Source organism: Paenibacillus sp. 01T442 (genome assembly GCF_056398345.1).
On sequence record NZ_JBFTPF010000004.1, the window covers coordinates 1 to 115,343 of the forward strand.

100 protein-coding genes, 8 tRNA genes, 1 rRNA gene and 2 pseudogenes (1 of these 111 running past the window's edge) are annotated in these 115,343 nt (G+C 46.7%); 73 read left to right on the forward strand and 38 right to left on the reverse strand.

All coding sequences use genetic code 11. The features are described from left to right. Positions 1-28: 28 nt before the first annotated feature. From rrf to AC1DLM_RS05520, 9 genes are all read left to right on the forward strand, one after another. Positions 29-145: ribosomal RNA gene (rrf, locus tag AC1DLM_RS05480) — 5S ribosomal RNA — on the forward strand. A 29-nt stretch (positions 146-174) separates the two neighbouring features. Further along, positions 175-250: transfer RNA gene (locus AC1DLM_RS05485), tRNA-Ala, on the forward strand. Between the two features lie 4 nt (positions 251-254). Beyond that, positions 255-330 (forward strand) — tRNA-Asn (locus AC1DLM_RS05490). A gap of 9 nt (positions 331-339) precedes the next feature. Beyond that, positions 340-414: transfer RNA gene (locus AC1DLM_RS05495), tRNA-Glu, on the forward strand. Between the two features lie 26 nt (positions 415-440). Continuing rightward, a tRNA-Val gene (locus AC1DLM_RS05500) sits at positions 441-516 on the forward strand. A 25-nt stretch (positions 517-541) separates the two neighbouring features. Further along, positions 542-612: transfer RNA gene (locus AC1DLM_RS05505), tRNA-Cys, on the forward strand. A gap of 10 nt (positions 613-622) precedes the next feature. Next, positions 623-708, forward strand: a tRNA-Leu gene (locus tag AC1DLM_RS05510). A 16-nt stretch (positions 709-724) separates the two neighbouring features. Beyond that, positions 725-801, forward strand: a tRNA-Arg gene (locus tag AC1DLM_RS05515). Between the two features lie 20 nt (positions 802-821). Further along, positions 822-892: transfer RNA gene (locus tag AC1DLM_RS05520), tRNA-Gly, on the forward strand. Positions 893-1,137: 245 nt separating this feature from the next. Here the strand turns inward: AC1DLM_RS05520 and AC1DLM_RS05525 are convergent. The 4 genes from AC1DLM_RS05525 to AC1DLM_RS05540 are packed head-to-tail and all read right to left on the reverse strand — an operon-like array spanning position 1,138 to position 6,287. Next, complete coding sequence (locus AC1DLM_RS05525; RefSeq protein WP_477569365.1) at positions 1,138-2,160, reverse strand: ABC transporter substrate-binding protein; 1,023 nt, start codon at positions 2,158-2,160, stop codon at positions 1,138-1,140. A gap of 43 nt (positions 2,161-2,203) precedes the next feature. Continuing rightward, positions 2,204-3,367 carry an amidohydrolase family protein gene (locus AC1DLM_RS05530; protein WP_477569366.1) on the reverse strand — a complete coding sequence of 388 codons (1,164 nt, stop codon included), beginning with the start codon at positions 3,365-3,367 and terminating at the stop codon, positions 2,204-2,206. 59 nt (positions 3,368-3,426) lie between these two features. Further along, complete coding sequence (locus AC1DLM_RS05535; RefSeq protein WP_477569367.1) at positions 3,427-5,007, reverse strand: PucR family transcriptional regulator; 1,581 nt, start codon at positions 5,005-5,007, stop codon at positions 3,427-3,429. Positions 5,008-5,027: 20 nt separating this feature from the next. Continuing rightward, complete coding sequence (locus tag AC1DLM_RS05540) at positions 5,028-6,287, reverse strand: amidohydrolase family protein (protein ID WP_477569368.1); 1,260 nt, start codon at positions 6,285-6,287, stop codon at positions 5,028-5,030. A gap of 331 nt (positions 6,288-6,618) precedes the next feature. Here AC1DLM_RS05540 and AC1DLM_RS05545 point away from each other — a divergent pair, with 331 nt between their 5' ends. The 9 genes from AC1DLM_RS05545 to AC1DLM_RS05585 all read left to right on the forward strand — a co-directional run bounded on the left by AC1DLM_RS05545 (position 6,619) and on the right by AC1DLM_RS05585 (position 14,026). Then, complete coding sequence (locus tag AC1DLM_RS05545) at positions 6,619-7,581, forward strand: MBL fold metallo-hydrolase (protein WP_477569369.1); 963 nt, start codon at positions 6,619-6,621, stop codon at positions 7,579-7,581. A 280-nt stretch (positions 7,582-7,861) separates the two neighbouring features. Then, entirely contained in the window at positions 7,862-8,605 is a 744-nt protein-coding gene (locus AC1DLM_RS05550) for an SDR family oxidoreductase (protein WP_477569370.1), read from the forward strand. 1 nt (position 8,606) lies between these two features. Continuing rightward, complete coding sequence (locus tag AC1DLM_RS05555; protein WP_477569371.1) at positions 8,607-9,197, forward strand: TetR/AcrR family transcriptional regulator; 591 nt, start codon at positions 8,607-8,609, stop codon at positions 9,195-9,197. 58 nt (positions 9,198-9,255) lie between these two features. Further along, entirely contained in the window at positions 9,256-9,618 is a 363-nt protein-coding gene (locus AC1DLM_RS05560) for a hypothetical protein (protein ID WP_477569466.1), read from the forward strand. A gap of 55 nt (positions 9,619-9,673) precedes the next feature. Beyond that, positions 9,674-10,126, forward strand: coding sequence for an NUDIX domain-containing protein (locus AC1DLM_RS05565; RefSeq protein WP_441989474.1), 453 nt, complete (start codon positions 9,674-9,676; stop codon positions 10,124-10,126). Positions 10,127-10,210: 84 nt separating this feature from the next. Then, positions 10,211-10,372 carry a hypothetical protein gene (locus AC1DLM_RS05570; RefSeq protein ID WP_441989304.1) on the forward strand — a complete coding sequence of 54 codons (162 nt, stop codon included), beginning with the start codon at positions 10,211-10,213 and terminating at the stop codon, positions 10,370-10,372. Between the two features lie 155 nt (positions 10,373-10,527). Continuing rightward, positions 10,528-12,324, forward strand: coding sequence for a hypothetical protein (locus tag AC1DLM_RS05575; RefSeq protein ID WP_477569372.1), 1,797 nt, complete (start codon positions 10,528-10,530; stop codon positions 12,322-12,324). Between the two features lie 331 nt (positions 12,325-12,655). Beyond that, positions 12,656-13,477 carry a squalene/phytoene synthase family protein gene (locus AC1DLM_RS05580; protein ID WP_441989306.1) on the forward strand — a complete coding sequence of 274 codons (822 nt, stop codon included), beginning with the start codon at positions 12,656-12,658 and terminating at the stop codon, positions 13,475-13,477. A 198-nt stretch (positions 13,478-13,675) separates the two neighbouring features. Then, positions 13,676-14,026 (forward strand): hypothetical protein, encoded by a 351-nt coding sequence (locus tag AC1DLM_RS05585; protein ID WP_477569373.1) that lies wholly within the window; start codon positions 13,676-13,678, stop codon positions 14,024-14,026. An 87-nt stretch (positions 14,027-14,113) separates the two neighbouring features. Here AC1DLM_RS05585 and AC1DLM_RS05590 read toward each other — a convergent pair whose 3' ends face one another. The 4 genes from AC1DLM_RS05590 to AC1DLM_RS05605 form a co-directional block, all read right to left on the reverse strand. Further along, a complete protein-coding gene (locus AC1DLM_RS05590; RefSeq protein ID WP_477569374.1) occupies positions 14,114-16,057 on the reverse strand; it encodes an FtsX-like permease family protein in 1,944 nt (647 codons plus the stop codon). Next, a complete protein-coding gene (locus tag AC1DLM_RS05595) occupies positions 16,047-16,808 on the reverse strand; it encodes an ABC transporter ATP-binding protein (protein WP_477569375.1) in 762 nt (253 codons plus the stop codon). Before AC1DLM_RS05595 ends, AC1DLM_RS05590 begins: the two co-directional genes overlap by 11 nt. 101 nt (positions 16,809-16,909) lie before the next feature. Further along, positions 16,910-17,920 (reverse strand): ATP-binding protein, encoded by a 1,011-nt coding sequence (locus AC1DLM_RS05600; RefSeq protein ID WP_477569376.1) that lies wholly within the window; start codon positions 17,918-17,920, stop codon positions 16,910-16,912. Continuing rightward, positions 17,913-18,608, reverse strand: a complete 696-nt coding sequence (locus AC1DLM_RS05605; protein ID WP_477569377.1) for a response regulator transcription factor — start codon at positions 18,606-18,608, stop codon at positions 17,913-17,915. The genes AC1DLM_RS05600 and AC1DLM_RS05605 overlap by 8 nt, the downstream gene beginning before the upstream one ends. Positions 18,609-18,735: 127 nt before the next feature. Between AC1DLM_RS05605 and AC1DLM_RS05610 the strand changes: the two genes are divergently transcribed. From AC1DLM_RS05610 to rpmF, 3 genes are all read left to right on the forward strand, one after another. Further along, positions 18,736-19,470, forward strand: a complete 735-nt coding sequence (locus AC1DLM_RS05610) for a class I SAM-dependent methyltransferase (protein ID WP_477569378.1) — start codon at positions 18,736-18,738, stop codon at positions 19,468-19,470. Positions 19,471-19,592: 122 nt separating this feature from the next. Beyond that, a complete protein-coding gene (locus AC1DLM_RS05615) occupies positions 19,593-20,219 on the forward strand; it encodes a hypothetical protein (RefSeq protein ID WP_477569379.1) in 627 nt (208 codons plus the stop codon). A gap of 117 nt (positions 20,220-20,336) precedes the next feature. Beyond that, positions 20,337-20,513, forward strand: coding sequence for a 50S ribosomal protein L32 (rpmF, locus tag AC1DLM_RS05620; protein WP_047680282.1), 177 nt, complete (start codon positions 20,337-20,339; stop codon positions 20,511-20,513). Between the two features lie 391 nt (positions 20,514-20,904). Here the strand turns inward: rpmF and AC1DLM_RS05625 are convergent, their stop codons facing one another. Together AC1DLM_RS05625 and AC1DLM_RS05630 are read right to left on the reverse strand one after the other, a co-directional pair. Next, on the reverse strand, positions 20,905-21,672 hold the full coding sequence (locus AC1DLM_RS05625) for a DODA-type extradiol aromatic ring-opening family dioxygenase (protein ID WP_441989314.1): 768 nt from the start codon (positions 21,670-21,672) through the stop codon (positions 20,905-20,907). Between the two features lie 42 nt (positions 21,673-21,714). Continuing rightward, positions 21,715-22,068 (reverse strand): DoxX family protein, encoded by a 354-nt coding sequence (locus AC1DLM_RS05630; protein WP_441989315.1) that lies wholly within the window; start codon positions 22,066-22,068, stop codon positions 21,715-21,717. A gap of 135 nt (positions 22,069-22,203) precedes the next feature. On the opposite strand from AC1DLM_RS05630, the gene AC1DLM_RS05635 reads away from it, so the two are divergent. Further along, complete coding sequence (locus AC1DLM_RS05635; RefSeq protein ID WP_171628932.1) at positions 22,204-22,587, forward strand: winged helix-turn-helix transcriptional regulator; 384 nt, start codon at positions 22,204-22,206, stop codon at positions 22,585-22,587. Between the two features lie 78 nt (positions 22,588-22,665). Here the strand turns inward: AC1DLM_RS05635 and AC1DLM_RS05640 are convergent, their stop codons facing one another. Continuing rightward, on the reverse strand, positions 22,666-24,651 hold the full coding sequence (locus AC1DLM_RS05640; protein ID WP_477569380.1) for a hypothetical protein: 1,986 nt from the start codon (positions 24,649-24,651) through the stop codon (positions 22,666-22,668). A gap of 141 nt (positions 24,652-24,792) precedes the next feature. On the opposite strand from AC1DLM_RS05640, the gene AC1DLM_RS05645 reads away from it, so the two are divergent. From AC1DLM_RS05645 to AC1DLM_RS05660, 4 genes are all read left to right on the forward strand, one after another. Next, the gene (locus tag AC1DLM_RS05645; protein WP_441989317.1) at positions 24,793-25,647 is read left to right on the forward strand and encodes a hypothetical protein; all 855 of its coding nucleotides are present in this window, start codon (positions 24,793-24,795) and stop codon (positions 25,645-25,647) included. A 42-nt stretch (positions 25,648-25,689) separates the two neighbouring features. Beyond that, a complete protein-coding gene (locus AC1DLM_RS05650) occupies positions 25,690-26,451 on the forward strand; it encodes a hypothetical protein (protein WP_477569381.1) in 762 nt (253 codons plus the stop codon). Between the two features lie 1,087 nt (positions 26,452-27,538). After that, the gene (locus AC1DLM_RS05655; RefSeq protein WP_441989319.1) at positions 27,539-28,213 is read left to right on the forward strand and encodes a phosphatase PAP2 family protein; all 675 of its coding nucleotides are present in this window, start codon (positions 27,539-27,541) and stop codon (positions 28,211-28,213) included. Then, positions 28,210-29,391 (forward strand): MGDG synthase family glycosyltransferase, encoded by a 1,182-nt coding sequence (locus tag AC1DLM_RS05660; protein ID WP_441989320.1) that lies wholly within the window; start codon positions 28,210-28,212, stop codon positions 29,389-29,391. Before AC1DLM_RS05655 ends, AC1DLM_RS05660 begins: the two co-directional genes overlap by 4 nt. Before the next feature lie 66 nt (positions 29,392-29,457). Here the strand turns inward: AC1DLM_RS05660 and AC1DLM_RS05665 are convergent, their stop codons facing one another. Then, entirely contained in the window at positions 29,458-30,366 is a 909-nt protein-coding gene (locus tag AC1DLM_RS05665) for an ArsR/SmtB family transcription factor (RefSeq protein WP_441989321.1), read from the reverse strand. 230 nt (positions 30,367-30,596) lie between these two features. Here AC1DLM_RS05665 and AC1DLM_RS05670 point away from each other — a divergent pair, with 230 nt between their 5' ends. Both AC1DLM_RS05670 and AC1DLM_RS05675 read left to right on the forward strand, forming a co-directional pair. Further along, positions 30,597-31,202, forward strand: coding sequence for a sialate O-acetylesterase (locus AC1DLM_RS05670; RefSeq protein ID WP_477569382.1), 606 nt, complete (start codon positions 30,597-30,599; stop codon positions 31,200-31,202). After that, entirely contained in the window at positions 31,130-32,086 is a 957-nt protein-coding gene (locus tag AC1DLM_RS05675; protein ID WP_477569383.1) for a sialate O-acetylesterase, read from the forward strand. Before AC1DLM_RS05670 ends, AC1DLM_RS05675 begins: the two co-directional genes overlap by 73 nt. Before the next feature lie 314 nt (positions 32,087-32,400). Here AC1DLM_RS05675 and AC1DLM_RS05680 read toward each other — a convergent pair whose 3' ends face one another. Both AC1DLM_RS05680 and AC1DLM_RS05685 read right to left on the reverse strand, forming a co-directional pair. Then, complete coding sequence (locus AC1DLM_RS05680) at positions 32,401-34,065, reverse strand: DUF2339 domain-containing protein (protein ID WP_477569384.1); 1,665 nt, start codon at positions 34,063-34,065, stop codon at positions 32,401-32,403. 190 nt (positions 34,066-34,255) lie between these two features. Then, positions 34,256-34,840, reverse strand: coding sequence for a P-loop nucleotide/nucleoside kinase family protein (locus tag AC1DLM_RS05685; protein ID WP_441989325.1), 585 nt, complete (start codon positions 34,838-34,840; stop codon positions 34,256-34,258). Positions 34,841-35,029: 189 nt separating this feature from the next. Between AC1DLM_RS05685 and AC1DLM_RS05690 the strand changes: the two genes are divergently transcribed. From AC1DLM_RS05690 to AC1DLM_RS05740, 11 genes and pseudogenes are all read left to right on the forward strand, one after another. Beyond that, positions 35,030-36,163, forward strand: a complete 1,134-nt coding sequence (locus AC1DLM_RS05690) for a serine hydrolase domain-containing protein (protein ID WP_441989326.1) — start codon at positions 35,030-35,032, stop codon at positions 36,161-36,163. A 123-nt stretch (positions 36,164-36,286) separates the two neighbouring features. Next, positions 36,287-37,006: a 4'-phosphopantetheinyl transferase family protein gene (locus AC1DLM_RS05695; RefSeq protein WP_477569385.1), complete on the forward strand. Its 720-nt coding sequence runs from the start codon at positions 36,287-36,289 to the stop codon at positions 37,004-37,006. An 85-nt stretch (positions 37,007-37,091) separates the two neighbouring features. Continuing rightward, entirely contained in the window at positions 37,092-38,684 is a 1,593-nt protein-coding gene (locus AC1DLM_RS05700; protein WP_477569467.1) for an AraC family transcriptional regulator, read from the forward strand. Between the two features lie 100 nt (positions 38,685-38,784). Further along, positions 38,785-39,773: pseudogene (locus tag AC1DLM_RS05705) on the forward strand (ABC transporter substrate-binding protein). 10 nt (positions 39,774-39,783) lie between these two features. Next, entirely contained in the window at positions 39,784-40,791 is a 1,008-nt protein-coding gene (locus AC1DLM_RS05710) for a FecCD family ABC transporter permease (protein ID WP_477569386.1), read from the forward strand. Continuing rightward, positions 40,784-41,812: a FecCD family ABC transporter permease gene (locus tag AC1DLM_RS05715; protein ID WP_477569468.1), complete on the forward strand. Its 1,029-nt coding sequence runs from the start codon at positions 40,784-40,786 to the stop codon at positions 41,810-41,812. Before AC1DLM_RS05710 ends, AC1DLM_RS05715 begins: the two co-directional genes overlap by 8 nt. Positions 41,813-42,396: 584 nt before the next feature. Continuing rightward, complete coding sequence (locus AC1DLM_RS05720; RefSeq protein ID WP_057308466.1) at positions 42,397-42,957, forward strand: helix-turn-helix domain-containing protein; 561 nt, start codon at positions 42,397-42,399, stop codon at positions 42,955-42,957. A gap of 216 nt (positions 42,958-43,173) precedes the next feature. Then, entirely contained in the window at positions 43,174-44,406 is a 1,233-nt protein-coding gene (locus AC1DLM_RS05725) for a CynX/NimT family MFS transporter (RefSeq protein ID WP_477569387.1), read from the forward strand. Continuing rightward, entirely contained in the window at positions 44,403-44,558 is a 156-nt protein-coding gene (locus AC1DLM_RS05730; protein ID WP_477569388.1) for a universal stress protein, read from the forward strand. Before AC1DLM_RS05725 ends, AC1DLM_RS05730 begins: the two co-directional genes overlap by 4 nt. Positions 44,559-45,160: 602 nt before the next feature. Beyond that, a complete protein-coding gene (locus AC1DLM_RS05735; protein WP_477569389.1) occupies positions 45,161-46,033 on the forward strand; it encodes an alpha/beta hydrolase in 873 nt (290 codons plus the stop codon). A gap of 91 nt (positions 46,034-46,124) precedes the next feature. Continuing rightward, complete coding sequence (locus AC1DLM_RS05740; RefSeq protein ID WP_477569390.1) at positions 46,125-46,388, forward strand: hypothetical protein; 264 nt, start codon at positions 46,125-46,127, stop codon at positions 46,386-46,388. Positions 46,389-46,688: 300 nt separating this feature from the next. Here AC1DLM_RS05740 and AC1DLM_RS05745 read toward each other — a convergent pair whose 3' ends face one another. Then, positions 46,689-47,561, reverse strand: coding sequence for an AraC family transcriptional regulator (locus tag AC1DLM_RS05745; protein ID WP_477569391.1), 873 nt, complete (start codon positions 47,559-47,561; stop codon positions 46,689-46,691). Positions 47,562-47,732: 171 nt separating this feature from the next. On the opposite strand from AC1DLM_RS05745, the gene AC1DLM_RS05750 reads away from it, so the two are divergent. Continuing rightward, positions 47,733-48,170 (forward strand): GNAT family N-acetyltransferase, encoded by a 438-nt coding sequence (locus tag AC1DLM_RS05750; RefSeq protein ID WP_441989335.1) that lies wholly within the window; start codon positions 47,733-47,735, stop codon positions 48,168-48,170. A 33-nt stretch (positions 48,171-48,203) separates the two neighbouring features. Then, positions 48,204-48,695 carry a GNAT family N-acetyltransferase gene (locus AC1DLM_RS05755; RefSeq protein WP_477569392.1) on the forward strand — a complete coding sequence of 164 codons (492 nt, stop codon included), beginning with the start codon at positions 48,204-48,206 and terminating at the stop codon, positions 48,693-48,695. A 171-nt stretch (positions 48,696-48,866) separates the two neighbouring features. Here AC1DLM_RS05755 and AC1DLM_RS05760 read toward each other — a convergent pair whose 3' ends face one another. The 4 genes from AC1DLM_RS05760 to AC1DLM_RS05775 are packed head-to-tail and all read right to left on the reverse strand — an operon-like array spanning position 48,867 to position 53,041. Then, complete coding sequence (locus AC1DLM_RS05760) at positions 48,867-49,967, reverse strand: GerAB/ArcD/ProY family transporter (protein ID WP_477569393.1); 1,101 nt, start codon at positions 49,965-49,967, stop codon at positions 48,867-48,869. A gap of 22 nt (positions 49,968-49,989) precedes the next feature. Continuing rightward, positions 49,990-50,223 carry a hypothetical protein gene (locus AC1DLM_RS05765; protein WP_477569394.1) on the reverse strand — a complete coding sequence of 78 codons (234 nt, stop codon included), beginning with the start codon at positions 50,221-50,223 and terminating at the stop codon, positions 49,990-49,992. Between the two features lie 5 nt (positions 50,224-50,228). After that, positions 50,229-51,416, reverse strand: a complete 1,188-nt coding sequence (locus tag AC1DLM_RS05770) for a Ger(x)C family spore germination protein (protein ID WP_477569395.1) — start codon at positions 51,414-51,416, stop codon at positions 50,229-50,231. 38 nt (positions 51,417-51,454) lie between these two features. After that, positions 51,455-53,041: a spore germination protein gene (locus AC1DLM_RS05775; protein WP_441989339.1), complete on the reverse strand. Its 1,587-nt coding sequence runs from the start codon at positions 53,039-53,041 to the stop codon at positions 51,455-51,457. A 126-nt stretch (positions 53,042-53,167) separates the two neighbouring features. Here AC1DLM_RS05775 and AC1DLM_RS05780 point away from each other — a divergent pair, with 126 nt between their 5' ends. The 6 genes from AC1DLM_RS05780 (at position 53,168) to AC1DLM_RS05805 (ending at position 61,917) form a co-directional block, all read left to right on the forward strand. Further along, complete coding sequence (locus tag AC1DLM_RS05780) at positions 53,168-54,613, forward strand: DEAD/DEAH box helicase (protein WP_441989340.1); 1,446 nt, start codon at positions 53,168-53,170, stop codon at positions 54,611-54,613. 484 nt (positions 54,614-55,097) lie between these two features. Next, complete coding sequence (locus AC1DLM_RS05785) at positions 55,098-56,042, forward strand: carbohydrate ABC transporter permease (RefSeq protein ID WP_477569396.1); 945 nt, start codon at positions 55,098-55,100, stop codon at positions 56,040-56,042. Positions 56,043-56,062: 20 nt separating this feature from the next. Further along, positions 56,063-56,890: a carbohydrate ABC transporter permease gene (locus AC1DLM_RS05790; protein WP_441989342.1), complete on the forward strand. Its 828-nt coding sequence runs from the start codon at positions 56,063-56,065 to the stop codon at positions 56,888-56,890. A gap of 147 nt (positions 56,891-57,037) precedes the next feature. Then, a complete protein-coding gene (locus tag AC1DLM_RS05795; protein ID WP_477569397.1) occupies positions 57,038-58,393 on the forward strand; it encodes an ABC transporter substrate-binding protein in 1,356 nt (451 codons plus the stop codon). Between the two features lie 108 nt (positions 58,394-58,501). Continuing rightward, the gene (locus AC1DLM_RS05800; RefSeq protein WP_441989344.1) at positions 58,502-60,292 is read left to right on the forward strand and encodes a cache domain-containing sensor histidine kinase; all 1,791 of its coding nucleotides are present in this window, start codon (positions 58,502-58,504) and stop codon (positions 60,290-60,292) included. A gap of 2 nt (positions 60,293-60,294) precedes the next feature. Further along, complete coding sequence (locus AC1DLM_RS05805; protein WP_441989345.1) at positions 60,295-61,917, forward strand: response regulator transcription factor; 1,623 nt, start codon at positions 60,295-60,297, stop codon at positions 61,915-61,917. Positions 61,918-62,450: 533 nt separating this feature from the next. Here AC1DLM_RS05805 and AC1DLM_RS05810 read toward each other — a convergent pair. The 4 genes from AC1DLM_RS05810 to AC1DLM_RS05825 are packed head-to-tail and all read right to left on the reverse strand — an operon-like array spanning position 62,451 to position 65,320. Then, positions 62,451-63,002, reverse strand: coding sequence for a D-glycero-alpha-D-manno-heptose-1,7-bisphosphate 7-phosphatase (locus AC1DLM_RS05810; protein WP_441989346.1), 552 nt, complete (start codon positions 63,000-63,002; stop codon positions 62,451-62,453). Then, positions 62,999-63,703 carry a nucleotidyltransferase family protein gene (locus AC1DLM_RS05815; RefSeq protein ID WP_441989347.1) on the reverse strand — a complete coding sequence of 235 codons (705 nt, stop codon included), beginning with the start codon at positions 63,701-63,703 and terminating at the stop codon, positions 62,999-63,001. Before AC1DLM_RS05815 ends, AC1DLM_RS05810 begins: the two co-directional genes overlap by 4 nt. Positions 63,704-63,707: 4 nt before the next feature. Continuing rightward, on the reverse strand, positions 63,708-64,292 hold the full coding sequence (locus tag AC1DLM_RS05820) for a D-sedoheptulose-7-phosphate isomerase (protein WP_441989348.1): 585 nt from the start codon (positions 64,290-64,292) through the stop codon (positions 63,708-63,710). Between the two features lie 2 nt (positions 64,293-64,294). Then, the gene (locus AC1DLM_RS05825) at positions 64,295-65,320 is read right to left on the reverse strand and encodes a GHMP family kinase ATP-binding protein (protein ID WP_477569398.1); all 1,026 of its coding nucleotides are present in this window, start codon (positions 65,318-65,320) and stop codon (positions 64,295-64,297) included. 425 nt (positions 65,321-65,745) lie between these two features. On the opposite strand from AC1DLM_RS05825, the gene AC1DLM_RS05830 reads away from it, so the two are divergent. Further along, positions 65,746-67,668: a glycosyltransferase gene (locus AC1DLM_RS05830; RefSeq protein WP_441989350.1), complete on the forward strand. Its 1,923-nt coding sequence runs from the start codon at positions 65,746-65,748 to the stop codon at positions 67,666-67,668. A gap of 163 nt (positions 67,669-67,831) precedes the next feature. Here the strand turns inward: AC1DLM_RS05830 and AC1DLM_RS05835 are convergent, their stop codons facing one another. Together AC1DLM_RS05835 and AC1DLM_RS05840 are read right to left on the reverse strand one after the other, a co-directional pair. Further along, on the reverse strand, positions 67,832-68,842 hold the full coding sequence (locus AC1DLM_RS05835; protein WP_441989351.1) for a glycosyltransferase: 1,011 nt from the start codon (positions 68,840-68,842) through the stop codon (positions 67,832-67,834). 231 nt (positions 68,843-69,073) lie between these two features. Further along, complete coding sequence (locus tag AC1DLM_RS05840) at positions 69,074-69,370, reverse strand: ArsR/SmtB family transcription factor (protein ID WP_441989352.1); 297 nt, start codon at positions 69,368-69,370, stop codon at positions 69,074-69,076. Between the two features lie 187 nt (positions 69,371-69,557). On the opposite strand from AC1DLM_RS05840, the gene AC1DLM_RS05845 reads away from it, so the two are divergent. Continuing rightward, positions 69,558-70,691, forward strand: coding sequence for an NADH:flavin oxidoreductase (locus AC1DLM_RS05845; protein ID WP_477569399.1), 1,134 nt, complete (start codon positions 69,558-69,560; stop codon positions 70,689-70,691). Between the two features lie 100 nt (positions 70,692-70,791). On the opposite strand, the pseudogene AC1DLM_RS05850 reads toward AC1DLM_RS05845, so the two are convergent. Next, positions 70,792-71,364 (reverse strand): annotated as a pseudogene (locus AC1DLM_RS05850) (AbfB domain-containing protein); the annotation flags it as partial. A gap of 619 nt (positions 71,365-71,983) precedes the next feature. Here AC1DLM_RS05850 and AC1DLM_RS05855 point away from each other — a divergent pair. After that, entirely contained in the window at positions 71,984-75,274 is a 3,291-nt protein-coding gene (locus AC1DLM_RS05855; protein ID WP_477569400.1) for an OmpL47-type beta-barrel domain-containing protein, read from the forward strand. Here AC1DLM_RS05855 and AC1DLM_RS05860 read toward each other — a convergent pair. Beyond that, on the reverse strand, positions 75,264-75,476 hold the full coding sequence (locus AC1DLM_RS05860; RefSeq protein ID WP_441989355.1) for a hypothetical protein: 213 nt from the start codon (positions 75,474-75,476) through the stop codon (positions 75,264-75,266). The two genes, AC1DLM_RS05855 and AC1DLM_RS05860, sit on opposite strands and share 11 nt — an antisense overlap. 336 nt (positions 75,477-75,812) lie before the next feature. Here AC1DLM_RS05860 and AC1DLM_RS05865 point away from each other — a divergent pair, with 336 nt between their 5' ends. The 3 genes from AC1DLM_RS05865 to AC1DLM_RS05875 all read left to right on the forward strand — a co-directional run bounded on the left by AC1DLM_RS05865 (position 75,813) and on the right by AC1DLM_RS05875 (position 78,315). After that, positions 75,813-77,021: a multidrug effflux MFS transporter gene (locus AC1DLM_RS05865; protein WP_441989356.1), complete on the forward strand. Its 1,209-nt coding sequence runs from the start codon at positions 75,813-75,815 to the stop codon at positions 77,019-77,021. Positions 77,022-77,120: 99 nt separating this feature from the next. After that, the gene (locus AC1DLM_RS05870; RefSeq protein WP_441989357.1) at positions 77,121-77,969 is read left to right on the forward strand and encodes a hypothetical protein; all 849 of its coding nucleotides are present in this window, start codon (positions 77,121-77,123) and stop codon (positions 77,967-77,969) included. 187 nt (positions 77,970-78,156) lie between these two features. Then, positions 78,157-78,315 carry a hypothetical protein gene (locus tag AC1DLM_RS05875; protein WP_441989358.1) on the forward strand — a complete coding sequence of 53 codons (159 nt, stop codon included), beginning with the start codon at positions 78,157-78,159 and terminating at the stop codon, positions 78,313-78,315. Positions 78,316-79,034: 719 nt separating this feature from the next. Here the strand turns inward: AC1DLM_RS05875 and AC1DLM_RS05880 are convergent. After that, the gene (locus tag AC1DLM_RS05880; RefSeq protein ID WP_477569401.1) at positions 79,035-79,979 is read right to left on the reverse strand and encodes a DNA-3-methyladenine glycosylase family protein; all 945 of its coding nucleotides are present in this window, start codon (positions 79,977-79,979) and stop codon (positions 79,035-79,037) included. 153 nt (positions 79,980-80,132) lie between these two features. Between AC1DLM_RS05880 and AC1DLM_RS05885 the strand changes: the two genes are divergently transcribed. The 7 genes from AC1DLM_RS05885 (at position 80,133) to AC1DLM_RS05915 (ending at position 86,535) form a co-directional block, all read left to right on the forward strand. Continuing rightward, positions 80,133-80,675, forward strand: coding sequence for a bifunctional transcriptional activator/DNA repair enzyme AdaA (locus AC1DLM_RS05885; RefSeq protein WP_441989360.1), 543 nt, complete (start codon positions 80,133-80,135; stop codon positions 80,673-80,675). Positions 80,676-80,705: 30 nt separating this feature from the next. After that, positions 80,706-81,269, forward strand: coding sequence for a methylated-DNA--[protein]-cysteine S-methyltransferase (locus AC1DLM_RS05890; protein ID WP_477569402.1), 564 nt, complete (start codon positions 80,706-80,708; stop codon positions 81,267-81,269). A gap of 300 nt (positions 81,270-81,569) precedes the next feature. Further along, positions 81,570-83,225: a spore germination protein gene (locus tag AC1DLM_RS05895; protein WP_477569469.1), complete on the forward strand. Its 1,656-nt coding sequence runs from the start codon at positions 81,570-81,572 to the stop codon at positions 83,223-83,225. Further along, positions 83,173-84,288 carry a GerAB/ArcD/ProY family transporter gene (locus AC1DLM_RS05900; RefSeq protein ID WP_477569403.1) on the forward strand — a complete coding sequence of 372 codons (1,116 nt, stop codon included), beginning with the start codon at positions 83,173-83,175 and terminating at the stop codon, positions 84,286-84,288. Before AC1DLM_RS05895 ends, AC1DLM_RS05900 begins: the two co-directional genes overlap by 53 nt. After that, a complete protein-coding gene (locus tag AC1DLM_RS05905) occupies positions 84,269-85,486 on the forward strand; it encodes a Ger(x)C family spore germination protein (protein ID WP_477569404.1) in 1,218 nt (405 codons plus the stop codon). The genes AC1DLM_RS05900 and AC1DLM_RS05905 overlap by 20 nt, the downstream gene beginning before the upstream one ends. A gap of 15 nt (positions 85,487-85,501) precedes the next feature. Further along, positions 85,502-85,702 carry a CLC_0170 family protein gene (locus AC1DLM_RS05910; RefSeq protein ID WP_441989364.1) on the forward strand — a complete coding sequence of 67 codons (201 nt, stop codon included), beginning with the start codon at positions 85,502-85,504 and terminating at the stop codon, positions 85,700-85,702. A 14-nt stretch (positions 85,703-85,716) separates the two neighbouring features. Then, entirely contained in the window at positions 85,717-86,535 is an 819-nt protein-coding gene (locus AC1DLM_RS05915; protein ID WP_477569405.1) for an SPL family radical SAM protein, read from the forward strand. A 14-nt stretch (positions 86,536-86,549) separates the two neighbouring features. On the opposite strand, the gene AC1DLM_RS05920 is transcribed toward AC1DLM_RS05915, so the two are convergent. Next, the gene (locus tag AC1DLM_RS05920) at positions 86,550-87,506 is read right to left on the reverse strand and encodes a helix-turn-helix domain-containing protein (protein WP_477569406.1); all 957 of its coding nucleotides are present in this window, start codon (positions 87,504-87,506) and stop codon (positions 86,550-86,552) included. A gap of 179 nt (positions 87,507-87,685) precedes the next feature. Between AC1DLM_RS05920 and AC1DLM_RS05925 the strand changes: the two genes are divergently transcribed. The 9 genes from AC1DLM_RS05925 to AC1DLM_RS05965 all read left to right on the forward strand — a co-directional run bounded on the left by AC1DLM_RS05925 (position 87,686) and on the right by AC1DLM_RS05965 (position 98,792). Continuing rightward, the gene (locus AC1DLM_RS05925) at positions 87,686-88,423 is read left to right on the forward strand and encodes a ThuA domain-containing protein (RefSeq protein ID WP_477569470.1); all 738 of its coding nucleotides are present in this window, start codon (positions 87,686-87,688) and stop codon (positions 88,421-88,423) included. Between the two features lie 238 nt (positions 88,424-88,661). After that, complete coding sequence (locus AC1DLM_RS05930) at positions 88,662-89,513, forward strand: helix-turn-helix domain-containing protein (protein WP_477569407.1); 852 nt, start codon at positions 88,662-88,664, stop codon at positions 89,511-89,513. 103 nt (positions 89,514-89,616) lie between these two features. Next, on the forward strand, positions 89,617-91,134 hold the full coding sequence (locus AC1DLM_RS05935) for an ABC transporter substrate-binding protein (protein ID WP_477569408.1): 1,518 nt from the start codon (positions 89,617-89,619) through the stop codon (positions 91,132-91,134). Between the two features lie 17 nt (positions 91,135-91,151). Then, positions 91,152-92,054 (forward strand): carbohydrate ABC transporter permease, encoded by a 903-nt coding sequence (locus AC1DLM_RS05940; RefSeq protein WP_477569409.1) that lies wholly within the window; start codon positions 91,152-91,154, stop codon positions 92,052-92,054. After that, on the forward strand, positions 92,051-92,875 hold the full coding sequence (locus AC1DLM_RS05945; protein ID WP_441989370.1) for a carbohydrate ABC transporter permease: 825 nt from the start codon (positions 92,051-92,053) through the stop codon (positions 92,873-92,875). Before AC1DLM_RS05940 ends, AC1DLM_RS05945 begins: the two co-directional genes overlap by 4 nt. Before the next feature lie 53 nt (positions 92,876-92,928). Then, positions 92,929-94,326, forward strand: coding sequence for a sulfatase family protein (locus tag AC1DLM_RS05950; RefSeq protein WP_477569410.1), 1,398 nt, complete (start codon positions 92,929-92,931; stop codon positions 94,324-94,326). A gap of 958 nt (positions 94,327-95,284) precedes the next feature. Next, the gene (locus AC1DLM_RS05955; protein WP_441989372.1) at positions 95,285-95,743 is read left to right on the forward strand and encodes a hypothetical protein; all 459 of its coding nucleotides are present in this window, start codon (positions 95,285-95,287) and stop codon (positions 95,741-95,743) included. A gap of 1,146 nt (positions 95,744-96,889) precedes the next feature. Continuing rightward, the gene (locus AC1DLM_RS05960; protein ID WP_477569411.1) at positions 96,890-97,513 is read left to right on the forward strand and encodes a TetR/AcrR family transcriptional regulator; all 624 of its coding nucleotides are present in this window, start codon (positions 96,890-96,892) and stop codon (positions 97,511-97,513) included. A gap of 73 nt (positions 97,514-97,586) precedes the next feature. Next, positions 97,587-98,792, forward strand: a complete 1,206-nt coding sequence (locus AC1DLM_RS05965) for a YhgE/Pip domain-containing protein (protein ID WP_477569412.1) — start codon at positions 97,587-97,589, stop codon at positions 98,790-98,792. Between the two features lie 374 nt (positions 98,793-99,166). Here AC1DLM_RS05965 and AC1DLM_RS05970 read toward each other — a convergent pair whose 3' ends face one another. Beyond that, the gene (locus tag AC1DLM_RS05970) at positions 99,167-100,201 is read right to left on the reverse strand and encodes a sensor histidine kinase (RefSeq protein ID WP_477569413.1); all 1,035 of its coding nucleotides are present in this window, start codon (positions 100,199-100,201) and stop codon (positions 99,167-99,169) included. Further along, positions 100,198-100,869 carry a response regulator transcription factor gene (locus tag AC1DLM_RS05975; protein ID WP_441989376.1) on the reverse strand — a complete coding sequence of 224 codons (672 nt, stop codon included), beginning with the start codon at positions 100,867-100,869 and terminating at the stop codon, positions 100,198-100,200. Before AC1DLM_RS05975 ends, AC1DLM_RS05970 begins: the two co-directional genes overlap by 4 nt. Before the next feature lie 190 nt (positions 100,870-101,059). Between AC1DLM_RS05975 and AC1DLM_RS05980 the strand changes: the two genes are divergently transcribed. Together AC1DLM_RS05980 and AC1DLM_RS05985 are read left to right on the forward strand one after the other, a co-directional pair. Next, the gene (locus AC1DLM_RS05980; protein WP_441989377.1) at positions 101,060-101,827 is read left to right on the forward strand and encodes an ABC transporter ATP-binding protein; all 768 of its coding nucleotides are present in this window, start codon (positions 101,060-101,062) and stop codon (positions 101,825-101,827) included. Beyond that, positions 101,814-103,739: an ABC transporter permease gene (locus AC1DLM_RS05985; RefSeq protein ID WP_477569414.1), complete on the forward strand. Its 1,926-nt coding sequence runs from the start codon at positions 101,814-101,816 to the stop codon at positions 103,737-103,739. Before AC1DLM_RS05980 ends, AC1DLM_RS05985 begins: the two co-directional genes overlap by 14 nt. On the opposite strand, the gene AC1DLM_RS05990 is transcribed toward AC1DLM_RS05985, so the two are convergent. The 5 genes from AC1DLM_RS05990 to AC1DLM_RS06010 form a co-directional block, all read right to left on the reverse strand. Beyond that, positions 103,701-105,266: a HAMP domain-containing sensor histidine kinase gene (locus AC1DLM_RS05990; RefSeq protein WP_441989379.1), complete on the reverse strand. Its 1,566-nt coding sequence runs from the start codon at positions 105,264-105,266 to the stop codon at positions 103,701-103,703. The genes AC1DLM_RS05985 and AC1DLM_RS05990 overlap by 39 nt on opposite strands. After that, positions 105,263-105,961, reverse strand: coding sequence for a response regulator transcription factor (locus AC1DLM_RS05995; RefSeq protein WP_477569415.1), 699 nt, complete (start codon positions 105,959-105,961; stop codon positions 105,263-105,265). The genes AC1DLM_RS05990 and AC1DLM_RS05995 overlap by 4 nt, the downstream gene beginning before the upstream one ends. A 92-nt stretch (positions 105,962-106,053) precedes the next feature. Continuing rightward, on the reverse strand, positions 106,054-106,851 hold the full coding sequence (locus tag AC1DLM_RS06000) for a hypothetical protein (protein ID WP_477569416.1): 798 nt from the start codon (positions 106,849-106,851) through the stop codon (positions 106,054-106,056). Between the two features lie 566 nt (positions 106,852-107,417). Further along, positions 107,418-108,260, reverse strand: coding sequence for an SDR family oxidoreductase (locus tag AC1DLM_RS06005; RefSeq protein ID WP_441989382.1), 843 nt, complete (start codon positions 108,258-108,260; stop codon positions 107,418-107,420). A gap of 412 nt (positions 108,261-108,672) precedes the next feature. Next, on the reverse strand, positions 108,673-109,089 hold the full coding sequence (locus AC1DLM_RS06010) for a MarR family winged helix-turn-helix transcriptional regulator (protein ID WP_441989383.1): 417 nt from the start codon (positions 109,087-109,089) through the stop codon (positions 108,673-108,675). Between the two features lie 247 nt (positions 109,090-109,336). Here AC1DLM_RS06010 and AC1DLM_RS06015 point away from each other — a divergent pair, with 247 nt between their 5' ends. Both AC1DLM_RS06015 and AC1DLM_RS06020 read left to right on the forward strand, forming a co-directional pair. Continuing rightward, positions 109,337-111,547 carry a sensor histidine kinase gene (locus tag AC1DLM_RS06015; RefSeq protein ID WP_441989384.1) on the forward strand — a complete coding sequence of 737 codons (2,211 nt, stop codon included), beginning with the start codon at positions 109,337-109,339 and terminating at the stop codon, positions 111,545-111,547. Next, entirely contained in the window at positions 111,544-112,239 is a 696-nt protein-coding gene (locus tag AC1DLM_RS06020; protein ID WP_441989385.1) for a response regulator transcription factor, read from the forward strand. The genes AC1DLM_RS06015 and AC1DLM_RS06020 overlap by 4 nt, the downstream gene beginning before the upstream one ends. A gap of 384 nt (positions 112,240-112,623) precedes the next feature. Here the strand turns inward: AC1DLM_RS06020 and AC1DLM_RS06025 are convergent, their stop codons facing one another. Together AC1DLM_RS06025 and AC1DLM_RS06030 are read right to left on the reverse strand one after the other, a co-directional pair. Continuing rightward, the gene (locus AC1DLM_RS06025) at positions 112,624-113,805 is read right to left on the reverse strand and encodes a YncE family protein (RefSeq protein WP_441989386.1); all 1,182 of its coding nucleotides are present in this window, start codon (positions 113,803-113,805) and stop codon (positions 112,624-112,626) included. Positions 113,806-113,950: 145 nt separating this feature from the next. After that, positions 113,951-115,343 carry the 3' portion of an S-layer homology domain-containing protein gene (locus AC1DLM_RS06030; RefSeq protein WP_441989387.1) on the reverse strand. 89 nt of this gene lie beyond the right edge of the window, so the window shows 1,393 of its 1,482 coding nt (coding positions 90-1,482); its start codon lies off the right edge, out of view; it ends in the stop codon at positions 113,951-113,953.

Here is a 115,343-nt window from a genome sequence, read left to right on the forward strand (position 1 = left end):
TTCAAGGCGCAAACAAACGCTTTGACTGTTTGGTGATGATGGCGGAAGGGATCCACGCGTTCCCATCTCGAACACGACCGTTAAGCCTTCCAGCGTCGATGGTACTTGAACCGCAGGGTTCTGGGAGAGTAGAACGTTGCCAAGCAGTTACCCTAACGGGTATTTTTTTTGTCTGGGGCCATAGCTCAGCTGGGAGAGCGCCTGCCTTGCAAGCAGGAGGTCAGCGGTTCGATCCCGCTTGGCTCCACCATTATTCCCTGATAGCTCAGTTGGTAGAGCACTCGACTGTTAATCGAGTTGTCACAGGTTCGAGTCCTGTTCGGGGAGCCATTTCTTCAAGGCCCGTTGGTCAAGTGGTTAAGACACCTCCCTTTCACGGAGGTAACAGGGGTTCGAGTCCCCTACGGGTCACCATCAATTCTCACAAAGATTTATCCCATGGAGGCTTAGCTCAGCTGGGAGAGCATCTGCCTTACAAGCAGAGGGTCGGCGGTTCGATCCCGTCAGCCTCCACCATATATTTGGTTGATTAAAAGATTTCGGCGCTATAGCCAAGTGGTAAGGCAGAGCTCTGCAAAAGCTTTACCCCCAGTTCGAATCTGGGTAGCGCCTTTATATATAAGCCGGAGTGGCGGAATCGGCAGACGCACAGGACTTAAAATCCTGCGGTAGGTGACTACCGTACCAGTTCAAGTCTGGTCTTCGGCATTATAACAACTTAGATGCGCCCTTAGCTCAGCTGGATAGAGTATTTGACTACGAATCAAAAGGTCGGGAGTTCGAATCTCTCAKGGCGCGCCATCTTTGCTTAAACAAACTACGCGGGCGTAGTTTAATGGTAGAACTTCAGCCTTCCAAGCTGATCGCGCGGGTTCGATTCCCGCCGCCCGCTTACAAGAAAAAGACCACCTTCGGGTGGTCTTTTCTTGTATAGGCAGGGAAGAGAGCCCGCAGAGGGGTTCGACCGTCCGTGAACACTTCATTGAATAGGCTTAGTAGGACGAGCGTCCAAATATACCACTAGTTGCTTCCGCAGGAAGCTTTAAAATCCGAATTTGGAGTATTCCCGCCGCCCGCTTACAATGAAAAGGCCACCTTCGGGTGGTCTTTTTCTTTGTATAGGCAGGCTGTTTGTTATTACTTCACCGGCAAAAACTCATTCGTATATAAATCCTTCACCGGAATATCCTCTTTGATCATGCCGGCTTCTTTCATTTGGCTAACGAGTGTTTTCCAGCGTTCGTCGGACATGTAACCGACGCCGTGGGCTTTGGCATCGCCGCCGAAGATGAAGTCTTTGGCAACGGCTTGCGCATCCTTCAGGTGATCGACGTCATAGTCTTTGTTAACGCCGTTAAGGGCATTGTTGACTTCATCGCCGTGCGCGTAGTAATAGTCCCAGCCTTCGCTAGTGGCTTTGATATAGCGCTTAATCAAGTCGGGATTTTTCTTGATAAAGTCATCTGTGGCAATAACGACGTTGCCGTAAGGGTTGTAGCCAAGGTCTGCGTTCAGGAACCAGTCGACATTGACGCCTTGTTTTTTCAGAACGTAGGGCTCGTTGGTAGCAAAGCCTTGGGTGATGGAATCTTTATCTGCGGAGAAGCCGGCTAAGGAACCTGTATAGTTCTGGATTTGTACTTTGTCGAGCTTGTATTTGTAGCTGATGTACTGCCAGAACGGAAAGCCGACAGCGGTGTACACTTTGCGTCCGTTGAGGTCTTCGATTTTCTTGATACCAGAGTCTTTATGGAAAATCAGGTTTTGAGGATTGGTTTGCAGATTGGCATAGATAACTTTGACGGGAATCCCTTCCTTGCGGGCAAGGACAACTTCATCGGCATTGGCCATCGCGAATTGCACTTTGCCACCAGCAACGAGTTGAACGTTGGAAACTTGAGGTCCGCCCTGTTGAAGCGTAATGTCGATGCCAGCCTTCTCGTAGATCTTCGCCAGCTGCGCAGCGTAGTGTCCACCCATTTCTGGTTGGGCAAACCAGCTCATGGCTTGAGTGATTTTGTCTGGCGCTTTCGAGCTTGACGCGGCCGTTGATGCTGCAGGTGTTCCTGACGTTGTTGATGTACTCGTTCCACAAGCAGAGAGCAGAAGGACTGTTGCAATTGCGGTTGTAGCTACCTTTGTTTTCCCCAGTAATGTCATTCGAAATCTCCCCATTCCCTTTAAATGTGTATGGCCCTGTTATCTATATCTTCCAAGCGTTCTGCAGCTGTCTGCCAGCAACAGGAACGCCACGAACACTAACGATCTCGCGCGGAGGGGCTGTAGCGGCAGCATGCTCGGCATTTACCGCAGCCAGGAGGATGAAGTCGGCAGGGTCGCCGATTTGGAATATCCCTGCGGTAGAGCCAAGGTGCCGATAGACGGAACGTAGACGCTCATCGTCATTCCAACGATACATATCCGCCATTCTTCGGGCACGCATGAGTTGATCGGTGAAACCGAAGGGTGTCCATGCATCCAGCCCGGTATGATCGGAGCCGAGGTATACTCGCACGCCTTCAGCTCTTAATTGCGCGACGCGAGGCATAGCGGAATCGATTGGCACGCTGGTGATGATGGCGATATCTAGGGCGGCTAGCCGATTTACTATCGCAAGGGATTCGCTTTCGGATACCTCGCCTAAGCAGTAGGCGTGGCTGACGGCGACTTTCCCCATTTTACCCGTCTGCTCGGTATAGTCCATGATGCGCTCTAAGGTGAAGAGTCCTAGGTGTCCAGGGTCGTGCAAGTGAATATCAACCTCGGCGTCATGAGCCAGGCTCATTTCGAAGATGGCACGTAAGCAAGCCTCGATATCGCGGTCTACGCCAGCAGGATCCACGCCGCCGACAATTGTTGCGCCCTCCTGAAGGGCTTGATTAATGAGGTTAATGGATTGTGAACGAATCAGTCCTTGCTGCGGGAACGCGACGATCTCGATGGTTAATGCCCCTAAGAATTCCTCCTGAAGCTCCCGCACCATGGCGAGATGGGATAAACCGATCTCCGGGTCAATGTCGACATGAACGCGGAGACGGGTCGTTCCGAAGGCCAGCATCTGCTGCAGAATGCCTCGGGCTCTATCCTTTTGCCCACTTTTGAGAGGAGCCAGAAGGTCTTTCTCCATTTGGAATTGATCGTATAAGGAAGCAACTTTTTTTCGCGGAATCCACTGATCATCAGGAAAAGCTTTATCCAAATGCACGTGATAGTCTTTGAAAGTAGGCACCATGAGCATGCCTTGTGCGTCCCAAGAGGGAGTCTCCTCGCTATTCGCAGCAGGTACGATCTCGGCGAAAACGCCTTGCTTCAATAGCAGGTTATGTAGGGCACCGTTTACAAGAACGTTACGTAGCCATTGTTCCATCGTGATAACTCCTTTCACAGCGGGAAAACGTAGTGTCTATTTGTCTAGTCTGGCTACTTTTACTTCAGATAATTTCGGAAGAGGAAAGCTAGCTTCAAGCGCAGGAGATCACTCATCTTTTTAAAATCCATCTGCAATAAATCTGCGATTTTCTCCAGACGGTACGAAACCGTATTACGATGGACAAAGAGGTAGCGGCTTGTTTCATTAATGGATCCGTCATACTCAAAATAAACTTCCAAGGTTAACGCGAGCTCGGGATCCACCTGCTTGTTCTTACCGTAAATGGGCTCCAATACGTAGTTGTAATAACTTCGCATGGCTTCCTCGGACAGATGCTGGAACAGGGAGAAAAGTTCGATGGAATCGTGATGTAGGACAGTTTGAGTCATGCACAGTCGCTCAGCGGCGTGGTGCGTTTCCAAGCATTCGTTGAATGCGTTGTAGATGAGTTCAGGTTGAGCTTTCACACGACTGACCCAGCAATGCAGACCAGCGGCAGAGGATTTAGAAGTTAGATGCGACAAGCAGGAATTTAGTGTAGATAGGAAATCTTTTTTATGAAAAGTCTGTTCCTCCGGAAGGGCAAAGATCGAGAACAATCCTTCAGCTAAGTAGAAATGTTCCGATTCATAATGCTGCAACTGCGGATGATAGATCAGCAACTGGCGAACCTCATTAAGCAGCCTAGTTGCACCAGGTTGTTCCGACGGGATCGTCGTAAGCACACATTGGTAGGTGGTGGACATGACGGTGAGATGGTAGCTTTTGCAGCTTTTCATGAAATCGTGAAAGGATAGCTCCCGCTGGAAAAAGTCCGTAAACACTTGACTAAGCGCGTGCTGTCGTGAGGGGGCTTTGCCTTTTTGAATATCGAGTCCGAGATAATAGGTTAAGATTTCAGCGGCTTGATGGAACAAAGCTTCCTCTTCTTTCAACATCAACGGAGAATTCACATACACCTTGAAAAAGCCCGTGCAGCCTAGTGAATCCATCAGTGGGATGCGAAAGCATCGGGTGTCTGCGAAGCCTTCCCATTGCGGGGATTTCGTCCATGGCCATTGGTGAAGGATAATATCCTCCGACCAAGAAGTGTTATGAAAAAGCACATTACCACCTTGCCCGAATACGGCGATGGGTTGCCCCAAGATGCCTGAGATCATATGAAAAATATCCGAGGATTCCTTATTGCGCAGTGCGAATTGCATGAGTTGCTTTTGTTTTTCTAAGACAGTCTGCAGTTTCTTGGTTGTCTTTGTGTGCTCTGCATTAAATAAAGCGTCCATCTGATCGGAAAAAGTGAATTCGAATGGCAGCTCAAGGATCGGCATTTCGAGTCGATTGGCTTCGTCGTACAGCTCTTGTGGAATTTGATCCCAGTATCGGCCAACCTTGATGCCTAGTCCTGCTCCGCCTCGCTCATCCAACATCCGTAAGGTGGAAAGGGCCATATCCAGGTGATCTTTCATGACAAAAGCGGTCGTAAACAGCATCTCGCCGGATTTGATCCAATCGCCCGCATCAGGGGCGTCCATGACATTGACGGACCGCAGAATACGTGACAGACCTTTCTCTCCAGCAACCAATTTGGCACGTGACAAAGGGTAAATGGTTAACGCTTCTTCAACGGTCAGGTGCATCTAATCCCCGCCTTTCCTCATCAGGAGCTCACTTGTTCATTGTAAAAGGTCGTCTGCTTTACCGTTGAGGCAACCAGTTGTCCTCGCTTCCAGACATAGCGTCTAGGTACTCTTTCGTAAAAGGCACTGCGCAAATTCGTTGACTCGAATAGCACGAGATCAGCATCCGCTCCGATGTGCAGGCCGTAATTCTCAAGTTCTAATGCTTTCGCCGCACGGGTTGTCGCCATCTCAATAAGTGTGACAACATCCTGCTTAGAGCCCATATATGTGGTATGTGCAAGGAGCATGCCTGTGTCCAGTGGATCTGCTGTGCCGAAAGGTGTAAAAGGATTCTGGATGTTATTGCTTCCGTAGATCACATTGGCTCCTTGCTCCAAAAGGAGGGGCACAGGGGTTAGTCCTCGTCTGTGACGGTGATCGTCTCCGCGTCCGTTCAAATACAGGTCTGTTGCGGGTAATGACATGACATGGATGCCTGCCTCCGCAATAGCTGTACAGATGACTTGGGCCTCTTCATAAGGAAGTGAACCGAGTGAAGTCAGATGCCCCACGCTTACGCGTCCTTGCATCTCATACGCATGGGTCATGCGGATGATGCTGAGAATGGCTAACATGGACGGATCGTCAGAGAAATCTACGTGTAAGTCTATGGATTTGTTGAAAGCTTTGGCTAAGTTAAAAACGGTGCTGAGATGCGCTTGTAAATCTGCATCCTGATACGTGATTCCGCCGACGACATCGGCGCCAAGTTGTAGGGCTTGCGTGAGCAGTTCTTCGGTTCCAGGCTGCTTGGCGATGCCTTCTTGGGGGAAGGCGACGATTTGCAGGGTGATCTGATTGGCGTAGCGTTCCTTCAGCGCTAACATCACTTCGAAACCGATTAGGCCAACGATAGGATCAATCTCAACATGACAACGCATGTGAGTCACACCATTGGCAATGGCTTGTTGGATTACTTGGATCGAACGAGCCTCGATATCTGTTGAGGTGAAGGCGTGTTTAAGCTCCAAGGTAGAGGCGATCGCTTGCTGGATCGAGTTGGCGTCTTTCGTCATGAGATTCAGTAGAAAGGCTTTATCCAGATGAATATGTGGTTCTATTAGACCGGGGAGTAGAACTCGCCCGTTGGCATCAATTAGCTGTCCAGCGCTGAGAGCGTTAGGGTTGCCAGGGAGATGCTCCTGAAGGTAAATAATTTTCCCATCCCGAATGCCGACATCCATCAAGGTGCCGAAGTGGGGGTTAGAGAAGCATCGGATGATCAAATCAGGTTCCATACCTTTGCACCTCTTTGATGTTAGATAATGTGACGCAATTTCGATTAATTAACTGAATTATAGGTCTGTTCGCTCGGTATAGTCAATGATCTGGTAGGCGGATTGTGTTTTTCATTAAAATAGGCAGGTGGATTGTGATTATATAAATTTCGTGTCAATAAATATGACGCGTATGACTTAGTAGGTGGATTTCAATGTCTTGCTCTCTTTACTTAAAGGTAAGATTTTACGCGTGTAACGGAGGGTTCCTAGGGATCTAAAGGGAGTTTGCATCCGCTAGAGCTGGGTTAGAACGGATATAGATTGTAAGAAGATGAATGGGGAGGAACGTATGGCGCGGCAGCGATATAGCAACTTAGATCCAAATGCGAAGACGAAAACATGGAAAGAAGTACGGCGCTGGCAGAAAGAGCGGAAGGGTAAAGTGAAGGATCTGAGCTTCCGGATTGGCCAGTCCGAACATAAGCAGCAGGAGCTGCTGAAAAATAATCAGGGTGAAGTCACGATCACATGGATCGGGCATGCAACCTTTTTGCTGCAAGTGGGTGGGATGACGATTGTAACCGACCCCGTATGGGCCACACGAATGGGTTTTAGTCCAAGGCTTGAGGAGCCAGGTTTATCTATAGAAGAGATCCCGCCTGTTGATGTTATATTGCTGTCTCACGCGCATTACGATCACTTGCATGTGGGTTCGTTGAAAAAGCTGCGAGGCACGCCATATGTGCTTGTGCCCGAAGGGCTTGGCTCTAAGGTGCGGAAGCTGGGGTTCCGCACGGTCTATGAATTGCCATGGTGGGGAAGTCAGACCGTCGGCCAGCTGGAGTTTCATTTCGTTCCTGCGCAGCACTGGACAAGACGTACGTTAACCGATACGAATACCTCGCTATGGGGCGGATGGATCGTGAAGCGGAGTGCGGCGTCGGAAGGAGAGCAGGATGCGCCAGCGATCTACTTCGCTGGCGATAGTGGATACTTCGCAGGATTTCGGGAGATCGGAGCGAGGTTTCCGGGCATTCGCTACGCGCTAATGCCGATCGGCGCTTACGAGCCGGAGTGGTTCATGGGGATGCAGCACGTTTCCCCGGAGGAAGCGGTGCAGGCGTTTCTTGATGTCGGGGCAAAAGAGTTTATCCCGATGCATTATGGGGCATTTCGTCTTGCCGATGATACGCCCAAAGAGGCATTGAATCGATTGCTGGCGGATTGGCAGCGGAGAGGTCTCGACCCGAGCTTGCTGCGCTTGTTGAAGCATGGAGAAACATTGGTCGCTAGCAGAGTTACAGGGGAATAGGATGCAAATAGAGGTGCTTGATGTAGAGGATGAGAGTCCTGGAATCAAGCACCTCTATGCTTTTGTTTCGCAGGTTGAAATTAGCTACGGTTAAATGATGCTGACACCTTTGTTGCTGTTGCTGGGGGAGAGCTCTTATTGTTTCATTAAAATCGAGAATGACAAAAATCAAATGACAATATTTGATTTTTGTCATTCTCGATTTTATAATAAAGTTAATAAGGCTCGGGGAAGGAAGGCGACGCTACCTTCTCATTACATCGAAAAGGCGGGATTGTGTATGGAGCAGAAATTAACGGGTAAAGTAGCTTTGGTTACGGGTGCATCGAGAGGGATCGGTCAGAAGATTGCAGAAGAGCTTGCGCTGCACGGGGCTAAGGTCGTCGTGAATTATGCGAGCAGTCCAGATAAAGCAGAAGAGGTCGTTAACGGCATTAAGCAACAAGGCGGGGAAGCGATCGCGATTGGGGCGGATATTAGCCAAGTGGCGCAAGTGGAGCTTTTGTTCCAGAAGACGTTGGAGGCGTATGGTCAGGTTGATATTTTGGTCAATAATGCGGGGATTATGATTACGAAACCGATTCTCTCCATTACCGAAGAGGATTTCGATAGGCAGTTTAACATTAATGTGAAAGGGACATTCTTTGCGATTCAGCAAGCGGCGCTGCATATGAAGGAGAATGGTCGGATTATCAATTTCTCTACGTCGGTTAATGGGCAAATGTTCCCTGGGTACAGCTCCTATGCAGGCACGAAAGGCGCTGTTGAGCAGTTCACACGTCAGTTAGCCAAAGAATTAGGACCCAAAGGCATTACGATTAATGCCGTTGCACCAGGACCGGTAAATACCGAATTGTTCACAGTGGGGAAATCCGAGGAACAAATCAAAGCCATAGCTAATATGAATTCGTTCGGCCGCTTAGGAGAAGCAGAGGATATTTCGCGAGTCGTACTGTTCCTAGCCGGTGAGGAATCGCAGTGGGTAACGGGACAAACGCTACGTGTGAATGGCGGTTTTGTGTAATATGACGAAGAGTGAGTTGCCATTATCGAAGGATGAGATTTTGGATGCAGCGGAGCAAGTGCTGCGGCGGTACGGACCGGACAAAACGTCCGTTGTAGACATAGCCAAGGTGCTGCAAGTGAGCCATGGGACGTTGTACCGGCATTTTGAAAGCAAAGCTGCGCTAAGGGAAGCGGTGACATCGCGTTGGTTGCATACGAGCATCGCAGTTCCTTTGGAAGCTATTGCGAGTGGGACTGGCGGAAGTGCCATAGAGCGGTTGCGATTGTGGTTAGACACGTTGATTCAAACCAAGCGGAGATTCGCTGCGGAAGATGCGGAAATGTTTGCGATGTATGCCAATGTAACGGTTATTGAAGTTGAAATGATTAGCACCCATATGTATCGCTTAACAAAGCAATTAGAACAGATCATTGAGAAGGGGATGGCGAGTAAAGAGTTGAAGCCAGGTGACTCGGAATCGCTTGCTAGAGCCATTTTCATAGCTACCTCACGTTTCCATCATCCATCGCATGCTGGGGAATGGGGAATGGGGAGCATGGAGGAGGACTTTGAAAGTGTCTGGCAGTTATTACTAGGGGGGTTAACATGATCAAACCCAATCGATTAAAGCCAGGCTCCAAAATAGCTATTATTTCTCCCTCCAATGGATCTATTGGCCGAAGGATGAGTTCTGGCAGGATAAGATCTTATTTTTTGAAACATCGGAAGAGAAGCCATCCCCTATGCAAGTGGGCTATATGCTGCGGAATTATGGTATGCAAGGCATCTTTTCACGTATTAAAGGCGTCATATTTGGGAGAGCAAAGGATTATAGCGCAGCTGAGAATGTAGAACTTAGAGAGATCCTTGTGAATATTATTGCAAAAGAGTTTGGAGCGGAGCGTGTACCGATTGTTGTTGATTTCGACTTTGGGCATACGGATCCGAAATTGATTCTGCCTCTTGGAGGGCGAGTGGAGTTAAACCCGGGGACGAATGAGGTTGTTTTGTTGGAGAGTCCTTTTGAATGATTGAAAAGTAGGAGGATTTGCATAAGTGAGTAAAGTTGAATGTGGCATCTACACAATGTGCCTAGTCCAAGATGGGAATAAGGTGCTTCTGATCAATCGTCCCGCGTCCAAAGGGTTTCCAGGATATCTTGGTCCAGGTGGCAAGGTGGATTTGGCGGAGAGTTTCACGGAAGGGACCGTCCGAGAATTATGGGAAGAAACAGGACTTGTCGTGAAACCGGAAGACCTCATATACAAGGGCGTCGATGAATATTTAGTTCCCGAGAAAAACTATAGATATATGGTGTTTAATTATCTGACTCGGACATTTACCGGGGAGTTGCTAACCGATCCACCTGAAGGCGAGTTAGCTTGGGTAGATATAGACGATGCTTTACAGATGCCGATGCAAGATTGGTTTAAACGGAGGTTTCCTTTATTTTTTGAGTCGGGAACTTTTGAAATTTCGGTTGTATGGGATGAGAGTAATCAATGTATAATTGAGGAAAAAGTAAGAAGATTAGGTTGATAGGATGATCCTAAAAACAACATGAGAGGGTAACAGATTACTATGAGCGAAACCGTAAGTTTGAGCCTTGGAGGCTCCTACGTTGTGGCACCAGATAACCCAAGAAAGACTAAGAATCGTGGTCGGAAATGTATGATTCTTGCCTTTGAGCTTAACGACGAGGAATTAGATATTAGAGTAATCTATCTGGATACGAGTAGGGAAGTATTGCTGAAATTTAGTGATTTGAAGCCGATTACAGAGTGATGGGCTGCATATGAGAAAAACGAGCTACTTAAAAGTAGCTCGTTTTGCATTTTCGTCTCCCATAAGCGGTTCCGATGGCAACTATTCATCAGTGCTGTACGTCTAATTTAATATGGGAAATAAGATGAAATCGAACAAGGATTGGTGTGTGCGTGATGGTGAGATTATGTGGTTTTGGATTTCTAATATCTGTTATGGTGCTGCTGAGCGCGTGTGAAGATGTAACCAAGGGTTCTGCCGTATCCTTATCGCCACAAACAACCTCTCCGGAAGCATCGGCGATCATTTCCACTGCGCCCGTCGAGTCTGTTCAATCCTGGGCTCGGATTAAGCTTCAAAACCTTATTTTCGGTGAACAAAATAGTTCTGAGGGCAGGGTATTCCAAGAATGGAAAGCAGCGGATGTACCTCAGGAACCTTTCCAAGTTGTGTATCAGCTAGAGGACGTTAGTGTGAATGCGACTTTTGCGAACTTGAGCGAAGAGGAACGAAATCAATTAACGGATCATATTCGCGTTGATGGCAACGTGGAATGGAAGGTTGATAAGAGCGGGAATTCCACGAATCAATTAAGCATTCGATTTCATCAGGGAAGTACCCCATTTGTCCTGCGCATAGGCGATCTCCCAGCCATTACATTCGTTCGAAAGGAACCTGTGAGTTATGCATTCAACCCAAGCGCAGGTCGCGATGTCCCGCATTTGATTGTGTGGGCTCAGGAATATGCACCTCGATTGCTGATTCCAGAAGGGGAAAGATCGGTGGAGGTCGTCTTCTCAGAAGAGATGCGCGGGGACTTACCGATGACCATGGAAGGTGTACCTGTAGCAGCCAAATGGGTAGACACTAAACATCTGTTGATCCAACTAGATAATATGAGGGCCGGAGAGAATGGAAAGAGAGAGCTGTTTCTGCGAATGGATAACTTAAGGGACCTAGGCGGCAATCGTTTGGGAGCGGGCCGCGAGAATCTCTTGGTTCAACAAGTGCCGTCAACTACGTGGCGTTACGTCCAGTCAGGCGAGACCGCTGGGGGAGGCCCAAGGGATATATTTTACGATCAATTGATTGTATCTGACGATAGACAAACTTATGTCGGAATTGTTCGCTTAGGCGGCTCCATGGGAGATGGGGACGGAACTAGCTACGCTTTTATTTTGGAGCAAAAAGGGAAGGAACCTGTTGTCATCGAGAATGTGTTCTATTCCACGATAGAGCCAGATAACCAGCCCATCCAATGGATAGATGACAAAACCCTCATGTATGCGTCCTACTTTGGCGTGTATGCCTATGATATTGAGAAACGTGAGAAGCGCATGCTTCATGAGGCTGATCCTGAAGAAGCTCATAATATCAATTACGCTTCGTATGATACGACGAGAGGATTGCTTCACCTTTTAACCTATGAGAACCGACATGAAACGAGTGGATTGGAACGACTCACTTACTCGGCAGGAGATTCCATGCCCCAAAGAACGCAAGATTACACAACAACTGTTGAGGTGGCCAAATACTCCGCATTGGATATGACGATTACCCCAACGGCTGATGGAACTTACTGGACACGTATACAAGATGGTGTTCCCTACACGGATTACGAGCGTAATTCAGGGGGGAAGTTCACCACCAAAGGGATTACTCGGCTCGTCACGAAGCAAGGCGTCTACCTGCAGCAATTTGAAAAAGGGGAATATCAATTGCAAGCCTCAGCGTGGATATTGTGGCAACCAGGCCAAGCCGCCAAGAAGATCGCTCCCTTGCCAGAGGGCAGTATTATCTTTGCTAGCGGGGAGGACTTATTTGCTAGGCAGGATGATACGTATGTTATCTATGATCGTGCACGCAATAAATGGGCATCATGGCAGGCACCCAATGGGGAGAAAACTGCAGAGCCTGTTCGGGGTAAAGATGGCATGTACCGCACCACTGTGGAACGAATCGTGAAACAATGAACGAGGGGGAATCGTTATTGTTTAATCGACTGTATCGTATGCTGTTCGGTAAAAAAAGGCTGCCAATCGGCAGCCTTTTCTCATGCAAGAAAATGATGAATTTTGAGTGAAATTATTTTATTTCTTTTCATTTTGGGCATAATATCCAGAAAAAGGGATAATTGTTTGCTTCGTGGGAAGTGATGGGTACCTAGCAAATCGTCATATTTGACACTTTTGTGTAAGAAAGTGCAGTTTACTCGACTAGTGGCGGATTGATTTGGATTAAATTTATTAAAGTATGTTATCATTAGGTATCATACACAATTGTAAGTTAAAGGCAAGTTTATACTTGGAGGTAATTACCATTAATACCGATACGCTGAATGATGCAATGACGATGTTGAAGCAAACGAGCCGAACTTTTTATATACCGATTAGCAACTTGGATTTCGGAATAAAAGAGGCTGTCACATCTGCCTATTTATGTATGCGGGCCATCGACGAAATCGAGGATCACGAGGAACTCGCTGACCCTTTGAAAATAGAGCTTTTGTCTGGGGTATATGAAGCGTTTCAGTCCTCAGATATTATCGATTCCATACAGAGCTTGCTGGCGCCTCATAAAGAGGCTTTACCGGAAGTTTCGATGCGACTGGATGAATGGCTGATGCTCTGTCCGCCTACGGCAACACCAATCATTAAGCAGTATATTGCTAAAATGTCATTGGAAATGTCCGAATGGGTTCAAAATGGTTGGAACATTCATACGGAAGAAGATTTGGATCGCTATACGTATAGTGTCGCTGGTATGGTTGGCGAGATGCTGTCAGAGCTGTGGCTATGGCACGATGGAACGCAATCTGATCGCGATAAGGCGATTGCCTTTGGAAGAGGGCTGCAGGCGGTTAATATTCTCCGCAATAAATTGGAAGATGCGAATCGCGGCGTGAACTTCTTTCCGGATGGCTGGGGATTCAAGGAGATGCAGCAATACACGCGTCGCAATTTGAAACTGGCAGATAGCTATATTGCCGACCTGAAACAGGGGCCAGCGTTGAAATTTTGCAAAGTCCCATTAGCACTAGCGCATGCTACGGTTAATCTACTAGCTGCTGGCGGCAACAAGTTGACGCGAGATGCGGTTTTGAAAATTGTGAGTAAAGTAACGTAAGAGTGAGATTTACATAGGGAGATTTGAGAGAAGTCTGCAGCGGTTCTGTGGGCTTCTTTTACCACATAAGAATTTATAAGTTTCCGGTACTCGGAAGAACAAATTCTTATTGGCGATAAAAACTACATTTAAAACGCGGTCGCTCATCCTCGAAGGACTTCGATAGAAGTTTTTCTCATAATGGAGGGAGACATATTTGTGGGATACAATTTAAATATTACGAGGGCAAGATCTACATTTGAAGCGAAGGAAAATCCAATAACGCTAGAAGAATGGAAAGCTTATGTTGCATTAGATCCTGAATTAGATCTGCAAGAGGAAATATCACAAACACTCCCTGATGGACAAGTTCTTACTATGAGAAGTATTGGGATGGCGGTTTGGATATATGATGGTCATGATGTGATGTTTCGATACTCAAATGGCTTGATCTCATTGCCTTATCCCCCATACGGTGATGCGGAGGACTCTCCATATCTACCCAAAATAAAATCGATTGCCTCGAAATTAAATGCTAGAGTGCTAGGCGATGAACAGGAAGAATTCTAAAAAGAACGAATAAGGAGGCTGTCCCAAAAGGTCGAATGACCTTTGAGACAGCCTCTTTATCTGTATATCAACGATGCTAAACCTGCCTTACAACGCCCTCTTAATCACCTTCCGATAATGCTGCACAGACAGCACCCCGAACACAGAGTAGAGTGCCGTGTACAGCCCCATCACGATCATCATCGGTGTCCACAGCTCCGTTCCAAATAAGAACCATCCCGATTGGATGGCGAAGTAACTGTGAACCAGCCCAACAACCAAGGGAATGCCAAAATTGAATAGCTGTTTAACCTTAATGCCATTGAGTAGATCGGCTTGTGTAAAACCAAGCTTTCGTAGAATCGTATACGAGGACTTCTCGTCTTCGCTCTCATCCATTTGCTTGAAGTAAAGAATGCAGCCCGACGTGATCAGGAAGGTGAGTCCGAGGAAACCGACGATGAACATGATCAAACCCATTCGGTTTTTCGCTTCGCTAGCCATATCTTGGCGAGATTCACGGGAAGCTTGCTCATCAGATTCGACTTCATGAAAAAGTTGATTAGCTTTCTCGCGTTCCTTCTCATTCACGATATCAATACCGATATATAGCGATGATTTCCCTTGAATTTTAGGGTCGAGATCTTGCTTGAGACGCTGAAAGACGGAATCGTCTACGACGGCAACAGGCAGGTTGCCCATCGAGAAGCGCCTCGAAATGTAGGATTGTTCCTCGATGCCGCTATACGTTAGCGGGATGACGGTGTTCTGGGTGCTTAGTTGGACTAGACCGTTCTGTTTGAATTGAAGAAATTTCTGCATTTCATCGTTAGCGCCTGTAAAAAAGGTTTGGTCCGCAGTCACATCGATTGATTCTGTAGCGGCATCGCTGATAACGGCCATCTGACCGGCATCTAGGCTCATATAAAGTTCATTTTTCATATCCAACACTTGGCTAAGATTAGCTTTAATTTGAATAACCTCAATCGTTCTCTCGCGATGTTTAATACCGCCCGCGTCTAAGGCTTCCGTAAAGCGCTCAGCATGTTGACGTTCTGTCACGGCAAAGTGAGCAGGAAGGTTCCTTTCGGCTGTTTTTTCAACCGAATAGTACGTAATATAGCTCAAGGAGAGCAACCCAATCGCTAAGGCAGATACCGTCGTGATCACCATCAACAATAACGCATTGGATTTCATTCGGTACATGATGGAAGCGAGGGAAAGCACCTCTTGCACGTTCAAGTAGCCATTCTTCCTTTTACGGATCCCATTCAAAATCAAGCGGACAGACCCTTTGTAAAATAGATAAGTACCGATGATCACGGAGGCAAGAATGAAAAGCATGCTGCTCAATAATGCAGGTGCTGTCATAATGCTTCCGGAAAATAGCTTTGAGGATACATAGTAGCCTAACAAAACGAGACATAGCCCAATGAATCCAAGGAATGCTTCCGGTTTCGACATTTGTTTCACTTTGGCTTGGGTCGAGGTAGCGACATGGAACAACGAAAGAATCGTCTGCCTTTGAATGAACAAATAATTGACCAATAGAATTAACAAGTAAACGGCGCTGAAAACAACAATGGTTTGGATAAACGCTTGGACCGAAAAGTGGAGCGTTGCGTTAGCCTTAACCCCTGTGATTTGTAATAGTACCATCAGAATGAGCTTAGACACGGAGAATCCGATAAACGTCCCAACGACAAGCGATCCGAAGTATAGGATGAAATTCTCGGTGCTTAGGATGCGGAAGATTTTCCCCTTCGTCATGCCGATGAGTTGCAGAAGACCGATTTCTTTACTGCGTCTTTTCACAAAAATATTATTCGCATAGAGATTGAAGATAGCAACAATGGCGATAAGCAGGACCGAGGCAGACTTCAGCGCAGCTGCGCCTTTAATGCTCCCCTTGGTCGCATCTAAAGCAGGGTCATACTGCAACGTGACAAAAGCGAAATAGAGCGCAACGCTAAACATGAGGGCCAACACGTACAAGTAGTAATGCTTGATATTAGCCTTCAAATTTTGGAGGATGAGCTGATTAATACTCATTGTGCACACCGCCCAGGACACCTTGGGTCTTCATAATGTCTTGAAAGAAGGCTTGTCTCGTTTCTTGCCCTTTATAAATTTGGGAGTAAATCTGCCCATCTTTAATGAAGATCACTCTGCTGCTGTAGCTGGCGGCGACCGGGTCATGTGTGACCATCACAATGCTCGCTTGGCGACTTACATTCATCTCACTGAGTTTATTCAGCAAATCAGAGGCAGATTTGGAATCGAGTGCACCCGTTGGTTCATCTGCGAAAATAATATCAGGATCATGAATAAACGCTCTAGCAGCGGACGTCCGCTGTTTCTGCCCACCGGATATTTCGTTCGGATACTTATCCTTCAACTCATAAATGCCGAGCTCAGTCGCAAGGTCATGAAACTTGTGATTAGCTTCAACCTTGGACATCTTCGTTATCGATAAGGGAAGCAGGATATTTTCTTTCACAGTCAAGGTATCCAGCAAATTATAATCCTGGAAAATAAAGCCGAGATGATTCTTCCGAAACTCAGCTAATTGCTTTTCCTTCATGGTCGTCGTTTCTGCCTTATTAATCTGAATGGAACCATGACTTACTTTGTCGATGGAGGAAAGCACGTTGAGCAGGGTTGTTTTCCCAGAGCCTGAAGGGCCCATGATGCTGACGAACTCCCCTTTTTCGATCGAGATATCAAGGCCACGAAGTACCTCTTGTTTGTTTTGTTTATTGYCGAAGCTTTTATGAATTTTAACGGCTTGTAAGATAGACATGAATGACACACTCCTTTGTACGATTAGCTTTATTATAAAAAGCTAGGCCGCATTTATCCTTCGATTGGACGAACAAAGTAGAAAAGCATGTGACATTATTGTCACATGCCTGTTATTCGCACGAGTTCGTTGGGCTGTGGGAAAGCGAGCGTGAACGTCGTTCCAACGCCAACCTCGGAATGCACAGTGATCTGGACGTGCAGTTTGTCAGCTGCTTTACGGGCTAGATATAAGCCCATGCCCGTCGCGGCGCTGTCCTGATGCCAAGTCGTGGAGGTAAAGCCCTTATCGAAGATACGGGGAAGATCCTTGGCATCAATGCCGCGTCCAAAGTCCGTTACTTCGAGGACGGTACGCTCCTGTACGATGAAACTCCTCACGATAATATCGGGTGAGAAGCTGTCACTATATTTCACAGCATTCGTCAAGAGCTGACGCAGGATGAAAGCGAGCCATTTGGCATCACTGAGGACTTGAGTGGCGTCCAAAAGAACGTCAAACCCCATGCCTTTTTGAATACACCAAGATTGCAGGGATTTAATCTCCGAATAGAGGAGATCTTCGATCTGTACCTTTTCAATGTAGAGATCATTGTCAATCGAGGGAAGTCGCAGCTGATGAAGCTGCTGGTCCAGAAGATGATGAATACGCAGCCATTCAAAGGTGATGGAGGCCTTCGCCCTATCGTTACCCAAACGTCCAATCATCAAATGCATGGCGGTGAGAGGCGTCTTCACTTCATGGATCCAAGATAGGAGTTCGTCTTTCTCTTGTTCCAGCGCGATTTGCTGCCGCGAGGCAGTCTGATGTAACTGCTCGGTCTGATTGACCAAGGCAGCTTCCATGATCTTCTCAAATGGACTTGCTGCGTCAGCGAACCCGGAAACATCAAGGCTGGTTTCCCAGTCATTTAATCGCTTAATAAAGGCCGTCTCCTTGTGATAGCGAATGATCAAGAAGATGATGAACAGTATTGTGGATAAGAAAACAATATACAGAACGGATCGGAATGGAATCGAGTGGTCGAGATAGGCGATAAGCAGCAGGAGGATTTGACTGGAAAGGAACATCCCAAGCCAACTTATTCGCTCTCTGAGATACGTTTTAATCATAATGGGCTGTCTCTTCCGTCGCGATGTAGCCTTGCCCGACCTTTGTCTCGATAAAACGTCCTAAATCCAGCTCGTCCAGCTTCTTTCTGAGCCGATTCACATTCACCGTCAAGGTATTATCACTTACAAAACGCTGGTCATTCCATAAGCTATTGATGATATCTTCCCGGCTGACAATCGTATTTTTATGCTCGATGAGGAGCTTCAATATGTAGATTTCATTCTTCGTCAGTTCAATGGATCCGGAAGCATGACTAACGATATTTTTCTCAAAATCGATCGTAGCGCCGCACCATGTTTTGAGCTTGATTTGCTCCGTATTGTAGTTGTAGACGCGGCGGAGTATGGCATGGATTTTTGCGATCAGCACGTCAAAATGAAAGGGCTTTTGGATAAAGTCGTCCGCTCCAAGCTGCATGGACATCACCATATCCGTAGGATGGTCGCGTGAAGAGAGGAAGACGATCGGCACATTGGAATGCGTCCGAATCATGCGGCACCAATGAAACCCATCGAATTTCGGCAGTTGAATATCAATGATGACCAAATCCGGTTTCAATGCAATAAAGGTCTCAAGTACTTTATTGAAATCAGCGATGCCATGAACTTCGTAGGACCATTGGGCCAAGCGCTCTTTGATCTCTGCAAACAAGGTGGCATCATCTTCGATAAGTAAGATTTTAAACAACGGAATTCACCCACTTCTGGTCATTCTTTGAGTTTTAAACTTATTGTATTGTAAACTAGTTCATAGAGCTAAATGGATTCTGACCTATAAATCATACCATAAATTCAAATGAGGAGTTCTGGATGCCATGAAACAGAATAAATACGATGAGCTTGGATTTTATGAAAAATATAGCGAGATGCCTCGTTCCATTGGCGGCCTCAACGCAGCTGGGGAATGGCCTGTGCTTCGTACGATGCTGCCCACACTGGAAGGAAAACGTGTTCTTGACCTCGGGTGCGGTTACGGTTGGCATTGCAAGTATGCTCGTGAGCAAGGGGCTGCGTCCGTTGTTGGTGTGGATCTCTCGGAGAAAATGCTGGCATACGCCAGCGCGAATCATAGCGATTCGGGTATCACGTATCAGCGATTGGCGATTGAAGACATCGACTTTGCGGTTGGCGAGTTTGACGTTGTCATCTCCTCATTGGCTCTTCACTATGTTGAGCAATTTGATGCGGTTTGCCGTAAGGTGCAGCACTGTCTGGCCGCTGGAGGCACCTTCGTACTCTCTGTGGAGCATCCGATCTTTACCGCACGTGCTGCGCAAGACTGGCATTACGGTCCCGGAGGCGAGCGTATGCATTGGCCTGTCGACGACTATCAGGAGGAGGGGCAGCGGGTAGCGAGGTTTCTAGATCATGATGTGGTCAAATATCATCGAACGATCGCTTCCTATATGAACGCGTTAATTGAAGCGGGATTCCTTATTACGAAGATCGCTGAGCCGCAACCAACGCTAGAAGCATTGGAGAAGTATCCCGATATGAAAGACGAAACGCGCCGTCCCATCTTCCTATTGATTTCTGCCGTTACAAAGTAACAGTAATCCTGCTGCCCTTCGGGGTAGGAGGATTTTTTGTGTGTCTTCGTCCTACGAGTGAAACATTATTTGGAAATCCACGTCTGTTAGTTTAGGAGATTTCCAATGGAAGGACGACGCTTGTGAATAGATTGGTGATGGCTCTCTCTGTTGTATTCATACTAATTTTTATAAGCTTAGTATTGCCGAGTAAAAGCTATGCTTGTAGCTGCGGGCTGCAACCAGATCTAATAAAGGCTGTGGAACAATCTAAGGCTGTATTTTCAGGCAAAGTACTTGCCATCGAACCAAAGGTACTAGATATTAATGGCATTCTCGATCATAAAATCGCCGTTCATTTCGATGTAGAGAAATCGTGGAAAGGGATGAATCAGACGCAGGCCATTGTCCTTACCAACTTGGGTGAACCTTCGTGTGGCTATACGTTTGGGTTGGGAGAAACCTATCTTGTTTTTGCCTATGACTATGATTATAAGGAGAATATGCTGCAAACAAGTTCTTGTTCCTTAACGAAGAAGCTTACGGATGCTACTTCAGAACTGAGTAAGATGGGGCAAGGCGTGGATCCGATTGAGAATGTTAGTTTAAAAGACAAGATGGATACGATGGCGTATACGAATAAAAGGGCTTTGCTCGAAGCGATTTATCATCGATTGGTTCGGTATCATCTACTAGAATTCGTGCAAGTGGCCGTAATCCTAGTTATTGGGGCAGGTTTGCTGATGATTAGGGCAAGACGCCAATCGTAATTATTCGACAGTAGTCAGCTCAAAGGTGGGTTCTAGCATTGACAAACGGCTTCGAGAAGGCTATGATATCTCTTGTTGTTTAGTTAAAGTAGAAAAGTAACTGGAGGTGTTTTGACTATGGCAGTTCCTCAACGGAGAACGTCCAAAACACGTCGCGATAAGCGCCGTACTCACTTTAAACTGGCTGTGCCAGGAATGGTGAAGTGTGAACAATGTGCTGAACTTAAAAAAGCGCATCATGTTTGCAAAAACTGCGGTTCATATAAGGGTAGAGAGATCGTACAAGCTCAATAATCATATGAATCTTGCAATGAAAAAGACACTTCTAATAGAAGTGTCTTTTTTTTTACAAATAATAGAAAGTATAAAATTCAAAGAGCAGGATTCCCTTCTAAGTGTAGCGATTTTGCAGGTTCTTCGCCCGTCACGCGCTAGCGCACAAATATTGTGCGCAAGGTAAGCAGCCCCGTCGGCCGTCACGCGCTAGCGCACAAATATTGTGCGCAAGGTAAGCAGCCCCGTCTGCCGTCGCGCGCTAGCGCACAAATATTGTGCGCAAGGAAAGCGGCCCCGTCGGCCGTCGCGCGCTAGCGCACAAATATTGTGCGCAAGGTAAGCGGCCCCGTCGGCCGTCGCGCGCTAGCGCACAAATATCAAAATTGGCGGCGAATGCCTCCTTTTTCAATTAAAATTTAAAGGAAAGTGTGCTTAATGAACCATGCTCGATGGTGTCGTGCAGCACACGGATGTCGCGACCCGGGCTTCCGCTGCCAAGTGCAATGAGCAGAGGCACGAAATGCTCAGCACGTGGGACACCTATTGCTGCATGCGGTGCCAACGTTTCGTATTTACTTAAGGACTCGATATCTCTAGCGAGCACCTTTTCCCGAATCCAATCTCTGAATTGCACGGCCCATGAGCGTGGTGGAGCATCCTTGTCACGGTCAATTTCATTAAAGTTATGCGTCAAAAAACCGCTTCCGATGATGAGAATGCCATCTTGCTCAAGTCCTTGCAGTGCTTCACCGATCGCAATCTGCTGTCTCGCAGGCAAGAAGGGGTTGACCGAAACGGGAACGATAGGAATATCGGCTTCCGGATAAGCGTGCATCATTATAGGGAAGACGCCGTGGTCTATGCCGCGATATTTCATTTGAACCGGAATGTTATTTCGGCGCAGACGCGCTTCCACCATGGAAGCAACAATTGTTGAGCCCCTCGCGGGATATTGAACTTGGTAATAAGACGGAGGAAACCCGTAATAATCATATTCCATGTCATGAACATCGTCAGTCGCGGCAATGGTCGTAATTTCACTTTCGAAGTGGGCTGAGAAGATGACGATGGCTTTCGGGCGATTCTCCTGGCCAAAGCGGTTCAGGAACGCCGTGAATTCGGATTTTTCAAAAATGGTATAGGGTGAGCCGTGAGGCAAGAAGACAGGGGAAAGCATAGTTGGACCTCCTACTCGTCATTGTGTTAATCTGTATGCAACTTACCAACGTCCGATTGCTACAAATAGTAATATCGCCAAGAAAATGATGTTCATCCCGATCCCTGAGTTTTCTTTTCTTTTCGCGTGGAATACGGCTGCGAGTACCATGATTAAACATAGTGCAATAGCGGCAATTGGCGTCAAAATAGGTGCGATTCCTGTCGCATAAGGGACAATTAATCCTAATCCTCCAAGTAGTTCGGATACCCCGATGAAAGTTACCAGGCCTTTTGATGACTCTTTGACCCAAGGCATACCGGCTTTGGCTTTCTCATACTGAAAAGATTTCATTGAACCTGCCATAATAAATGCTAATGCTAAAATTCCCTGTGCGATCCACAATGCGATATTCATAAAATAAAATTACCTCCTTGAATTAAGTAAGTGTATAGTCGTATAATAATCCCTAGGAGCGATACTGAGAAGTAGTTACTCAAAATAAACCTAGTATACAAAAAGATACCTAAGTAAATTGAGGAGGAAATCAATATGGAGGAACCCCATTGTAAATTTGAAACTGTCCTAGAGATTCTTGTAGGCAAATGGAAGCCCATCGTTTTGTTTCACCTTTTCTCGAATGGCACGATGAGATTTAGCGAACTTCAAAAAGCGATTCCCGATATAACGAAAAAAATGCTAACCCAACAATTAAGAGAGCTAGAGTATCACGATATTGTTCATCGAAAGATCTATCACCAAATTCCTCCCAAAGTCGAATATTCCATCACCGAACACGGCAAAGGAATGTCTACGGTCCTACAGGCGATGAATGATTGGGGAATGTCGCATCTCACCCATCTGAATGAGTTGTATGGGCAAGAGAGATCTGTGGAATCATTTGAAGGCAGATTGGACGAAGTGACAGGGAATTAGAGGGAGTTAAGCAGATAGGAAGTCAAAAAGAAGAAGCCTCTTCCAAGGCTTCTTTTTTCGTATATTCCTGTCAATCAACTACTCCATTACCACATGCCAAGTCTGCATCCACACGATTCGCTCACCTACTCGAAGAACGATGTTCACGTCGTGAGGGCCAGAAGTCAGGGTTCTTGAAGTATTCAGTTGGAACAATGGCGTGACCGTGTCAGCGGAAACGGCCTTACTGGCGGGTGCAACCGCGATCGATGATAAGGCATCCTTGCCGCCTAGATCATTATTTTCCTCCAAAGATAGCCGTGGCTGGATGGCGTCTTTGAGATTTTTCTGAGTCCATTGTACCTGCGTATCGTAAAGGAAAGCATGCAGTCTAGCGGTTGTTCCTGCTAACTTGTCAGGGAGCTTACCGAGTTCGACTTTGTAGCCTCCTTCATAGTAAGCGTGCCCMTCATACCAAGGAATGGGGGAAAGTCCGAATAATAACTTCACATCCGTCTGTTCCAAGTACCACTCACCTTCTTGTTGCTGGGGGATGCTGCTAAGGGCAACGGATTTGGTTAAACTATTTTTCCAGTAGATATCAGCACGTTGTTCCCCTTTGTGTAGAACGAAGGCATAGTCGCCTTTCGAATAACGAACGGCACCGTTCGGATCTTCCACATCCGCTTGCTGGTATCCCAACTGCTCAGCTAGAACCTTCAGCTTCAGGACATCCACGCCTTTTTTTACATAGCCTGCGTCAACATTCTCGTTCCACTTTAGAACGCCTTGGCTATCAAGCTTAAGAATAACCTGTTGTGGATATTGGGTTTCAATCTGTAGTTCAGTACCCGTATCGAGGTCCCAGAATCTGTCTTGGTTCCAGGGTTGTAAAGGGATCCACCCGGTATGTCCTTCCTTACTGGCCTTGAGCCAGGTGGCGCCGTTTGGCAGACTCCATACCGCGGAAACCTCCACATCCTGATTTCGCAGCAAAAGGACAGAAGATGTATAGTACACATCAGGATAACGCATTAACTCACGGTCACCATGAATGGATACCTTCCAATGAACGTTCACCGCGTCCGCGGGCTCCCCGTATAAGAGATTAATCCATCCTGTTCCTTTGGACGTGTGTACATGGTACCAAGTTGAGAAATGCCAAATCTCATAAGGACCTCTACCAGTCCATAACGGCTGGGTGATTTTCTCGAAGGCAGTAACCTTCTCCCCTGTGACGACGGCAGTTTCTTTGTTTGCTGGGTCAGTGAATAGTGGAATCTCCGTAGTCAGGTTTAATGTTTCATCGGTAGGGACGATGGTCACACCTGCTTGCGAAGTCCACAGAGGACCCACCTCGGTTTCAACCAAGAAGTAACGGTCATAAATCGTTGTATACTCTTKGATGATTCGTGTTTCCCTAGCAGATGCGGTTTCCATCGAAGTCTGCGCTAATTGTAAAAGGGGCAACAGCTCCTTACTGCCGTAGATACCTGGATAATAGACGGGCTTGCTGACGTCTTGAACGGTGCCTATTTGCTTCACGGGGATGTGCGCCCACAAGTCTCCCATCCATGACGTATGAATCTGAATCCAGGCTTTACTGGACGTGTCATTCGTGTAGAACCACTGCTTCTCCGCACTGACGACCTTCACTTCTTGAGGTGCGAGGGCTGCTACCGAACCGCCTCGTTCGCTCATTTTGCTATAAAGAGGTGTGTCCGAGGTTAGCAAAATGTGATCGGGTGGAGCGATATCAATCTCCCATGGATTTGGACGAATCCAACGAGGGCCGAACATTGTCTCAATTTTCCAGTTAGCTGCGCCAATAGACCAAGCGCCATTCGTCTCGATGACATTGACGTTTTGCGGAGAAAACCATCCCTCGGGCTGATCGGCAGGTGTATCTGCTGCAGGATAGTAAGCTGTATCCGACAGTAGCGCTATCGATCCAGGAATACGTAAACCATCTGGGGGATAGGGCCCCTGAGCCATGAATTCCGCCGAGGTTTCTGCAGGTTTACCTAACAGTCCCGTAAGTGTTACCACTAACAAAGTTACCATCCAACTTGCTCGCCAATTCATTTCGCAACCACTTCCCATCACCAATTGTGGTAAATATTTCAAATATTAGACGTAAAGTAGGGGCAAAAAGTTTCTGAAATCGGTGTAACATAGTGGAAAAGGTGTGATGAATAGACTTTCTTGAAGTTGGGAGGCGAACTCATGAAATTTAGAAGGTTAATCCCGTTACTTATTGGTACAATGCTCCTGTTGCTCTCGGCACAGCCATTGCTCTTGATGGGGCAAGAGATGATTATCGGAAGCCGTGTTAACCGTGACTTTACTTTTGATCATATCTATGTGAATTTCATGGAATTAGGTAAAGTGGAGATTCTCGGGAGAGGCGCACCCATTCCAGTAGATCGTATTTCAGTTGAGAATTATATAGCTGTTGGCAACGACAGCAAAGCTATTCATACAATCGCAGCGTATACGGACATGAATCGACGCGACGACGCGACGCGGCTTACCTACACTAGAGTATACAAGTGGGAGGGGCAGACGATTGAAATTGCAGATCAATTCCAATCGGGCGTATTTAATGAATCCAGTCGTGAACAAGCGAATTTAAAAATGACAATCAATCACAAGGATTGGTCTGTAGAGGGGCCTGTCCTGGTGAGGCCGAATTTCTTGGATGATAATCGGTACCATGGATACTTTGGGGTCTTGACCGTCGAGGAGAATGGAATTGAGAAGTTCGTGGTTATTCAACGAATCTCTGGAACAGCGTTTACCCCGGATAAAAACTTGTCATGGCGCATTCTAAGTGTCGATAGTGATGGTCAGGTTGAAGAAGATCGATTCACATTTGATGAGCTGGGTGAGGTTCCACAAAGGGTGAATATGATCAATCTGACGTCAACTTCACCTTCTGCCGTGGGATATCAGAGTGACATTTTGCTCGGCTGGCCATCTCTTATTTTCCCGTTGGCGTACCCGTATGGAACAGCTTTACTAGGACTCCTTTTCGTTGTCGTTGGGTTAGTGATAGGATTTCGCACATTTCGTGAATAATAAGATACGGTTTAAGTGATGAGTCGAAAGGAGGGGGTGCGGTTGAAAATCACGTATTATTTCATGGTATTCGCATTCATGATCGGGTTGTCCGCGTGCCAAGCAGATGAGCTTGCAACGGTTGTTTCGAGCGCTGTGCCAGAAGAGCCGACGGCTTCTATTCCTCTGAAAAAGGGAGAAGTTGCCCCCAAGGTGAGCGAGGCTAAAAATCCGTCAGTCCTTATGCCCAAAGGTTGGCAGCAGCTTGTCCGTCAAAGTGTCCCTGTACGTGTGGAAGGTGACTTGAACAAAGACGGTAACCAAGACGTAGCCATGGTCATAGAAAAGCTGGATAGCGGAGAAGACCAAGCACCTGAAAGGGCGCTTTTGATTGCTTTTGGGAATAAGGAGGGCACCTACACACGATCGATCATGGCGGATAAGGCGATCCTGAAAGCCGATGAAGGCGGAGTATGGGGCGATCCACTAGCGGGCATTTCTATCGATAGAGGCTCCCTTATCGTGAGTTTCTATGGGGGAAGTAACGACAGATGGTACGGGAACTACCGATTCAGATTTCAAGACGAAGACTGGTACCTGATCGGTGCCACGGTGGGATCCTTCTATTCGGGGACGATGACCGAAACGACAGGTGACGAAGAAGAATATAACCTGCTTACAGGTGATTACGTCAAACGAATCGTTGACGATCCGAAGGCTGAGAAGCCCACTTCACACACGATAAAAGGCAACAGGGGGAAGAAGAAACTGCTGAAGCTAAGTGAATTTGTGGCGACGGGATCAACGGATCAGTTTTTAAAATAAGGCTTGTCCGCGGCTGTTGGATGCGTCGGTTGACGCTGATGGTTGCTGCGGAGGGAGGGGGGCAGTGACGGCAGTGCGGCAGTGGCAGCAGTGGCAGATTTAGATGGATTTCCTCCATCTATTTTCGGCGTAAATTGATCGAAACACAATTTAAATGGATTTCCTACAGCTAATTTGACGCAATCTCCCTCTTTTGCCGCGAAAGGTCAGATTTAAATGGAGATTTTCCATCTAATGCTCGATTTTAGTGAAAAACCCTGAAATTAGCTGGAGAAAATCCAGTTAGTTGGCCTGGGGGCGAGTATCTAAACACCACCAACGCTACTCGACCACCTACATGTCAGCATCTACACGCAACAATCTACACTCAGCTATCCACATGCCACGAACCGCATACAACCATGCACAAGTCATCAACCACCAACCACCAACCACCAACGCCACTCGACCAACACATGCCACTATCCTGCAAGTTCTATCTACTCTGCCACCAGCATTTTGTTCTACCCTCAGTCGTCCTTTCCCGCCAGCCTACCTTCTACCGTCACTCTTCTCGCTCCATCCAGCGCCTTCCTCCCTCTTTTTGCCCTCAAATTTGCCATGGAAATCCACCCAATACATACTTATCCCCAAAAATATCCACAATATCAACATGTCCACAAAGCAAGCTGTGCATAATCTTTTCAATATCTTATACACATATCCACAGAAAATGTTATCCACAGGTCGAGAGTGTGATAGCCTTTTGGACGTGAAACCGCTAGTCCTCATTACAAACCATAATGACATGCTTCACACAGAGATGCTAGAAGATGCTTTTCCGCGTATGATTTGGTATGCTGTATTATGTTGTAATATTTCTGTAATCATATTGTAACAGTAACATTTGTGCCGACATCTGCTAAGCAGACAACGCATTGGCGTCATCAACCTTCATCTTATATGCACCAAAGGATGTGGACAACTCCGCCTTTGGTCTAGGTTTTTTCACGACTTTTGGCTAAAGAAAGACAGTACCTTGGTGCGTTTAGCAAATGGCTATACTCCTTTATGATAGAGATAACGTAGAGGAGAGCGAGGATTTGGCATGAGAACAAAAGCTTGGGTGTCCTATTTGCTTGCGTGCAGCGGACTACTTTTGATCCCGTTAGTAGGGCTCATTTATATACATTTAAATCAAGATAACGGTACAGCGTACAGTTTAATGACGGATCTCGATCGACAGATCCCTTTTATCAAAGGCTTCGTCGTTCCTTATTTATCCTGGTATGTCTTTCTTGCCGTAGGATTCCTATATTTAGCGTATCGAGATCGCTCGAATTATATCCAGACACTCGTGGAATTTATCATAGGTTTGCTTTTGTGTTATAGCGTCTATGCTATATATCAGACGACAGTGCCGCGACCGAACATTGAAGGCAGTGATTGGCTGCTGCGGACGGTCCAGTGGGTGTATCGCTCGGATGAACCGTTTAACTGTTTTCCCAGTACACACGTGTTAACAGCATACCTCATGATGAGAGCCTATCTCCGATCCAAACGAATTGCAATGTCGCACACAATCATTGTAACGAGCATGGCGATTCTCATTATCGTTTCAACATTATTCGTTAAGCAGCATGTGTTAATGGATATCGTGGGTGCAGTGCTAGTGGCAGAAGGAGTCGTCTATCTAGTGGAGAGAAGTAGAAGAACGTGGTTAACAGGATCGACCGCTGCTAGTGCGCGGCAGGATAAGCTCGAAAGGGGACTGAAGCAATGAGAAGCAAAGGAAAGCTTTTGATACTGACGGGCAGTCTTGGCGATGGGCACAATAAAGCAGCACAAGCTATTCTTGAAGCGGTACGTATGTACAGACCGGATATGGAAGTGAAGGTCGTCGATTATTTGGCGTGGACGCATCCGTATCTGCATGGGTTCGGTAAATACTGTTATATGCAATGGGTAAAAAGCTTGCCCTCCGTATACGGTTTTCTATATCACAAGACCAGACATGATACCGCGTTATCCCATTTGTTCAAAAGAATGAAGTCATTCAGCACCGAACGGATGCTGGATTTGTTAGAAGAGGAAGCACCCACGGAAGTCGTGTGTACGTTCCCAGGTGCTGCGGCAGCGATGTCTTATCTAAAATGTAACGGCCTTACGATCGTGCCGACCGTGACGGTCATCACCGATTACACCGATCACAGCTACTGGATTCATCCGGGGACGGATAAGTATCTGGTTGGGGCCGAGCATGTGAAACAGGCGCTCCTGCGGTATGCGATTCCTGAACAACGTATCGTTGTGACAGGGATACCGCTTCGCATGCCATTCACACAAACCTACAATCGTGAGGAGCTTCGTGATAAATATGGCTTGCACCGCGACATGCCAACTGTCCTTGTGATGGGCGGGGGCCATGGGCTGATCGGGAAGTCGTTTAAATCGGTGCTGCAGTCGGATGATCTGAAGACTCCCGTGCAGTTTGTGTTCGTCTGTGGTCGCAATGAGAAGCTGAAACAGCATTTGGAAGAAGAGTTGGGCGGCTCGAATACGCACCATCATGTGATGGTGACAGGGTTCGTCGATCATGTGCACGAGCTGATGGCACTATCTGATCTGATCGTGACGAAGCCAGGCGGGCTCACCGTATCCGAAGCGCTTGCGCTGGATTTGCCGATGATGCTGTACAAGCCAATTCCAGGCCAAGAGCAGGCGAATGCTGCCTATCTCGTTGGAATCGGAGCAGCTGTCGAAGTGAAGAACGCAGCCGAGATGAAAAGGCAGTTGTTAGAGGTCATCGCGAATCAATCTGTACTGCTCAAGCTGAAAAAGAATGCACAAATGAGTCATCGTCAACCTGATGTGCTTCGCACGGTAGATGCGATTTTGGAAACGGAGCATCATTATCTTCCGATTCAGGATGACTTACAATTTTCTTATGCCAATGTTTAAAATAGAGCTCAAAATAACCCTATTCCTCCCTCTTTTTGAGGTGGGGGAATAGGGTTATTTAGTTTGCTATTTATCTTCTTGCATCGTCACGATGATGTCTTGAGCATAGTTGCCGAATTGTTTGCCGAATAGCGTAACACCACCACAATTCGTGGACGTTTCTAAGGAGGCAATACGGAAATGAATATCTTGGGAGAATACGATATTCAGGTCGTGTATGGTCGTCGCTGAGATTTGTGTGCCATCTAGAAAGGAACCCTGGGGATTCACGGTAATGATTTTCAGCAGACCATGCTGTGTGTTGCCATTTCCCCACCAGTCGGGGGAGAGTACCCCTCTGTGTTTGCCGAAATCACCAGGGCAGGTCCACTGTCCGAGTGGCTTATCGTTGATCGAAAACGAAATATCCGAAGGCCAATTTTCGTTAAAGCCAGGAGCTTCCGAGCAGATTTCAAATGAAATTTCCAACGAACGAAGCTTCTGGTTGCTGTGGAAAAAATTCGGGATACGGTACTCCACGTAACCGCTGCCGAACCAAAGAATGCCTGCTTGTACATGCTGCGGATCCGCAAAATACCGCGGATCATCGAGCACGCCAATCAGCTGCGTCGGTGACGCCAAGCCACACGTCGGGTTCACGTCGAAGGAGGCGTACTGACCGATGGGAATCGCAACCGTCGTTGTCGGATGCTCATAAGGCTTCTTCGACTTAAACTGAAGTGTGGCTTGTTCAAGCTGCAGGTAGCAAATCTTTTGCGTGCCTCGTACACCGGTCACGTTCTCCGACCGCACAATGCCAGCTTGCTCCAGTTTCTGAATATGCTTCGTCACGATCGCTGACGAAATCTCTAGTCGCTGGGACAGCTGTTTAATATTTAATGGCGCTTCGCCAAGCAGTTCAATCATCTTCACGCGAGTTTCCGATGAGAAGCATTCCAGGAAGGGCATATTTTTGGATGAAACCTCAATTTGCATAGGGGAAACCTCAACTTTGTAGGCATATTTATTTCTATTGTATAACCTGTAGGTTATTTAAACAACTTGATTGTGAGTGTTTGTTGTATGCTGGAGAAATCGTTGTTAGAAAAACAAAAAAACGCCCTCCGCCTACTCGGCAAAAAGGACGTTCTTCGTCAAAGAAATAGTGTATCATGAGATAGAGGATTAATCCATTATATACCAAGTTTAGATAACGAGGTGTGAAAATGAGTAATCGCTTTCAACTGCATGCAATTTTCTCCGAAGGAGTGATTTTGCAGCGAAATCAAGAGAACCCCGTCTGGGGGACAGGCCCGGATGGGATGCAGCTAACCTTGGAGTGCCAAGGACAACAGGTTCAAACCGTCTGCGCAGAGGGCAAGTGGCAGGCGATGCTGCCAGCATCCGAAGCGGGAGGCCCGCATATTTTAACCATCAGCTCCGAGGGACAACAACTGGCAACCGTTCAAGATGTCTACTTTGGCGATGTGTGGCTAGCTGGCGGACAATCCAACATGGAGTGGAAGGTGCGAGATACGAGTCACGCGGAGACGGACATCGCGGAAGCGAATTTCCCTCTGATTCGTCACTTCGAAGTTCCTCGATTAGAGTGGGAGGATTCATCCGAAGCAACGCCCATGAACGCAACGTGGAAAAAGGCTACTTCTGAAAATGTCCCTGATTTTTCAGGGGTTGCTTATCATTTTGCCCAGCATATTCAGGCTTCAGAAGGCGTACCGATTGGCATCATCGGCTGCTATTGGGGAGGCACCTCGGCATCGAGCTGGGTGAGGCCACCATTAACCAGCAACCAGAGCTGCAGGTGTATATAGATTCCTTCCAAGAACAGGTGAAGGATTTCGACTGGGATGCCTTCGCAATAATCCGTCAAGCCTATGATCAATCAACGGCAGACTATGAATTACGTAAAGCTGCTGGTGCAAGTGATGAGGAGCTCGGCGGCTATCCATGGCCGCCTCCAATGAGTCCGCATAGCTTCATGAGACCAAGCGGTCTCTACGAAACGATGCTGCTCAAGGTAGTTCCCTATGGGGTAAAGGGGTTTCTGTTCTATCAAGGAGAAAGCGATGCAGGCCATGCTGAGCTGTACGATAAACTGCTATCAGGTCTTATCCATAATTGGCGTTCACTCTGGCACAATGACAATCTCCCTTTCCACTTCGTCCAATTGACATCCTACTGTGCGGATTGTAAACCAGACGGTGAATCGTGGCCGCTGCTTCGCGAGTCCCAAGCGATCGTGAATGAGCGCGTCCCGCATACGGGCATGGCCGTCACATTAGATTGCGGGGAACGCGATGACATTCATCCGCGAGATAAGCGGACAGTCGGGCAGCGCCTCGCTTTAACAGTGTTAGAGCATGTCTATGGGAGAGAGCTTACGAGCTCAGGCCCCGTGTACCTTGAGCTGCATATTGAAGGTGGGCGAATTGTGCTTCATTTTGATCACACAGATGGGGGACTAGGACTTTCTGGGGGGAACGAGCAACTTATCGGCTTCCAAATTGCTGCGGAGGATGGTTTGTACCTGACCGCTGAAGCGAGTATCGTTGGGAACACCGTCCAAGTGTGGCATCCAGAGATTACGAAGCCAGCTAAGGCGCGTTATGCCTGGGCGAATTACACGGAGGCCAATTTAGTAAATGGACTTGGCTTGCCAGCGGGGACATTCCGCACGGACAGAGCAAGAGAATAGTTCAAGAAATCAGGAGGTTGTCCCCGAAACGCTCGTATGCGGCGGGGAGAACCTCTATTTCCATTTTTTTTGGAACAGGTGCCAGCTGTGAAAGATGCAAAAGGGCATCTTTGCTCATCGAATTAATCGCTCTTTCCGAAATACGTGCAATTAGGCAACAATTTCTGCTGGTACTCATCATTTCGGCACCTTAGCGTCATAAAGGTTGCACTTTTGCATTAATGTAGCTAAGTTTAGCTATTTATCCCGAAAATTAGTGCTCTTTTGCATCTTTGCCCCCGACTTCAATGGCTGACGATGCGTGGCGGGAGTACTCACGTGTTGGATGTCTTCTTGTAGAAGAAGCGAGATAACAAAAGGCCGACAAATCCAAGTCCGATGAACAAAATAGCTTTAATTGTCAGGGAGACATTTGGCAAATCCATCAAGATGACCTTCATTAAAGTTAGAAATAACAAAGCGATACCAGTGAGTCTGATTTGTTTGACTTCTTTTTTCAATCCGTAGGCAATTACACTAATCGCGTAAAGGAGCCACGCCGTCGAAACACATAAGTGTTGGATATTCACACTGAAACCATCTGTCAATGTTCCGGTTACTTCCGTTATGAACCACAAGAATAGGAATCCAAGTCCATACTTAAGCGTAATTAATGTGTTCTTCGTGTTGGTGCCGACCCCGAAATGTGAAACTATTGCAATCATACCTGCCAGGGTTCCTAATAATAGCAGCCATATTAACATGTCGACCGACAGAATACTGCTCATACCCTCGGTGACTGTACCCAATGCAGTTGCAAAAGCGATTACATAGATGATGATTCCATTGATTTTTTGTAATAGCGACTTCACAATGAAACCAAGTAACAACGCAATAATTCCCTCAACTAATAGGAAACCAGGTAATGCATCAGCGCTGAAGTAGTTGGCCGAGTAGAATAGTAAAGCATAGGATGCTACTGTCATCGTATAGGGTAGCTTCTCGTGTGCTTTTCTACTGAACCAGTAGGAAATGAAGGCATAGGCAATACAAGTGGAAATCATCACAACGTTGAATTGCGTATCTGTGTAGGCCACTTTAAACCAAATAGCGGTGAACGCGAAACTTGGAATCAGCAATCGAAGTTGATGATTCATTGTGGGGCTTTTCAAACAGATAGACGCTAGCAAAGCTACTTGTTGTACTAACATCCCAATTGCTGCAACCTTTGTATCCCCATGTACACCAAGGCCAAATAGGAACAAGGCTAAGGGGAGTAGCGCGAACGAAGTATAGAATAAGCCGACAAATGTATGTCGTATGGCATATATCATAAAACTTACAAATAACAGCGTCTCGTAGCTAACGAAAAATACGGAGGAAGGGTTGTTACTATTTAATAAGAAAGGTGTCAGAACACCTGCTGCACTTGCTATGATCGCCAAGGATTGTGATTTTAATTTGTGTGAAAACCATAAGCCCAAGACGACCCATAACACATTCAGTGTGAACGCAATAGGCGCTCCAATGAGTTCATACAATTGATGACAAGCAAAGGTGGTTAGCATTAGTAATCCGATGGAACCGCCTAACAACACTTGTGACAGCAGTGGACGATTAGCCTTGTGTTGTTTAAACCCGAGGATTATGAAGGTTCCCCCGACGACATAGCCAATAGCACAGCGCATCCGCTCAGTGAGGAGTCCGTTGTCAACCGCCGCTTTGAATCCCCATACGATACCGATCAGAAGTACAAACATAAAAATTCTCGGCAGCCATACCCTAGCAATGAGGTGTTCCCAGTCGGTCTCTTCTTTCATAGCTTCTTGTTGGGGTGGTGCAATGGGCTGAACTTGAACGGGAATGCGATTGGGAGTGGGATTAGGATTAGGATGACTTACTCTGTTTTCAGTTGGTTTGCTTTGCTTTAGAAGTGCGAGTTCTTTCTCGAGCTCGACAACTCTCTTTTCTAAGTTCTCAAATCGATTATGAATGTCCAAGAAGTAACCTCCCTTTCGCTCAGTGGTAATTTCGGGCAAATGTTTATACATTTAAGATAACAGTTTATGATGGATGAAATAAGTACTATTCTGCAGTAGTACCTAGATGAAGATAGAAATTATATCAACCAAAGAACCCAGCAAACCATTGCGTTTGCTGGGTTCTTTCATTTGCTCCCATACACCCAATTCAAGCCAGGATAAAGGCAGCTAATTCAGCTTCCCTAGCATCCGATAAAGGCTCCGAATTATCCCAATACAGGAGAGATGACGGTTCCATCCGCCAAGTAACTTCTCTGCGCTGCAGGGATGAACGGAATTGATCCCAATTGTCCAGCTTCCATACATCCAATTCCAAGCCCCTTAAGCGAATACGCTCCTTATAAACATCCTCACTCGGTAAATACGCGTAAATCACCTTAACACGGACATTCTGTATGGAAGCTCCGATACGAGCCAACTCCCCTTCCAGCCACAGCGGGTCTCCCTGTTCCTTCGTAAATGGCCCGATCACGATAGCATCCTGATCAAGCAGGAGCTGTTCAAGCGCCGCATCCATCGTGATGCGATATCCCAAATCGCGGCAGTGTTGCTTATAAAAAGGCGAATCCCGATCGCTGGGATCTTGCCCAGCAAGGGTCATGATCGCTTCTGCCGCGGGGCGCAGCAATGTGTCCATATCTAAGAAAGCTCCGCCATGTCGGCGCACCCAAGCTCTTGCTAGCGTTGTTTTGCCTGCACCTGCAGGACCGATGAAGAAGATTAATTTGCGCATGGTGACCTCCAAAATTTACGGTGTAAATGACTGTTCAACAAATTGTAACATAAGAGCGTTTTCAACACAGATTTTCAGGAAACTTTCAGCTATCTTAAGGTTTCTTTAAGATTCACACCACATTTGCTTCACACTTTTTCTGTATATTACAAGAAAAAAGGGGAAAACCAAACTGGAAGGATCGATCTTGTGGTAACAAATGTGATTAGTCCAACTCGAAGTAGTATGGAAGCAACATCCCGTCCACCGGCTCAATGGCCCACGCATGGCTGGCCAACATCAACGCCTGAGGCACAAGGATTATACTCAGCTACGTTAGCTAAGACTTTTGACGTTTTCCATGATCAAGGCGTGCACAGTATAGCGGTTATCCGGAATGGTGTATGGGTGGCAGATGCTTGTAAAGAAGGGATTCAACCTGGAATTCCGCAAGATATGAAATCAGTTACCAAAAGCGTGACATCAGCATTAATCGGAATTGCTTTAGCAGAGGGAAAACTGAAGACGATTGAACAGCGTCTGGCTACATTTTTTCCAGAGTTAGAAAATGATCCTTTAAAATCAAAGATCCAATTGAAGCATCTGCTCAGCATGACTTCAGGACTTTCATGGGATAATGATCAGGAACAATCATCGACTGAGATGATGCATGCAGCGGATTGGGTAGCGTATATTCTAAATCGCCCAGCCCAACATCAGCCTGGTGCTGTGTTTAACTATTCGAACGGTGATGCGCATTTACTCTCGGCAGTAATAGGGAAAGTAACGGGTATGTCCATGTTTGAATATGCGAAGTCGCGGTTATTCGAACCGCTTGGCATAACGAATGTGAAATGGAATCATGATCATCGAGGCATTACAATTGGCGCGTGGGCATTGGCTTTATCACTGGAGGACATGGCGAAGTTAGGCTTGCTGTATCTGAATGAAGGACAGTGGGAAGGAAAGTCAATTATTCCCCAATCTTGGATTCGCACATCATTCATGAAGCGAGTAACTTTAAATTATAGTAATGGTACGCAAGGCTCTTACGGCTATTATTGGTGGACTAAGTCACTTGCCAAAGGTTTAAATAAGGGAAGTCGCAAGGAAATGGAAATTTTCTATGCTTCGGGTTCAGGCGGTAGACGTATCTTCGGTATTCCGGAATTGAAGATGATTGTTGCATTAACAGCGAATACCGGTGATGTGGATATGCCAGAAAGTCTGCTGCACCACGTGGTGCAGGCTGTAAGGTCGAACAAGCAGCTCTCTGAGAACCCATTGGCCTTCGAACAATTGCAGCAAGCGAAACAACGTTTCGAGGAAACACCCTATATGTAAAAAGGAAAGCTGTGTATCAGAGGATACACAGCTTTTCTACGTGTGCATGTTGCAAAAGGAGGATTCGCAGGTATTGGATCGAAATGAGTGAATGGTTAATGGAATATTTGTGGCATAAATGAGGTGTTCACCATCGCGCGTTTATATGTATTACCAATTACGTCAATAACTCCAGAAGCGGTAACCGAAGGACTCACCTATATATCGGAAGAGAAGCGGGCACGCCTGCATCGCTTTCGTCACCGAGAAGATCTGATCCGAGGATTGATGGCGGATCTGCTGCTTCGTAGTCGAATTATCGAGGACCTTCACATGGACAATGCAAGTATCAGGTTCGAGCTCAATAGCTACGGTAAACCGCGACTCAGCGGGGTGAGTAACTACCATTTCAATGTGTCCCACTCGGGGGATTGGGTGGTCTGTCTGGTGGACAGCGATCCCGTCGGCGTCGATGTGGAACGCGTGCAAGCCTTCGAAGACGGGATTGCTCGATCCTTTTTTGCGGAGGATGAGTATCGCTTCGTGCTGAATGGCGCTCAAGATAAGGATAAGCAGCTGCGTTTTTATCAGATTTGGACGGCCAAGGAAAGTTATATCAAAGCTGTAGGCAAAGGGCTATCGCTGCCGCTTACCGACTTCTCAGTCTTGATCTCGGAAGGTGTGGAGGGGTTGAAACTATTAGGCGGCGAGGCGTGGCAGCTCTCATCCTTTGAACTGCCCCGCGCTCAAGACACGAATACCTACTATTTAACGACATGCTGCAAACCATCGGCACACGTGAAAGGTCCGGAACGAGCAGATGCAAACTATATTTTAAGCACATTTAGGTCTGTCAATCGTTGACAGGCCTTTGCTTTTTGTGCTAAATTTTAAATTGATAATGATTCTCATTTTCATAAATAGAGGGGAGCCTGCTGCCTTGTCTGAAGTGTTGACTAAAGATGAAGACACGTTCCTTTGCCTTGATCATACATGGCTTAAATTTCGTACTGCTCAATTCATTCAAGAGGGAAATTTGGCTCAGCAATTTATTTCTTCTTACTGCATGATCGTTGTTAAGCATGGTGAAGGCCATTTGAGAATAGATCTGGAAACTTTTCGTATGCAACCGGACACTGTACATATTTTAATGCCTGGCGAAACGGTTGGTTTTTGTGATGGACAGAAGTCAGAGTTGTATCTCATTGTTTTTGATATTCAGGGTGATACGTCAGATGATGAGGTGAATTTCCCACTCATGGGCGAGCTGCGTGTCCATATCGAGGGTACACTGACTCAGCTGTGTGATCAGCTATTTGCATGCTGTAGAAGTGAGAGCGCTGTGGAGCGATTTCGAGGACAGTCCCTATTTCTAGAACTGATGCATTGGGTGATGACGCATATTCGTCAGAATCCCAAGTCCGACTCACGGGCCGCTATGGATCGTACGAAGAGCTATATCGAAGCCCATTTTAAGGAAAGTTTGACGATTGAACAGCTCGCACGTATGGCTGAAATTAGTCCGAAATATTACGTGAGTTTATTCAAAAAAACGTGCGGCAAAACCGCCATCGACTATCTTACAGAAGTTAGAGTGAACATGGCGAAGCAGCTGATGCTGCAAACCGATGTACGTTTGAAGGATGTTGCCTACCAAGTGGGTTACAATGATGAGTTTTATTTTAGCCGCATGTTTAAGAAAGAAGTTGGTGTCTCCCCGACCGAGTATTTGAAAAATCGCCGACAACGAATCGTCGCTTATTCTGTGGCGGTGCTCGGACAATTGCTTGCACTCAAGATCATGCCTTACGCTGCCCCCCTACACCCCAAATGGAGTTCCTACTACTATAATAAATATCGCACAGATATCCCTTTGCACTTGAGTGGCTACCGGTTTAATGAGGATTGGGAAACGAACGTGGAAGCACTGGAGCATAGTCAGGTGGATTACATCATTAGCACAGACCAGTTGGCAATGAAGGAGAAGGAGCGATTGTCTCAAATTGCCCTTGTTCATATTGTACCTCTGTATGATAAAAGCTGGCAGGAACAACTGCACGCCACGGCACAAATTGTAGGTGCATTAGATGAAGCAGTTGTTTGGATAGACGGTTACAACCGCGAGATTAAGATCGTACGGGAGCGACTGCAGGAAGAGCTCCAGAATGATAAAGTGTTGATTGCCAGCTTATTAGGCGATAGCTTCTTCCTATTCCCGACACGTGGGATGCGAGATGTCTTTCTAGATCTGGGTTTACAGGCGCCGCTGGGCTCAGAGCAATATGCAGATAACCAAAGTTTGACACTGGAAGAGTTGGCACATCTCGATGCGGATCATTTGCTTCTCAACATACGGCAGGAATCAAAGACATTGCAGCATTGGGAGCGAATCCGAGCGTCTGCCCCATGGCAGGACCTGAAAGTTGTACGCAGAAATCGCCTACATCTCATTTCCTCTGATCCGTGGCGCGAGTACTCTGCTTATGCCATGGAGCGCATGGTTCAAGACATTCATGATCATCTATGTGACAATCGTACATGAGAACTTCCGTATATTGTCCATGTTCGACATGGGCAACTTATTTTATAATTAAATGAGAATGATTATCATTTGTAACGGATAGAGAGGGGATTTAAGAAAAATGAAAAAGTTAGCAACAATCGGTATTACGACATTGGTTCTGTTAGGATTGACGGCATGTGGCGGGGGGAAAACGGAAACGGCTCCTGCAGCAGCAGGTACAATAACTCCAGCTGCTTCGGTGGCACCAACAGCTGCTCCTGCAGCAACACCTTCAGGGCCAAGAGTCATCAAATACGTGGGTAAAGAGTACACGGTCCCTGGAAAAGTGGATAAACTCGTTATTACGGGCGCACTGGAGTCTTTGGAAGATGCTTTGCTTCTAGATGTGAAGCCAGTTGGTGCACTAACGGTCGGTGGGAAATTCCCAGCTGTATTCGCGCCAATTACGGATAAAGCAGAGGGCGTAGGCGAGAAAGCACAGCCGAACCTTGAAACGATTTTGAAGCTGAAGCCGGATGTTATTCTCATGAGCACCAAATTTCCTGCGGAGACGATTGAGAAAATGACCAAAGTGGGACCGACGATTCCGGTATCTCACATTGCAACAGATTGGGAAAATAACTTGAATTTGCTTGGCGAATTGACAGGCAAACAAGATAAAGCGAAGCAAGTGCTTGATAAGTACAAGGCGGATTCAGCAGCTTTGAAAGCGAAGATCGGTCCTATTTTCAAAGATAAGAAGGTATTGGCAATTCGCGTACGTGCAGGCAGCTTATTCATCTTCCCTGAGGATGTATTCTTTAATCCATCTATCTACGCTGAGCTTGGTGCAACAGTACCGGCGGAAGTGAAAGCAGCGAAAGCGCAACAAAACATTTCATTCGAGAAGCTTGCTGAGATGAACCATTCTCTGAGGAAGAGAACAAAGATACACCGAAAGTGTTCGAAGACTTGAAAAACAACCCTATCTTCAAAAACATTAATGCMGTTAAAAATGGCCAATTATATACCAATCTCGTAGATCCATTACTACAAGGCGGTACAGCTTACAGTAAAATTAAATTCTTAGAAGCGATTAATGGCTCTAAATTAGTTCAAGCAAAGTGAGAGTAGAGCTATGAAATGGAGAGTATCCGCACCAACCCTCATCTTATTGGCAGCACCTTTCGCGATATTTTTTACGATCGTGCTGTCCATCTCATATGGGGCCAAAAGCATGGATTTCAGCCGTATTATTGAAGCTTTCGTCCATTTTGATGCGAACGATGTCGATCATCAAATTATTATGCACGCTAGACTGCCAAGAGTAATTGGAGCGCTGCTTGTCGGCGCATTCCTCGCGGTGTCGGGCGCTCTCATGCAGGGGATGACCAGGAATTATCTGGCATCCCCTTCAATCATGGGGATATCCGATGGCTCAGCATTCGCAGTAACCTTGTGTATGGTCATTGCACCCTATTCCTCGATGATGGCTATGATTATGGCGTCTTTTGCTGGCTCGGCGCTAAGCATCGTTATTGTATTTGGGCTAGCTTCGCTATTACCAGGGGGATTGTCACCTGTGCGTTTAGCGATACTAGGGACATTAATTGGGACGTTTCTGAGTAGTGTGTCTGCGGCAATTGCGATGTATTTTCAAGTCTCCCAAAATATTAGCTTCTGGTATAACGCACGCCTGCATCAACTGGATCCACAGTTAATTATGCTGGCGGTTCCTTTTGCCGTTGTAGGTTTGGGGCTTGCCATATGGATGTCCAAGTCGGTGACGATCTTCTCATTAGGGGACGAAATCGCCGTATCGCTTGGGCAGAAGACGATGCAGGTCAGATTGTTAACGACATTAAGCGTCGTATTACTGACGGGTATTTCTGTGGCTATTGCAGGTAAAATTGGATTTGTTGGCCTGCTTGTCCCACATATCACAAGGTTTCTAACGGGAATCGATTACAAATGGATTATTCCATGTTCGGCTGTGATCGGTGCCGTTTTCTTGGGGATGTGTGATGTGTTGAGCCGTTTCCTCAATTATCCATTCGAGATGCCGATTGGCGTCGTTACCGCGATCCTCGGTGTTCCATTCTTCCTCTATCTCATTCGCACGCGAGGAGGGGAGTCTCATCGATAAAAGAAATGATCGGTACTATGCTTGGCAGATTATTATTGGTATTGGACTTCTGTTACTAACGGCGTATATGTCCCTGACTAATGGGGCTTTCGATATTACGTTGAAAGATGTATTTAAAACCCTGCTACGGATTGATGCGCAGCATGATTATGATCTAGTGATATTAGAGTTCCGACTACCTCGTATCGTCATCGCGTTGTTGGTTGGGATGGGGTTAGGGATGGCGGGAACAGTTGTGCAGAGCTTGACTAGGAACAACTTGGCCGATCCGGGCATCCTKGGTATCAATGCGGGAGCGGGGATGGCGATGGTCATCTTCCTGTTTTTCTTTCAAGGGAAGGTGAAAGGAACGGGCTGGGCGGCGATTCTGGCCATGCCTATTGTCGGCTTGGTCGGTGGGCTGGGCGCAGCGCTTCTGATCTATGTCTTCTCCCAAAAGGAGGGGAGGCTAGATTCGCAACGGCTTCTACTTACGGGGATCGCGATTGCATCGGGCTTGTCTGCAGTGACCGTGTTTATTACGCTCAAAATGAATGCCAAAGATTTCGAGATGGCTGCCGTCTGGGTATCCGGCAGCATCTATAATGCGAACTGGAAGTATATTATCTCCATCCTGCCGTGGTTGATCGTATTGACGCCAGTTCTTATCTGGCGATCTCTTGTGCTGGATGTGTTCCAGCTGAGCGAAGAGAGCGTTCGCGGGCTGGGAGCCGCTGTAGACAAAGAGAAGGCGATCCTTCTGCTGAGCAGTATCGGTATTGTAAGTGCCTGCGTATCCGTCTCCGGCGGCATCGGATTTATTGGCCTCATGGCGCCGCATATCGCTCGCCGACTCGTCGGCATAACGCATCGCCGGCTGCTGCCCGTCAGCGCGATTGTCGGCGCGCTCTTGGTGATGATCTCCGATTTCATCGCCAAAATGGCGTTCGCGCCAGTGGAGATGCCCGTCGGCGTCGTCATCGCCATTATTGGCGTGCCGTACTTCGTTTGGCTGCTCTATCGGAATAAGCATCGCCGATAGAGAGTGGTGGAGCCGCCCCTGGGAGGGGGCGGTTTTTGTGTTGTTTGCGGGTGTGCTGGCCGAGCTAGGTAGAGCAGAACGAGGCTAGACGGTGCTGGGCAAACCTATACGCATGCCAATTGCCTCTCGTACCCACATCTGAGCGGATTAGATGGATTTCCTACAGTTAAATTGGCGGAAAATCGCGCTTTCGAGCAATTAGATGGATTTCCTGTAGCTAATTTGGGCCGGAATTGCGGATATCGGTCAGATCAGCGGAAATAGATGTAGGAAATCCAGTTAAACATAAAAATCGAGGGATTTCACAGAATTTAGCTGGAGTTTTTACAGGTAATCCGCCGTAGGGAGGGGGAGTGACGCCAAACAAGCTAGTTGAAGCCTCCCCTCACCCCTACCACCACATCGTTCGACGCACCACATGTGTTAGAAGAAAATAAAGTATTAGACTGAAGAAGTTTCATTAAGCTAAACGGGCAGATTATTTTTTCATAGGAGTGTAGTCCACCATCAAATACTACTCGTATGGAAAAGTATCTAGATAAATAATATACTAGCTATAACTGTTTTTTGTTGAGGTGAATCTAATGGATGAAATCAATGAATCAAAAGAAATTGTATTACAAATCGGTGTTGCCTTGAAAAAGTACAGAAAAGAAAAAAACATGAGCTTAGACGACTTATCGGAACTAACGGGCGTAAGCAAACTTACTCTGGGGAATATCGAACGTGGCGAGACAAATCCAACCTTGGCTATTATATGGAAAATTTCAAAAGGTATATCTTTACCGCTATTGGCTTTATTCAAATCAGAAGACTCTGCTAGTTTGTATCGAGCAGGTGAAGGACTGCGGTTTTCTAATGATCAAAAAAATTGGATCATTGAACCAATTTTTAAAAGTAACGATATTGAAATGTGTCGGGCTTACTTACAACCAAATAGCTCGTATCAGCCTGAAGGTCATCATGTCAATACAACTGAAATTGCGACAGTCATGACTGGTTCCATTGAAATTCAAGTCAATGGAGAGATTTACACATTGAATCAATATGATACTATCAGTTTTCGTGCAGATTGTCCTCATTCTTATACCAATCATACGGATAGCGAAACAGTGCTCCATATATCCTTAAAGTACGATTTCTAAAGTCGAAAATTCCACTTATTAAATACAACTCTGAATTCCATGACGGGAATTTCAGAGTTGTATTTTTGTTTATAGATGAATCAAAGTATATTATAAAGTACTTATTGATAAATAAAGTATATTATAATATACTTTATTTATTCGCGCGGATGTATCGTTTTTTTCAAAAAGCAGGAAGCAAATAATACGTAAGAATTCAGGAAGGAGAAATTAAGAATGCCGAACAAACAAAATAATAAAGCCGTACCATCCTCTATAGGGCTGATCATTCTCGGCATTATTGTTATTGCAGCTAATTTACGTACTCCCTTAACATCAGTCAGTCCTTTAGTGAGTCTGATAAGGGATGACGTTCATATTTCAAATACATTAGCAGGCCTGATCACAACGGTACCCTTGCTTGCATTTGCTTTGTTATCGCCTCTAGTACCAAAATTAGGCCAAAGGTATGGGGTTGAACGTATCATAATGATCGCCTTGCTCTTTCTGACTGTAGGTATTGTAATACGTTCTTTATCTGGCGCAGCTAATCTGTTTATTGGAACAGCAATTCTTGGATTCGCAATTGCCGTATGTAATGTATTATTGCCAAGTATAATCAAGAGGGATTTCCCAAATAAAATTGGCTCCATGACAGGTGTTTACTCCATTTCAATGAGTTTATGTGGAGCAATCGCATCGGGAATCAGTGTGCCTCTAGCCGTAAACGCAGGTCTGAAATGGCAGGGAGCATTGGGAATATGGGGGATTCTAAGCTTTGTATCAATCCTCTGTTGGTTACCCCAATTAAGAAACCAAACGAAGCAAACAACCACGACGAGTCAAAAAATGGCCAGCAACGATGTGAATGTTTGGCAATCCCTCATTGCCTGGGAAGTAACCTTGTTTATGGGTATACAGTCCATGGTTTTCTATGTTTTGATCGCATGGTTGCCTGAAATTTTAAAGCAGCAAGGAATTGATCCAAACCAATCAGGATGGTACCTCTCGATCATGCAGTTAGCTATGCTTCCATTTGCCTTTATTGTCCCCGTTATTGCTGGGCGCATGTCCAGCCAACGGTTGTTAGTGGTCATTACAACCATTTTGCTTTTGACGGGAACGATTGGACTTCTTTACGGAAGCTCCAATATGATTCTGTTGTGGATCATCATGCTCGGAATAGGTGGAGGCTTCGCCTTTAGTTTGTCCATGATGTTTTTCGGGTTACGTACTGAAAATGCGCATCAAGCAGCGAAACTGTCTGGCATGGCGCAATCGATCGGATATCTTTTTGCCGCAGTCGGTCCTGCTCTTATAGGATATCTGCATGATGCGACAAATAGTTGGAACCTGCCACTTTTCATTCTGCTTGGCGCTGCGATCTTGCTCTTTTTAGTCGGTATAGGAGCAGCAAGAAACCGTTTTGTAGGTAGCCGAAATAGTTACGAGCTGCCACGGGAAGGATGATACATGAGATATTAAAATATGCAGGGGATACCGAGCAGCAACTCATTATTATTGGGAGCCGTGGGCTAATTGGCATAATAGAAATGATGCTTGGAAGTGTCAGCCACAAGGTTTCACAGCTATCAAGTTACCCAGTCCTCATTATGCATTAACTCTTTCGGGGATCGCAGAGATGATGCATTGTTATACTAAAGGGTAGGTTATTTGAATGACTACAGCGGCAGTCTAAGACTTTATTTTTCAAGTCTTGGTCCGCCGCTGCTTCTTTTAAGGGATCAATCTACAACTTATTTATCCCACCATCACATCGTTCGATGCACCACATGCACGACCACGCCAAACAAGCTACTTGAAGACCCTCGCACCCATCAGCCAAAGCATTTCCACGCACCACATGCATACCGACACCAAACAAACCACTTGTACACCCTCCCCCTCGTCGCTATTGACTCTGACTGGATTAACTGGATTTCCTACAGGTAATGTGGCGGGAAACCGCACTTTTGAGCAAATAGATGGATTTCCTGTAGATAATTTGGAGCGAAGTTGTAGATTTCACTGCTCCCCGATGATCTGAACATTCTCCATTCCATTATGTGGATATCGTTCATGGTCGATGTGTTTACCTTACCCTATAATCAATAATGAGAATCATTATCAAACGTTATTCCCATAGACAATCCATCGATCCGTAAACACACTAGATCCAGCCTGATCGTTGAACCTGAAACGAGAGGAAAAGAAAGTAAACCCAATGACCCGTTTACCCCATTCATCCATCGAGACCACTACGCCTTCGAGGGAAGTTGTCCGTCAGTCTTTTACATTACCAAACACAGAGCAGTATCTTCTTCACAGCGCAACAAGAGAGCAGCCCTATCAAATTTACGTATTTAAGCCTTCGCAGGAGGCGCCGCCTGAAGGATTCCCAGTCATCTATTTGCTGGATGCCAATGCGCTTTTTGCCACGATGGTTGAAACGATGCGTGTACAATCACGCGTTCCCGAGAAGACGGGTGTCTACCCGGCAGTCGTTGTGGGTATTGGCTATCCGACAGGCGAGCCGTTCGATTCCTCACGGTTTTATGATTTTACGATGCCAACGCCGAAAGAAGTGCTTGATGCTCTACCTGTACGCAACAAAGAAGCTGCAAGACCTCAAGTCGGTGGGGCGGATGCTTTTCGGGCTTTCATCGAGGAGGAGCTTAAGCCACGCATCGAGCGTGATAATTCGATTAATACGAAGCAGCAAGCGGTCTTTGGGCATTCGCTAGGTGGACTTTTCGTGCTGCATACCTTATTCACGCAGCCGCACACGTTTCAAACCTATATTGCAGGCAGTCCATCGGTCCATTGGAACAAAGCGATGCTGCGCGAGCAGGAGGACCAGTATACTTCCGGTCTCCAGCAGAGGCAAATTCAACATAAGCTGCTTATCACCATCGGTGAGCTCGAGAAGAATCACCCGAGCAATATGAGCGAGAATGCCAAAGAGCTGTATGGGCGCTTAGCTCTCTTGCCGAGTGAGAAGTTAGATGCTCATTTCTATGAGTTTGAAGGCGAAGGACATGTTTCGGTGCTTCCGGCACTGGTAAGTCGTGCTGTTCGCTTCCTGCGAAGGGGGTAAGTGAGCCGATGCTCCAACTGCGCTTGTTCGTAGATCGCCTGTATCTACGACAGGCATGATCGCATTGTGTACCGCAGCGGGGCTGCTCGGCATGCTCTATATTTCCCCGCTGATGTATCAGGATGTGTTCAAAGCCCGCGTTGCATACCGGACTGACGACATTTCCCGAGGCGCTTGGCCTCATGGCTGTGTCTCAGCTCATGCCGTGGACGGCGAGGAAGCTCGGACCTCGCCGGATCATTCAAATCGCGCTGCTTGGCGCGGCTGGGTTTCTTGCGGTAGCGTGGGGATTCTCCCTCATGCTACGGGAGCGGGACACCGCGGGCGTGCAGTACAAGAAGCCCGCGGTGCCTAGCGCTCCGAAGGAGAAGGCCACTGTCATCGTCTAGCTGACGGCTTTCTCGATGTCAGCCTCCGGCGGCTGACTCATCAACCTCTGCCAATAGCAATGAAAAACATCACTACAGTAGCAGGATGCACTGAAAAGCTGCTCCCACATGCCAATAGTGATGTAATCTAACCCCAAAAGCTCCTAATTCCTGTAATTATGCAGGAATCCAGGAGCTTTTCTATATGCTACTGCAGAGATCCTCCAAGTCACTTTGGTCGGTAACGGGGGGAGCGGCCCCCCCTCACGATCTAGCAATTGCTTTCACTACTTCCTCTTCACCGGTATCCATATCTCACTTCTAAACGTAGGCGAAGTTGTATCCTTATCTGCGTTCCACAGCATTTCCGGTCCAGCAACTTGTTCATAGCCTGAGGAAGGGAACCATTCGGAGTAGATGCGTCCCCATACATTTTGCAGCGTTTCGGGGAACGGTCCGATGGCTTCGAATACCGCCCACGTCGAGGCAGATACGTCGAGTTGTGTGAAATTATCGGGACACGGATTCGTTGTAGCAACGCCAATATAGTGGTCAAGCTCTCCCTTTTCCTCCATGCGGCCTTCGGAGAAGTTGGTAGAGGCACTTACTAGACCAATGGGCTCGACATTGGAGAGTTGTTTAAGGGTGTTAATTAAGTCCATAGTTAAGCTTTGCCACATCGCGGCAATTTCAGGATTAACGCCGTTAAAGATAATGGGCACTCGTTTGTGAATACCAACAATATGAAACGCTTCTTTTTCCTCAATACGATAATTCATTTCACTTCCCCCTTGAATGGTGATTTGGAAGGTCATAGGCGGATAGGCTTTCAAAGACTGTCCATTATTCCTAGCCTCAGACGGTGTAACACCATGCAAATTCTGAAAAGACCTTGTGAACGAATCAGGCGAGTTATACCCATATTTGATGGCAATATCAATGACTTTGACCTGACTGTCTCTCAGCTCAAAAGCGGCAAGGCTTAGCCGCCTGCGGCGAATGTACTCGGATAACGGGATGCCCGCGAGGAAGGAAAACATACGCTTGAAATGATATTCGGAGCATAAGGCTATCCGAGCTACTTCATTCGTGTCAATCGTGTCCGTCAGGTTGTCTTCGATAAACTTGAGCGCGCTGTTCATGTTTTTAAGCAAATCCATCGTTCTGACCTCCTCTAACCATAGAATAGCAGGAATTGCAGATGGTTATCCGACATTTCGTGCACAAGTTTGTAGGACTTTTCGAAGGGATGAAAAGGGAATTCAGCAATGGCAATGGAATGTAGTATTATAGATGGAAATCAATGAACCGAGTTCAGTAGAGGAGCAGATATGATGGAGATTACGTGGAACCAATTTGTCATCAGCGGTAATAAAGAACGGCTAGATCTAGATGTTATCCAAGGTTTCCTCTCACGAAGCTATTGGGCGAATAAACGACCGGAAGAAAGGACGCTTCGCGCGATCGAGAACTCTGCATGCTATGGCGTATATGAAGGGCGCAAACAAGTTGGCTTCGCGAGAGTCGTAACGGACAATGCGACGATGTTTTATCTATGCGATGTATTTATTGATGAAGACTACAGGGGCATGGGGATCGGTAAGAAACTAGTAGAAAGCTTGATAACCTGTGATGATTATAAAGACCTCGTTGGCTTGCTGGGTACGAAGGATGCGCATGAGCTGTACAAGCAGTATGATTTTGAGCACGATACAGAGCGATATATGCGAAGGATGCCTGATTATGTAAGGAACATGGCTCGTAACTAGGCTTGATAAATCTATATAAGGAGTCGAGGAACGATGACCTTACCCATCAGAGAAGCTACAATCGACGAATCCGAACTCATTTACCAGGTCATGATCGCATCATTCAAAGAATACAACGGTAAGCTCAATCCACCTTCAGGTGCACTTAAGGAAACGGTGGATCACACGATTCATACATTTAACATCGGCGGTGGAGCAGCACTCGCATGCGAAGGAGCTAATGTGGTCGGGTCAGCGAGGTATAAGCCCGTCGACGATTATATGTATATTGGCAGAGTGTCTGTACTTCCTGAATTTCGGGGGAAGGGCATCTGCAAAGCACTGTTAACTTTCGTGGAAAACAAAGCACGAGATCAGGGGATTATGGAAACTCGGGTTGAGGTACGACTATCCATTCCAGACAATATTCGGATGTACGAAAGGTTACATTATGAAGTCATCGAGCATAAATTTTATCCAGAGCGGATAGATAGTTGGTATGTCATGCGCAAAAAGCTCGTGGATCGTATTTTCAGTTCGTCATGATAATACGCTGGCTGTGAACGTAAACCGGTTGCTAAGGAAGGAAGGTAAATCTTTGATGATGAGGATGACCGATCGATTCAATATTTAACGCTTCAATTATTTTGGCTAATCGCTGCTCCATTTCTGCGACAGGTGTTTATGTTGGATGAAGAAGCGATAACGATCCCCCATTCATTTATTCGACCTTCCAACAGGTCTAAAATAAGATACAATCAACAAACCTAAAGGCAGGAACAGCCCGATAGTTAGGGCAAATGGAGGCCAAATATTAGAAGCGAAATCTCGGAAATAGATGATGTTCGGGTAAACAAGGAAGGCGAGTGTAAACAGAATAAGCGCACTTGGCACGACGAACGGGCGATAGGTACGCAAGTTAAAGATTTGCTGCAGTCCAACCAGTGAGCTATAGAAGCAAATAACGAGCTTGAAATAGATGGTGACAAACCAAATGATCGCGACCAATACTTCGATGCGTTGGATGAATCCGCCGAGATGGATCTTTTTAGCTAATGTGTAACTAGGAAACGTATGGCGTGAAGTGAAGTCCCAACCAAGTACGACGATACATAAAATGGTTATGGTAAAAATGACCACACCACCCATAAAGCCTGCTTGAATAAATCCTTTGCCTTTTTTCAAATTGGTGTGAATAGTCGGGTAGACCATCAGAAAAACGACCATTTCCAGATAGGGAATAGAAAGTACCGACAAACTTCCGTGAATAATAGCTTTGGTACTTGCTTCAAATATAGGTGGTAAGCGTTCAATTTTAATCTGTGGAATCAGAAAGCCAATAAGCACACCAATAAACAACAGAACCCAAGGTAGGAAAATCTCCCCAGCACGGGCAATCACTTCTAAGCCCAACACTGCTCCGAGCATAATAATCAGCAGGAATACAAAGTGAATAACTTGAATGGGTGTCTCTGGCATGATAATGGTTGTAATAAAATCACCGACATTACGAAGAACTAATGAGGCTATGATAAGGAAAAATAGATAGAAGAGGATGCTTATGACTTTGCCTAACCATTTTCCTAGGATCAACTCGCTATAGGCCATTAAGGAGTGATTCGGATACCGATTACCCAGCGTTACATAGAGGCCTATCACACCTCCTCCTATAGTGATACCTAAGGCTGCAGACAACCACCCATCTTGACGGGCAAAAGCCGTAAGGACAGAAGGCACGATTAGGATCGTACTGCCCAAGCTGAATAGTAAAACTAATATTTTAAATTGGCGCAGGCTGATTTTCTCTTTTTCGAACATCGCTGACTCCTTTGACTTACAGTTACGTGAGTAAGGTTGTGATCATTTTCCCCATAGGTCCGAATACGTAAGCGATCACATCTAATGGATTGAGCAGGGGGATCTTTAAACTAACAGCTATGCTCAATAGGGCGGAAATGCAGAGAGATAGAATGAAGAACCAGATTTCTCTGTACTGATTCTTTGCTTTTAAAAGAGTGATCTGAACCTTCAGTGTCCAAAGTGAGACAAGAACAATAATAAAACTCCAAATCATACATATCACTCCATTTGATCAAGAAAAGATTCAACAACCGAGCCCGTATGGCGAATTTTGGCATGCACAGTTACTTGAACAGGTAGATCAACAAAAGCTTGATCCCAGTTCTCTTTCATCAGATTCCATTGTTTATAATTCGCACGATGAATAGCGGCTCCGAATCCGAATATATCTGACTTGTAGGACTTCGCTTTCGCCACGGAATCTAGGATCGTCTGCTTAATTTCTTCATTTAACTGTTCTTCGATGGCTTGTATCGTATAGGTGGAATTTAAGTTCAATTTACAGGCTACTTCTCCAATATTCGCTTCAACGCTAACATTGACGAAGCCCTGCGGTTGTTGGTCTACAAATCTTGCTTTGATTTTGGAACTTGTACTTATCAATTCTATGGACATTTTGCCACCATCTTGGCAAGGAAGAGCAACAACCGTACTTTGCAGGTTACTCAAGGCATAATTGTAACCTTTACTTTCTCTGTCCGTTAACCATCCGACAAACTGATCTTTATGGAAAACACCAAGGCTTTTATACTCCAATATTGCAGGAGGGAGAACAGAACTTAAGTTTTCGCGAGACTTTGCTTTTTTCGGGTCTCCTTTAATATGAATACTAGAAAGGACGGGATCTTTACCTGGATCCACTAAATCGTAAATAAGTTGATGCAAGTCAACATCTGCGGTGACTCCCCAATTTTTCTCGGAGGAGACGAGAGAAGAATAGAGCTTGTTGGCCGGAATCTTCTCAAGTGGTGTCAACACTTGTAAGATATCGTTGGCTGTAGCATTTCTAGCTAATAAAATATTGAAGTCCGAGCGCGCCTCTGGATCTCTTGATATGAGATCCAGCACCTTGGAGATTCCATCTTTAGCTAGTTCCTCTCCTAGGACAACTATACGTAAATGGGAAGAAAGGATTTTACGTGGTGAGCTCATTGTCAGCTTACGAAAGGATTCAAAAATCGTACCCCCGCTGCTCATCTGGAGTGTCACAACGGGCTGTCGCTGGCCGACTCCTTTCGTTGACGTGATTTCATCGGAGTTGAGTAATTGGACCGAAACATTATAATGATCCCCATGTTTATCAATGCCAATAGCTGTTGCTATGGAAATCTGATCAAGCTCCTTGCGGTTCCAACAACCCGTTACGATCAACAGCATGAGGATAATAAGCACAGCTCGTTTCAACATTTGTATAGATCACCTTCTCCAGATTTGGCTAATCACGCTTAAGATTCTGGTTTCTGTGGGGGATTATAGGTTTGTTTCTGTCTATTATTTGAACTAATAAAGCTAGGACGCTTCAACAAGGCCCAATGAGGGAGGCGAATGACATTATCCTTCTGATCCTCCACATTATAGGGAGCGAATGGAGCTAGGTAAGGGACGCCAAAAGAACGCAAACTGCATAAATGCAACACCAGAGCAATAATGCCAATGAGTATCCCATATAGACCAAGTGATGCTGCCAAAATCATTAGGATGAAACGGATCATCCGAATGGAAATTCCCATGTTAAAGGAAGGGATAATAAAGGTAGAGATGGCTGTAATCGCGACGATGATGACCATTGCTGGGCCTACTAATCCAGCTTCAACAGCAGCTTGTCCAATGACAAGCGCACCTACAATGGATACCGCTTGGCCGATTGTACGAGGCATTCTGATCCCGGCTTCCCGGAGGATCTCGAACGTAACTTCCATAAGAAGTGCTTCAATAAAAGCAGGGAACGGGATTCCCTCCCGATGTGCAGCAATATTAACGAGCAGTGTTGTCGGTATCATCTCTTGGTGAAAGGTCGTCACCGCAATATAGGCAGCAGGAGCGAGTAAGGCCATCATCAGCGATACATATCGGAGAATACGGATTAATGAGCTGATATCTGCCCTTTGGTAAGAATCTTCCGCTGCTTGCATAAAATGTGTAAATACGGCTGGTACAATGAGAACAAATGGTGTGCCGTCTACTAAGATTGCGATTCGTCCCTCTAGTAGTGCTGCTGCAACAACATCGGGTCGCTCTGTATTAAATATGGTAGGGAATGGCGTATAGGCTTCATCTTGAACGAGCTCTTCGATGTATCCACTCTCGAGAATCCCATCAATATCGATCCTCGCTAATCGGGTACGTACTTCCTCGACAATCGTGTCATCCACCAGTCCTTTGATATACATGGTGGCGACATCGGTCTGGGTGACACGGCCAATCTGCCTAGTTTCCATCCATAGATGAGGATCTTTGATTTTCCTTCGAACTAATGCGGTGTTCGTGCGCAAGGATTCGGAAAAACCTTCGCGAGGCCCTCTTACAACCGTCTGAGACGAGGGTTCGGTGACCCCGCGATCTTTCCAGTCTCGTGAGTTCGCGCAAATTCCTTCGTTATACCCATCCACTAATATGACCGTATCCCCAGATAAAATCATATGATAGAGCGTTTCAAAATCAGAAGTACCTGTGACTTCACCTGATTTCAATAAGTACTCTTTGATGAGAGATAACGGTGCTATGTCATCTAGCAAGGGGAGATGGATATCTCCGGATCGATAATCGATAAGAAGGGAGTCCAGAATTTCTTTGACATTCGCAAGTCCATCCATGTACACAATGGCAGCCTTGCAGGGAGGCACGGATGGTATCATCATTCTTCGAATCACAAGATCTGTGCTATGCCCCAGTCCTTCTCCGATCGTGAGCAGGATTTCTTCCAGGTTATCTGGCATAGTGTGAATTTGATTTGCTTCACGAATACTGGCTATAACCGGTTGGTACTTCTGTTTCAGTAATTTTTGCATGAAGGTAAAGATAGAGTTCTTCATTGAGCGAACCACCTGAGTTTGTTTTTGTTACTATTGCCGAATAATGGGTATTTCACTCATGTTTTTTCTTTTCCACCTCCAGATGTAGTAGAATAGAGCCACAGCAACAAGAAGGGGAGTCAAATCGTGACGACAAGAAGCTTTAACGATTATCAATTAAGTGAGGATATCACGCGTGCGCTAACCACACTCGGTTACACACAGCCGACGGATGTGCAGCATAAGGTGATTCCGATCGCGCTGCAGGAGCGGGACCTGACGGTCAAATCCCGCACGGGGAGCGGGAAAACCGCAGCATTCGGCATACCGATCTGCGAGCTGGTGGAGTGGGAAGAGAACAGGCCGCAGGCACTCATCCTGACGCCAACACGGGAGCTCGCCGATCAAGTGAAGCAAGATATGACGAACATCGGTCGCTTTAAGCGGATTAAGGCTGTGGCCCTGTATGGGAAGCAGCCATTTGCCAAGCAGAAGATCGAACTGCATCAGAAGTGTCACGTGGTCGTTGGTACACCGGGCCGAGTCCTCGATCATATTCAAAAAGGGACGCTGGACGTAGAACGCCTGCAATATCTAGTTATTGATGAGGCAGACGAAATGCTGCGGATGGGCTTCATCGAGCAGGTGGGGGCGATCATAGATGAGCTGCCGAAGGATCGGATGACGATGCTCTTCTCGGCAACCTTGCCGAAGGATGTAGAGCAGCTGTGCCATCAATACTTGCGGAACCCGATCGATATCGAGATTGAAACACCGGAAGCTGCGAAGGTTCAGATTGAACATTCTCTCATCACTGTGCGGGAGAACGAGAAATGGCCATTGCTTCAGAATGTGCTCGTGATAGAGAATCCGGAGAATTGCATTATTTTCTGCCGGACACAAGAGCATGTTGATAAGCTCTACACGCAGCTCGATCAGCTGGATTTCCCGTGCGATAAGATTCACGGTGGCATGGTTCAAGATGATCGTTTTCTTGTCATGAATGCCTTCAAGCGAGGGGAGTTCCGATTCCTCGTGGCCACGGATGTCGCGGCGCGTGGGATCGATGTGGAGGACATCACGCATGTCATCAACTATGATCTTCCGATGGAGAAGGAAAGCTACGTTCATCGGATCGGACGGACTGGACGAGCAGGGAAGACGGGCAAGGCGATTTCGTTCGTAACGCCGCATGAGGACAAGTTCCTTACGGATATCGAGGGCTATCTAGGCTTCGAAATTCCAAGGATGGATGCACCGGATTCCGAAGATGTTGCCGCTAAGCAAGCTGCCTTCGATCAGAAGATGCAGGCAACGCCTGTCATCAAGAGGGATCGCAGTGACCAGTTGAACAAGGGCATCATGAAGCTCTATTTTAACGGGGGCAAAAAGAAAAAGATTCGCGCCGTCGACTTTGTCGGCACCCTCGCCAAGATTGAAGGTGTCACCGCGGAGGATATCGGCATCATTACGATTCAGGATAATGTGTCGTACGTCGACATTTTGAATGGCAAAGGGCCGATGGTGCTCAAGATCATGAAGAATACAACCATCAAGGGGAAACTGCTGAAGGTGCATGAAGCGAATAAGTAAGGATGTAGCAGACCAGAGGGCCAAGTGGCGTTCTGGTTTTTTGTTTATCTAAGCGGTGCGACRGCAAATAACTGGATTTTATGCATCTAATTGGACGGGATTTTGGTGATTAAGACAATTAGATGGATTTTCTGCTGTTAATTTCAGTCATTTGAGCTCGATGAGCTACTTTCCTTGAAAATAGATGTAGAAAATCCATCTAATCGTTGAGAATCGTGGATTTCACCCAAATTAACTGGAGATTTTCCAGTTAGTTTGTTTGGGTTCGTGTCGATGAGTATTACGTCCAGCCGCGCGGGCCCGTCATTACGCTTGAAATAGTTTTATTGCGCGGCTGAGCATCCAAATCGGATGTTTGATTTTTTGTTTCATCATAGTAATCCATGTCTGAGGTTAAAATATTACTCGAAAGGGTCAAATCTGTGACTTATCCATGAATCGCACACAAGGTAGACTATAGAAAACACGACATGGGGTGAATTTCATGGCTAACCATATACAATCGCAAGCAGGCAGTATCCCAAGAACCAAAGTGAAATCTAAACAATCTAAACAGCAAATTCGAGAGAATTTGGCCGGATATCTTTTTGTTAGTCCCATGGTCATCGGCTTATTCGTATTCACGTTATTTCCAATCATTGCTTCCTTCTTATTGAGCTTTACCGATTGGAACTTTGTTGCCGGGTTTTCGAAGGTGAAATTTCTCGGATTGGACAACTTTACAAAGCTGATTCATGATAGTGTCTTTCTACTTTCATTGAAAAATAATATGATTCTGATGGTTGTTGTACCGTTAACCCTCATTGTTTCATTGGTTCTAGCGGTGCTGATTGATAAGCAAGTGTATTTCAAAGGTGTTTTCAAAGTTATCTACTTCATTCCTTATATTTCAAGTGTTGTTGCGGTTGCGATCGTATTCCAAGTTCTCTTTCATCCTACGTACGGACCCATTAATCAGACGTTGATGGACTGGGGCTTTGCGAATCCGCCGAAATGGCTGGCTGATCCTGATTACGCTTTGTACTGTGTGATGGGGCTGATGGTATGGATCAATATTGGGTACAACATGATTATTTTCATGGCGGGACTTCAATCTATTCCGAAGGATTTGTATGAAGCTGCTGATATTGACGGGGCATCGAAATGGAGGCAGTTCTACGGCATTACCGTGCCTTTATTGTCGCCCACTACGTTCTTCTTGCTCGTTTCGGGTATTATCGGTACGTTCAAAGTTTTCGATGTCATTTCCGTACTTACGAATGGCGGTCCTGCAAATTCAACAAGTGTTGTGGTATTTCGTTTATATGAAACAGCCTTCGTTAACCTACAATCTGGTTATGCCTCTGCGATKGCAATTGTGCTTGTGATTCTGGTTCTTTTGATTACGCTAATTCAATGGTTCGGCCAACGTAAATGGGTCAACTACTAAAATAGAATGGAGGTACACACATGGATAACAAAAAAAGTACCAAAAAGATAATTGTAACGATACTGATGGCTCTCTTCGGCATCCTGTTCATGACGCCATTCCTTTGGATGATCTCGGCATCCATGAAGCCAGAAGCCGACGTATTCATCTTCCCAATCCAGTGGATTCCGAAACATTTTAGCCTAATTGAAAATTATAAAACAGTTTGGACGACGAAATTTCCGTTGTACTACTGGAATTCGATTAAGGTTTCAGTCATTACGACAGCATTATCCGTACTATTTTCATCCATGGCAGCTTACGCTTTCTCCAAAATTAAGTTCCGTGGTTCGAATGTTCTCTTTGTTCTCGTTCTTGCTATTTATATGATTCCAAGTCAGGCGATTCTGGTGCCACAATTCCTTCTGCTTCGTTCGATGCACCTGTACGATACGCATCTAGGACTTATTCTTCTAGGGTCTTTCAGCGTACTGGGTACATTCATGCTCCGTCAGTTCTATCTAGGTATTCATGATGAGTACATGGAATCTGCAAGGATTGATGGTGCAGGTCATGCTCGCATTTTCTGGACCATCTGTACACCGCTTGTACGTCCTGCGATTGCAACATATGCCATTCTGCGCTTTATCTGGACGTGGAATGATTACCAGAATCCATTGATTTTCCTAAGAGACAAGTCGTTATTCACGCTTCCACTGGGCATTCATTCCTTTGCCGATTTGAATGGCGAGTTCTACTCCCTCATCATGGCCGCATCTGTTTCAGCGATCGTGCCTTTGTTGATTATTTTCATCATTGGACAGAAGCAAGTTATCGAAGGGATTTCCATGGGTGGGGTAAAAGGTTAAACACTGGTTACAAGCAAGATGTCAAAATAAGAGTGCATGAGGTTAAAATATTGCCTAGTGTGCTCACACCAAGTTTGTTACGATTCGTCATGTAAAGGTTTTCAGTCATTCGCAGCATTATACAAATATCTTCTTGGAGGGGTTTATATGAAAAAGAGTTTACTCGTTTTAAGTGGTGTTCTAGCGATCAGTACTGCACTTGCAGGTTGCGGAAGCAAAAGTGAAGATAACGCAGCATCAACGACAACGCCAGGCGGTACAGCAACATCATCAACGAAAGCGCCTGTAACCATTAAAGTACAAGCATGGTATACAGAAGCTCAAGGTAACTGGAACAAAACAGTTGAAGCCTACAATGCAACGCACCCGAACGTTAAAGTCGTTTATGAGAGTATGTCCGAGAAAGGTGATTCCCAAGAAGGGATGAAAAAACTCGATTTACTAGCAGCTTCCGGCGAACAAATGGACGTTGTGATGTACTCCAGTGCTTCTGATTTCGCACAACGTGTAGGTGCAGGGATTCTTGAACCGCTAGATGAGTATTTGAAAAAAGATAATATCGTTGTGAAAGACGAGTACAAACTTGATCCGGTTGTTAACGGTAAATACTATGCCTTGCCTGGTAAAATGATCGAGTGGTTCGTTCTTTTGAACAAAGATAAATTAGATGCGGMTAAGCTTCCTGTTCCGACTGAATGGACTTGGAATGACTATGCGGACTATGCGAAAAAATTAACATCAGGCGAAGGCGCTGCGAAACAATATGGTTCTTACTTCCATAGCTGGAAAGACTATGCGCTTCTTGGTTTGAACAACAACATGGATAACCCTTACTTGGTAAAATCCGATGGCACAGAAAACATTGATAACCCACAAGTTCGTTTCTCCTTGAACCTGCGTAACCAAATGGAGAACGTGGACAAATCGTCCGTACCTTACTTCGAAGTTGTTTCGCAAAAAATGGCTTACCGTGACGTATTCTACGCAGGTAAAACAGCTATGCTAGCAACAGGTAACTGGATGGTTGGTGAGCTAGCGCAAAACGCGAAGTTCAACACGGTATTCGCTCCGTATCCGAAATATGATGCAAAAGATACAAATGGTTTGACAGAAGTAGGCGCTGACTTCATGGGTGTAGCTGCAAACTCCAAGAACAAACAAGCGGCTTATGACTTCGTGAAATGGTACACAACAGAAGGTATCCAAACACAAGGTCTGTTCTTCTCCGGTTGGAAAAAAGCAGATATTAACAAAAACGTAGACGCGATCCTTGCAAGCGGCAAGCCAGATCAAGTTAAGTTTATTGACAAAACTTCCTTGCTGTCTACTTTAAAAGTGAACAAATCCACAAAATTGGTTGTTCCTCCAACGTATGCCTTGCAACAAGAGAAAGAATACTTAACGCAAGTTGAGTTGTTCTTGACAGGCAAACAAGATTTGGAAAAAACAATTTCTACAGCGAAAGCTAAAATTGAAGATATCAGAAAAAGTAATGCAAAGTAATCGATAACGATTAGGGCTAGCTTTACTGGTATAATGTGTATAGGAAGCAAGAGGAGGCCTTAGGGCCCCTCTTTTTCCCATTTCCAAAGGGAGAGGCAGGAAACGTTAGTGCTGCAATGGTTTCGTACATTATCTCTTCGCAATAAATTAATGCTAACGATCCTAGTTTGTCTAGTATTACCATCGATCGTGTCGATGAATGTTTCTAATTTTTTTACAAGAGATGCTGTGCGCACACAAGTGGCAGACAATTCACGAGAATCGATGCGAATTGTGAGTCAAATTGTTTCATCACAAATGAAGAACATGCTCTATATTATGAACTTCATGCAATTTGATCAAGATCTGCAGGAACCCATTCTGAATTTAAGTCATGTGGATGCCAGCACGTCCATTGGGGACATTTTTGTAAATAAGAATACGATTGATAAAAGGCTCTCAACGGTTATGAGTCCACTTGATAAAATGTATGTCACGTTGCTACTCCCGAATGGGCAGTATGTGGCTTCGTACACGACGATTAATTTCGATCCGAGAACGTTTATGCAGAAAAGTTGGTTTCCAGAAGTCGAACAGATATCTGGTTATAATGTGAAGTGGATTGGGGCAGAGCCAAATTACAGTAATGAGTCAAGCCAGCCCTACGTACTGGCTGCGGCGAAGAAGTTGAAGAAGAATGAATTGACGAAAGGCTATGTCATTGTGGGGCTAGAGATGACTCCGCTACAACAACTGTTCAACCAATATGAGAAAACGGAATCCATGGCGATTATTGACGGTCAGGGACGAATCATTGTAGATCAAGACAACTCGACGATAGGTCAGTCATTTCCCTACTACGACCAATTGCCCGATGAGAATGAGGCGGCTTTTGTGAAGGTGAATGGGGAAGATCACATCTTGCTTAGCAGTCAAATTACACCGGAGTGGAAACTCGTAAATATGACTCCGTATAAGAATGCTGCCCAACAAATCCAGTCATTTCGGAAGACCGATTTTGGTATACAGCTGTTTTTTCTAGTGTTGTTCGCTATGGTTCTGTTATATGTGGTAGGAACCCTTACGAAGCCGATCGCGAAGCTTGTCCAAACGGTAGTGCGAATTGAATCCGGACAGTTGAGTGAGCGATCTAACATTAGTGGCGGGGATGAAGTCGGTCGACTTGGGTACGTATTTGACCGTATGATTGATCGCATCGAGCAGACATTAGTTGAAAATCGGAGAGAGCAAGAGCTCAAACGTAAAGCAGAGCTGGCAATGCTGCAGGCGCAGATTAACCCGCATTTTCTGTTTAATGTTTTGAATTCGATCCGGTTGAAGATTATGATGAAAGGCGACGAGGAAAACGCGGAGTTGATTAGTTCATTGTCGGCTTTGTTGCGGATGACGATCAATCGGAACAATGCCTACATCACGCTTCATGAAGAGATTGGCATTAATGAGCATTATGTGCGACTCTTGAATTCGCGGCACGGCGACCGGGTTGTCCTGCGGGTATCCGCGGCTTCAGAAACGCTGCTGGTTCAAATACCGCGCTTCCTTTTACAACCGATTATCGAGAATGCTTATATTCATGGGCTTAAAAGTAAAGCTGGTGAAATCACAATCGCTTCCCGTATTGCTGAGGATGGCAGACTCCAGGTGTGGATTGAGGATTCTGGTATCGGCATGTCACCAGAGCGGTTAGCGGAGCTGCGCAATCAATTAGAGGTTGGCCCGATGGTGCATGTGGAAGAAGAGGCAAGCAGTCCAACGTTATCAGGTATTGGTTTACATAATGTTTTTGAACGGCTGCGAATCATCTATGGTCATCAATTTGATTATGAAATTGAAAGTAAGCTAGAGCAGGGAACTCAGATCATCTTGCGCTTTCCACAGCAACCCAAAAAGGAGGTGTGACCATGTATACGGTCATGATCGTCGATGACGATGTCCCAGTTCTTGAATTTTTGCAGGCTACGATTAAATGGGAAGAGCTAGGGTATCAATTAACGGGTGCTTTTGCCAATCCCCTAGAGGCATTGAAGGCAGGTCAGCAAGCAAAGACCGATGTGCTGTTGAGTGATATTGGGATGCCAGAAATGAACGGACTAGAGCTCATTAAAGCGCTGCGTCAGGATGATCCGAATGTGAAGGCTGTCATTCTCTCGTGCCATGATGAATTCCATTACGCGCAGGCGGCGGTTAAGCTGTCTGTGAGTGAATATATCCTGAAGGAAACGATGAATGCAACGAATATTACGGAAGTGCTAGTCAGGCTCAAAGAGCAGCTGGATGCCGAGGATCGGCAGCAGTCCAAGAGCCGCAAGCTGGAGAAAGAGGTGTCTCAGCAACGCGGCGCGTCGAAGCGCCAGTTCATCCGAAGTACTGTGAATGAGCCATTATTTGACGCTGTAGAGTGGAGCACCAAAGCGGAGGATTTTGGGATAAGGCTTACGAAGCATGCGGTTCTGCCTGTTTTCGGCTATGCCAATCGGGTGAAAGAGGCGAATAGTCGGTTTCAATCGACAGATTTATTCGAATATACGATTCAGAATATCGTGGAAGAGCTGCTCGTGGATCAAAAGGAAGTGACCCTGTTCACCTACGATACGGGTGAAATTGTATTGTTATTCCCACATTTCTCGGAGCTGCATGTGAACAACAGCCAGAAGATGGAGCAGACGCTGCGGCAGCTGCAGGCTTGCTTGCAGAAGTATGCGAAAATCTCCTTTTCGTTCATCACGGGAACCCCGGTGAAGGATGTTCGGGCGTTGAAGGATCAATTAATTCGCATGGTAGAGGCTAAGGCGATCCGATTCTACATGCCAGAGTCCTCGATCAGCAAGCTTGAGCATTTGCGGGAAGGATTCGGGGACGGCGGGGAACTGCTCGCTCAGTATGCGCAAGCGTTGGATGAGTTCCGCGGTGTGGTGTTCGATGAGCGTGCAGAAGGGATTGATGCCTTCGTCTCGAAGTGGGTCGATTACATCCAGTACAATCGGTTCCGTCCCCTAGAGGTGAAGGATTGGCTGCTCAAAATGATCCTCGATGTGCGGATGCGCCTCAAGTCGCTGCAGCACTATCAATCGACGTTTTCCTCGGAGTTGCTGCATCACGATGTGCACGAATTGTCCTCCATCCGCGAAATGGAGCTGTGGCTCAAGGATTATTTGCAGCAGGCCATCGAGTGGGCGGGACAAGTGTATCGCGAGTCGCATAATCGTGAAATTCTGGAATGCCAGCGGTTCGTGTACAACCATCTCGATACGAAAATATCACTAGAGGATGCCGCGGCGCATCTGCATCTGCACCCGAGCTACTTGAGCCGCTTGTTCAAGCGAGAGACTGGCGAGAACTTCATCGAGTACGTGACGCGGATGAAGATGGAGAAAGCGAAGGAGCTTCTGGAGATCACGGATAAAAGCGTAGAACAAATCTCGGATATGCTCGGCTACGAGAATAAAAACTACTTCGGCAAGCTGTTCAAGGCGCATACCGGCTTCGTGCCGAATGCGTATCGGGGGCAGACGAAAGGGAGCTAGCTAGTGATCCCCGCTGTGAAAGCACAAAAATCCTGCAAAAAACTTGCAGGATTTCTTTCTAAGTGTGGCTAAAATTGTGCGGAAGGGAAGAATCTCCGTCGGCCTTCGCGGGCTAGCGCACAAAAATTGTGCGGAAGGGAAGAATCTCCGTCGGCCGTCGCGCGCTAGCGCACAAAAATTGTGCGGAAGGGAAGAATCCCCGTAGGCCATCGCGGACTAGCGCACAAATATTGTGCGGAAGGGAAGTATCTCCGTCGGCCATGGCGGGCTAGCGCACAAATATTGTGCGGAAGGGAAGTATCCCTGTCGGCCGTCGCGGGCTAGCGCACAAATATTGTGCGGAAGGGAAGTATCCCCGTCGGCCGTCGCGCGCTAGCGCACAAAAATTGTGCGGAAGGGAAGTATCCCCGTAGGCAGTCGCGGGATAGCGCACAAATATTGTGCGGAAGGGAAGTATCTCCGTCGGCAGTCGCGGGATAGCGCACAAATATCAAAATGGGCGGCGCATGCCGCCTTTTTTCACATGTGATGGCTTATTTACATGTTCCGAAAAAACGCTCAGCCGCCTCTCCTACATGCTTCACAGTAAACGTAGCCGCGGTAACTGAACTTGCCTCACCGTTGCGAATTAATATCGTGGTTCCGACTCCAGCGCGCAAACCTGCTTCGATGTCACTCTCTTTATCACCTATGATCACCGATGAGGCAAGATCCAACTGAAACTCTCGCATAGCTTGCAGAATCATACCCGGATTAGGCTTTCGGCAACAGGCATCTTGTTTGTATTCGCCAATGCCATGTACCGGGTGATAAGGACAAAAATATACGTTAGCGATCCGGATTCCATGTGCCTCGAATTGCTCCGTCATCCATGCCGTTAACGCCATAAAGTCGTGCTCCGTGTAAAATCCCCGCCCAATCCCCGCTTGGTTGGTTACGATGATGAGTAGAAATCCAGCATGCTGGAAACGTAAGAGTGTTTCGAATATCCCCTTGCTAAACTCGAAATCCTCTACTTTGTAAACATAAGATTTATCAAGGTTAATGACACCATCCCGGTCAAGCAAAAGCGCCTTCGGTCTCATCCGTCCCGACCTCCGGAGCCAAGCTCAGACTTCGCACGCTCATAGTCTTCCGGAATGCCGATATCGATAAAATAACCTTCACTCAGGAAGCCATACAGGTTAAGCTTCTGTGCACCAGGATTTCCTAGAAATTTTTCAAAAGAAAATGGGGCGGACAGATGGAACGGATCCCATAAATCGGTACGAGCTACGTAGACACCACCATTAATCAAGCCAGATTCGCACATCCGCTTCTCCTGAAAGCTGAGCACCCTACAGTCCGAACTTACGATAACGGCACCGTATCGGTCAAATTGTTTCATCGGCTTAAGTGAAAGCGTCAAGTCTGCAGCGCGGTCACTATGAAACTGCATCAACTGCGGGATATCGACGTGGAACATCGTGTCTCCATTTACTAACAGCACCTGATCGCTGGCAATCTGAGTCATCGCCTTCTTCAGTGCTCCTCCGGTTCCTAGCGGTTCTTCTTCCACCGAATAGGCGATTCTTATTTCTCCGAAGCTATGGCCGAAATAGGAGCTAATGGCTTCATGTTTGTATCCAACCGCCAGGATCACCCTGCGAACCCCTTGCCTCTCCAATCGCTCGAGAATATATTGAAGAAATGGTTTGCCCCCTACGGGAGCCATCGGTTTGGGTAAATCCCATATAACTCCCCGCAAACGTGTCCCCAGCCCGCCAGCTAAAATGATGGCTTCCATAGGGTTAAAATCCTTTGCCAAATATGGATTCTTCTACGATCGCGCACAAAATATGGCCAATCAGAATATGCGCTTCTTGAATTCTCGGGGTTTCTTGGGAGGGTATCCGTATGCAGATATCGCAGAGGGCAGCCATACGGCCTCCTGACTCACCAGTTAATCCAATTGTCGTGATGCCCATAGCACGGCACATTTCTAAACCTCTGATCACATTKGGCGAGTTACCGGATGTGGAAATGCCAATAAATATGTCTCCACGTTGGCCGTTAGCTTGAATTTGCCGTGCAAACAACTGCTCATATCCGTAGTCGTTACCAATTGCAGTAAGAATGGAGGTATCCGTCGTAAGCGCGATGCAAGGCAGGCCGGGACGGTCGAAATAAAAGCGACTGACGAATTCGCCTGCAATATGCTGGGCATCGGCCGCACTTCCTCCATTACCGCCGAGCATTATTTTATTACCGTTTCGGTAAACCTCGATCATTTTTCTTGCTGCCTGCTCAATTAAACGAAGTAGATCGCTATCTTTTGAAATCGCCCTTTTAATCTCCATCGCCCGTAAAATTTCGCTGCTAATATACGCTTTCAAACTTATACCCTCCATCCTTGCGTTCCGCTCTTTGTAAAATGGAATTGAAATACTTTACCTCCTAATTCGTTCAAGCGATGTACAACCTGTATGCGTTTGACGGGATCCACGATAAACATCATAAATCCGCCACCCCCTGCTCCAGATACCTTGCCTGCTAGTGCACCGGCATTCATCGCCGTATCATATATGAAGTCAATTCGTTCGTTCGTAATAGAGGTGGCCATCTTTTTTTTGGCACTCCAGGATTTTCCCAAGTGCTCAGCAAACTTGTTGATTTCACCCTTTAATATACATTCCTTAATCGAGTAAGCCTCCGCTTTCAAGGTATGGGTTGCTTTTAGGGTGGACTGTTTGTTATTCCGTGTATTGCGGACTTGTTCGTCAATGATCTTGGCAGATTCCCTTGATGCTCCTGTGTAATATAAAATCATAGAGCTTTCCAACTCACTGATAATCCAGTTTTTTATCCGAAGTGGGTTCACAATGACCCGATTATTTTCATAAAACTCAATAAAGTTGAATCCACCAAAGGTGGCTGCATATTGATCCTGCTTACCGCCACCCCATCCGACATCGATACGCTCAATGTCATAGGCTAGTTGAGCAATTTCATACTCCCCGAGCGGCAGATTAAGCCATTCTACATAAGCCTTCAGCATAGCGACCACCATCGTGGATGATGAACCGAGACCAGATCCTGCGGGAGCGTCAGAATAGGTGGTCATCCGAAAAGAGAGTGGCTCGTCCTGCCTAAACTGTTTAACAATCCGGTTATACACGCCTTTATGCAAGCTTAGACGGCCATCCAACTCTAGTTCTGGGAGAGGGACCGTGGTGAATTCTTCATTGAGATCCGCAGCGACAAAAGTAAGGTTACCTTCATCGAGGACCTCAATCGTGCAATAAGCGTATAAATCAATCGTCGCATTCAGTACGCATCCTCCGAATAAGTCGCAGTAGGGCGACACATCCGTTCCGCCTCCGGCTAGCCCCAATCTTAAAGGAGCTTTAGATCTGATGATCATGTGCTTCCTCCGTTCCATGTTGTCCAATATACTTCATAACCAATTCAGCATATGTTTGAATAAGACAACTTGTATGGACGTATGGCGCAGCGTCGAATATTTTCCACCCTTCGTACTTTTTGAAAATAAACGTTTGTCCCATTCAGACCTTTTACAGAGGGAATAGTATAGCTATGTGATAATGAAGTGTGCCGGGAGGTGTTGTGGTGAAGCTAAAGGCTAGGAGAACGAAGAGAAAGATATTGGGGTCTATACGCGTGCGTAAGCTCCGTAGATCTAAACCAGGCCGGCGTCTAGTGCTCAAACGTGGGAAATCCGTACGTTCAAGGTGGAAGAATCGGAGAAAACGGTCAGTTATGAAGCTTTATAAACGCAACAGGAACCGACGGTTCAAAGGTCGCCGGATCCATAAAGGATTGCGACTCGTGAATAGGCTGGTGGTACCGAGCTCATCTCAGCCATTGGTCAGTATAATTATTCCGGTCTACAACAAATGGCGTTTTACTTACAAATGTTTGATGTCCATCGTTCAGCATACACATGGAATTCCTTATGAGATCATCGTGATGGATGATCGGTCAAACGACTTAACAGCCCGTATCGGACATTATGTCAAAGGAGTCACTGTCATTCGCAACAAGGTGAAGAGGGGATTTCTTCATAACTGCAATCATGGGGCAGCGATTTCCAAAGGAAAGTATGTATTGTTTTTAAATAACGATACGATCGTGACTCCCGGTTGGTTGGCACATCTGTTGTCTTTACCCGAGCAAGATCCAACCATTGGAATTATAGGGTCTAAGTTGATATATCCGGATGGGAGACTTCAGGAGGCCGGCGGTATTGTCTTTAATAACGGGTATGCAAGGAATTACGGTCGATTAGATAGTCCAGACAAACATGAATATAATTATGTTAAGGAAGTGGATTATATCTCAGGGGCATCGATCATGATTCGTAAAGAGGTATGGAATCGAATAGGTGGTTTTGATCAGCATTTCGCACCTGCTTACTCAGAGGATGTGGACATTGCATTTAAAGCAAGACAACATGGGTTCAAAGTTATCTACCAACCCAAATCTGTTGTCGTACACTATGAGGGCGTATCCCACGGCACAGACCTTAACACAGGGATAAAGAAATATCAGGTGATTAACCAGCAGAAATTTAGAGAAAAATGGGCGGGCGTACTGCAGCGGGATCAACTTGCTGATGGTGAGCACCTCTTCTGGGCGAGAGAACGCTCAAGGAGTAAAAAAACCATCCTGGTTATTGATTACGGCGTTCCAAGTTTCGACAAAGATGCGGGCAGCCGAACGACATTTATGTATCTGAAACTATTTGTGGACATGGGCTTTAATGTCAAATTCTTACCAGATAACTTCATCAAACCGGAGCCTTATGGCACAGAACTAGAACAGCTTGGCATTGAGATCCTTTACGGACCGCAAGATCGTGGGTATTACGAGCACTGGATTGTTAGGCACAATGAATACATTGATTATGTTCTTTTGAACCGGCCCAACATTTCACATCACTATATGGATCTAATCAAGACTTATACCCGTGCAAAAATTCTGTATTATGGTCATGATATGCATTATGTCCGAGAGCTGAGGCGATTCGGTTTGGAGAACAACCGCGAACTGCTGCAAGCCTCCGAGTTCATTAAAAAGCTGGAGTTCGACATGTTCAGCAAAGCGGATACGGTTCTGACCTGCAGCGACTCGGAAAAACGAATTATCGAAGGGAATTTTCCAAATAAACAAACGGTATTACTTCCAGCCTACTACTTTGATCATACGATACCGACAACAAGGCAATGGAGTGAACGCAATGGTCTGCTCTTTGTTGGCGGCTTCAACCACAGCCCTAACACCGACGGTATGTTGTGGTTTTGTCGCGATATTCTGCCTATTGTCCAACAAGCGATTCCACATATACACGTATTCATCGCCGGTTCCAATCCACCGCCCGCTGTAGTAGGCTTACAATCGGATCGGATTACTGTCACCGGATTTATACCAGATCATGAACTAAAACAACTGTATGGGAATACGAAGATTGCCGTCATTCCACTTCGGTACGGTGCAGGCGTGAAAGGCAAAACGGTGGAAGCTATGCGCCATCATATGCCATTAGTTACGACCAGCACGGGGATAGAAGGGCTCAAGAATATTAGGCAGATTATTGAACCTGTGAACGCCCCTCATGCATTTGCTGAACAAATTATCCAGTTATACAACAATGACAGTCTATTAGCGCATAAGGCCGAACAAAGTAGGATGTACGTGGAAACTTACTTCTCCAGAGCAAAAGCCTTAGAGAGTATGAGGTCAGCCTTATAGTGCAGGAAAAACGTAGAGAAATAAAATAAACGGCTACGCCGTCCTCTTAGGACGAGAGCGTTTATGGAGAAATATAGCCGACTTATCTGGTGAAACTTATAAATTCTTATATTTTGATAAAAAGTGACTGAAAGTTTCGACTTTCAGTCACTTTTATCTTTTTTCACATCTTTTTAGCAAAATAACGTTCCATAACAGCTGGATGTTTCCCAGTGAAAGGCTTCGTCACGATGTCATATTCGATTCGACCCACCGATTTTCCTAAATATTGATCGACATCGCGTCGGCGGTTATCATTCGCTTTCACTTGGGTACCGAAAGCATAATGGTAATGGAAGGCTGAAATAGGCTCAGCCCTATTGGGGATTTCCCACATGTAACGTCCGAACAGATGCACTTTGCAGTGATTCTTGGCATCGTCGTATCGTATACCCATATGATTGCGCCACATAAGCCATTTATTGACAGACCAGTGTTCGTCGTTCGGTGCACTTATTCGTATGGTTTGGGGATTCATCCAGAATTGCACCCACGGAAATGAGATAGCATCTGCTTCTTTCTGGGCCATAAGCCGAGGCAAGGCATCACGGAAGCTATCATCCATGATTTCATCTGCATCGATCGCCATAATCCAATCTCCAATTGCTTGGTCAACCATGAAATTCCTTACGACGGACTCGTTCCAGTCATCGGAGTAGGGTAAGCCCGTCTGCTTAATATGGAATAGCCGAATATTCGCACGGTTTTTCCACTGATTGATGATATTTATACTGTCGTCGGTGCTTCCTCCATCCACAAAAAGAATTTCATCTGCATAGGAAGCGACACTTTCTAGAAACAGCGGGAGGAACTTTTCCTCATTCAAAATCGGCACGATAACCGAAAGCTTGGGTTTCGGTTCTAATAGCGGAGCGTGTGGAACATTCAGCGGTTCATAAACGACAGGAACATTTAATAAAGGAGGAGGCTGCTTGGCCTGGGGAGTCGATCGTAATGATCGGCTTCTTCGCAGGCGTTTTTTAACTTTTCGCAGTAGACGCTTGCGGAGTTTGACAGTTCGCAACGGACGCTTGCGTAATTTGATTCCATTTTTCCTGCGGCTTCTCTTAAGCAGCTTTTGTTTCCGGTTTGGTTTGGCCGTCTTTCTAACTGCCTGCCGGAGAACTTTTTTCATAGAGGACCTCCTTCGCTGTAAGGTGAGCGATCTGTAATCCAACTTAGTATATTCAGGCGTTTCTACCTACGAATGGACGAATAACTACGTATGAGTTTTTGTCTGCCTAATCGCGGCGAAAGAAAGCAGCAGTGGATAGAGAGCAAAGGAGCTAAGCACAAATCTGCTTAGCTCCTTTTATTCAACTATTTACTTTGTCCAATCTACATATAAAATTTCCATCTCATCTAATTATGGTTCGGGGATAGGGTCCTTGGCGTTTTCGTAAGCATGTAGGATCGAATTGAGCAGACCAGGGAATTTTTCTTCTAAATCACCCTTGCGTAATGACAAGAAGCGCTGGGTCCCTTGCACGCGGACGTGAACAACACCAGCTTCACGCATTGTGCGCACATGATGAGACATTGTTGATTTCACGACACTAACATCAATGCCGCCACATGTACACTCTCCTTGTTTGTGGAGATCGGAGACGATAGATAATCGGACGGGATCGCTTAACGCATAGAGGACGGATGAGAGATGCATATCCGCTATGTCTGGGTGAAATAGTACTTTCAGGATGCTTCCTCCTCGTTAACGCTTAGTGATTGCATTTTACCACATTGCGTGCTATATTTCTATTGTTCGATAACAATCGAATTAAAGAAATGATAAGTGCGGGGAACGCATAGTATAAACAAGCCCTACCCCCAAATGAAACGGAGGAACGACCATGTCTACTACCAATACCAATCAAACGACGCAATCCCATTCTGTGGAGGCGTTGTTTCAACCTTTTACACTAGGCAATCTTAAACTTGCGAATCGAGTCGTGATGGCTCCGATGACGCGAGCCTTCTCGCCAGGAGGTGTTCCTGGGCAGGACGTGGTGGATTATTACCGCCGTCGCGCGGAGAATGGCGTTGGTCTTATTATTACCGAAGGAACCCTGATCAATCATCCAGCGGCAACCGACAATCCCAATATCCCTAACTTCCATGGAGAAGAGGCGCTCGCAGGTTGGAAACGTGTTGTCACTGCTGTGCATGAAGCAGGAGGACGTATCGTGCCTCAGCTCTGGCATGTCGGAATGACTCGCGCGAATGGGTCACTTCCGCACCCGGAAGCGCCATCGATTGGACCGTCAGGCCGCACGTTAACGGGTGAACAAGTGAATGAACCGATGACTCAGGCGGAAATCGATCAAGTTGTGCAAGCCTTCGCGCAAGCGGCAGCGGATGCGAAACGGATCGGCTTCGACGGCATCGAGCTTCATGGCGCCCACGGTTACTTGATTGATCAGTTCCTATGGGAGAAAACGAATCAACGCACGGATAAGTACGGTGGTAGTATGATGGCTCGCACGCGATTTGCCGTTGAAATCATTGAAGCTTGCCGCCGCGCAGTAGGGCCAGATTTCCCGATTATTATTAGGCTGTCACAGTGGAAATCGGCTGAATATACAGCCAAACTCGCTGCTACACCTGAATTGCTCGGTCAATTGCTTGCACCACTCGTTGAGGCAGGCGTGGATATATTCCATTGCTCGACCCGCAGATTCTGGGAGCCTGAGTTCGAAGGATCTAACCTCAATTTTGCAGGTTGGGTGAAGCAGTTAACGGGCAAACCTACGATTACAGTAGGATCCGTTGGTTTAGATGATGAATTCTTGGGCTCCTTCAGTGGGAAAAGCTCAGGCACAGCTGACATCAATGAACTGCTTGTTCGCCTAGAGCAGAATGAGTTCGATCTCGTTGCGATTGGGCGCGCGCTGTTGGTTGACCCTGCTTGGGCTGACAAAGTGCGAGGCGGTCGACTCGACGAATTGCTGCCATTCACCGCTGATGCTCTAAAACGTTTATATTAAACGGTCAGACATGTGAAACTCGCTATCTGGCTACAACGAAGCAAGGCAACCGGATGAACCGGCTGCCTTGTTTTTCTTTTTTCCGCTATCAGACAGATGCTCAGTAATTCGTACGCGTAAACGTTGCATCACTTTTCACGGTTGCTGTGCTAGAAGCGTTAATCACTTCGGCTCTCAGTACGTAATTGTAATGACGGATGTAGTACGTAGGCGCGCTATAGGATTGGAACGAGACCTTGCTGCTGTCGGCCCAACCGGCCACAAGGTTGAAGGTGGCATCCTGGTTAAAAGCCGTCGTTCCATCAAATTGTGCAAGAACGATCCCATTACTCGCATTTTTCCGGATAAAATAGCCTGGGAAATTGATGGATTCGAGTGAAACACTAGATGCGTTAGCCAAACCAGGCACCACGCGGAACTGTGAATCCAGAGCCGGTGAAACGTTAGGATCTATGCGAAGCGTATAGTTAGAGTGACGTATGAAGTACGTTGGGAAATTGTACGACGCAAATTTACTATAAACAGTGGCATCGGCCGTGGAAGGCCCGAAGAGACGAACCTCGTATAACGTCGGCGTGTACCAGTTGCTCGGATTGTTAAACAGCACAGCATTTACGAGGTTGATCCGCACATAGCGCGCTGTGAAATGCACCGTATCCGTTGTAAAACCATAGGTGTGGGTTGGCTGACCCTTCCTCCTCCCACAGAATAACTGGAAAACCTCCATCTAAATTCGTGATTTTCGAGGTGTTTGATGAACTAACTGGAAAACATGCAGCTAAATTTGGCCTTTCTCGCCATTTTCACTGAATGGGGTTGAATTAGCTGTACCTTTTCCATCTAAATCTAATTAATGAGGAAAATTGCTTGAAATAACTGGAGAATTTCCATCTAACTTAAGGCGGGGGGAGTGTGGAGATGAGAGTAGATGGAGGTAGGTGTGGTAAGTGGAGATGAGAATAGAAAATGAGTAGGTGGATGAGTGTTGATGAGATTCGAGGGAGGCAGGGGGGGATTGTGGATGAGATTAGGGGAGGCAAGTGGAGCGCGATATTAGGTGGCACAAGTGGAGATTAGATTAGCGGGTAGGCAGGTAGAATCCATACCCTTTTGGAAATCCATCTAGTTCTTTGGCTTTTTGCACAAATTTTCATGTCTTTACAATAAAATAGCAAATTTCGCAATTATCCTATGGTAAAATAAGGTGGTTGTTAGATAGCTTGTCTGTCCGATAAGCAAGCGCTTATGTAGAAAAGATTTTGACTCAGCCAATAAGCTAAGGAGGAATTGTAATGAGTAGGCTCAAAGGATGGAAGACTAGGTTATGGAAGACAACGTTGGCGTTGACAGTAGCAATACCGTTCCAAGTGCTGGCGACAAGCAGCTGGCAGGCCGTGATGGCGGAGGGACCGACAGATCCAGCGCCGTTTATTGAAGCCAAAGTCGTCAACGGGAATGCAGGGAAGAAAGTGCTTTTTGACAATACACATGAGCAGACAGCTGGAGCAGCGGATTGGGTCATTGACGGGGCTTTTTCGGATTTCGGCAATGCGTTAGCGAACAATGGTTATTATGTAAAAGAACTGCGCAAAACGACGCCAATTACGTTGGCCGATTTGAGCGGTTATGATGTGTTCGTGGTAGCAGAGTCCAATGTTCCGTACAAAACAAGTGAGCAAAACGCCCTAGCCCAATATGTGGCGGCAGGCGGCAGTATATTTTTCATCGGTGATCATTACAACGCCGATCGAAACAAAAACCGCTGGGATGGCTCCGAGGTATTCAACGGCTATCGCCGTGGAGCCTGGACGAATCCAGCAGCAGGCATGAGCGCGGAAGAGTCAGCCTCTTCCGCAATGCAAGATGTAGCAAGCTCGGACTGGCTAGCGACACAGTTCGGTCTGCGTTTCCGCTATAACGCCCTCGGCGATATTAATGCGAATAACATCGTAGCGCCTGCGCAAGCTTTTGGGATAACGACAGGTGTCTCCAGTGTGGCGATGCACGCAGGATCTACGCTAGCCATTATTGATCCGACGAAGGCGAAGGGCATTGTGTACTTGCCACAAACGAATGAGGCTTGGGCGAATGCGGTTGATCAAGGTGTGTACAATGGCGGCGGAGTAGCAGAAGGGCCTTACGTGGCTGTTGCCAAAGCAGGCGCAGGTAAGGCAGCTTTCATCGGGGATTCCTCACCGGTCGAGGATGCAACGCCGAAATATGTGCGCGAGGATACAGGCGCGAAGAAGACGACGTATGATGGGTTTAAAGAAGTGGACGACGGCAAGCTGCTCGTCAATATGGTGAACTGGCTTTCGACCAAAGAAAGCTATACCAGCTTCGCTGAAGTAAGCGGCTTGCAGCTGGATCAGCCGACGGCTTTGCTGCCTTTTGAAGCTCCGGCGGCATCGACGGAACCACAGCCAGAGCCTTGGGCAGCACCAAATGCTGGCTACAAATGGTACGACCGCAGCACGTTCAAGGCCGGCTCGTATGGCGGACCTGCAGCTACGGCGAATACGACGTACAGCTTCGTGAAACAAGCGGTCTTGCCGAACGCGGCAGACTTCCCGATCAGAGTCGTTGTGGATAACTTACCGCCATCGACAACCGTCTCGGGCTTCAGTCTTGGTATTTACCTGGTTACCGGTGGGTCACAAATCGCCAAGGTACAAAATGCAGATGGCACGTGGCCAACAGCTTATGCGTATAGCTCCGCTTTTAGCGTAACGGCAGATATCAACGGACACGCGACGAAGGACCTGAATGTACGTGTTGTTCCAGGAACGACAGCGCCAGCGAATCTCAGATTGCGCCTGAATGGCACGAATCTGAAAACCGAAGCCGTCACGCTTGGTAACGTGCCTGCAGAAAACTTGCCGGAAGAGGAAAATCCGATTCCTGCCAAGATTGCCATTTCCGAAGCACGTGCGAAAGCAGCAGGTACGTTGGTGACAGTTGAAGGTGTCGTTACGACAGAGCCGGGTGCTTTTGGCGGGCAAGCCTTCTACTTGCAAGACGCAACAGGCGGCGTGTATGTATTCCAAAGCTTGAGCGGCTTCCACCAAGGGGATACGGTAAAAGTAACAGCTTCAACAGCGCTATTCAACACGGAGTTTGAGCTTGCTGATCCTGTAGAGATTGCCAAAACAGGCGTCGCTGCACTCCCAGCATCCACCCCAGTATCCGCTGTGACAGCGGACAACCAAGGGCAATTGCTCACACTGAATGATGTGACAATCAACAATATCATCACGGCAACGCCGACGGGTTCTTTTGAATTCGACGCTGTCAAAGACGGCGTAAGCAACCACATTCGTGTCGATACACGAACAGGTTTATCTTCAAGCTCTTTCCCTTACTCAGCGGGGCAAAAGGTGACGATTCAAGGTATTGGCGCGATTTTCAAAGGTGTATTCCAATTGAAGCCACGGGGCTTGAGCGATTTCAGCGTCGCTGCTGATACCGCAGCACCAGTAACGACAGCAACCTTTTCAGGTGCACCGAATGCAGCGGGTTGGCTCAAGGATGACGTTACCGTCACATTAACTGCTGTAGATGATCAAGCGGGTGCAGTGACTACGCAATATGGCATCAATGGCGGAACTTCTACGGCATACACAGCGCCAATCTCGATTAGTTTTGAGGGCTCAACAACAGTGAGCTATTTCTCTACGGATGCTGCGGGCAATGTTGAAGCGGCAAAGTCCTTGCAAGTGAAGTTGGATAAAACAGCACCAACAGCGACCCTTACGGAGTCGGGGCATGCCGTCAAGGATGTGACTTATGCGACTTCAGTGACATTCGATTTGGCTGTTAACGATGCCATTTCGGGCGTTGTAGCGCAATCTCTGACCTTGGATGGAAATGCGATTACTAGTGGACAAACGATTGCCGCAGGCAGTTTAGCCGTAGGTGCACACACAGTGGCGTACCTTGTAGCGGATGCTGCAGGGAACACGACAACTGCTTCGCAGACCTTTAATGTGGTTAAACCATTATCGAACGGCGCTCCTGGCCAGCCTGTATTATCCTCCAACAACGGTTATACCGGTTTAAAAGATGGCAGCTACACGATCACGATGAACATGTGGTGGGGGAATAATGGTTCCATTTTCAAACTATACGAGAACGGTGTTCTTATCTCTACAAAAACACTTTCCGATGCCTCCCCAGCGGCTCAAGTCGCCAAAGTGGATGTATCCGGTAAACCAAACGGTACGTACACGTATACAAGTGAACTTATTAATTTATTCGGTACGACAACTAGTCAGCCTATCGTTGTAACGATCACAGAGGCGTCCCCAGGTAAACCAGTCCTATCACAGAATAATTGGGATGGCGATGGCAACTACAATGTGACCATGAACATGTGGTGGGGCACCAACGCAACAGGGTATCGCCTCTACGAAAATGACGTGCTCATTGATGAGAAAAGTTTGCAAGCCGCTTCGCCAAGTGCACAAAGCGCTGTTACAGCCATCGCTGGTCGCGCAAAAGGTGTTTATAAGTATCGTGTCGAGCTGTTCAATGCAGCTGGCGTGACAACGAGCGACGTGGTGAATGTCACGGTTACGAAGTAACCGGAGGACAGAGCTTGAAGGAAAGCCCTTCTGGTCTTAGACCAGAGGGGCTGTTTTCTGTTTCGGCTGAAGGCCTCCAGCTCCCGTCTCCAGCTCCCGTCTCCAGCTCCCGTCTCCAGCTCCCGTCTCCAGCTCCCGTCTCCAGCTCCCGTCTCCAGCTCCCGTCTCCAGCTCCCATCCCCAGATCCACGCCCCAGCCCACTGCTATCCCCTTACTCTCCCGCCAGCCCACCGCCAAGAAAGGGAACGAGAGGACGCTATTTCGCGGAATTAGCTGTGTTTGGCAATATTGGGGAACGAGGGTGCGCTATTTCCGAGAAAAGGGACGCTATTTGCGCCAAAATGGCACAAATAGCGTCCCTACGTTCCCTCCCATTGCCAAAAGCACCGTTTTAGTCGACAATAGCGTACCTAGGTTCCCTTTCACATTCCATCGGGGCTCTTAAGCAGCAGGGCTTCCCTTCAGAATGAACCAACTAGACAAAATCATATCCCAATGGTAGGTTAAATGGATAATTAGGAAAGAATGTGATCGCTTATGTCCATTGCTTCTCAAGCCAAAGAAACAACGAGCGGCAGCCGCTTATGGATGGTGCTGGTGCTCGGTTTACTCGCCTCCTTCGGGCCGCTTTCTCTCGATATGTACCTGCCGGCCCTGCCTGTCATTGCGGGTGATCTCCATACAACAACTTCGCTCGCACAAATGAGCTTAACCGCCTGCATGCTCGGTCTCTCTCTAGGCCAGCTCATTGCTGGATCGGTGAGTGATGTGCGCGGAAGACGCATGCCTTTGTTGGTCGGCCTCCTGATTTATGGCGTCGCCTCCGCACTTTGTATGGTTGCGCCATCGATCTGGGCATTCCTGATCCTGCGCTTTGTGCAGGGGATGGCAGGAGCTGCAGGAATCGTTATTTCCCGAGCGATCGTTCGTGATATGTATGAGGGCGTGGCGTTGACGAAATTTTTTGCACTGCTGATGCTCGTGAATGGTTCAGCTCCTATCCTAGCTCCGATTATCGGCGGCCAGCTGCTGCAATTCACCTCATGGCGCGGTGTATTTCTTGTGCTTAGCTTGATCGGTGTCGTGATGCTCATCATTGTTGTACTTGGGCTAAAAGAAACCCACCCGCCGGAACGCCGCTCCAAAGGCGGGCTTACGAATACCCTGCGCATATTCCGAGGTCTGCTCACGGACCGTTTGTTCATGGGCTATGCGTTAACGCAGGGGCTCATCTTCGCTGGTATGTTCGCCTATATTTCGGGGTCGCCGTTTGTTCTGCAGGATATATTTGATGTTTCTCCCCAAATGTTCAGTGTGATCTTCGCCGTGAATGGGGCTGGCGTCATCCTAGCCGGGCAAATTACGGGACGACTTGCGGGCAAAGTCAGCAATCACCGTTTGCTAGCCGGAGGCTTAGTGATAGCTGTTCTAGGAGGACTGCTGCTGCTCGTGGCAACGCTTAGTGGGGCTGGGCTGATTGTGATATTGCCAGCGTTCTTCCTCATCGTGGCCTGTATTGGTCCTGTTTCGGTTTCAACGTCCTCTTTGGCGCTGCAAAATCAAGGCAAAACAGCCGGCAGCGCCGCAGCCTTGCTGGGCTTAATGACCTTCGTCATCGGCGGTTTAGTAGCACCGCTAGTCGGTCTTGGCGGCAGCCAGACAGCTGTACCTCTAGGCATAATCATCGCCGTCATGGAGCTGGGTGGTGTACTCTGTTTCGTGTTCATGACGCGAGAAAAAGCGTAAGATCGACTCACTTTTTTTAAAAAATTCAAGGATTTTTCACAATTAAGGTTTATACTGAAAGAAGAATTGACCAAATTGTGAAAAAGGTGGCTAACACGGATGAAGCGCATTCATAAAACGTGGATTATCGGCACACTCGCAGCTGGATTATTGATCAGTGGCGGCTTCGTACTTCAGCATAATCAAGCGTTTGCTAACGACACCAACACGACACCAACACCTAAGAAATTTCAGGATAAACATAGCTTTGAGAGGCAGCAAGCACCAAGGGGCGGTTTTGATTTTGGTAAAGGCGGCGGTTTTGGAGGCGTAATCGATTTTTCTTCCATCCTTGGCTTGGATAAAGCGACTCTTAAAGCAGAAATTGATGCGGGCAAAACCCTCGTTCAAATCGCACAGGAGAAAGCCAACCTCAGTGAAGACGCGTTGCTTGCTAAATTGACAGAGGCAGAAACGAAGAAAATCGATACAGCACTTAGCGAGGGCAAAATCAAGCAAGAACAGGCAGATAAGCTCAAAGAAGGACTTGCGGATCGTTTGAAAAAAATGGTAGAAGCCAAACCTCATGCAATGAATTTCGATAAAAAGCCGATGCCTCGCGGCGGCAACATGCCTAACATGCCAATGCCCGGTGGCGTTGGGGTTGCTCCGCACGAAATCGCTGCGATTCTCGGTATAACCGAAGAAGAACTGGCGACTGAGCGTAAAGCAGGGAAGTCCCTTGCCGAGATCGCAGCTGCGAAAGGCCTCACGGAGGATCAGTTGATCGCTAAGCTCAAAGACAGCCTGACAGATGAACTGAAAAACTTCGTCGAACGCAAAGGCGGCGGTGAGCGACCAGTACCACAGCTCCGTGAAGACGGTGGTTCGTTCAAAGGTAAGCCAGGCCACGGTGGGGAGCGCAGACCAGCTCCGTCGACACCGTCAGCAACACCTTCGGCTACGTAATTCGTACTCATGATCGACTTATAGAGATAGCAAAAGGTTGCCACATTCGATTACATCGAGCGATGGCAACCTTTTTCGCGCTGAGTTGGGCGCGATGGAGGGAAGCGGTTAGTTGGCGTGGAAGTTTTTCACAGGAAGATCATGTGGCGAAGGAAGAGAAGAGAAGCTTGAAGGAGGAGTGGCCGATATGGAAGAGCTCATTGGGCATTGTCGCACATGTGAGAAGCCCATTTATTGCAAAATGGGATTTCTGGATGGCGTCGTGCAGGCGGATAAATCGTTAGTATGCTATGAATGCTCGAGTGAGATGCCGAAGGAGAATCTGACTGTGGAGCCGCAAAAGTGAGTGGTTAGTTGAGTTAATTAGTGAGTTCCAGTAAGAACAGATTAACAGTATTAACTATTAACCGTTGATTCACATGCGGAACAACTTAGTTGCTCCAACCGCTGATTCACGGCAGTCTAACTTAGACACGCTAACTGGTGATTCCCGTCAGAACAAATTAGCTTGCTCATAATTCCCAATTCCGATGGACATTTGTTTATGCCTGCTACCGATGCTCCCTTCACTTTCTATTCATTTCAATCTACTCTAATTCACTCTCATGTACTTTAATCCACTCTTCACAGAACTCTCACCCTCACTCTGCAACTTGCACGTGATCAGCACCAAGTTTCTCACCCCCGAACACAATAGAAGTCACCCAACACCTCCTAGCCCCTAAATAGTGCAAGTAATCCATCACTTCCTCCTTCACTCTCCCAACATTGCAATTTACCCAACATTAGATGGAAAAAGTACAGCTATTATTGATATATTTCGCTGAAATAAACATTTAGCTGGATAACATGTAGTTATTTTCAGCTGTTTTACTCAAAATGGTGAAATGTTGACGAATTAGCTACATGAAATACAGTTAAATGGATTTATAACCGAGTTTCGCCGAAATTAGCTACAAAAAATACAGTTATTTCAGCGGCGGCGGAGGCGGGGCGATAGGGATAGCTTAGGCGGGGGGGGTTAACGCGGGCTGCGCCAAGTGCCCAGCCGCGCCCCTACCGCGGCTAATATAAAACCCGCCACAAGTAAAACGTGGCGTAAGCTTCCMAGCCCCGCCAACCCTCCGCGAGCTGGCGGATCTCTTCAAGCGAAGGCTTGGCCTCCAGGCCAAGCACATGCTTCAGCGCGTTATGCAGGCCGACGTCGGCCAACGGGAACGCAGCGGGGTTGCGCAGACAGCGCATCCCCACATAGTTGGCCGTCCAGGGGCCGATGCCGCGAATGCGCAGCAGATCTTTTTCCATGGCTAGGAAATCGCTCATCGCAAGCAGCCCAGCCTTGGATAATGATCCTTCCGCCATGAGATTGGCAACGCCAATGAGGTACTCCGCTTTTTTACCCGTGAATTGTAAAGCGGTTAGATCCTCTGTCGTGAGAGCAGCAATCCGCTCCGGCGTCGGGAACGCCCAATACGTTCGTCCCTCCCAATCTAGCGATGTGCCGAAGGTTTCGACTAGGCGTCTTTTGAGCGTATAGGCGAAAGCCAAGTTAATCTGCTGACCGATTATCCCCCAGCTCATCGCCTCAAACAAATCGGGAATCCCCATCAGACGCAGCCCACGGAATTCCTCCGTCACTTGCTGCAGGATCGGGTCCTCCATCGCATACAATGGCATCAAATCCGTCCCCAAATCAAACCACTCCCACACATAGCGAGCGATATCATCGCGGACCGCAGCGGTTAAACTAGTACCACTATAGTGGACAATTCGGATATGTAGCTCCTCGTCATCCTCACTGTGGACAGCGATAAGCGCGAGGTTATCCCCAACTGGCAGCAGCTTATAGATGCTAGAGTTATCCACAACGAATAGGCATTCATTGGTTGAGCGACTTAAATAACCGATATTTTGCTCATATCGAAAAGGCCCAGGCAGAGCTAGCGAGAGCGTGCTCGATGGTTCGTGCCATTGTAGGCGGGATGGGTCAAAAGCTTGCAGGTGTGGCATCGTTATTCTCCTTATCGGTAGGAAGTCGTTACTTGCATTATCGCCGAGAGCGGCTTTTGTAATCTTGCTTTCTCATCTCGGAGCCCTTACAACCACAGGTCTGTTTGGGTATACTGAGCTTATAAAAGGAACGCAAAGAGAGGGGCATCCGGTATGCAGGAGCGGTATTGGCAAGCCATCGTTGCGAATGATGCGGCGTATGACGGGACGTTTTATTATGCGGTGGCGACGACAGGGATCTTCTGCCGGCCTTCCTGCAAATCGAGACTTCCAAAGCGGGAGCATGTGCGTATTTTTCATCACAGCCAAGCAGCAATGGCAGCAAGTTTCCGTCCTTGTAAAAGGTGTCGGCCTGACGGCATCCGGCTTCCCGATGAGGCATGGGTTGCGGAAATGAAGGCGCATATCGAAGAGCACTTCGCTGAACCGCTGTCGTTAGCGACGCTTTCGGAGCATTTCTATGCGAGTACGTATCATCTGCAAAGGACTTTCAAACGAGTAGCTGGCGTGACGCCGCTTATGTATATCCAAGAGGTCCGGCTTGCAGCAGCAAAAAAGCTTCTAATCACCACGGACATGCCCGTGCAGGTGATCGGGTCACGGGTGGGTATGGCGAATGCTGCGCATTTTGCGACATTGTTTCAGAAGAGAACAGGACTTACGCCGACAGAGTTTCGGCAACAGCCTATGCATTAACGATAACCGAGTTGGGAGGTTGGTTGCAACATGGTGAGAGAAGTTGTGGAAAGTGTGGGTACCCAAACGATTTACTGGGGTGCGGTTCGGGTGCAAGATCGTCATTTCGTGATGGCGGTAACGGATGTAGGGTTGGGTTACTTGCAGTTTCAGAAAGGTGACGCGAGAGATGGCGTTGACGTTGAAGCGTGGCAAGAATTCACCCAATGGGCGAGAAAGATTGGACATCCGAGCGGCTGGATTCAGCAAGCGGATAAGTTAAAGCCTTACATGCTGCAACTGGACGAATATTTGAGTGGGGAGCGAAGAAGTTTTGAACTGCCATTGGATCTGCGGGGGACGGAGTTTCAACAGTCGGTGTGGAGAGCGCTGCACGAAATTGCGCATGGTGAAACGGTGAGTTATTCACAGGTAGCCCAAATGCTAGATAGATCCAGTGCCGTACGTGCGGTTGGCACCGCCATTGGCGCAAATCCTGTGCTTATCGTTGTACCTTGCCATCGCGTCGTAGGGAAGGATGGCGCACTGACGGGCTATCGCGGCGGTTTGGGGAATAAGGAGAAGCTTCTGCATTTGGAGGCGCAGGGGAAGTAGGACGTTGAATTTCTATCCTAAGTAGGAAGGGTTTTTCAACTTTGTGGGAGTTGTTTATTGTCACTTATCGATGACAGTAAGCGGCTCCTATTCGCCGTTATTGATAATAAATTCACTCCCATTCACGCCTCCATGCATAAAATCCCAAATATAGATAAAAATACGGGGAAGGAAATGAATGGGAATAGGAAGCTGAAATCATCTTGAGTGTATGTACAGGGACAGGGGGCGAATTGCGTGACCTTTTGGAGTTGGAATAAGCTACGGACCAAACAAACATCCCAAAGTCAGCATCCTCGTATGATCCCGCTGAAGGATTCACCTGCTCATCAGATTATGGAAGCCAACCATGAGGCGAGTGTCAGCACGCAACTGGAAGCGACGATTACATATGTTCAACAGATACTCGGTGAAAATGACGATTTCATCATACGCCGGTTTTGCATATTTTCCGATAAGCCAGCAGTCGTGATGTATTTCCCTGACTTGATTGATAAACAGTATTTGAACGATCATATTTTGAAGCCACTGATGCTAACGTCTTCTCAAGAATTTGCTAAAGCAGTAAGCCGCCCCATGAAGGAGTTTCTTTTAAATGATATCCTTTATGCGTGTGAAGGAAGAACGGAAACAGGGCTGAATGAGATTATCCAAGCTATCGTTGAAGGGAAAACGGTTCTTCTCGTTGACGGAATAACGGATGCATTTATCTTCAGTACACGCCATGTTGACAAGCGATCGATCACGCAACCAGAAACGGAACAGGTGATCCGTGGCGCAAGGGAAGGCTTTATCGAAATGTTGGGTACGAATCTAGCCCTGCTTCGCTACCGTCTCCCGACGCCGGACTTACGGATAAAAACGATTCGTATAGGACGTATCACCAAATCCAAAGTGGCGCTCTGCTACATTGACGGCATTGTGAATCCTGCACTCGTAGAAGAAGTGTTCAGACGTTTATCGTTGATTGATATTGATGGCATCCTAGACGTTGGATATTTGGAACAGTTTATCGAAGATAACCATTTGTCCCCGTTCCCGCAAATTCAAAACACAGAACGACCGGATAAAGCGGTCGCCAATCTTTTGGAAGGCAGAGTCATCCTGCTTGTTGACGGATCACCGTTTGCCCTCATATTGCCTACGGTATTCAGTCAATTTTATCAAACGGTCGAGGATTACTCAGAGAGGTATCTTCTCGTCAGTTTCATACGGCTGTCACGCTTGGTAGCCCTGGTTTTCTCGCTGATTTTCCCATCGTTATATGTGGCCTTAATTTCGTTTAATCCAGAACTCATCCCTACCGAGTTTGCGGTAGCAGTAGCCGGGGGGAGAGCGGGAGTGCCTTTCCCTTCTGTTATCGAAGTTCTGATCATGGAGATATCCATGGAAGTATTAAGGGAAGCAACACTTCGGCTGCCGCAGCAGGTTGGTGGAGCGCTCTCCATTGTTGGTGTGCTTGTTGTTGGACAGGCAGCGGTTGCGGCAGGATTTATTTCACCGATTACGGTTGTTATCATCGCTTTGACGACGATCGGTTCCTTTGCCACACCGGCTTACAATGCGGCCTTGGCCCTTAGACTGCTGCGCTTTCCACTTGTGATTTTATCTGGCATATTCGGTCTATATGGGGTGATGATCGGGTTGATTCTGATCGCCAACCATATGCTTTCCTTAAAGTCGTTCGGTGTTCCTTACTTAAGCCCGCTAGTCCCAGGTAATTTCCAAGGGATGAAGGATACGCTAGCTCGGCTGCCGCTGTGGTCCATGCCGAAGAGGCCGGCACTTTTACACACACCTAATGACACCCGTCTTGGGAAAATAACAAAAGAAATGAGTGAAGAAGCGCCAAACAACACATTAGACCCTTTGAAAGTCGGAGATACAAGGAGGAACGTAAACGATGGAGCATCCTCGCCAGGTAACAGTGATACAAGCGGCGATCATACTGATTAGTACAATCATTGGGGTGGGGGTGTTAGCCCTCTCGTTATTTGCTGTCAGAGCAGCCGATTCCGGGGCGCCTCTTGTCACTTTGCTAGGCTTTTTGGTTGGTTTGTTAGGACTTTGGTTATTAACCAAGCTTGGGATGCGTTTTCCCACGAAATCTATTATTGAGTACAGCGGGGATCTGATTGGTAAATGGCCGGCGCGTGGATTTAGTGTTTTGATTATCTTGTTCTTTTGCTTGATTACAGCCCTGGCATCACGTGAATTTGGGGAGGTTGTCGTCACTTCCGTTTTAACTAAAACACCCCTAGAGGTGACGGTGATCGTTATGTTGCTGCTAGCGGCTGTTTCTTCTCGCGTAGATATAACGACATTTACATACTTTCACCATTTTTATTTCCCGATCATCGTATTTCCGGGACTAGTTATTGTCGTGCTCTCACTAAAGAATGCACACTTAATTAATCTTCTGCCCCTGTGGGGCAATGAACCAACCGGTATGCCAATGGGAATTCTCACGATGGCTGCTTTATTTCAAGGCTCATTTGTCATGACGATCGTCATACCTGCGATGCGCAGGCCGGAGAAAGCCATGATTGCTGGGTTTATTGGTATGTTAGCAGCTGGGTCCTTTTATATACTTATCGTGATTGCTACCGTTGGCGTCTTCGGAGCTGAGGAAATTAAAAAATTAGTCTGGCCGACACTGGAATTAGCCAAGACGACATCATTGCCCGCCAATATCCTAGAGCGTTTAGACGGTGCATTTCTTGCTGTATGGGTTACCGCAGTGTTTACGACATTGTTGTCTAACTATTATTTAGCCATATATTTCTCAAGCCAGCTTTTGCGTTTGCGAGATCATAAAATGTTCGCCTTCTTGCTTGTTCCCTTTATCTACGTTATTGCGATGTTCTCACAAAATCTGCTGCAGATGTATGAAATCATTCAAGTTGTCGGCCGCTGGGGACTAATCTTCACAGTTGCGTATCCATTTGTCTTATTTGTTGTGGCCATGATTCGAAAGAAAAAAAATCGGGGTGATCAACTTGTGGCAAAATCTGATTAAACAGATTCTTGTTTTCGTGTTGGTTGCCCCTTTGCTTACAGGCTGCTGGGATCGCCTAGAAATCGAAGATCGCGCTGTCGTCCTGGCGATTGGCATTGATAAGGCGAAGCCAGGTGATGAGAAAGAAAGCAGCAATGCTACCCATATTCTGAAACTGGATCCAGAGGCTAACAAGGGACTCATTCGTATCACCGTCCAAATTGCTGTTCCGGGCCGCATTCCGCTAGGTGCAGGGAGCGGATCCGGCAACCCTTCTGGGGAAAAACCGGTTTGGGTGTTGACCAGCGTCGGATATACCATTGATGACGCATTATTGAATCTTCAGCAACAGCTCGCAGATAAGTTGTTTTTTGGCCATTTACGGGTCATCGTGATTTCGGAAGTTGTAGCCAAAAAAGGGATCGAGAATGAAGACGACTTCTTTCGGCGTCAACCTCAGGTCAGAAGAACCGTTTGGATGGTCGTATCCAAAGGAAACGCAGCCGACATCATTAAAGCCAATCCGCAATTAGAGCGCGTTCCGACTTTATATTTGCTCGCTACACTGGAACATTCTAGAGAAAGGGGCACTCTGCCCAACATTTTCTTGGGTGTCTTTTTAAGTGCGAATTCTGCCAAGGGGCAGGAAGGGATGCTTCCTTATTTGGAATTAAAGAAGGAATCGAACATTGAGCTTGCTGGGATGGCCTATTTTAAAAACGATAAAATGGTTGGCGTCACAACACCCTTGCAAATCGGACATTATATGGCGATCAAACAAATCAACCCAKGGGGGTATAGTGTTATTCAGGAAATGCCAGGCTCAAAAACGTTGGTTATTTTTAAATCTACTCACCGAAAGTCGCGAATAACGACAACTATCAAAAATGGAAAAGTGCATACCATCATAAAATGTCAAATCGAAGGGGATTTAACGGAGAAATCGAATGAGAAGGTACTCATTACAAAAGATAATTTGAAGAAGCTGGAGGAGAAAATTCAAGAAGACGCTAACGTGGGATTCGGGAAATTAATTCAGCAGACTCAGAAGGATGGCAGTGACATTTTCGGTTTCGGTGAATATGTGCGCGCGACGCAGCCAGCCTACTGGAACAAGGAAATCAAAACCGAGGAATCATGGCATGATCAATATAAAGAGATGTCCTTCGATGTCACGGTACACGTTAAGATTAGACGAATTGGGACGAAAACCAACTAGGGAAGGATTCGGCCAATGATTACCTTTAACAATTACACGGTTTTGCTGCTGTTGGTCTCTGGGTTGCTAGTGTTAGTTTTCGATGTAAAAAATTATACGAAGGCCAACATGCTCAAAGAGAAAAAAGCAGCTTTATTTGCAGGATGGTTCAATATCTCTTTAGGAGTCCTTTCGTTCTTCGGCTATCTGGTGTATGAGAGGTGGTTCTGGAAATAAAGGGAGGTGTATCCATGCAGGTCGATGTGAAGCGTAAGCAGTCGAAGTCGATACTGACGAAAGCGAGCGGATTTCTCGAAGGCTACTCGCATACGTTAAATCCATACACGGGCTGCGCATTTGCCTGCTCCTACTGCTATGTGCGGCAAATGCCGGTGGCCTTGTTCCGCAGCGAACCCTGGGGCAGCTGGGTTGACGTGAAGGAGAACGCGCCCGCACTCCTTGCCAAGGAGCTGGCGCGGGCCAAGAGCAAAGGGCCCGTCACGATCTTCTTCTCCTCGGCGACGGACCMTTATCAGCCGATCGAGTACAAGGAGCGCCTCACCCGTGCGCTCCTCGAGGTGATGTCCGTGGCGCAGCCGGACTTCTTGTTCGTGCAAACCCGCAGCCCGCTCGTGACGCGGGATGCGGACCTGCTTCAGCTGCTCGGCGACCGCGTCCGAGTCAGCATGACGGTGGAGACGGACCGCGAGGATATCCGCCGCGCGTTCACCCCGTCCGCGCCACCGATCGCGGCGCGGCTGGAAGCACTACGCGAGCTCGCCGCTCGCGGAATCCCGGTGCAGGCCACGATAGCGCCAGCGCTGCCCAGCTCGGACGGCTTCGCCGAGCGGCTGGCGGGCATCGTGGATCGGGTGTGCATCGACGATTACTTCATGGGCGATGGCAGTGGGGGAGGGCGCACGGCACGCATCGGCGTGCGTGCCATTTATGACGAGCTGGAGCTGACCGACTGGTACAGTCGGGATGCGTATCGGCGCGTACACGAACAGCTCCTGCGGCATTTCCCGCAGGAGCGTGTCTTCATCAGCCAGGCGGGATTCCTCCCCTAAGGGCCCGCCGATCTTCATTCTGTTATTGCCCCGACCGGTTGCTCATCCTGCACCTCCGTATGATCCCGGAGCCGCTGCTTAAATTCTTTAGGCGAGCATTGATTGTATCGCTTGAACAGCTTGTAGAACTGAGCCATATTCTGAATGCCGGCTTCATAGCTAATTTCCATAATACTGAGATCCCCAGTGAGCAGGAGGCGCTCGGCTTTTTTGATACGTTTATAATTCACATAATCAATAAAGGATAGTCCCATCACTTTTTTAAAATACTTAATAAAGTAATGATAACTCAGATTTAGAATGCGGCACACATCTTCGACCGTAATTCGCTCTGTCAAATGCTCGTCGATATACGTCAGCGCAGGGCGCAAACGTGAGATGCCGGAATCCTCAGTAAGCCCAGCTAGATCACGTTTATCATTGCGCAGAAGGAGCAACAGGAGGTGCTTAATGGCAGCAACAATGGCTAGTTCATAGCCGACGGTACGCGTTTGTGACTCCTCATGAATTTGCCGGATGAGCTGGTAAGCATTTGCTCTAACCGTGCTATTTGAACGGAAAAGTTCATTAAACGGTTCGAGGGAATGCGTCAACTCCGAAAATAAATGCAAATAAGCGAGTGTGCTCAAATCGAAATGCTGTGTCAGATCAATTTGAAATACAATTTGGTGCAGGGGCGCTTCGGAGTATTTATGTGTGCGATGGGGTTGTGAGGAACCAAGCAACAAGACATCCCCTGCCTCCATAATCGTGTAGGCATCTTTCGTTTGGATGCCGAGTTGACCCTGGGTTACGACGAGAAACTCAACTTGCTTATGCCAGTGCCATGTCCAAGGGTCAGGCAAGCCACATTGGGGGGAGTCGTATTGGATTTCCCATATTTTCAAGAAAAGAAGCGGGTTCTGGTACACGACTTCTTCATTTCTAATTTCAGTTAAATTTGCAGGACTAAGAGTAKGGTTCATAGGCATGGAATACCTCACTAAGCTGGACATTTTCGAATAAGATTTCGTCTCAGTAAGTATAACATTGCGAGACATCCGATGACAGTATTGAATAAGAAGTAAGCACAATTCTGCCTTTCCTTGGCACTTGAGAAAACCTATACTCAGAAGTAAGAATGAATACGCTATCGTGGAGGCATGAAATGATGAGTAAACCATTAAATGTAACCGTTTGGAACGAATTTCGTCATGAAAAAGAAAACGAGAAAGTCCGCGCTGCCTATCCTGATGGTATTCACACAGCCATTGGTGAGGGACTGAGCGGTTCTGTCCAAGTCACCTATGCAACATTAGATGATCCCGAGCATGGTTTGACGGAAGAAGTCTTGAACAACACGGACGTCCTGATCTGGTGGGGTCATAAAGCACACGGCGAAGTACAAGATGAGATCGTAGCTCGTGTTCAAAAGCGTGTGTGGGCAGGCATGGGCTTAATCGTCCTGCATTCCGGCCACTTCTCCAAAGTGTTCAAAACCCTTATGGGCACATCTTGTGATCTCAAATGGCGCGAAGCCGACGAGAAAGAGCGCCTATGGGTCGTTGCACCAGGTCATCCGATCGTGGAAGGCATTGGCGAGTACATTGATCTTGAGGCAGAGGAAATGTACGGGGAGCATTTTGACATCCCACAACCGGATGAACTTATCATGGTTTCTTGGTTCGAAGGCGGCGAAGTATTCCGCAGCGGATGTACGTTCCATCGTGGGAACGGGAAGATTTTCTACTTCCGTCCAGGCCATGAAACATACCGTACGTACTACAATGAGCAAATCCGCCGCGTTATCTCCAATGCGGTTCAGTGGGCAGCGCCAACTACGCGCGAGTACCCGAAATACGGTAACCACAAGCCATTGGAAGAGATTAAAGCGAAGGTTAATGCTTAAAATCATAGCGTAGCGAAGTATCGAGCATGCTCCCAAATCTTTGGGGGCATGCTTTTTGCTGTTATCAATGAGTTGATTTTGCTCATCTTGTGATTTAAACTTCATACATAGTTGAGCGACCTCCTGGCCGATTAATCCTAAAAGAATAAGTAACATTGAGCGACGCCTCTGGGATGACAATCATGTTATCTCAGGAGCTTTTTTGTCGTAACCATACCCAATTAGGAGTGAAGAATCCATGTCAACTCAGATCGAGGATCTATATGCGATTACGCTGTTTGATGTTAAAAAAATACAATACTACTCTCGGATCATGTTTGATTTCGATCAGCCTTATCTGACGGTATCTTACATCAAAAAAGGAGAGGTTATTACAACAGACGACGGTAAAGAGTATATAGCCAAAACCGGAGATGTTATGATTCATCGCCCCCATACGCCTTTTAATGTTATCTCACAGGAAGAAGGTGTTCATTATCTCCTCAGCTTGAAATTACATGTCAGGGAAGGCGAAGATTTCTTCCAGCTGTTTCCTTTGAATAAAGTGATTAAAATTAGGGATTCCGCTCTGTATGAGAAGAAGTTCGACGAGCTTCAAGACTTATGGCAGCAGAAAAATGAGGAACTCTCTTCTATGCAGTCCGTCTTTCTAGCGCTCTTTCTGATTCATGAAATTGTAGAAAGCTCTAAAATCGGTGATAAGCGCAAATCCAGAGAGACGTTCGAGATCGCCCGATTTAATTATGCCCTGCATTATATTGAGAAAGGGCTGGAGCGCAATATTACTCGCGAGGAATTAGCGGAAATTTACCATATGAATCCGGTCTATTTTAGCCGGGCCTTTAAACAGGTGTATGACCTAACGCCGATGCAGATGCTTCAAAAAATGCGCGTCATGCAAGCCAAACGAATGCTGGGAGACCCCGAGAATACGATTGAATTTATTTCTCAAAAATGCGGCTTCTACGATGCGTCTCATTTCAACCGTGCTTTTCAAAAAACATTCCGCATGTCCCCTAATCAATTTCGAAAAAGTATCAAAAGTACAAAAAGTGGAATCGCGTCTACATGGTCTGAGGATAAATTGTAAGATAACATAATAGTTAAATCGAAGGCATCCAATCCTCATTGCGCACCCTACACGAGCTTTCGTTCAGGAAGTAATTTTTTCAAAAATAAAGGGGGATATACCATTGGTACAAAAACGGAAGTATGCTGCCTTATTCATCGGATTTGCTCTAATTGTACAAAGTATGACGGCGTGTTCAGCTTCAAATCCGAATCCGAATAGCACAGGAACTCCTGTTGCAACAGGAACTGCCGGGGACAAAGCTCAGACGTCGACATCCGGAGAAAAAGTTACCTTGCGCGTGATGGACTGGGCAGACAGCGAGAAGCCTTTTCGTGAAAAATTTATCAAAGATTTTGAAGCCAAATATCCCAACATCAAAATCGAATATACGCTAATGAGCGTCGATCAGTTTCAGAATACCATTACAACCGCGATTAAATCGGGGGATGCACCAGATCTATACCCAATACCCGGTAACATGTCATTAAGCATGGCGGTAAAGGGAGAGTGGTATCAGCCGTTAGATCCTTATATTGATGACGCTTTCAAAAATCAATTCGCAGATGGCGCCTTTGTTGAAGGCTCGACCATGCTAAATGGGAAAGTCTATTCCATTCCGGCCCTGGCGAGTGTGCCGAGTACGCTCGTATTTTACAATAAGCAGTTGTTTCGAGATGCCGGATTAGACCCCGAAAACCCGCCAAAGACGTACACAGAATTCCGCCAAGCCGCTAAGAAAATCACAGAAGCAGGTAAAGGCAAAGCTTTCGGTATCATCGAGGGCGGTAAACAAATCGGTCGATGGAAATTAGCGGCTATGGACTGGTCGGCACTGGGAGGCAGCGGTCTAAATCAACAATCGCCGATCAGTTTGATCACGCATGATGCTAACTATGACAGTAAAGAAGTACTTGATGTCATGAATTTATTCAAGGGGTTGAAGGATGACGGAAGTTTCCATCCGAAGACGATGAGCATATCTGCACCTGAAGCTCGAGCATTATTTGGAGAAGGTCAAGCCGGTTTTATATTGCAAGGGGAATGGTCGATTGGCGTATGGAAACGTGACAACCCTAACTTGGACTTTGGTGTCATGGCGCCACCTGTTCCGGATGCAGGTCAGAAGGGCTTCCTGCCTAGATCCAGCTATAGTCCTTGGATTGGCATGTCCAAAACAACGAAGCATCCCAAAGAAGCTGCCCTGTATTTAAAGGAGTACTTCAATAAAGATTATCAGTCCGTGCTTGTTAAAGCGGGAGATCGCTTCTCTATTCTCAAAGAGGTCAATGAGAGCTCATCGGAAATACCACAATTCAAGCAGTACTATGACATTGCTCAGAAGTATTCGCGTTTAGTGCCTAATCCGCAAATCAGGAACCCTGAGCTTGCAAGTGTTTATGGGAATTACAAGGATGTTCAGCCAGGTGTAGGTGATATTCTCCAAGGCGTTGTTGCCGGGGCAATTAAAGAACCCAATGCTGCACTTAAACAGTTATCTGATATTGTTGATAAGTCACTAGATACAGCGATTGCGAAGGCAAAATCGGAAGGTGCGAAAGTAGATAAAAATGATTTCATTTTCTCTAACTGGAGTTCTGACAAAAATTACTCACAGCAAGATTATAAGTCAATTCAATGACGGGGAGTTCGCGCATCATGAAAACCAAGTGGAGAATTGAATTGTGGTGTTGGTTGTTCCTACTTCCTACTGTAGCCCTTTTCGTTCTGTTTCAAGGCTGGCCGATTGCGGCCAGCTTCTACTACGCCATGTTGGATTGGTCGGGTTTAACGTCAGATTCAACTTTTGTCGGACTACGTAATTTTGTTGACGTGGCGAAGGATCCTTATTTTTGGAATGCGTATAAAAATAGTTTTAAATTCATGTTGGGTGTCGTGCCATTAAATCTCCTTGTACCCTTAGTACTTGCCGTCGTTCTGAATCGTCCAAGGCTTAAGGGCGCCAGCATATATCGGACGTTAATCTTCTTGCCGGTAGTCACGACGACATCGATTGTCGGTATTATCATGGTTTTCATCTGGGGCAGTGACGGAGCGGTGAATGATGCGCTTATGAAAATAGGTTGGCTCGATACGCCGATTAATTGGTTAGGCGACGCCAAATGGTCGATGTTTACCGTTATTCTCATCTCGGTGTGGAAAAACTTAGGGATTAACATGATTTATTGGCTAGCCGGATTGCAGAGCATCCCGAAGGATCTTTATGAGGCGGCTGAAGTGGATGGCGCAAGAGGGACCAAATTATTCGTTTATATCACGATACCTCTTCTATTGCCGATAGGAGCCGTCATCTTATTGCTAAATGTCGTCAACTCGCTGAAGGTGTTTGATTTAATTAAAACGATGACGAACGGGGGCCCCTTCTTTGCCACGGATGTTGTGTCCACGTATATTTACAGGTACGCATTTTCCAGTGAAATGGGATTGCCTCAATTGGGATATGCTTCGGCAGCGGGTCTGTTCTTTGCAGTAACGGTTAGTATTCTGGCCATTATCCAATCCGTGCTGAATAAACGAATTAAAGGTCGTGCAAAATCATGAAGATCATTCGATTATCCATGTTTCACGTCGTTATGACTGCTTTTTGTCTCGTATGGATCTATCCGTTCTTATGGATGGTTTCAGCGTCCTTCAAAACCCAGAGTGAGTTTTTTGCAAACGGCCTTAAGCTGCTTCCGAACAGCTTTCAGATGGGCAATCTGATCAGAGCGTGGAATGAAGCGAACTTTGAGCGGTACTTTCTAAATAGTGTGGTTATCTCCATCAGCACCATCCTTATCGTACTTATCGCAACAGCAACTTGCGGCTATGTACTTGGCAGGTATACGTTCAGAGGGAAGAAGCTGCTCTTAGGGGTACTAGTTGCCAGCATGTTTGTTCCCATGGAGTTTGCGATTATTCCGATCTATGATCTTATCAAACATTTGGGACTGATGAACAATTTGCTTGGGGTTATTCTTGCGGAAGCGGGAGGGGCGCATATTATATTTATCCTGCTTTTCTCAACTTTCTTCAGTCAGATTCCTAAGGAGCTGGAGGAAGCATCCATCATGGATGGATGCGGATTTTTAAGAACATTTCTTACGATCATGCTTCCGTTATCCAAGCCCATCGTCGGCAGTGTGACAATCATGCAGTTCATTTGGTCTTGGAACTCGTTCATGATTCCTTTAATACTAACGCTCAGTTCCCCCAATCTCCGTCCTCTTGCTGTTGGATTGTATGCATTAAGGGGAGAAAACGTTGTAGATTGGACAGGGATTGCGGCTGGAGGTACGATCGCCATTCTTCCGATTATTGTTATTTTCTTGTTCTTGCAGCGCTACTTTGTAGATGGGATTGCTGGGGCAGTGAAGGGTTAATGAATAGATACAGCATGTACAATAACAGAAGTGAAAGGCTGGTTACATAATTTATGAGAATCCTTTATTTGGATTTAGATTCTTTGCGTCCTGATCATCTCGGCTGTTATGGTTACCATCGTGCGACCTCACCGAATATTGATCGTATCGCAGCCGAGGGTGTTAGATTTAACAACTATTACTGCTCGGATGCGCCGTGTATGCCATCGAGAACAGCTTTAATGTCTGGCAAATTCGGCATCCATACAGGCGTTGTCGGACACGGCGGGACAGCTGCGGATATGAGACGCGAAGGAATGGAGCGCGGTTTCAGCGATCGATTAGCGTCGGAGAGCCTTCCTAGCGTATTGCGCAAGATTGGCATGAAAACGGCATCGATCAGTACCTTTGCAGAAAGACATTCCGTATGGACGTTTAATGCAGGGTTCAATGAGGTTTTCAATGTGGGGGATAAAGGTGGAGAATCGGCGGAAAAAGTGCTGCCGATCGCACTCAAATGGTTAGAAGATAATGCGAAGACAGAAGATTGGTTCTTGCATCTGAATTTCTGGGACCCACATACGCCGTATAGAACGCCAGACCACGTAGGCAATCCTTTTGTTGACGAACCCATGCCGGCCTGGATCACAGAAGAGGTGTTTCAACAGCACAAGCTCAAAAATGGGCAGCACAGTATTGAAGATATGAATAAGCTTGCCAAGTCGCATTATTACAGACATCCAAGGCATAGCCAAATGATCGAGGAGCATAATGATTTAAGGACGATTATTGACAATTATGATTGCGCAATTCGCTATATGGATGAACATATCGGCCAGGTGCTGCACATGCTTGATCAGCTGGGTGTATTGGAGGATACAGCGATTATAGTTAGTGCGGATCATGGGGAGAATATGGGGGAATTAGGCATTTACTCCGAGCATGGAACAGCGGATCAGGGGACCTGCCGAATTCCAATGATTTTCCGCTGGCCAGGTGGCCTTAAAGGAAATGTAGACGAAGGTCTCCATTATCAACTTGATCTCGCCCCTACACTGGCAAGCTTGCTTGATACGGAGAAACCTGAGTCATGGGATGGCTTGAGCTATGCAGAAAGTATTACGGAAGGTACACAGACAGGCAGACCTTATCTGGTAGTATCCCAGTGCGCACATGTATGTCAGCGAAGCGTCAGATTCGAGAATTGGCTATATATCCGAACGTATCACGACGGGTATCACGGATTTCCCAAAGATATGCTGTTTGATTTGGACAATGATCCCTACGAACAGTACAATCTTGTTGAAGAAAGAAGCGATATCCATATGAAAGCTGTCTATTTGCTGAATGAATGGCACGATGACATGATGCAGTCGATGAAAGAAGACATAGATCCGTTATGGACCGTTATGAAAGAAGGCGGACCTTACCACGCGAAGGAATATAAGCAACTGATGGATGCTGTGAAATGATTGTTGTTGTAGTTTAGTAGTCTAACGACAAGAAAGTACCTACAACGAAACCTTGTAAAATCAAGGTTTTTTTTCTTTTGTAGGGATTGCAGATATGTTTTTAGCCTACCATAACATGTCTTACTTAATGGCAGCTGAGAAAAGTGGCGGCTTGTGGACTATTTATACTCGATATTTTGATTTATATAATTTCGAACCGTGGGCTTATACGAGTGGAGAAGTTTCAACTCTTCCAAGCAATTTCGTTAGTTTAGTAGTTAATTATGCCGTTAGTGCGCAAAATGTAGGAGCAATTGTTCCTTATAACGTAGCTGTTTATACCAGAAACTAACTCTGCTGAATGCGGTAAATAAAGAGTTATACACAATAAAAATGAGTTGCATTCATCAATTTATCATGAAAGAATGTGTGTATTTTCTATGAGTAAAGCCTAAATCATTGCACTCGATGAATCTAATCAGAGTTAAGGTCTTCGAGTGCAATGAAAAGGTGTATTGTTAATGTTTGATGAAAATAAAGTATTAGACTGGAATCGTTGAACTGGCGCGGTTTCTGAGTTATAAAATGGTCAGCTTATGAAAATAAGTATTAGACTAAGTAATGTCCGCTGTGGCGACAACGGGACCTAATGGAACAGAAACCCGCATTCTATAAGGCTTCGCAGTCTATAACTATTATTGAGTCTAACACTTTATTTTCAGTCTAATACTTTATTATTTGCGGACAGTTAAGTCGTTGAATGTTGCATGACAACAGACCATTTTTTCTATAGTTTTGCTCTTAGATTTCATTCGTTTTTCTTCGAACTGGTCCAAATAATCATAACTCAAGTTTTACTTCTGCTTTTGTTATGATATTATTTTTATGACTACATTGGGTTTTGTACGACCCTTATAATATATTTAGGTGGTATAACAGTCCTGTAGTTAGAATATTTATTTGTTGGGGTGATATGAATTTGACAAATAATGAGCTCAACAAAATTGGTAAAATAGTCGGATTCTTAATTTTAGGTTTTACCATATTAATTGTAATTCTCTTTTTGATATTCTACAAAGGAATTCTCGATCTCGATAAAAAAATGAGAGGTTATATTACTTTGCCAAACAAATTTAATGTCTTTCAGGTCAGTTTAGAAGGACCTTATGAAATTGCTGAATGGAATAATGATGATAAACAAGTAGTAAAACCAAACATTTTAGAGATTGCTTGGGATGAACGGTATGTAATATTTAAACGTGTAGATGGAAAGGGGGAAGAAATTGGTGTTCTAGATACTACAACAAAAAAAGTTAAAAGCCTTTCTTACAGTTCTGATAATTTACAAAATTTGAAGTCAGAGTTTAGTATAGCTCAAGATATTACTTTAAAAAGTATAACTAGTTTGTGGTATGATGAAAACTCCAAAAGAAGATAGAAAATAGCTTTATTGCTCAAATATTTTAATAACAAGTAGCTATGTAGCGATACTATCTTCCGTAGCAAGCGATACAGAACAACAAACAGCTGCCCACGCATGAGGTTACTGCTGCTGCGTTGCAGAAATTATTGTATCTTAACCATACCCAAGTGTTCTTTAAACCGCCGCTCACATTGCTCGCAGCCATGCTTCCCTAAAAAAACTTAAAGAGGAGCCGCATCTCCAGCAGCTCCTCATTCCTTATTGTGCGATTGTATTTTTCTTTACCTTATTGAGTAAATCCTGGACATCACCAATCATTTGGAGAGATGCTGTAGGCCAAACGAGAAGTGAGAGCTTATACAGCATGTGCAGGGATTTTAAGAGATATAGCTTTTTATTGTACCAAGGGAAGTCGGTTGATAAGTGTGCAGGCCCCGTGTAGTCCCCTTCAATTGAAACAGCATTATCATGAGGTCTTATATAGATATTACGATGTTGAATTGCACTCATAGGTATAATGATTTTATAAGTAAGTTGAGTTGATTCCGTGCAGTGGGAATTCCAAAACGAATTGAAATCTGGCTCATCCGAGTTGTTCTCATGTGAGAGATGAAAGCACACAAATTTTCCCTCTCTGTCTTTAGGGTACATAGAGTAATTTGATCTTCTGCTACCATTTGCAAACAGCTGAATTGTACCTGTGTTTTTGTATTGGTTCACATCATTTTCGGATAAGTAGTCCGTGTAATGAATCTAATTTCGGTTCGCGAAGCGTTGGTATTCCTCGGAACTTATTCGCCGGTTGTAGTAACCGTCGTGTCGCATTACATAGAGTGCTCACCATAACTAATGCGTGTAATAGGGAAGAGCTACATAGAAACCCTGCAGAGGCAACCCTTGGCTATTCTTTTTAATAATGGCTGCACATACTGTAGGTGATTTTCTTGTCGTGATTTTTGTTATTGCACATATTGTAGGGATTTTCTTGAGGTGAAATTCTGTTGTTTTGATGTTTGTAGGGATTTTCTTGTCGCTAATGAGGGTAATTTCTTGTCGTTAGACTTTAGTAGTAGTGATCCCAACCACTTGCTTTTACAAAAAAAGTGGTCTATAATTCATTACACGATCGTTGAATGAAACAATGAGAGCGAGATTATATGTATGAAAAGAGTGCCCAAAACAAGCCGCGATCTTCAGGCTGCCGAACGTAGAGAGCAAATCTTACTGGGTGCTAAGCAACTGTTTGCCGAGCATGGCTATCACGGGACGTCGATTCGCGCAATGAATAAGCATATCGGGATCACAGATGGCTTGTTGTATCACTATTTTCCAGGGGGAAAGCAGGAGATATTGGAGACCATTTTCCATGAGGCTCAGCGAGATCGCATGGAGCTTATGGACCAGTTAATTAAAGGGATCCATCCAGGCCAGCCGTTGGAAGAAGTGTTATATCTGTTTATCTCAAGATTGGTGAGCACCCTTGTTGGGGATCCGGATTTTATAAAAATTATGCTGCGTGATTCAGATAATATCTTATCTGAGGATAAGAATTTTATGACCCAGCTAATCATGCAGCGCCACCAGGCGTTAACGGAAGCTCTGACGAAAAGAGCTGAGGCTGGGGAAATCCGAGAGATGGACTTCCGTTTAGCTGCCAAACAAGTTATTTCCGTTGGTATGATGGCCGTTCTCGGACAATTCACAGCAGTGAATATGATAGAAACCGATGTCGATAGTTATTTGAAAAATATGGTCGCTTTCACCGTATCACTTTGGAGAAAGTGATTCTTTTTTAGTAATTTCGTTCACACAACGTTGAATGAAATATATGAAATTATAAATCAAAGGAGGCTTTACAATGAATCATTTTTTTAAACAGAAACATCCGTATCTAGCTATTATTGTCGTTTTCCTTGTTATTCTTTTACTAGGGGTTGCTCAACTCGGCTCGACGGTGAATCCTGTTCCAAAGAATCTGCCCGTGCTGTTAGTTCAGTTGGATACGGGTGAGAAGCTTCCAACCGGGCAAGAAATGAATTTCGGCAAGCTGATTCAGGAGAAGATAACCGCCTCCCCAGCACAAGCTGACACCGTATCTCCACTCAAATGGGCGACTTTAGCCAGTGAACAAGAAGCGATCGATGCGATGGATCGAGAGCAAGCCTACTCGGCGATCATCATTCCGGCAGACTTCAGCCATAAGTTAGCGAGCTTATTATCCCCTCAGCCACAAGCTTCATCCGTAACCGTATACGTGAACCAAGGGATGAATAATACCGCAGCTACGATGGCGAACGGTGTTCTGACCCAGATCCTTAACGGTGTTAACGGTCAAGTTAGAGAGCAGCTGCTAGCACAAGCTAGTCAAAAAGGCGGCACCCTCACAGTAGACCAAACTAAAGCATTTGCATCACCGATTGTTGTCACGAGCAAGAACATAAATGCTGTTGGCACGAACAGTGCGAATGGGAATGCACCTGTTGTATTGACCCAACTTGCTTGGTTTGGAGCCATGGTGACAACGCTGTTACTCTTCATGGCCGCTGGCAAAGCAACACAAACGGGCTCGCGCGCGCATCGCTTTGGTATTCAAGCGTCCCAATTGCTTAGTGGTGTCGTCATCACCGCGGCTTCGGCTGCCAGTATTCTACTTGTAGCAGGTAAATGGTTGGGCTTAACCATCCCAAGTTATTGGGAAATGGGGTTATTCCTTACTTATGTCGGTTTTGCCTTCTTCTCGTTGCAAACGGCCGTTGTCAGCTGGCTTGGTTTAAAAGGTGTACCGTTATTCGTACTCGTGTTCTTCTTCGGCGCTCCGGTGCTTTCCCTGCCAGTGGAATTATTGCCAACATTTAGTCAAGACTGGCTGTACGCATGGCTGCCGCTTCGTTTCTCGGCGGAAGGACTTCGCGATTTGTTCTACTTCCGTCAGAACTTGAATTTGAGTAGTCCGATGTGGACGTTAGGCATCATTGGTGTCGTGGCTATCGTGGTTATTTTCTTGTCCCTGTTGAAAAAGCACGAGCAACCAGCAGCTAGAATAGAGGCTTCTCGTTCTATGTAACTCGGTCTTTCTGTTGTAGATACAACAGAAATGTGATTCAGGCGAAGGAGGGTCACCCTCCCCACCATAGTCCCTTCTAGTTAGTAGGTCATTTATGGGGTTAACTAACCAGAGAGGGATCGAGGATACGCTATTTCACGATTTATGAGCTGTTTGGGTTTGAAAGGGAACGAGGGTGCGCTATTCTTCTACTTTGGGAGGACATAAAGGTAGTAAAGGCAGAATAGTGTACTGACGTTCCCCTTCACGCGATAAGCACCTCGTTATTGATCAATTAGCGCACCTACGTTCCCTTTTCCTGTGGCCAATATGAGGCCAACCACACAAAGCCTCCAACCTGACATCCAGGTTTGGAGGCTTTTCTGCTTATAACATCAACGCAAATCATTATAATGCTGCATTTTCAAGAAATGAATGGTGACCGTAGTCCCCTTGCCAACCACTCCGGTAATGGATAGATCATGACCCAATTTCAGCGCCATTTGTTTGGCTAAGTAGAGTCCCATTCCGGTCGAGCGGCTGTGTGTTCGGCCATTTTTCCCGGTGAAACCTTTATCGAACACGCGGCCTAGATCAGCGGCATCGATCCCTATCCCTGTATCTTGGATGATGAGTCGTTTCTCCGAGTCGGTTTCCTCGGAACGGAAGGTGATGCTGCCACCATTGTCGGTGTAGGTCAAAGCATTCGCAATGATCTGGTTCACGATGTAGCCCAGCCACTTGCTGTCACTGTTCACGCTCAGGGCCAGCGACTCCATATCCGGACGTATCCGTTTGGTGATGAACAGCTTGGCTACTTTCTTGATGCTCTCCTTCACTAGGGTAGTTAACGACAACTCCGAGATGAAATAATCTCTGGAGAAGGAGTCGATTCGCGAGTAGTAAAGCGCTTGCTCGACATAACTATCGATCTTGCTAAGCTCGTCCTCGAGCTTGTCTACGAGGTATTCCGCAGTTTTGCCGGCGCGGTTCTCCATAATGAGACGGCTGGCTGCAATGGGCAGCTTCACTTCATGGATCCAGGAGAGGATGAACTCCCGGTGATTGCGGATTTCCGCTTGCAGGAGATGCGTTTCGTTGGCTTGATCCTTAGACAGCTGCGTTAACAGCTGTAGATAAAGCTCTTGCTCGTTGGTTTGAGGTTCGGGCATCGCCGCGATGGCCCAATCTTGATGTTGGTTTTTGCCAAGAAATGCATTGAGCTCCTTGTAGAAGGACTTTCGATAGAAGTAGCMAAAGGTTATATACAAGGCAGCGAATAGAAAACAGCCCGCATTCGTATAGGTGATATTATTAAGGGCGGCCTGCCCTTTTACACTGACAAGCATGATCATTGAAATGAACAGCATCGTCACCGCATACATTCCTATGAAATATCGTTTATCCTTCAAATAGGAGAGAAAGCTCATGGGATCATATACCCTTGCCCTTTCTTGGTGGTGATGAAATCATCGCGTCCAAGTTCAGCAAGCTTTTTGCGCAGGCGGGTAATATTAACGGTTAACGTATTATCGTCAACGAAACTTTCATCCTCCCAGAGGCCTCGCATCATCTGCTCTCGGCTGACGATAGCGCCTTGATGCTGCATGAGAATGGTGAGAATTTTGAATTCATTCCGGGTAAGCTCTGTTTTCTGATCCCCACAAGTGATGTCACCATCTTTCAAATTCAGGACGACGCCATTATGGGTCATTACGTTAGCCGATGTCTCCATGTAGGAGTAGGTTCTGCGCAGCAGGGCATTGATTTTGGCCACGAGGACGTCGGTGTAGAAAGGCTTCTGGATAAAATCATCGCCACCCATATTCATCGACATGACCATATCCATTGGTGTATTACGAGACGAGAGGAAGAGAATGGGGACATTCGAAACTTCCCTGATTTGGCGGCACCAATAGAATCCGTCGTATGCCGGTAAATTAATGTCCATCAGCACGAGATGGGGATTTTCGTTCACATACACGGTGAGCACCGCGTCGAATTGTTCGATAATAATCGTTTCAAAGCCCCAGCGGCCAAGGGCTTCAGCCACCGTATCGCGTATCGTTTTATCATCTTCCACGATCATAATTTTCACAGACAGTCGATGCCTCCTCAAGGGACGAATGAGCCGATTATACCACTTCATCAGAAATGGTAGCATAATCATGACAAAATTGTAAGGTAAGGCTGAGGAGTTGTAAGTTACTTCGATGGTTGCAAGGTCCCGGAGATAGTAGGATAGAGGTATCAGGAATCAAACCATGCTAATTGGAGGAATGACCGATATGAAAACGATCGTGGAAGCGAAACAACTGAAGAAAGTGTACGGCACCAAAGGCAATGTATTTACAGCGCTGAAAGATATCGATTTAACCATAACGCAAGGTGAATTTGTAGGTATTATGGGCCCGTCTGGATCGGGCAAAACAACCCTGCTAAACATGTTAGCCACGATCGATCAGCCAACCTCAGGGGAAATCATCGTTGACGGGATTAGTCTTACGAAGATGAAGGAGGCAGAGCTGGCGAACTTCCGCCGCGACAAGCTGGGCTTCATTTTTCAGGACTATAACTTGCTGGATACGTTGACTGTGAAAGAGAACATCATTCTCCCGCTTGCCTTAGCAAGAATGAATGTGGCTGAATTGGAGCGCCGCGTAGCGGTGATCAGCAAGAAGTTCGGCATTGACCCGTTGCTGGATAAGTACCCCTACCAAATTTCTGGAGGGCAAAAGCAGCGAACAGCCGCATGCCGCGCCATCGTGTCGAACCCCAGTCTCGTACTGGCCGATGAGCCGACAGGGGCGCTGGATTCCAAGTCTGCGACAGAGCTTCTGGAAAGCTTGCAGAGCTTGAATGTGCAGGATAAATCGACGATTCTCATCGTGACGCATGATGCTTTCGCAGCCAGCTATTGTACACGTGTTGTCTTTATTAAAGATGGTCAATTATTCACGGAGTTAAATAAGGGGAACGCTTCGCGCAAGGAGTTTTTCAACAAAGTCATGGATGTGCTCTCGGTGCTAGGGGGTGGGGCAAGTGACCTTATTTAGTCTGGCTAGAAGGAATGTCATCGGTAATCTGAAAAATTATTTGATCTATTTCATCTCGATGATTTTCAGTGTCGTGATTTACTATACGTTCGTTTCCTTGCGCTACAGTGAGGAGATTGCGGCGAATATGCAGAAATGGGAAGGCATGAAGTCCGTTTTCACACAAGCTTCGATCGTGCTCATCCTGTTCGTTGCGGTGTTTATCTGGTATTCCAACTCGTTTTTCACCAAAAAGCGGAAGAAAGAAGTAGGCTTGTACGCGTTGCTTGGCGTGAGGAAGCGTAAAATAGGCACCATGTTATTTTATGAAAATATGATCATGGGCATTGGCGCCGTTGCAGTAGGTATCGTGCTGGGGACGTTACTGTCCAAGCTGTTTGCGATGATGTTCCTCAAATTGCTGGATTCAACCGTTGAAGTCAGCTTCAGTATTTCTTCTGAGGCGATTGTGAACACACTAATCGTATTTGCCATCATCATCGTCGTTACTTCGATCCATAGCTACCGATTGATCTATCGCTTTCAGCTCGTGGAATTGTTCAAGGCAGAGCAAGAGGGGGAGCAGGTACCGAAGCCATCGGCATTTTCAGCAGTTTTGGCCATGGCCCTATTGATTCTCGGCTATTGGACAGTGTTCCAGCCTATGGCGACTTCTGCCCAGTTGGGACGGAACCTCCTCATTATCTTCGGCACCTTGATCGCTGGCACGTATCTGCTATTCCGGTATGCACTCATTTATATCTTGAAAATCGCCCAAAAGACGAAGTCTCGCTACTATAAAGGCATAAACATGATCTCCACAGCGCAATTGATTTATCGCATTCGTGGAAATACGCGAATGTTCACGATGATTGCGCTGCTCAGTGCGCTAACGCTTTGTGTCGTTACAGTGGGTTCAAGCTCCTATTTCACGATCACCAAAGAAGCAGAGGAAGAAGCTCCTTTCAGCTACATGCACATATCACAAGGTGCAAGCTTCGATGGGCAAGTTAGCACTATGCTGGAGCAGGATACAGAACATCCAATCGAAGCCAAGCTAGATGTACCGATTATACGAGTTACGGCGGACGTGACGAATTTCTACTATCGTCCATCAGGTCACTCGCCAAGTTCAGTTCCAATCAAGATGGTGTCAGCCTCCATGTACAATCGTACCTCAGAGGTGTTGAATAGAGAGGGTCAAGTGGTACTCCAAGATCAAGACATCGCGGTCATACAGCCGAGATATTCGACCTTCACCTTGAATGAAGTGAAGGGAGACACGATTACTTTCAATACTCAGGGGGGCAAGCAAACGCTAACGGTCCAGCAACTCATCGTAGGAAGAATATTGCCATGGAGCTTCCCCGATCTCGTCTTCATCGTCAGTGATTCCCTGTATGCCAAGCTGGTCCCAGGATCAGAAGAAGTGACGTACAAAGGGTATGTTGTTAAGAATCAAGGGTCAACGAAGCTGACCTCTAATTCCCTAATGAAGCTGAAAACAGAGCAGTACGGGCTGTCCTCCTACTATTATCAATATCGCCAAAACATGGAGTCAGCAGGCATGGACATATTCACGCTTGGTTTCCTAGGACTTGTCTTCCTGGCTGCGACGGGCTGTATGATTTACTTCAAACAGCTGACGGATGCGAACGAGGATAAAGAGCGCTATGCGATGCTGCGCAAAATCGGTGTCAGCCGCAAAGAAATTAGGACGACGATCGCCAAACAGACCCTGTTCGTATTCATGCTGCCGCTAATACTAGGTGTTGCGCATAGTATCATGGTTCTCAGGGCGCTGACGACGATCAAGCTGATTAGCGGTGAGATCCTCATTCCGGTGATTACGACGACGGTCCTTTATGCAGCTATTTATTTCTGCTACTTCGTGCTATGTCTCGGAGCCTCGAACCGTATCGTCAGCAGGTAAAATGGTGAAAGTGACACCGTCACTTTCATTCTTAGCCTGAACGCTCATCGCATGATGATCCATAATTTGTTTCACAATAGCCAGGCCGAGTCCGAACTGCCCCTTGCCGCCGGTGCGGAAAGGCTCGAACAGATTATCCGCGATTGTCTCATCGAGCAGCGGACCGTCGTTACTCATCCTAATTCCAAAATGAGGAGCGGGACTCATGCGGATCCGAATGCAAGTTTCGGCATAACGAAGCTGATTATCGAGCATGTTTTCCAAAGCGATCTTCCATTGTTCCTGATCTCCATGGAGCGTGTGAGGAGCTAGGTTCAGCTCCCAGGTGATCTCAGGACGCTTATAACGGAGTCGTTCGACAACATCTTCGATGACTGCTTTGATTTCAAAAGCATGGAAAGGCTTCTCTTTGGCCGTAAAATAATTCAATTTGTTCAGTAATAACAGATCGCGGATGCGCTTCTCCAGGCGTTCGCCTTCTTTCATAATGACGCCTAAACTGGCACTTAACGTGCCTTTGGGAAAAACACCATCTTGTATGGATTGCGCATAACTGCGGATCACCATGACCGGTGTTTTTAGTTCGTGCGACGTATGCTGCAGGAAGAATTGCTGCGCACGATCTTGCTTTACAAGCCGCTGCCGCATCAATTCAATGGCTTTGCCTAGGCGGCCAATCTCATCTTTACGGCGCCCCGTGTCGATGGGCTCATGCCAATCGCGTTCGGCCATACGTCCCACATGGCGCTCCATCTGAACGAGCGGACGTGTGAAATACCGAGCCAGCAGTAAGCAGGGGAGCCAGCTGATCACGATAAGGCCAACCATCAATAGGATCAGTCGGACGAACATCGACATGATGAGATCATTGCGGTAGTTGCCCCAAGCGTAGGAAACGATAAAGTTGGGTGCTCCTTGGACGATCTCTTTGCGGATGACATAAAAGATACTGTTATTATCAATACTGCGCGTATACTTGGCAACGGGCTGCATCTGGGCCAGCGCATCTTTCTCCATGGCTGCCATGAACGGCTCTGCAGGACGGAGTGTTGTTGCTGCTACGGCCTCCGCTGCTTGTGTGCCACTGATCGTAAAATGCCGAATGGAAGGGCCGGTCAGTGTTGTGCTTTCAAAAGGAGCTGTTATCTGGGCGGAAAGCTTAGAAACTTCGGTCATTGTGGGAGCAGAAGCGCTCGATGAAGCTCCCATTTGCATGATACTGCTTCCGTCAGCGTTAGGGACAACTAGGACGCGACTTCCAAGCGATGGATCGGATCCTGAGATTGAAGTCATGTTCATAGGCTGTGGTGATAGGGGGATAGCGAAAACAGGACTCGCAACTCTTGTTGCTTCCATCTGGAGACCACTTTGGGTATCCATCAAAATATCATAAAGCTGCTCCGTGAAAAATCCCTTTAACGTCCAAGGCAATAACACCGCGAGCAGTGTGAAAATGAGTAGGGTTAATGCGGCGAATGCTCCCCATAATTTCATGGCGAGCGGCCACTGGCCTAGTCGAAGACTCATGCTTTCACCATCCTATACCCGTATCCGTATACGGTTTCTAAACGCATGTCGGGCAGCTTGCGGCGCAGTCTGCGTACTAAATCATCAACGACACGATCGGTGCCGAAGTAGTCGATGCCCCAAACCGCGCGCAGCACTTGCTCGCGTTCGAGCACCTGTCCTTGATGCTGCACGAAGTAGAGCAGCAGTTCGTATTCCTTCGAAGTCAAATCGAGTGTGGTGCCACCATTATCACTTACGGTGCGAGCGGGCTCGTCGATCGTGTAGGAAGCTAGCGTAGTAAGCTGCGCGCGGCGCTCCATGGAGGCTGTCAGCACGCTGTTCCCTTGCCGTGCGTATACGCGCTCTAGCAGCTTGCGGCAGCGGATGACTAGTTCGCGTGGCAGAAACGGCTTCGCCAAATAGTCGTCGCTCCCAAGCTCAAGACCAATGATGCGATCGATATCGGCATCGCGAGCTGAGATAAAGATCACGGGCTGTGAGGGTTGATCGGCTTTAATCTCTCTGATGAGTTGGAAGCCATCCACGCCTGGCAGCATGATATCGAGGACCCACAAGTCCGGCCGCTCCGAGATCGCTTCTCTGGCTGAGATTCCATCGGGGAACGAACGCACCTGCCACCCCTCTTTCTCCAAATAGGCGCCAAGTACGCCTCTTAAATGTTCTTCGTCTTCTACTAAAAAGATGCTATACATCGTATATCACGCCTTCCAAGCCTTTTAACATGTGGAAAAGTGGAGCCGATTCGCCATGTTGTGCGATCGGTTCCACTATACTTCATGCTTATTTATTTTTTCTCAGCTTCCGTTTGCTGTTCTTTGATTTTTTTAGTCATGTCACGCATGTCTTCTGTTCCCTTTACAAAATCCTTCAATAAATCCGGCAAGATCGCACGGATTGCATTTGCATCATCCGCTTCTACCGCCTMTGCTAATTTTTGTTGAAGTTTCATGCTTTCAGACTCTACAGGCTTTGCTATCATTATATCACTCGCAACTCCATCCTCAACTGGAAGAAGACGGGTAATCTGCTCTGGAGCTGTCCCATCGGACTTCGTAATGCTTGTAACGAAGCCTTTGGTGGTAGCTGCTACCCCTTCGGGTAGGTTTTTCAGCTCATCAGCAGTGAGAGCAGGTAGTAGAGGTAAAGCTTCGATGTCTTTTCCACCTTCTAAGGACGTTGTGAATGTAGCATCCGAAGATGGGAATACTTGCATTTTGCCATCTGCATCTTCTTTGGAAATGGTTACTGTTTTAGCGAAAGTGGGTTTTGGCAGATCCGCTTCTGCTTGCTTTCGATCGTCTAGCGCTTTCTTCCAGTCAGTCAGGGTATCTGGTGCGTACGTAGTGGCTAGCATTTTCAAATAGTTGCGCTCATGAGCAGGTTGGTTAAGCAAGCCTGCACTCGAAGAGCGGAAGTGAAGGGCTGGCACTGCTCCAACAGCCTTTACCATTTGGATAGCCCCAGTAGGCTTCGCTTCTGTTGTTGTATCTGCCGCAGATGCACTTACTGCACCGAATGCGATGGTTGTCATAATAGCTAGCAGGCTTGTTTGAACGGCGCGTTTTTTCCATGTTGTTTTCATAGTTTGAAAACTCCTTTCGATTTATGTAGCATGCAGGGATGGTTGATTTCCCTTACACCCTTACTGTACCGAAAGATTATGGACATCCTATCGTAACATTGTGGGAAATTGTGTGTTGATAAGAAAACACCACCCCAGGGACAATGCCACTGTGGGGTGGTGTATATAGAAAGGTTCATTCTCCACTTTATCCGATTTCGGCTTTCCCACCCCGGCTAAATGGAAAACATACAGTTAATTCTCGCAAATTCCTCCAAATTTCAAGATTAGATGGAATTTATGTTGTTAGATCATTGAATTTCATCTGCATTCACTTGAAATCTTGAAATTACATGGATAATTTCCAGTTAAATTATGGAAACACGAAGTAGACGTGAAATTAGCTGTACAAACTACAGTTACTCTAGTGTTTAGCCATGGCTGCCCGCATCCCTACACGAGAGAGGAGCGCCAACGTGGCTGCTGGCGTATACAAAAAGGGACGTACTTCTCAAGTACAGTCCMTTTTCCTGTATTTCTCCATAAACGCTCCCGTCCTTGAAGGACGGCGTAGCCTTTTATTTTGCCTACATATTCAAATGCAGCTTACGTGTATTCAACATCCCAGCAAGACCCGTTGGATCTTGACTCACTTTATATTGCACGAAAGCCTCCGCTTGCTCAGAAGTGCGAAGACGAAGCGGCTTAGGATCCATCTCCGTGACGAGTTTAACGACAACATCTGCAACAGACTCTGAGGTTTGCGGCACGGTATTGCGTTTGGAGAAATTATCCAAATATTGCGTTATGATCGGTTTGTAGTCATCTTCCAAGATGCCGCCGGTTTTCTGCACGTGCCCCAGTACCGTAGCATTGAAATTCGTCGCAATCGCACCAGGCTCCAGAAGTGTGACATCAATACCAAAGGCAGGCTTATAGTAGGTAGCTAAGCTTTCAAGCAATCCCTCTACAGCGAATTTTGCAGCGCAGTAGATTTCATTGAAGGGTTGACCGACCAAGCCGCCAACACTCGTTGTCGCGATAAGATGAGCCGAATCCGATTTCCGAAGCAAGGGAAGGCCTGCTCGAATTGTATGCATCACTCCGTATACATTCGTATCGAATACAGTTTGAATTTCCTCGAAAGTCGCCTGCCCCAGCGCACGCAGAAAACCAAAACCTGCATTACAAAGCAGTACATCGAGATGACCATGCTTGGTTTCAATCTCGCCGAAGGCTTTTTCCATAGAAGCGGGATCCGTTACTTCCATTTCCATAAAATGAAGGTTTGAGATACCACTATACTGCTCTTGATCGCGAGCGACATTACGCGTACCTGCATAGACGGTCCAGCCAAGCTCGGCAAACTTCAAGGCGGTTGCAAGTCCGATACCTGAGGATGCCCCCGTAATAGCCATTATTTTATGCATACGATAAACTCCTTATGTGTTTATTTGTTTAACTGTTTAGAAACTAAACAATATACCTGAAAGCCGAATTCGTCAAGAGGAAGATGAAAAGGGTTGTCACACAAGTCCACCAATGTAGTGGGAACGAGGATGCTCTATTTGCGGAAAAATAGGTGAAATCGTCATCGTAAGGGAACTACCGTATCTTATTTCTTTGAAAACTCTCATAACTCACGAAAATTGAGCCTGTAGTGCCTTTACGTTCCCCTTAGTTCTCGTTTCGTCTGATTACGGCCTAATAAGGCATCTTCGTTCCCCTTCGGAGTCTGTTTCGGCTAATTTTAATGAGTTGGAAGAGGAAGCAGCTCTACTAGTAAGACATATAAAAAAGCTGTCCATTATGTAGAAGAATCTACTTATGGTTACAGCTTCTTTAAACAGGCATTTTAGCTAATAGCTGTTGCAATGCCGCGAGCTCTTCTTTTGTATAAGAAGTAAAGAGCTGTTCGATTTTCTTATTATACGCAGCGAGAATGTGAATGATGAGCTCGTTCCCTTTATCCGTCATTTGTAGAAGATGACTGCGGCGACTGGTCGGATGGGGTTTGCGGACAAGTAGTCCTTGCTCCTCCATTTTATCCAATAGCTGTGTAATCGCTCCCCGGGTTAACCCGAATTCGTTGGCCATATCCACCGCGATGCAGTCGGGATGCTTGCGTAGATACTCCAAGACATACATCATAATCGGTGATATCTGAAATTGAGGCAGTACCTGCGTTAAGTAGGAGGAAATGACATTCTTGATTCCGCGAAATTTGGTCGTCATCCATTCATGGTCAGGTGTTGTCATACGTAGCCGCCCTTTAGTGTTTAGTGTCTACCTAGTATGCCAAAAAAAATGACCCACAGCAACGGGCTGTGGGTCTAAGTATATATATTTTAAAGGGGGGTTGGTCTTTATTATAGGCAAGTTACATTAAAACAACATGAAAGTTAGATTTCATTTTCATTACAAATTTGTCAGTGGTAAAATAAGTTGGAAAGCAAACAAAAGCTTGAACCGGAGAGCGGGGTATTTCCAATTGAAGCATTATTCCATGAGGTCACATTTAACGATTACATTTGCCCTGATGGCCTTGATTCCGATCCTGATTCTAGGCGGCTTTCAGGTTTCGCAAATTAAGCATATTACACAGGAAACGAACCAAAACCAGCGGCAGACGACGTATCGCCTTGGAGATGCGGTGGAAGCTTATATGTCCTATCATCGCAATGCCGTTGAAACCTTGGCGGCTACGATCTCGGCATCGGATGCGGCTTTTCGAACTCGGGAGAGTCTGACGTTGAAGCTGCAATCGCTGCAAGAGAATCTGGAGGGATTCACAGGCATCTATGTGGTCGATGATAAAGGTACGATCAAAGCAACACACCGGATGTCGACGGATCTGATTGGTGTTGATGTTAACGATCGAGACTATACGGCACGTGTGAAGGCTGGACAGAAAGCGATTATATCTTCGTTATTCAAAGGCCCTGAGAGCTTGAACCAACCAGCTATAGCGATTGCCGTACCGATTTACAAGGGCAGCAAGCAGGTGGATGGCTTCGTATTAGCTGTACTTGAACTAGGGCCAATTAAGACGCTCGTTACCAAATACGATTATGGGACAGAGGCGTATCCTGTTGTGCTGGATCATGCCGGCAAGCCGATTTATCATCCGAATGCAGCGTTAACGGAATCCATGGCGGATTTATCCAAGGAGCCCGTCGTCGCCGATGCCAAAGTGCACAAACAAGGCGAAGGCACCTACACATTAAGCGCCTCATCGCATAAAGAACTTATTACATACAAGCTTATTCCAGACTTGAATCTCATTGTATGGGTAAGCAGGTCGACCGCAGCCGTCAATGCAGCATTCACGGAATCTTTACGGATCACGTTGCTGTTGTTAGTGTTTACGCTCATTTTAACCTTACTGCTAGGCAGTCTGTTGGCCAAAAGATTGAACGGCACGATCCACGCCTTAGTCGGCTATACACAGCGATTAGCTGGAGGATCATTCGCTCAGCCAGACCAGAAGGTTGTACCGCGAGGAGCACCCGCAGAGCTGCATCAGCTTGCCGAGCATTTCTTCCGCATGGCCGCGCAGATCAAGGAAAACCAACGCGCCTTGCTGCAGCTGAATAGCGAGCTTGAGCATCGCGTAGAAGAGCGCACACAACGATTGCAGGACGAGCATGCGACGCTGAATGCTGTTTTGGAAAGCATGTCAGATGCGATTGTCCTAATTGATGTGCAGCATAACGTGCTGTATGCCAATCATCAGATGGCGGAAAGTTTCGCGATTCCAATGGGTGAATTGTCCCATATGCCAGAAGCTGATTTATTTGAGCGGATTGCTGAGCTATTGCCTGAAGATCAGGACGAGCTCCAATTATGTAAGTTGACAGCAGAGCCGAGAGTTCAGAGCGCCTTAACGGTGAAAACAGAGCAAGGCAAGCCACGCTTTATGATGGTATCCGCGTTTCAGGTTGCGCGGGAGGGGCGGGTATTTGGCCGCGGCTACGTGTGGCGTGACAGAACGAAGGAGCATGAAATCGATGCGCTGAAGAACGATCTCATCTCACTAGCGTCGCATGAATTCAAAACTCCGATTACGAGTATCCGCGGCGGTGTGGAAACATTGCTGCGCAGGGATGCCCACTGGGATGAGGACTTTAAGCTGGAGCTGCTGGAAGGCATTCACGAGGATATAGGCCGAATCCAAGATCTTATCGATGAGTGGCTGGATATATCCAAAATCGAATCAGGTGCGATGGGGATACATCCGCAACCGTTGAGGCTAGCCGCCGTAATCGAAAGTGCTAGACATAGACTGCCTGAAGATATCAGCGCTGCACGACTTCAATTGGAGGTTGCGTTATCTTCGGATACGCCTCTAGTTTTTGCAGATAAGCTCCGGATGGAACAGGTTTTCTTGAACTTGTTCATCAATGCAGTTCGCTATAACGAGCGGGAACCGATCATTCAGGTGACCACACATGCAGATGAAGAGTATGTCTACGTTCACGTACAGGATAATGGGATCGGTATCGCAGAGGAACATTTGGAGAAATTATTCGATCGCTTCTATCGCGTGGACGTATCGTCCAGTCGTCAAACCGGGGGCACGGGGCTTGGGTTGGCGATTTGCAAAGGAATTATGGAAGCCCATGGCGGAGCCATTCAGGTTGAAAGCCAACTGGGTGAGGGAAGCCGATTCACTTTGATGATTCCACGGTTTAATGGGGGAGATGAGCTAGCATGAGCGCAAAGAAAATCATGATCGTCGACGATGAGCCCAAAATCATTCGGTTCATCGCGGCGAATTTGAAATCCTTAGGTTTCGAAACGGTGGCCTGTCAGAGCGGGGCCGAGGCGCTGGAGAAGATGGAAGCCGTCGATCCAGATTTGATATTGCTGGATCTAATGATGCCGGGGATGGATGGCTTCGAAGTATTGCGCAGACTGCGCGCTTATTCGAGTGTGCCTGTTATTATGCTAACAGCAAGAAGCAATGGTGCAGATAAAGTGCAGGGGTTGAATCTCGGGGCGGATGATTATTTGACCAAGCCGTTTTCGCTGGACGAGCTGTTCGCCAGAGTCAATGCGGTGCTCCGTCGCTTGGATGGACGTATGCCTTCACCATCTACGGTGAGTGAATTGACCGTTGGACCTGTGAACGTCAATCTAGCTCAGCGACGCATCCGACTAGGTGGAACGGACGTGAAATTCACCGAGACGGAATATAATTTGTTCGTTCTACTCTTGCAGTATGAAGGCAAAGTCATGACGCATGAGCAGTTGTTGAGCGAGATTTGGGGAAGTGAGTATCGCGATGAGGTTGAGTATTTGCGCGTTACCATCGCGCGCATTCGGCAGAAGCTGAAGGCCCACACCGAAGGGCAGGAAGTGATTGTGACCTACCCTGGTGTTGGTTATATGGCGAAGGGGGATTGATTTCCGGCGATACAGGAAGAAAGCGGCTCTTGAGCAATTCAATACCTACCGAGATACTTTTATAAAGTTGGCGAAGAATTAGGGCATGATGATGTGTGAAATGCTGGTCGCGAGTAGAGTAACCACTGTCTTCCAGGTAAATAAATGGATTTTATACAGTTAAATATTGAGGTTTTCCGTACAAACGCAGATTAGATGGAAAAACTGTAGTTAATTTCGACCACTTTAGCCGATATGCACCAAAGAGGCAATATTAACTACATATTTTCCAGTTAAATCGATTATTCTAAGAAATTTCACCTTAATAGATGTATATTATCCAGTTAATCAGATTTGTGAATCAAGACTGTCTCCAAACCTAGGAACTCTAAGGATCGGCTAAGACTAGTTATTCGTCAACAGCTGCACATCAAGCGGGTAATCAGGCAGCTCGAATTCACGTGTCGTGCCTGCTGCCAGGTCGACCACCGTCATTCCATTCCAGCCCGTATCGGCATAAGTGACGCCCCCTGTGAGATAGGCATAGCGCCCATCGGCGCTGCTGGCGACCATTTGGTGCATGCGAGTTAACGGGATTATCTTTTCCTTATAGGTATTGGCGTCGAGCACAGTCAAATTGGGCTTGCCCGTAGCACTGCCTGCCGAACCGATGCCAACGACCAGCAGCTGCTTGCCGTCCGGGGTAAGCGTGACACCTTCTTGGTGTGTGTTCCCCGTCAAGGGCTCGGTTGTGTAGCTGCCGCTCTTCGGATCCAGCACCACAAGGCCGCGGCCTTGGTAAGGCAGAAGTAAGCGGCCGTCAGCTCGAACTGCGGCATAGTGCGGCTTCTCGAAGCCCCCTTTACCGAAAGGAGCAGCTTCTAACGTGCGAGCTTTGAGGTTGGAAGGATCAACAGCCGTCACGGTGTAGCCGTCGTGATCGATACTGTAGACTTCGCGACCGTCAAGGCTGGTTACAACGTCAAAAGGTCGTACGCCAACAGCGACTCGGCCTGTCATTGCAAGCTTTTCCGAATCTAAGATCTCAAGTTGGCTCTTACCTCCATCGAGATACACACCGACATATATGAATTTACCGTCTGGCGATACGGCAACTCCCATGCCGCCCGAGCGGTATTCACCAAAGCGTGGTGGTTTACCCACATTAGCCTGATAAGGGACAAGCGCAATTCGTGAACGAAGCTTTGTATCGATGACGGCTACGCCTTCAGCAGTCGACACATAAGCGCGATGATTCGGCCCTTCTGCGATGGCAAAAGGGGCCGTTCCTACGACAAGTTTCTCCATCCGGCCTGAAGCGGGATCGAGGAAGGACATGTAGTCACTTTTCGAATGCGTCACCATCAGGGTTGTATCCACAGCCGCTGGAGGTGAAGGGCTCGCAGTCGCCGGTAAGGAACTTGTCGCCGGTGTTTGGGTTGCAGCAGCAGTAGGAGAAGGCGTTGCTGTCTTCGTTGGGTTGATGGTGTTGACTGCGTTCGGCTGTTGGCCGCTACAGCCAACTAACACAAGAAACAGCGTGAGCGGTGTTAAGCGTGCGAATAGAGAACTATTCATGAATGCCATATAGAAGGTCACCTCTGGATTTAGAGTAAAAGAAGCCAAGGAAACACAGTACCTGTGGATAAGTTTAGCAAACAAAGGTAAGGAAGAGAACCTGATCACAGGTCATCTTCCTTATCTTTTTGTCATTCGATTGTTGAGGTTACACTTACTTTTTCAAGTTTAAAGTGACGCCTGTTGCTGTCGCCCATGCACCTACTGGCGCAACTGTGTATGTTGTGTCTGGAACCAACTGATCATTGTTGAGAAGCGTGAACGTACCCACGGCACCTTTGCGTGTCGTCAAGCTGTATTCAGCAGTCAGAACTTTGCCATCGGCAGCAGTTAGGGTTACGCGGCGGGAAACGAAGATTTCATCCTTCGGATCCTGCGTTAGTGTGACTGCAATTGTCTTCGCATCAACCGCGGCAGCGGATTGAAGCTGGAGCGGAGCGAATGCTTTTGCCGTAAAAGTAGGGTTCTTTAGGGTCGCCCAGTCTGCGGAAACCGTATAGGTCACACCAGGTTTGAAGGTCTCTCCGTTAGGCAAAATGAACTTCGGCGCTTGGCGACCATCGGTTGCTTGCGTGAATGGCAAGTAATTAGCTGTCATCGTTGCACCGCCCGCAGGGGTGATTTGAACTTGGCGATTACGCATGGAAGATAGGATCTGGTAAGTCATGCCGTTGTAACGATTCGATGCATCAACGATAAAGGAACCAGGACGACCCTTGCTGTAAGCGGCGATGACATAACCATAATCCGCAACACCGTCAGTCAGATGGGATTCAACTTCGAATAGATCATTGGCAACCTGAGCCGTGGAATCCAAACGGATTTTCTCTGTGCTAGCTGTGAATGTTACAGCAGGTTGACCTTTATAAGACAGTGAGTACGTTGTACCTGCTTTTTGTGTTGGAACTGGAACGATATAGGTGGATACAGCACCTGTTTTTAGGCGCGGCACGTTATTGATAGCAAGGCCATTGTCGAAAACAAAGTTTTTGGACGCCGGATCTAGCTCTAATTCTGCCGTCGGAATCGGTGCTGAGAAGGTCACCTGTAGGGAAATAGCATTCAAAACTTCCAGTTTCGTGACACGAACAGGAGCGACTTTCTGAGCATCAACGAGAAGCAAGGCAGCTTGACCGCGTGTAACTTGGCTGCTTAGTGATGCGTAGCTTGGCAACTGGCGAATCGTTGCAACGTCAACTTGAAGCACCGTCGCAATGATGCTGCTCAACTGCTCGGCCGTGATCGTCTGCGCCCCAGCGAATTGCTGGCCGGACACACTATTCATAGCGCCTAATGACTGAAGGGAAATGGCGTAGTTATAGTACCAATCTTTTGAAGTCACATCTTGAAAAGGACTAGCTGTCGTTGCATCCACAGAAGTATTTACGTGGAAAGAGAGGGCTACCATTTTGGCAATCTCACTGCGTGTGACGGCTTGATTAGGTTTGAACGTATTGTTCTCATAACCAGACAGTACCTGCTGCTGAGCTAATTGCTCAATCGCAGTTTGGATTTGCGCAACACTTGCGGAATCCGTGAAAGGATTT

Coding starts and splice junctions, on each gene's coding strand:
- AC1DLM_RS05760 (WP_477569393.1), bottom strand. CDS start 49,967: ATGTTCGAAAAAGAGAAAATCAGCCTGCGCCAATTTAAAATATTAGTT.
- AC1DLM_RS05940 (WP_477569409.1), top strand. CDS start 91,152: ATGAAAACCAAGTGGAGAATTGAATTGTGGTGTTGGTTGTTCCTACTT.
- AC1DLM_RS05865 (WP_441989356.1), top strand. CDS start 75,813: ATGTCCATTGCTTCTCAAGCCAAAGAAACAACGAGCGGCAGCCGCTTA.
- AC1DLM_RS05755 (WP_477569392.1), top strand. CDS start 48,204: ATGACCTTACCCATCAGAGAAGCTACAATCGACGAATCCGAACTCATT.
- AC1DLM_RS05600 (WP_477569376.1), bottom strand. CDS start 17,920: ATGATTAAAACGTATCTCAGAGAGCGAATAAGTTGGCTTGGGATGTTC.
- AC1DLM_RS05685 (WP_441989325.1), bottom strand. CDS start 34,840: ATGCGCAAATTAATCTTCTTCATCGGTCCTGCAGGTGCAGGCAAAACA.
- AC1DLM_RS06020 (WP_441989385.1), top strand. CDS start 111,544: ATGAGCGCAAAGAAAATCATGATCGTCGACGATGAGCCCAAAATCATT.
- AC1DLM_RS05530 (WP_477569366.1), bottom strand. CDS start 3,367: ATGGAACAATGGCTACGTAACGTTCTTGTAAACGGTGCCCTACATAAC.
- AC1DLM_RS05590 (WP_477569374.1), bottom strand. CDS start 16,057: ATGAGTATTAATCAGCTCATCCTCCAAAATTTGAAGGCTAATATCAAG.
- AC1DLM_RS05870 (WP_441989357.1), top strand. CDS start 77,121: ATGAAGCGCATTCATAAAACGTGGATTATCGGCACACTCGCAGCTGGA.
- AC1DLM_RS06015 (WP_441989384.1), top strand. CDS start 109,337: ATGAGGTCACATTTAACGATTACATTTGCCCTGATGGCCTTGATTCCG.
- AC1DLM_RS05670 (WP_477569382.1), top strand. CDS start 30,597: ATGAGTAATCGCTTTCAACTGCATGCAATTTTCTCCGAAGGAGTGATT.
- AC1DLM_RS05990 (WP_441989379.1), bottom strand. CDS start 105,266: ATGAGTCTTCGACTAGGCCAGTGGCCGCTCGCCATGAAATTATGGGGA.
- AC1DLM_RS05825 (WP_477569398.1), bottom strand. CDS start 65,320: ATGATCATCAGATCTAAAGCTCCTTTAAGATTGGGGCTAGCCGGAGGC.
- AC1DLM_RS05895 (WP_477569469.1), top strand. CDS start 81,570: ATGATCCCGCTGAAGGATTCACCTGCTCATCAGATTATGGAAGCCAAC.
- AC1DLM_RS05765 (WP_477569394.1), bottom strand. CDS start 50,223: ATGATTTGGAGTTTTATTATTGTTCTTGTCTCACTTTGGACACTGAAG.
- AC1DLM_RS05740 (WP_477569390.1), top strand. CDS start 46,125: ATGCTCTATATTTCCCCGCTGATGTATCAGGATGTGTTCAAAGCCCGC.
- AC1DLM_RS05555 (WP_477569371.1), top strand. CDS start 8,607: ATGACGAAGAGTGAGTTGCCATTATCGAAGGATGAGATTTTGGATGCA.
- AC1DLM_RS05735 (WP_477569389.1), top strand. CDS start 45,161: ATGACCCGTTTACCCCATTCATCCATCGAGACCACTACGCCTTCGAGG.
- AC1DLM_RS05815 (WP_441989347.1), bottom strand. CDS start 63,703: ATGGAAGCCATCATTTTAGCTGGCGGGCTGGGGACACGTTTGCGGGGA.
- AC1DLM_RS05655 (WP_441989319.1), top strand. CDS start 27,539: ATGAGAACAAAAGCTTGGGTGTCCTATTTGCTTGCGTGCAGCGGACTA.
- AC1DLM_RS05550 (WP_477569370.1), top strand. CDS start 7,862: ATGGAGCAGAAATTAACGGGTAAAGTAGCTTTGGTTACGGGTGCATCG.
- AC1DLM_RS05665 (WP_441989321.1), bottom strand. CDS start 30,366: ATGCAAATTGAGGTTTCATCCAAAAATATGCCCTTCCTGGAATGCTTC.
- AC1DLM_RS05745 (WP_477569391.1), bottom strand. CDS start 47,561: ATGGATTTGCTTAAAAACATGAACAGCGCGCTCAAGTTTATCGAAGAC.
- AC1DLM_RS05945 (WP_441989370.1), top strand. CDS start 92,051: ATGAAGATCATTCGATTATCCATGTTTCACGTCGTTATGACTGCTTTT.
- AC1DLM_RS05725 (WP_477569387.1), top strand. CDS start 43,174: ATGCCGAACAAACAAAATAATAAAGCCGTACCATCCTCTATAGGGCTG.
- AC1DLM_RS05845 (WP_477569399.1), top strand. CDS start 69,558: ATGTCTACTACCAATACCAATCAAACGACGCAATCCCATTCTGTGGAG.
- AC1DLM_RS06010 (WP_441989383.1), bottom strand. CDS start 109,089: ATGACAACACCTGACCATGAATGGATGACGACCAAATTTCGCGGAATC.
- AC1DLM_RS05565 (WP_441989474.1), top strand. CDS start 9,674: ATGTGCCTAGTCCAAGATGGGAATAAGGTGCTTCTGATCAATCGTCCC.
- AC1DLM_RS05875 (WP_441989358.1), top strand. CDS start 78,157: ATGGAAGAGCTCATTGGGCATTGTCGCACATGTGAGAAGCCCATTTAT.
- AC1DLM_RS05540 (WP_477569368.1), bottom strand. CDS start 6,287: ATGGAACCTGATTTGATCATCCGATGCTTCTCTAACCCCCACTTCGGC.
- AC1DLM_RS05965 (WP_477569412.1), top strand. CDS start 97,587: ATGAATCATTTTTTTAAACAGAAACATCCGTATCTAGCTATTATTGTC.
- AC1DLM_RS05950 (WP_477569410.1), top strand. CDS start 92,929: ATGAGAATCCTTTATTTGGATTTAGATTCTTTGCGTCCTGATCATCTC.
- AC1DLM_RS05575 (WP_477569372.1), top strand. CDS start 10,528: ATGGTGAGATTATGTGGTTTTGGATTTCTAATATCTGTTATGGTGCTG.
- AC1DLM_RS05710 (WP_477569386.1), top strand. CDS start 39,784: ATGAAATGGAGAGTATCCGCACCAACCCTCATCTTATTGGCAGCACCT.
- AC1DLM_RS05660 (WP_441989320.1), top strand. CDS start 28,210: ATGAGAAGCAAAGGAAAGCTTTTGATACTGACGGGCAGTCTTGGCGAT.
- AC1DLM_RS05545 (WP_477569369.1), top strand. CDS start 6,619: ATGGCGCGGCAGCGATATAGCAACTTAGATCCAAATGCGAAGACGAAA.
- AC1DLM_RS05980 (WP_441989377.1), top strand. CDS start 101,060: ATGAAAACGATCGTGGAAGCGAAACAACTGAAGAAAGTGTACGGCACC.
- AC1DLM_RS05840 (WP_441989352.1), bottom strand. CDS start 69,370: ATGCATCTCTCATCCGTCCTCTATGCGTTAAGCGATCCCGTCCGATTA.
- AC1DLM_RS06025 (WP_441989386.1), bottom strand. CDS start 113,805: ATGGCATTCATGAATAGTTCTCTATTCGCACGCTTAACACCGCTCACG.
- rpmF (WP_047680282.1), top strand. CDS start 20,337: ATGGCAGTTCCTCAACGGAGAACGTCCAAAACACGTCGCGATAAGCGC.
- AC1DLM_RS05770 (WP_477569395.1), bottom strand. CDS start 51,416: ATGTTGAAACGAGCTGTGCTTATTATCCTCATGCTGTTGATCGTAACG.
- AC1DLM_RS05610 (WP_477569378.1), top strand. CDS start 18,736: ATGAAACAGAATAAATACGATGAGCTTGGATTTTATGAAAAATATAGC.
- AC1DLM_RS05645 (WP_441989317.1), top strand. CDS start 24,793: ATGAAATTTAGAAGGTTAATCCCGTTACTTATTGGTACAATGCTCCTG.
- AC1DLM_RS05730 (WP_477569388.1), top strand. CDS start 44,403: ATGATACATGAGATATTAAAATATGCAGGGGATACCGAGCAGCAACTC.
- AC1DLM_RS05525 (WP_477569365.1), bottom strand. CDS start 2,160: ATGACATTACTGGGGAAAACAAAGGTAGCTACAACCGCAATTGCAACA.
- AC1DLM_RS05930 (WP_477569407.1), top strand. CDS start 88,662: ATGTCAACTCAGATCGAGGATCTATATGCGATTACGCTGTTTGATGTT.
- AC1DLM_RS05810 (WP_441989346.1), bottom strand. CDS start 63,002: ATGAGACCGAAGGCGCTTTTGCTTGACCGGGATGGTGTCATTAACCTT.
- AC1DLM_RS05900 (WP_477569403.1), top strand. CDS start 83,173: ATGGAGCATCCTCGCCAGGTAACAGTGATACAAGCGGCGATCATACTG.
- AC1DLM_RS05890 (WP_477569402.1), top strand. CDS start 80,706: ATGGTGAGAGAAGTTGTGGAAAGTGTGGGTACCCAAACGATTTACTGG.
- AC1DLM_RS05885 (WP_441989360.1), top strand. CDS start 80,133: ATGCAGGAGCGGTATTGGCAAGCCATCGTTGCGAATGATGCGGCGTAT.
- AC1DLM_RS05995 (WP_477569415.1), bottom strand. CDS start 105,961: ATGTATAGCATCTTTTTAGTAGAAGACGAAGAACATTTAAGAGGCGTA.
- AC1DLM_RS06005 (WP_441989382.1), bottom strand. CDS start 108,260: ATGCATAAAATAATGGCTATTACGGGGGCATCCTCAGGTATCGGACTT.
- AC1DLM_RS05720 (WP_057308466.1), top strand. CDS start 42,397: ATGGATGAAATCAATGAATCAAAAGAAATTGTATTACAAATCGGTGTT.
- AC1DLM_RS05625 (WP_441989314.1), bottom strand. CDS start 21,672: ATGCTTTCCCCTGTCTTCTTGCCTCACGGCTCACCCTATACCATTTTT.
- AC1DLM_RS05750 (WP_441989335.1), top strand. CDS start 47,733: ATGATGGAGATTACGTGGAACCAATTTGTCATCAGCGGTAATAAAGAA.
- AC1DLM_RS05910 (WP_441989364.1), top strand. CDS start 85,502: ATGATTACCTTTAACAATTACACGGTTTTGCTGCTGTTGGTCTCTGGG.
- AC1DLM_RS05835 (WP_441989351.1), bottom strand. CDS start 68,842: ATGAAAAAAGTTCTCCGGCAGGCAGTTAGAAAGACGGCCAAACCAAAC.
- AC1DLM_RS05855 (WP_477569400.1), top strand. CDS start 71,984: ATGAGTAGGCTCAAAGGATGGAAGACTAGGTTATGGAAGACAACGTTG.
- AC1DLM_RS05925 (WP_477569470.1), top strand. CDS start 87,686: ATGAGTAAACCATTAAATGTAACCGTTTGGAACGAATTTCGTCATGAA.
- AC1DLM_RS05535 (WP_477569367.1), bottom strand. CDS start 5,007: ATGCACCTGACCGTTGAAGAAGCGTTAACCATTTACCCTTTGTCACGT.
- AC1DLM_RS05635 (WP_171628932.1), top strand. CDS start 22,204: ATGGAGGAACCCCATTGTAAATTTGAAACTGTCCTAGAGATTCTTGTA.
- AC1DLM_RS05630 (WP_441989315.1), bottom strand. CDS start 22,068: ATGAATATCGCATTGTGGATCGCACAGGGAATTTTAGCATTAGCATTT.
- AC1DLM_RS05960 (WP_477569411.1), top strand. CDS start 96,890: ATGAAAAGAGTGCCCAAAACAAGCCGCGATCTTCAGGCTGCCGAACGT.
- AC1DLM_RS05775 (WP_441989339.1), bottom strand. CDS start 53,041: ATGAAGAACTCTATCTTTACCTTCATGCAAAAATTACTGAAACAGAAG.
- AC1DLM_RS05790 (WP_441989342.1), top strand. CDS start 56,063: ATGGATAACAAAAAAAGTACCAAAAAGATAATTGTAACGATACTGATG.
- AC1DLM_RS05805 (WP_441989345.1), top strand. CDS start 60,295: ATGTATACGGTCATGATCGTCGATGACGATGTCCCAGTTCTTGAATTT.